Source organism: Paenirhodobacter hankyongi (assembly GCF_003664585.1).
Lineage (GTDB): Bacteria > Pseudomonadota > Alphaproteobacteria > Rhodobacterales > Rhodobacteraceae > Rhodobacter > Rhodobacter hankyongi.
In genome coordinates, this window is sequence record NZ_RCHI01000014.1 from 1 (window position 1) to 113,649 (window position 113,649).

Below are 113,649 nucleotides of genomic sequence, written 5' to 3' on the forward strand. Positions count from 1 at the left end.
ACTCACCCCGTGGGAGTATCACCAACGGTCAAGAGAGGACCAAACCCTGAACAGCGCGAACCAATAATCGCGGACTCCCTGGGGAGCAGGTCAACGCGACCCCGATGCATGGAACGCGACGCAGGAACACCTGCAAACATTGGCGGGCATAAGTCCCGAAGACGAGGTTGGGCAAGAACGCTTACAGCGCGAAATCGGAGCGTTCTCCAAGAACCTGCGACAGGCGATGCGTGACGAGCTCCCTGATCTAGCAGTGGCGGATAGGCTGCTGGCTCAGGCTCTCGACTTCGCCGAAGTAGAGAGCCTGCGTCAGGCCTACCCTGAGTATCGCCGCGACGCTGATTTTCAGCGCGTGCGCGATGGCTTTCAAGTTCTCTTGCGAGAATGCGTCGAGAACGCGGCGGATTGGAGTGGCGTTCTTGACCGCTTCGAAGGCAAAGATCAGGTCTCGCTCATGACAATCCACAAGAGCAAGGGCCTGGAATTTCACACAATGATCTTTTTCGGTCTCGATGCCCAGACATGGTGGAGCCTGTCGCCGGCGCGTAGCGAAGAGCTAAGCTCATTCTTTGTGGCGTTTACTCGAGCGAGGCAGAGGGCATTCTTTGCTTACTGCTCAGAGCGGGGCAACGCTATCCACTGGCTGGAACAGCTTCTCCTGCCAGCGGGCGTGGAGCAGATCAATGGAGCCAATATTGTCGCTGCCGCTAGGTAGGGGCGGCGCGTTTTGCGATCAATAAGCCCATCTCGTAACTGCCGTGATGAAGTGCTTGAAACAGGCGGCAACTAAGAGGTTGCTGTACAGCAGCGTAAGGCCGATTCTTGCCCTGCGGTATTGGCGTACGCCAATATAGGGGTACCGACTGCGGCGTGGAATAGATCGGCTAGGGGGCCCTTTGTAACGCTTACAAGCGATCTAGCGCGCAACTAGCCGCGCATAGGCACCGACTGCGGCGGGTCCAGCACCAGCCGGTGCCACGCCTCACGAGACTCGTCCCAGTCATATGCCCTCGGTTCAAGCCACCAGCGATCGCCATTCCTGTCCTGGGTCGCAAGGGCACGAACATCCTCAAGCCGCAGAACGTAGCAGGCAGGGGTATCGCTGTTCGCATGAACAGTAATGATCCACCAGTCAGACCGCAGGCTGTGAAGGTCGGTGCCCAAGGGCACGGCGTGCCGCTTGCTCAGCGCCTTGGACTGAACCCCGAAGAACTGCGTTTCGTCCTGCTGTGACCCCCGATGTTCATCCGGCTGAGACCAGAGTCGGCGGTTGAATTTGGCGCGGTTGCGCCGACGGAGCAATGGGCGATCTGTGCAGCAGTTCAGTTGCGCGAAGCTGATCGCCCATTGCGTTGAGTTGGGCGGCGAAGACCGCCGGGGCCTGATAACCGAGGGCCGAATGAGGGCGCTCGGTGTTGTAGATGTGGGTCCAGCGGGCGATGGCCTTGCGGGCATGGTCGATGCCGAAGAACAGGGTCTCGTTCAGAAGCTCGTCGCGCATCCGGCCGTTGAACGCCTCGCAGTTGCCGTTTTGCATGGGCTTGCCGGGCGCGATGTAGTGCCACTTCACCTGCATCTTCTCGGCCCATTCGAGGATCGCGTTCGAGGTGAACTCGGTGCCATTGTCGGAGACGATCACGCCGGGCTTTCCGCGCCGCGCGATCAGCACCGTCAGTTCCCGTGCAACGCGGCGGCCGGAAATCGAGGTGTCGACGACCGCGGCTAAGCTCTCCTTGGTGACATCATCGATCACGTTCAGAATACGAAAGCGCCGCCCGTCGGCGAACTGGTCCTGGACGAAATCGACCGACCAGCGAGCGTTCGCCACAGCCTCGGTCACCAGCGGTGCCCGTGTGCCGATGGCACGTTTGCGGCTGCGGCGCCGACGCACGGCCAGGCCCTCTTCTCTGTAGAGCCTCTGCGTGCGCTTGCGGTTCAGCACATGGCCATCGCGGCGCAGGATGACATGCAGGCGGCGATAGCCGAACCGCCGATGCGTCTCGGCGGCCCCGCGTAGCACCTCGCGCAGTTCGCGGTCATCCGGGCGCCGGTGTCGGTATCGCACCGAAGACCTATCCGCCCCGATCAGGGAACACGCCCGCCGCTCGCTCATCTCATAGCTCTGTTTGAGATGGGCGACGGCCTCGCGCCTGGCGGCGGGCGTCACCATTTTTTTGACAGCAGATCCTTCAGCGCGCTCGCCATTGTCCTCGGACCAATGGCGGACAATGGCTCGCTGTCGAGCATCGTTTCGGCAAGCAGCCGCTTCAGCTTGGCGTTCTCGTCTTCCAGGGCCTTCAGACGTTTTGCCTCTGACGGCTCCATGCCGCCAAACTTCGCCTTCCAGGCATAAAATGTGGCGCTACTGATCCCGTGCCTGCGGCAGACCTCGGCCGTCTTCGCGCCGTCGACATATATGTCGACCCTGCTCGCGCAGGATCGCGATGATCTGCTCTTCCGTGAACTTCGATCTCTTCATGTCCGGTCCTCTCCTTGGGACGGACTCTAGCATCAGATAGACGAGTTATCGGGGGGCACAGCAGCCCGCCTGCCGCCCGGCTCCGCTACCAATGATACGTCGCCCTATCGCTATCCCGAACTCGCCCGTCACGAGCACCTGCCGCGATGGCGGTCGAGGTGACGGAGAATCGTCGCAGCGAGGGCATCGATATTTTCGGGCATGAAATAGCGCCCATGCGACCCGGGGATGATCTCGACATCATGGCCGGCAGGATAGGCGGTGCGGAACACCTGTTCCGGCGCAGTGACATGACCATAGGGATTGAGATAGCTGCCCGCGCCGAAGAGAAGCAGGGTGGTGCCGGGATAGTGGAAGAAGCGGCCCTGCTCCATGAGGATGGTCAGCGCGACGGTGCGGCCCTGACGCATCAGCTCCAGCCCGGCTTCGCGCATCACCAGGCCGCCCTGGCAATTCCCGCCAAGGAACAGGGGGCCGGTCGGGGCGATGGAGGTGATCTCGTCGGCATAGAGCCGACCGAGCGAGCTGAGGGTGTCGGCGGTGTATTCGACGGCAAGATGTCCCGAGCGCAAGCCGAACAGGGATACCGCCTCGCCCAGACCTTCGCTCAGCCGCGACAGCTCCTGGCCTGCCTGGAAACACCAGAAGAGCTTCGGTAGCGGCCGCTCTTCGGCCAGGCTCCGCACCAGTCCGGCCTTGCCAAGCCGCCGGCCTGGCCATGTTGCGAGATGGGGCAGGAGTTTCGCGGTCAGCGCCTCCTCGATGTCGGGTGACGACGGGACATGCGGAGCCTTGAGCCTTGCATCCACCATCAGGGCCAAGACTTCGACGGTATCGAAGCCAGCCTCGAACCCGGCATCGAGCGTGATGCCGAAAGCGTCCTCGATCGCGAACAGCAGGTTCGCCATCGCAAGAGAGTCGACCCCTGCATCGCGCAGGCTGTCGCGTGTGCCGGCGACGACATTGGCCCCGGCTTCCTTGTCGATCAGCGCCATGAGCCTCGCCTCGGTCGCGGTTCCGGTGGTGCGCGGCTTCGGCGGCTGCGTCAGATGGGGCGGCACCGGCAGGGCGCTGCGATCGCGCTTGCCATTGGCCGTGCGCGGAATCCCGGGAATGGGCAGAAACACCGAGGGCACCATGTAGGACGGCAGCCGCTGGCGCAGCCGGTCGCGCAGATCGACCGGATCGGGCGCGGGCACGCCGGGCATCATGACCACATGGGCGATCAGCCGATCGGCGGCATGATCCGAAGAGACGAGCGAGACGGCCGCGTCATTGACGCCGGGCAGGCTGCAAAGGGCCGCCTCGACCTCGCCGGGTTCGATGCGGTAGCCGTTGACCTTCAGCTGGCTGTCCATGCGTCCCAGACAGATGAATGCGCCGTCTGCTCCGGCTTTTGCCCGGTCTCCTGTCCGATAGATGCGGGTGGGACCCAGGCCAGGGAGATCGACCACCGGGAACCGTTGCGCGGTCAGCTCGGGCTGGTGGCGATACCCCCGGGCCAGTCCGGGCCCGAACAGGCAAAGCTCTCCCTCCTGTCCCGGTGCGACAAGCCGAAGGGTCTCGTCCATCAGACAGGCGCCCATGTTGTCGAAGGGCGTCCCGATGGTGACCGGCGTGCCGGGCGCGCACCGGGCGAACAGGGCTTCGACCGTGGATTCCGTCGGCCCATAGGCGTTGATGAAGCTGCGGCCCTTGCCCCAGCGTTCGACCAGCGCGGGAGGGCAGGCCTCGCCCGCCACGATCACATGGGTCAGGTGCGGATGCTCTGCCGGCGGAATGATCGCCAGCGCCGAGGGTGTCAGCGACAGATGCGTCAGCCTTGCCTGCGCGATGAAGCGGCCGACCGGCGGGCCGGGGACCGCCTGCAAATCCGTGGGATAGACAAGGCAGGCCCCGGCAGCCAGCGTCATGGCCAGATCCCCCACCGAGACATCGAAGCCGAAGCCGCTGATCTGCGAGACGCGCGCATCGGGCGAGATCTGGAAATGCCGCGATGCCGCGACCGCGTAGTTGGCAATTGCGCCGCGCGAGATCTCGACCGCCTTGGGCGGTCCGGTCGTGCCGGAGGTGAAGATCATATAGGCCAGCGCATCCGCCGCGCTTTCCCGCGCGTCCCAATCGGGGGCAGGGCGGCCGTCAGGATCCGGCAACTGGCCGCAATTGACGAAACCGAGGCCGATGTCGGGCAAGGCAGGGCTTGCGGCATTCACGACAACCGTCCGCACGCCCGCGGTTTCCAGCATGTAGCGCAGCCTTTCCTCCGGCAGAGCCGGGTCGAGCGGCACGAAGACCCCGCCAAGCCGGAGAATGGCGAGGAATGCGGTCACGCGGTCCACCGACTGGCCAAGGCAGACACCCACGCTGTCGCCGGCGCTGACACCGGCTGCGGCAAGGGCTGAAGCGAGATCATCGGTTCTGAGGACAAGATCGGCATAGCTGAGACGGCGGTGTCCCATTTCAACGGCGGGCGCCGTCGGCTGCCGCCTGGCGTGCGCGGCGACAAGGGGCAGCAGGTCGGGCGGCGTTGGCCGTCTGTCTCCGATCGCGATGCTGGGCATGGTTTCCGGCGCGGACGGGCGCGCGGTCGGGTGCGACAGCGCCTCGGCAAGACGCCGGGCGAGGGCCGCACCGCTGGCTCCGGCCATGACGACAAGCGTGTCGTCATCCCGCAGATCGTCCTGCACGCGCAACAGCAGCTCTGACAGGTCCGCGACGTGCTGGTGCGAAAGCCCCTCGGTCCGGCAGGCATCGGCCAGCGCGGCATCTCCGTCGCCCGCCTGCACGCTCTCGCCAAGCGCCGCCACCGGCAGGATGAAGCTGCGGTCGGCCGCCTTCAGGGCCTGAGCGAAGCGCACGGCCATGCGCGTGACGCGGCTGTGCAACTGCGGTTCGAGGATCGCGATCAGCCGTCCCTGCGTCGTCTCGCGCAGGACGGCCAGCGCTGCCGCGATCTCGGTCGGGTGATGGGCGAAGTCATCGAAGACGCGCAGCTGGCCCGCCGGGGAAACGCGCTGCAACCGCCGCGCGATCCCGCGGAATTCGCCCAGTGCGCCGGCTGCGGTCCGGAAGTCGATGCCAAGGGTTATCGCTATCCCAAGAGCGCCCATCGCATTGAGCAGGTTATGGCGCCCCGGAACGGCCAGAGCGAGCGTGCCCAGGGCGTTTCCATGCAGGAAGACTGTGGCGCCTCCCGCCCCATCCTGAACCGCCCGCAACGCATTCCCGTCGCCAAAGCCATATGTCAGGGCCGCACAGCGTGCCTGGCCCAGAGCATCGACGACCGCCGGATCGTCGCCGCAGACCACCGCCCGCCCCTCGGGCGGCAGCCGCGACAGGAAGTCCGCGAAGGCGCGCCGCAACCCGGTCAGCCCGTCATAGTGATCGGCGTGATCGTCATCGAGGTTGGTCAGGATGGCATATGTCGGTTGCCACTGCGCCAAAGCGCCATGGGCCTCGCAAGCTTCGGTCACGAAAGGCGCGTCGGGCGCCCCCAGTCGTGCGGGGGCAATGTCGGGATCTGCAAAGGATGCCCCCAACATATAGCCGAAATCCTCCGTTCCCGCGGCGCGCAGGATCTGGACGACCATCGCCGTCACCGTCGACTTGCCATGGCTTCCGGCCACGCAGATGGTGCGCCGCCCGCGGATCAGCTCGGCCAGCATCCGGGCGCGGGTCTTGACGGGGATCCCCTCGCGCCGTGCTGCCCGCCGTTCCACATGGGTTTCGGGGATGGCCGGGCTTGCCACGACACATTGCGCGGCCCGCGCAAGGGCCGGATCCGCGCCCGAAAGGACCGCGACCCCCTGTGCTTCCAGAATGGCAAGACGTGCAGGGGCGCAGAGATTGTCGCTGCCGGTGACGGAGTATCCTGCCTGTCTGAGCAGAAGCGCCAGAGGCAGCATACCGCTTCCCCCGACCCCGATCAGGTGCAGCCGCGCGGCGTCAGGCATCGCCCAGATCTCCCTTGAGGGCATATTCACTGATCTTTCCCAGCTCGGCGAAAATGCGCTGCCGACCCCTCTCGGTCTGCCACCAGGTTTCCGCGGAGAGATCGCCCGGATCGTCCGGGGGCTGGGCCACCAGCCGTATATCGGCCGGGATATGCCGGCGCAGGGTCATGATCGCGCGGCGCATGTGAAAGGGTTTGGCGCAGACGGCAAGACTGCGGACCCGTTCCCAGCCCAGCTCGGCTTCGATCAGCGCCGCCCCGAAAGCCGCGTTCTCGGCGGTATTGCGGGCGGATTTCTCCAGCAGCAGTGCGCTTTCCGCCACGCCAGAGGCGAGCGCGTGATCGCGGTAAAAGGACCATTCTGCCGATCCATCGACGGCAGTGCCCGCGCCCGAGATCAGCAGTCTCGGGGCCAGCCCTGCCTTGTACAGCGCGATGGCGGGGTGGAGGCTGCTGATCGTCGGGCTACAGAAGACAAATGCCAGATCCACAGGTTCCGGAGGGCATCTTTTGAACAGGAAGGCGCTGATGGCTGTGCGGCTATCATATGGATCCATCCGGCATCCCCCAATTCTGCTCAGGCTTTTCAATGGGTTGACTCTACGCGATAACCACCTTGGGGCAATTGAAAACGGCGACGTTGCGGTGGTGTTGATACCGGCCGCCCTTGACGTATCCGTACGCCGGTTGGGTGTGACAGTTCACACGAACGCTTGAAGTGCGGGATCCGAGGCCGCGAGATCGGCGTCGGTCTCGGCAGTCATGATGGTGCGCGTCCGCCGCCATACCGCACTCGCCGTGCTGCGCTGCCAAGGTCCGTTTGCCGCCCCTTGTGTCGATGGCAGATGTTCGACCAGCATGTCTCTGAAAAGAAAAACCTTACGCCACAAGGGATTGGTGATCCTGCCGGCCAACCTGATATGCAGACGGAAATTTCTGAACGGGAGCCGTCGCAGCCAGATTTCCTGCCTGCGTCAGCACGTTGACAGCCGCCCCACGGGGCGGCCTTTCACGTTCTTCCCGCTGGCGCAACAATAGGTCAACGAACGCGCCAAAACTCCGGCCGGTTTGACACGGCCTGCAGTGCATGCGACGAAAAGGAACCGTGCTGCACCAAAGTTGGTCTCAATTCCCCATGCGTGTTCTGTTTCATCGGGATTACCGCCACTTCTCGGGTGGCCATCTCAAGGTGCGGGACTATTTCGAGCATACCCGCAATTGCAGCCGGTATCAGGCGGAAATCTATCTGGAACCGGGCAGCGCTGCCGACCATCCCTGGCGCGGGGTCCCGGGTGTCGTCGATCGTTACGATCCGACGCGGGCGGATATCCTGTTCATCGCCGGGATGGACTGGGCGGCGCTCGACGCCTGTCCGGGCATCGAAGAGCGCATTCCGGTGGTCAATCTCGTGCAGGGACTGCGGCATGCCAAGCCGGACGGCCCGCTGTTCGGCTTCCTTGGTCGCCGGGCCACCAGAATCTGCGTCAGCGCCGAGGTGGCGCAGGCGCTCGAGGCAACGGGGGCTTGCAACGGCCCCATCCACGTCATTCCGAATGGAATCGACTTCAGTTTGCTGCCCGAGGGGCATGGTCCCGCCGAATACGATGTCTTCATCAGCGGTTTGAAGCAGCCAAGACTGGCTGCCGAGCTTGCGGCGCGTCTGCAGGCAGAGGGCTACAGTGTCGCCTGTCAGGTCCAGAGGCTGCCGCGGGGCGATTTCCTGGAGCGACTGGCGCGCGCGCGCGTCGCTGTCTTGCTGCCGCTCCGCGAGGAGGGGTTCTATATCCCCGCGCTCGAGGCGATGGCCATGGGGCTCCCGGTGATCTGCCCGGACTGCGGCGGCAACCGCTCGTTTTGCATCGGTGGCGAAACGGCCCTGACGCCCGAACCCGCGCTCGAGCCGCTCGCGATGGCGGTTCGGGAGGTGATGCGCAATCCCGCGCTTGCCGAGGCCTTGCGCCACAACGGGCGGGAAATGAGCCTCCGCCATGATATCCGTACCGAACGCGAGGCGTTCCTCACCCTTCTTCAGCAGATCGGATTGCCATGACCCCTGATGCCGCACCGAACATCCTGCTCACCGGGCCGCCGCGGTCGGGTACGACCCTGACCTGCCATCTGCTGAACAAGCTTCCGAACAGTGTGGCGCTGCACGAGCCGATGGCCCCGCCGGAGCTGAAGGGGCTGGAGCCGGCTGCGCTGGCAGAGGCGATTTCGCAGTTTGCCGCGGCGCAGCGGGCCCGGATCCTCACCACGGGCCGGGCGACCAGCAAGGCACTGAACGGCGCGGTGCCCAGCAATCCGCGGACGGATGCCGATGAGAACGGTCAGCGTAAAAGCGCGATAAACGGGATGGAAATCACAGTTTCCAACGTCAGCAGCCCGGAGTTCAGCCTTTTCATCAAGCATCCGGCTTTCTTTACCGCGGCGCTGCCGGTGTTGACCCGCTACTTCAGCTGCTTTGCCCTCGTCCGTAATCCGTTGGCCATTCTGTTGTCCTGGCGCACGGCGGGGATGCAGGTTTCCCAGGGGCGCCTGCCCGCGGCGGAACAGGTCGACGCGACCCTGGCCAATGCGCTGAATGCGGCTCAGGACGTGCTGGAGCGGCAGTTCATTCTTCTCGATTACTGCTTCTCACAGTATCACCGGTTTCTGCCCGGCAGGACGATCAAGTACGAAGACATCATCGCCTCCGGAGGCAAGGCGCTGTCGCCCATCAATCCGGCGGCGCGTGATCTTGATGAACCGCTTCGTTCGCGAAACCTGCTTGGCATCGATACTGACCCCGCGGCGCGTGAGGTCGGCGAGCGGCTGCTTGAGCGCAACTCGCCGTGCTGGGCCTATTACGAAAAGTCGGATGTCGAGGCCTTGCTGCGCCAGGGGCGAAGCGACACGCCGCCAGTCTGAAGCTGCAGAACCGTGGCGTGGTTTCCGGTCGTCGCTGCGCGGCGGGAGAGCCGTTTTTCTTGACAAAAGCACTCTGCGCCACCTTACCATGCGGCACCCAACAGGGGCTTCAGACATGGCAGAGAGCATCCAGAAGGAGGACTGGGAACGCTTTCGGGCCTTGGGGAGCGTGCCCCCAAGCATTCGCGAAATCGTATTCCGGTCCTGGATCCGGTCACAGGCGCGCGACGGCGTGCATGCGCTGCGGCACGCGCCCTGCGTGGCGGGCAATGAACTGAACGAGCTGCGCGGCCGGAACGCGCGGTTGCGTCAGGCCGCGCAGGCGGCGGTGCGGCGCACGGGCTACATGCTCGATGACGCTGGCGCGATGCTGCTTCTGGCCGACCGCTCCGGCGTGATCCTCGACGCGACGGGCGATTCCCGCATTCGCGCCCGCGGCGAGGAGAACCACCTGCATCCGGGCGGGCGATGGGACGAGGCCGCCATCGGCACGAATGCGATCGGCACCGCGCTGCATCTGGCGAAACCCGCCACCATCTCGGGGGTCGAGCATTTCTGCGAGGCGATCCAGCGCTGGTCCTGCGCCGCCGCGCCGATCAGCGATCCCCGCACCGGCCGGGTGCTGGGGCTGATCAACATCTCCTCGCCCTCGACCGACACGCTGCGCCGGGGCGCGGCCTTCTCGGTCAGCCTGGCGCTGCAGATCGAGGAGGCGCTGCGCAGCATCGGGTTGCAGGAACACCAGCGGCTGGTGGACCACCTGCTGTCGCGCGGCGTGGGGCGGGGTGACGAGGTGATGCTGTTGAACCGGCATGGCCAGCAGGTCTGGTCAAGCCTGCGCGACGCGGGCCCGGATGCGCGTGGCTCCGGTGGGCCCGTGCTACCGGACCCGGCTCCCGAGCTTGACGGCGATGTCGGCCAGCTTGCCGAGCGGATGCGCGCGGCGCTCCCCGATGCAGGGGTCGACATCGTCTCGGACGGCAAGGACCCGATCGGCCTGATCGTGACACTGGCCCGCGTGGGCCGGCGCCGGCCCGCCAGCGACGCGCCCGATCTTGCGGCGATCGCCGGAACCGGGGCGGCGATGGCCGGGATCTGCGCCGAGGCGCAGCGGATCGTCGAGGCGGGCGTTGCGCTGCTGCTCAAGGGGCCGACCGGCTGCGGCAAGGAAACGCTTGCGCGCGCGCTGCATGCCGACGGGCCGCTGTCCGATCTGCCGCTCGAGGCGCTCGATTGCAGCCTGCTTGATGATCTGGCGCTGCGCGGCGGGGCGGCGACGGATGCGGTGCTGCGGCTGACCGAAAGGGGCGGCACGCTGATCCTCGACGAGCCGGCGGAAACACCCGCCGCGGTGCAGCCGCTGCTCGTCCAGAGCCTGACCCAGCTCGCGCGTGGCGCCGAGGGGCGGGTGCAGGTGATCAGCCTGTCCTCGGTGCCGCTGTCCGAGCGGCTGGGCGAGGGACGGCTGCGGCCGGATCTCTATTTCCGTCTCTCGGGGGCGGTGGTGCATCTGCCGGGCCTCGCCGAGCGGCGCGAGGATCTGCCTGCGCTTGTTGCCCATCTGGCGGCGCACTGCCCCGAGCGGCGTCACGGTGGTGCGCTGCGCTTTACCCCCGCGGCGATGCTGCGGCTGCAGGCGCATGACTGGCCCGGCAACCTGCGCGAGCTGCGCAACATGGTCGAACGGCTGTCGGCGACCTCGTTCAGCCGGCTGATCGACGTGGCCGACCTGCCGCCTGCCATCGCCCAGGGCCGGCGCGCCGGGCGCGAGCCGACGCTGCGCGACCGCGAGCGGGCGGAAATCCTCGACGCCCTCGCCGAATGCGGCGGCAACATGACCGGGACGGCGCGGCGCCTCGGCATCTCGCGCTCGACGCTCTATCTCAAGCTCGAGCAATACGGCGTGCCGCGCGGCCGCCGCTGAGCCTCCTGCCGCGGCGCGTCATGGCGTCCGCAGCATGTCCGGGCGGATGTCCGAAAACCGGACAACATGCCGATCCGGCCGGGTTGCATCCTTTTCTGACGCCACGGGGAGGTGGCGCCAGGGGAGGAGGAAAGACCCGTGCCATTGGACAAACAGACAAAACGCCGCGTGCAGGTGCTTGGCATCGACGCCGGCGGGACGATGACCGACACGTTCTTCGTCGACAGTGACGGCGACTTCGTCGTCGGCAAATCGCAGTCCACGCCGCAAAACGAGGCGCTCGGCCTGATCGCCAGCTCGAAGGAAGGGCTGGAACACTGGGGGCTGACGCTCGAAGAGGCGCTCTCGGGGATCCAGACCGGCGTCTATTCGGGCACTGCCATGCTCAACCGCGTGGTGCAGCGCAAGGGGCTGCGCACCGGGCTGATCGTCAATGCGGGGATGGAGGATTTCCACCGCATGGGCCGCGCCGCGCAGGCCTATCTCGGCTTCGCCTATGAAGACCGCATCCACCTGAACACGCATTACTATGACGAGCCGCTGGTGCCGCGCCACCTGACCCGCGGCGTGATGGAGCGGATCGACATGTCGGGCAACGTGGTGATCCCGCTGCGCGAGGACAGCGCCCGCACCGCGGCGCGCGAGCTGATCGCGCAGGATGTCGAGGGCATCGTGATTTCGCTGCTGCACTCCTATCGCAACCCGGGGCATGAGCGGCGGGTGCGCGATCTGGTCGAGGAAGAGGTTGCGGCCGCGGGCAAGACCATCCCGGTCTTCGCCTCGACCGACTATTACCCGGTGCGCAAGGAAACCCATCGCACCAACACCACGATCCTCGAGGCCTTTGCCGCCGAACCCTCGCGCCAGACGCTGAAGAAGATCACCACCGCCTTCAAGGAGAACGGCTCGAAATTCGACTTCCGGGTGATGGCGACGCATGGCGGCACGATCTCGTGGAAGGCGAAGGAACTCGCCCGCACCATCGTGTCGGGGCCGATCGGGGGCGTGATCGGGGCGAAGTATCTGGGCGAGGTGCTGGGCTATTCGAACATCGCCTGCTCGGACATCGGCGGCACCTCCTTCGACGTGGCGCTGATCACGCAAAACGAGCTGACGATCAAGAATGACCCCGACATGGCGCGGCTGCTGCTGTCGCTGCCGCTGGTGGCGATGGATTCGGTCGGTGCGGGGGCGGGCAGCTTCATCCGGCTCGACCCCTACACCAAGGCGATCAAGCTCGGTCCGGATTCGGCGGGCTATCGCGTCGGCGTCTGCTGGGAGGCCTCTGGGATCGAGACGGTGACCGTCTCCGACTGCCACGTGATCCTCGGCTACCTGAACCCCGACAACTTCCTTGGCGGTCAGGTCAAGCTCAGCCGCGAGCGCGCCTGGAACGCGATGAAGGAACAGGTCGCCGACCCGCTCGGCCTGTCGGTCGAGGATGCGGCCGCGGGCGTCATCGAGCTTCTGGACAGCGACCTGCGCGACTATCTGCGCTCGATGATCTCGGGCAAGGGCTACAGCCCGAGCAGCTTCGTGTGTTTCAGCTATGGCGGCGCGGGGCCGGTCCATACCTACGGCTACACCGAGGGGCTGGGCTTCGAGGACGTGATCGTGCCGGCCTGGGCCGCGGGCTTCTCGGCCTTCGGCTGCGCGGCGGCGGATTTCGAATACCGCTACGACAAGTCGCTTGACATCAACATCGCCACCGATGCCAGCGAGGACCTGAAGACGACGCAGGCGCAGACCCTGCAGGCGGCCTGGCAGGAGCTGAAGGAGCGCGTGCTCGAGGAATTCGAGATCAATGGCTACAGCCCCGACAAGGTGCAGCTGCAACCCGGTTTCCGCATGCAGTATCGCGGTCAGCTCAACGATCTCGAGATCGAATCCCCGATCGTCGAGGCGCAGGGCGCCGAGGACTGGGACCAGCTGGTCGAGGCCTTCAACGACACCTATGGCCGCGTCTATGCCGCCTCGGCGCGCTCGCCCGAGCTCGGCTATTCGGTGACCGGCGCGATCATGCGCGGCACGGTGCCGATCCCGAAGCCGAAGATCCCGAAGGAAGAGCTTCAGGGCGAGACCCCGCCGGAAGCGGCCAAGCTCGGCAGCCGCAAGTTCTACCGCCACAGGAAATGGGTCGATGCCCAGCTTTACCAGATGGAACGGCTGCAGCCGGGCAACCGCATCACCGGCCCCGCGATCATCGAATCCGACGCCACGACCTTCGTCGTGCCCGACGGTTTCGAGACCTGGCTCGACGGGCACCGCCTGTTCCACCTCAAGGAAGTCTGACGGTCTCAGGGAGGAGATAAGTCATGAACATGCAGACCTCGGTCAAGACCCGCGGCATCGTGCGCGGCGGCGAGACCCTGAAGGAGCACCGCGACCGGCTGATGGAAGCCACGAAGCGGACCAAGCACTATGCCGGCCTGTCGAAGATGGCGCTGCGCGACGCCGAGCCGATCAAGTACAACAAGCTGTTCTCGCGCCTGCGCGCCGGGGTGGTGGATGCGCGCGAGACCGCGAAGAAGATCGCCGCCTCGCCGATCGTCGAGCAGGAGGGGGAACTGTGCTTCACCCTCTACAATGCCGCGGGCGATTCGATCCTGACCTCGACAGGGATCATCATCCACGTCGGCACCATGGGCGCGGCGATCAAGTACATGATCGAGAACGGCTGGGAGGAGAACCCGGGCATCCGTGACGGCGACATCTTCTGCAACAACGACAGCCTGATCGGCAACGTCCACCCCTGCGACATCCACACCATCGTGCCGATCTTCCACGAGGGCGAACTGATCGGCTGGGTCGGCGGCGTGACCCATGTGATCGACACCGGCTCGGTCGGGCCGGGCTCGATGTCGACGGGGCAGGTGCAGCGCTTCGGCGACGGCTATTCGATCACCTGCCGCAAGATCGGCGAGAACGACACGCTGTTCCGCGACTGGCTGCACGAGAGCCAGCGGATGGTGCGCACCACGCGCTACTGGATGCTGGACGAGCGCACCCGCGTTGCCGGCTGCCACATGATCCGCGATCTGGTGAAGGAGGTGATCGCCGACGAGGGCATCGAGTCCTACTGGAAATTCGCCTATGAATCGGTCGAGCATGGCCGCGTCGGCCTGCAGGCCCGGATCAAGGCGATGACCATTCCGGGCAAGTATCGCCAGGTCGGTTTCGTCGACGTGCCCTATGCGCACGAGGATGTCCGCGTCCCCTCGGACTTCGCCAAGGTCGACACGATCATGCACACGCCGTCCGAGATCACGATCCGCGGCGACGGCACCTGGCGGCTGGATTTCGAGGGCTCCTCGCGCTGGGGCTGGCACACCTACAATGCCCATCAGGTGAGCTTCACCTCGGGGATCTGGGTGATGATGACGCAATCGCTGATCCCGACCGAGATGATCAACGACGGCGCCGCCTATGGCACCGAGTTCCGCCTGCCGAAGGGCACCTGGATGAACCCCGACGACCGGCGGGTGGCCTTCTCTTACAGCTGGCACTTCCTGGTCAGCTCGTGGACGGCGCTCTGGCGCGGGCTCTCTCGCGCCTATTTCGGCCGCGGCTATCTCGAGGAGGTCAATGCCGGCAACGCCAATACCTCGAACTGGCTGCAGGGCGGGGGCTTCAACCAGTATGACGAGATCCACGCGGTGAACTCGTTCGAATGCGCGGCGAACGGGGTCGGCGCCTCGGCGCACATGGACGGGATCAGCCATGCGGCGGCGGTCTGGAACCCCGAAGGCGACATGGGCGACATGGAGATCTGGGAACTGGCCGAGCCGCTCGTCTATCTCGGGCGGCAGATCAAGGCCTCCTCGGGCGGCGCGGGCAAGTATCGCGGCGGCTGCGGCTTCGAGAGCCTGCGCATGGTCTGGAACGCCAAGGACTGGACGATGTTCTTCATGGGCAACGGCCATATCTCGTCGGACTGGGGGCTGATGGGCGGCTATCCGGCGGCCTCGGGCTATCGCTTCGAGGCGCATGACACCCGGCTGAAGGAGATCATCGCCGAGGGCGGCGCCATTCCCTGCGGTGGCGACACCGACCCGGAGAACCCGACCTGGGAGGCGATGCTGCCCGATGCCCGGATCAAGCGCGACAAGCAGGCGATCACCACCGAGGCGATGTTCAAGGACTATGACCTCTACCTCAACTACATGCGGGGTGGTCCGGGCTTCGGCGATCCGCTCGACCGCGAGCCGCAGAAGGTGGCCGATGATGTGAACGGCGGATATCTGCTGCCGCGCTTTGCCGACAGCGTCTATGGCGTGGTTCTCACCGATGCCGGCGATGGCATGAAGGGCGTCGATGTCGCCGCGACCGAGGCCCGGCGCCGTGCCATCCGCAGGGCCCGGCTCGAGGAGTCGGTGCCGGTCAGCGACTGGATGGCCTCCGAGCGCGAGAAGATCCTGAACAAGGAGGCGGGCGTGCATGTGCAGCAGATGTTCGCGGCCTCGTTCAAGCTCGGGCCCCGCTTCGAGCAGGACTTCCGCGCCTTCTGGAACCTGCCGGCGGAGTGGAAGCTGATGGAAGCGGACCTGCCGATCCCCTCCTACGGGCGGGAATACTCGATGGACATCTCGGAACTGCCCGACGTCAAGACCGTCCAGTTCGTCGAGGAATGAACCGCCGCGGCGGCGCCCCGACCGGCGCCGCCCCCCGACAAGGCCAGATCAAGGGAGGAACCGATGGCCTATACGAAAACCAAGATCAAGGACCTGGTGGACGGCAAGATCGACCGCGACACGCTGCACACCATGCTCTCCACGCCGAAGGACAAGGAGCGCTTCCAGATCTATCTCGAGATCCTGCAGGAGCAGGTGGAGTGGGACGACCCGATCATCCTGCCGCTCGGCCCGAAGCTCTACATCGTCCAGCGCAAGTCAGACCGGAAATGGATGATCCGCAGCCAGGCCGGCTATGACTTCTGCCCCTGGAACGAGAACTGGAAGCTGCATGCCCGGATCCGGGTGCGCAACACCGCCGCGCAGATGGAAGAGCTTTATCCCCGCCTGATGGCGCCCTCGCCGGACTGGCAGGTGATCCGGGAATATTTCTGTCCGATCTCGGGCGATCTGCTTGATGTCGAGGCGCCGACGCCCTGGTATCCGGTGATCCATGACTTCGAACCGGATATCGACACCTTCTACAAGGACTGGCTGGGGCTCGCCGTGCCCGAACGGGCCTGAGCCGGACCGGCGCCACAGTGCAGGCGGGCAGTCACACGATTGCCCGCCTTTTTCCCCGTCGCCGCCCCGTGCCCGGCGTCACAGGCCGGCGCCGCTGGAGCGGAGATGGACGACCTCCTGGACCAGCAGGTCGCACAGGAACAGCTTGGCGATGACCGGGCCAAGCTCGCCACGCTCGGGAAGCGGCATCAGCGGGCTGGCGACCAGCACCTCGTCGCACAGGGCCTGCAGCTCTTTCTGCGCATGTCCGGTGATTGCCACGGTACGGGCACCGCGGTCGCGCGCCAGGCTCAGGAACTGCTCGTTGCGCAGCGTGAGGCCGGTTTCGGTGACCAGCAGCGCAACGCTGCCGCGGTGGCGCGACAGGGTCACCTCGTCGGAAACGACGGGGTCCGAGAAGGCGCGCGCCAGAAGGCCGATGCGCGCCAACCGATAGGCGACCATCCCGGCCAGCATGCCCGACAGCCCCGCCCCGAAGACATCGACATGCGGTGCGGCCAGCAGCAGCGCTGCCGTCCGCCGCAGGGTTTCGGGGGCGGCATGTTCCGAGGTCGAGCGCAGCGCGGCGCACAGCCGCTCGGCCAGGTCCGAGCTCGGCTTTGGCGGGTTGCCCTGCTGATAGGCAATGTCGGCCGCCAGCGCCACGCGGAACTCGCGAAAGCCCTCGAAGCCGAGCGCGCGGCAAAAGCGGATCACGCTCGCCTCGCCCGAGCCCGACTGCCGCGCAAGATCGGCCAGCGACATCCGCACCACCAGCTCGGGGGTTTCGAGGGCGAAACGGCACACGCGCGCCAGGGCCTCGGGCAGGGTGGCAAGCCGGTGCTGCATGTGCAGGAAGACGCCTTTTCCGAAAGGCGCCATCCCGGAGGGGGTCGGCTCTGAGGTCATCGGGCTCGGTCGGTTGCGGGGCCGCGCCCACCTTGGGCCGGTTTCACCGCGAGCGCCAGACGGGATTCGTCCAGGCGCGCCGGCCGTCGCTGCCAAGCACGATCACGCGGAACCAGGGGCTGCCCTCGAGCCCCGCCATCGGCAGCACGGCGCGGCTGATGCCGGCCTCGAAGCGATAGCTGTGCTGATAGCCCTGACCGATGACCAGGATCCCCGCGGCGGGTGTGCATTCGACGAGAAGGCCCGCCTCGGTCAGTGCCACTGTGCCGATCTCGGGCCCCTGGGTTGAATAGAACTGCCCCGCCTTCAGTGCCGCGACGATCGCCGCCGGACTGCGGTCGGCGGCCTTCAGCATGATCCAGCCGCCGCCGAAATCGGGCGTCTTGAAATGCGCATCGTCGCAGGCATAGGTCAGCAGCCGGTGGCACTTGTCGGCCAGACCGTCGAGCATGTAGGCGCCGTCGCCCTTGTCGTGCATCACCTGGCAGCCGTGGTTGTAGATCTCGACCGCATCGGCCGCATCGACCAGCGTCAGCGCATCCTCGAAGCTCAGCTGGTACCAGGCGGGGTGGGCGATGCCGACGAAGGCGCCGGCCGCCTGCGCGCGGCGGGCCAGCTCGGGCCCGGTCTCGTCGGGCGCGGTGCGGGCGAAATCGCGGGGCAGGCCGACCGCCACCAGATGCCACAGCGCGCTCATCTCGGTGCGCGGCGCGTGGATCTCGGCGCCCGGGATTGGCGTGAAACGATCGGTCGCCAGATGATCGATGTCGGTGATCGGGAAATCGAACTGGTCAAGGTAATGATCGGTGATCGACAGGAAGTCATAGCCCGCGGCGCGATAGCGCTGGGCCACCTCCTCGGGAGGCAGCGCCCCGTCCGAGCGGTTCGAATGGGTGTGGATGTTCCCCTTGAGGAACGGGCCTTCGAGATCGAAGGGGGAAAGCACGGTCATGTCCGGTCCTTTGCAAAGCGGCCGGGAGGCGCAAGCCCCCCGGCCCGGGTCCTGTGGCGTCACTTCGCGATCAGTGCGTCGGTCTCTTCGACCATCTGGCTCAGGCCCTCGTCGACGCTCAGATCGCCCGACATGACCTCGCCGATGATTTCGCGCTGGGTGCGCCAGATCTCGACGGCGTTGCTGCCCGGATAGCCGGCCCAGGGCGCGGCGCGGTCGATCTGGTCAAGCGAGGTGCGCCAGTTCGGGTTCGCCTTGTAGAAGTCGCCCAGCAGCCCGGGCGCCATCGCGCGCTGGTTCGTCGGCATGTAGCCCGAGCCGAGCACGGCGATCTTCTGCCCCTCGGGCGAGGAGATGAACTTGATGTATTCCCAGGCGGCGGCCTGTTTCACCGGGTCCTTGGTCAGGATCACGGCGCCGTTGCCGCCGGTGGGCACCTGGCCCGCGGCGGGGTTGCTCACCGGGAAGACCGCGGTGCCGAGGGTGAACTTGCCCTTGGTCAGCTCGCCGAAGGAGCGCGCCGAGTTGACCGACTGCACGGTGAAGCCGGTCAGCCCGGCCACGAACTGCTGGCGCGCCTGGTCGAATTCCATCAGCTTCATCCCGCCCTCGGTGACGAAGCGGCGCGCGAGGGTGAGTGCCGCCTTGCCGCTGTCGCCGCCCCAGGCCACGGTCTTGCCGTCGGGGTTCATGAAGGGCACGCCCTGCTGCGAGATCAGCGCCCGCCACAGCCAGTCGTCGGGCCAGGCGTCGACATCATAGGACATGCCGGTGACGCCGCCGCCAAGCGCGCCGATCTTCTGCGCCAGCGCGAGCCAGCCGTCCCAGGTCGTCGGCAGGGCGTTCACGTCGCCGCCGGCCTTCTCGACCAGGTCCTTGTTGTAGAAGATGATCGGCGTCGAGGCGTTGAAGGGCATGCCCCAGATCTTGCCGTCGACCCGGGTCAGGTTGATCATCGCCGGGTTGAAGTTCTCGTCCAGCCAGGCCTGTCCGCCCTCCTTCTCGATGAAGGGGGTGAGATCGGTGATCTCGCCCTTCGGCGCCAGCGTACGCACCAGTTCGGGCAGCAGGTGATAGCCCGAGTGGTAGATGTCGGGGGTGCTGCCGGTCATCGCGTCGCGCATCACCGCCTGATGGCCGGTGTCATAGCTTTCCGGCGCGGCGCGGAACTCGATCCTGATGTCGGGATGCACGGCCATGAAGGCCTGCGCCTCGGCCTCGTGGAAGGCATTGTGACCGGGCCAGGGGTGCATGACCTCGAGCGTGACCTCGGCCTGCGCGGGCGCCGCAAGCGCAAGGGCGCAGAGCGCAAGGGACGAAAGCAGTGTTTTCATCGGAAAGCTCCGTTGCTTCGGGGAAGGGCGTGGGCCGCCGTCACTTGACGCCGGTCATGGTGATGCCGCGGATGAACTGGCGCTGCGCGAGCAGGAAGCCGACCAGCAGCGGGGCGGACAGAAGGACCGAGGTCGCCATCAGCGCGCCGTAATTCGCGCCGCTTTCGCTGTCGGCGAAATAGGCAAGGCCGAGCGGCGGCGTCATCAGATCGTTGGAGCGCAGCACGATCAGCGGCCAGTAGAGGTCGTTCCAATGCGTGGTGACCGAGAACACCGCGAAGGCGGCGATTGCGGGGAAGGAGCCCGGCACGACGATCGTCCACAGGATGCCCCATTCCGACATGCCGTCGATGCGGGCGGCCTGGATGATCTCGTCGGGGAAACTGCGGAAGGTCTGGCGGAACAGGAAGATCGCGAAGACCGACAGGAAGAAGGGCGCCATCGCCGCGAAATAGGTGTCGAGCGCGCCGATCGCGTTGAGCCCCAGATAGAGCGGCAGTGCCGGCGCCTGGATCGGCACGGTCAGCGAGAACAGCACCACCGCAAACAGCGTATCCCGTCCGCGGAACTCGAATTTCGCCAGCGCATAGGCGCAGGGGATGGCGGTCAGCACCTGCACGATCAGGATGCCGCCGGCGATGATCGCGCCATTCTTCAGGAAGGTCAGCGTCGGCACCTCGGTCAGCGCCTGGATGTAGTATTGCAGGCCGACGAACTGCGCGGGCAGCCAGCGGAAGGTGGGGGTGAACAGCTCGGCCGGCGAGCGCAACGAGGTCAGCACCATCACGTAGAACGGGAACAGGAACAGGAAGCCAAGCACCAGCAGCACCAGATGCGACAGGATCTGGCCGGGGCGGAGGCGATGCGGACGGGGCGCGGTCATCAGTAATGCACCTTGCGGTCGAGGATGCGGGCCTGGACGATGGCGAAGACCGCCATGATCGCGAGGAAGACGACGGTCATCGCCGCGGCCGATCCCATGCGGAAATAGGAAAACCCCTCGAGATAGCTGGTGTAGAGCAGCACGTCCGAGGCGCCGCGCGGCCCGCCGCGGGTGATGACGGCGACGGTGTCGAAGACCTTGAAGGCGGTGATCGTCGAGGTGACGATGACGAACATCATCGTCGGCCCGAGAAGCGGCAGTGTGACATTGGCGAAGCGGTCCACGCGGCTTTCCATGCCGTCGATCGCGGCGGCGTCGTAGAGCTCTTCCGGCACCGCCGTCAGCCCGGCCGCGAACAGCACCATGTTGAAGCCGGCAAGGCTCCAGATATTGATTGCGGCTAGGCCGGCAACCACCAGATCTCGGTTTCCGAAGACATCGAGCACCGGCAATCCAAGGCCTTGCAGCAGCAGGTTGAAGGGCCCGATGGTGCCGTGCAGCAGGTATTTCCACACCATCGCCATGGCGACGACGGTGGCCGTCACCGGCAGGAAGAAGACGAGGCGATAGAGCTTCTGGCCGTGCTCGAGCCCGTCGATCAGCACCGCGAGGAACAGCCCGAGCAGGACCGAGCCCGGCGTCACCATCGCGACATAGAGGAAGGTATTCCACAGCGCTCGGCGGAAGGTCCGGTCGTGCACAAGCTCGGTGTAATTCTCGAGCCGGACGAAGGCGATGGAGCTGTCGCCCAGCCTGTAGCCGGTGAAGCTCATCGCGATCATCACCGCGATCGGCGCGATCACGGTCAGCACGATCAGCAGCGCCGCCGGCGCGACGAGGCCGGCAACCAGCGGGCCGGGGATCGCTGCGCCAAGGCGACGGTGGCGCGGCGACGCAGGGACGGCGACGTCACTCGGCATGGGCTACCTCCGGCGCGCGCAGCCGCAGCCGGCGGCCGTCGGCATCGAACAGCATCGGCGGCACGCGCGGCAGCCAGACGGTCATCGCGCCCTCGCCCAGCCCGCGCGCCTGCGCCGCGGGCAGCCGCGCCGCAAGCTGCGCTCCCGAGAGATCGAGGGTCAGGAAGACAAGCGCCTCGGGGCCGAGCTGCTCGATCCGCCGGACATGGGCCCGAACCGGCAGATGCGCCTCGGTGGCGGCAAGGCGCACCGCCTCGGGGCGGAAGGCCGCCTGCGTCACCTGCGCCGCGGGCAGATGACGGGCGAAGTCCGGGTTCGCCTGGATCAGGTCGTCCGACCCGATCACCGCGATTTCGGGCGTGCCGATGAAACGCGCGACGCGCAGATCCTGCGGGTCGTCGTACAGCGTCGCGGGGGCGGCGCATTGCACGATCTCGCCGCCGATCATCACCGCGACCCGGTCCGACATCGTCATCGCCTCGACCTGGTCATGGGTGACATAGACGAAGGTGGCGCCCAGCCGGCGATGCAGCGCGGTGATCTCGGCGCGCATCTGCACCCGCAACCGCGCATCGAGGTTCGACAGCGGTTCGTCCATCAGGAACACCTGCGGCTTGCGCACCAGCGCCCGGGCCAGCGCCACGCGTTGCCGCTGGCCGCCCGACAGCGCCGCGGGCTTGCGCCCGAGCAGCGCGCCGATCTCGACCAGCTCGGCCGCCGCCTCGACATCGTGGCGGATCGTGGCGCGGCGCGCCGACTGACCGGGCCAGAACCGGCCGAGCAGCGGCAGCCGCGCCGGCGCCGGCAGCCGCTGCATCCGCAGCGGCATGGCGATGTTGTCGCGCACGCTCAGATGCGGATAAAGCGCGTAGGACTGGAACACCATCGCGATGTCGCGCCGCCCCGGCGGCAGGTGGTCGACCGGCTGGCCGTCGATCTCGACATCGCCCGAGCTTTGCGGCGCAAGCCCGGCGATGATCCGCAGCAGGGTCGACTTGCCGCAGCCCGAGGGACCGACGAGCGAGATGAACTCGCCCGCCCGGACATCGAGCGAGAGTCCCCGCAGCGTGGCCGTCTCGCCATAGCTTTTCGTGATCTCGCGCAGCCTGAGTGATGCCGGCATGTCGGCCTCCGTATCCCCGGAATCGTCTGGCCGACGCTGTAATGGTGTTTTACTTCATCAGTGTGACATTTGTGGAGTATCCATCCGGATTGCCGCGAACGGATGCCGGACCGGGCCCGGCTCAGCGGGCGACGATCATCTTTGCCGCGAGCTCTGCCGCGTTGCGCACGCCGAGCTTGCGCAGGATCGCGGCGCGGTGCACCTCGACCGTGCGCGGCGAGATCCCCATCGCCTGACCGGCTTCCTTGCTGGTGTGACCATTGACGATGTGGCGCGCGACCTCGCGCTCCTTCGGCGTCAGCGTCGCGGCATCGGGGGCGCGCTCCTTCAGCGGCTCGAAGGTCCAGACCATCAGCCGGAACGGGTCGGCCGGCGTCAGGGTGCGGCCACGCGCCCGCATCCAGACGATCTCGCCGTCGCGGCGCTGCATGAAGCGCTCGTCCTCATAGCGCGGCCGGCTCGCCAGCCAGCGGTGCCAGCGATCGCCGGTCTTCTCGTAATCGACACTCGAGGGATAGAGCACGCGGATCGACTGGCCCTCGAGCTCGGCGCGGTTCCAGCCGAACAGCAGCTCGGTCTCGGTGTTCACCCGCAGGATGCGGCGGTCCGACATCACCATGATTGCTACCGGCGCATCCATGAAGCCGGTCAGGTTCTGCACCGCCTCGGGAAGTTCCGCATAGTCCATGCCGCACCTGCATCTACGTGGTTTATACGTATTTATCTACGTAGTTTCGCGGATGTGCACCAGCCCTCCCGGCGACGAAAGTGACAGCGGGAGGACATCGACATGACATCCATCTATATCACCGGCAGCGGTCACACCCGCTTTGGACGGCTGACCGAGACGCTCGAGGAGCTGATCGTCGAGGCGGCACGCGAGGCGATCGCCGAGGCCGAGATCGACCCGGCCACGATCGACGCGGTCTATCTGGGCCATTTCAACTCGGGGCTGGTGCCGGACGGTTTCGCCTCGTCGCTGATCCATCAGGCGCATCCGGCGCTGCGCTTCAAGCCGGCGGCGCGCTGCGAGAACGCCTGTGCCTCGGGCGCGGCGGCGATCCATGCCGGGCTGAACATGATCCGTGCCGGGCGGGCGCGCACCGTGCTGGTGGTGGGCGCGGAGAAGATGACCCACCGCTCGACGCCCGACGTGACCACCGCGCTGGCCGGCGCCGGTTACCAGAACGACCCGGCCGAGGCGGCGCTGAGCTTCCCGCAGGTCTTCGCCGTGGCGGCGCAGGCCTATGCCGAGCGTTACGGCGACCCGATGGACGCGATGGCCCGGATCGCGGCGAAGAACCACGCCAATGCGCTGAACAATCCGCTCGCGCAGATGCACAAGGCGATGTCCTACGAGTTCTGCCGCGAGGTCAGCGAGAAGAACCCGCTGATCGCGCCGCCGCTGCGGCTGTCGGATTGCTCGCTCGTTTCGGATGGCGCCGCGGCCGTGGTGCTGACCGCCGATCCGCAATCGGCCCGCCGCGTCCGCATCGCCGCGGCCGAGCATGTGTCGGATTACCTGCCGATGAGCCGGCGCGACTTCATCGCCTTCGAGGGGCCGGAACGCGCGATCCGCGCGGCCTATGCCGCGGCGGGGATCACGGTCGGTGATCTCGACTTCGCCGAGGTGCATGACTGCTTCACCCCGGCCGAGCTGCTGATCTACGAGGCGATGGGGCTGGCTGCGAAGGGGCAGGGCGCGCGCGCGATCGAGGAGGGCACGGTGATGCCCGAGGGCGCGCTGCCGGTGAACCTGTCGGGCGGGCTGAAGGCCAAGGGCCATCCGGTCGGCGCCACCGGCGTGTCGATGCATGCGCTGGCGTTCCGGCAGCTGACCGGACAGGCGGGCGCGATGCAGCGGCCGGGGGCCGAATGGGGCCTGACCTTCAACATGGGCGGCGCCGCGGTGGCGAACTATGCCACGGTGCTGCAGGCGGCGGGCCTCTGAATGAACATCGCGAGCTGGCTTTACCAGACGGCCCATGCCTGGCCGACCCGTCCTGCCGTGTTCCAGGGCGACAGCCTGCGGCACAGCTATGCAAGCCTGCTGCGCGCGGTCTGCGACCGGGCCCGGCATCTGGGCGCGGCGCATGGCATCGGCCCGGGCGACCGGGTGGCGATCTTTGCCAAGAACGCGCCCGAATACATCGAATGGCTGCATGCCTGCTGGTGGATCGGCGCGGTCGTCGTGCCGGTGAACTGCAAGCTGCACCCGACCGAGGCGGAATGGATCGTGCGCAACTCGGGCGCGGCGCTGGTCGTCACCGACAAGGGCACGCTTTTCCCGGGCCTGGCCGAGGAGGCGATCTCGGCCGCGGTGCCGAAGGGCGATCAGCTGACCCCGCCGCGTCCGGCGGCGGCGGGTGATCTGGCCTGGCTCTTCTACACCTCGGGCACCACCGGCAAGCCCAAGGGGGTGATGCTCAGCCACGAGAACCTGCGGCAGATGACGCTGTGCTATGCGCTCGACGTCGACGGGCCGCGGCCCGAGGATCACATGCTTTACGCCGCGCCGATGTCGCATGGCGCGGGGCTTTACATGTTCGCGCAGATCCGCGCGGGCGGCGCGCATCTGGTCCCGGCCTCGCGCGGCTTCGACGCGGCCGAGATCATCGCGCTCGCTGAAAGCCGCGGCAACCTGGTGTTCTTCGCGGCGCCGACGATGGTCAAGCGGCTGGTCGCCGCGGCGCGCCCGCTTGGCTATGACGGCGCCGGCATCCGCACCGTCATCTATGGCGGCGGGCCGATGTATGCCAATGACATCGACGAGGCGCTCGAGCTGTTCGGGCCGCGCTTCGTGCAGATCTATGGCCAGGGCGAGAGCCCGATGACGATCTCGGTGCTGCCGCGCGCGCTGGTCGCCGATCAGGGCCACCCGCGCTGGCGGGCGCGGCGCAGCTCGGTCGGGATCGCGGCAGGCGCCGCGACCGTGGCGATCCTGTCGCCCGAGGGCGAGCCCCTGCCGCCCGGCCAGACCGGCGAGATCTGCGTGCAGGGTCCGACGGTGATGCAGGGCTATTGGCAGAACCCGGTCGCGAGCGACGAGACGTTGCGCGGCGGCTGGCTCCACACCGGCGATCTCGGCCATCTCGACGAGGACGGGTTCCTCTATCTCACCGACCGTTCGAAGGACGTCATCATCTCGGGCGGCACCAACATCTATCCGCGCGAGGTCGAGGAGGCGCTGCTGCGCCACGAGGCGGTGTTCGAGGTGGCGGTGATCGGCGAGCCCGAACCCGACTGGGGCGAGCAGGTGGTGGCCTATGTCGTCTTCGAGCCGGGCCGCAGTGCCGAGGAGGCCGAACTCGACAGCTGGGTGCGGCAGCACATCGCCTCGTTCAAGCGGCCGAAGCGCTATGTCTTCGTGCCCGATCTGCCGAAGAACGGCTACGGCAAGATCCTGAAGACCGAACTGCGCGCCGGCGCGCAGATCTGACACATCCCGGGCAGGAGGAGCCCGGACAAAGGGAGGAAAAACCATGAAAAGACGTGATTTCCTGCGCACGAGCGGGGCGCTGGCCGGGGCCGGGATGCTGTCCGGCCTGCCGTTTGCGGCGGCAGCCGCGACGTCGCTCAAGTTCGACAGCTACGTGACCGAGACCGCCGGCCCCTCGTGGATCGACCGCTGGTTCCTCGACGAGCTCGAAAAGCGTTCGGGCGGCGAGGTCAAGGTGCGCCGCTACTGGGCGGGCAGCCTGAACAAGGTGGGCGAGCATCTGGGCGCGGTGCGCGACGGCACCTCCGAGATGACGCTGATCTCGCCCGGCTACTATCAGGCCGAGGTGCCGGTGACGCGCGGGCTCGAATGGTATTTCCGGGTCGACCGGGCGGACACGCTGCAGCTCGTCTGCCGCGACGTCTATGAGCAGTTCGCGCCGCTGCGCCAGGAATGGGAAGAGCGGCACCGCTGCAAGGTGCTGTACTGGACGAACTGGAACTATGCGCCGCTGGTGATGCGCGAGCCGATCACCTCGATCGAGGACATCAAGGGCAAGAAGATCCGCGGCTATGGCATCGCCACCGACGTGATCCAGCGCCTGGGCGGCGTTGCTGTGCCGATGGCGGCGGGCGAGGTCTATCAGGCGCTCGAACGCGGGGTGCTCGACGGGGTCTATGGTTTCGACTTCGTCACCGCCGTCGCCTACAAGCTGCACGAGATCGCGCCGAACTTCTATGACATCGGCGACGGCGCCCATGCGCCTGCGGTGACGGTGATGAACCGCGGCGTCTTCGAGGGGCTGTCGGCCGCGAACCAGCAGATCTGCACCGATCTGGCAAACGAGCTCTATGGCGGAAAGTTCACCGAGATCTATGACCGGGTGCTGACCGATTACGTGAAGAAGGCGCTGGCCGAGGGGGCAAGGCTGCAATCCCTGCCCGAGGCCGAGAAGGCGAAGGCGCGGGCGCTGGTGCAGCCGGCCGAGACACAGCAATGGGTCGACACCGTCGCCACTCCGGCGGGCATCGACGGCGCCGCGATGCAGGCGCTGATCGACGCGGCGATCGCCAGGCACGCCCCCGCCGGCCGGCTGCGCCGCTCGGTCGAGATCGCGGCGGAGCTGTGAATGGAGCGGCTGAACCGCGCGCTCGAGCGGGTCTCGCACGGGCTGACCTGGGTGGCGCTCGCCTTCCTCGGCTTCATGATGGTGGCGATCACCGTCGATGTCGTCGCGCGCGCGCTGATCGGCAGCGCCGTGCCCGGGCTATTCGAGATGACCGAGATGTCGATGGTGATGGTGGTCTTCATGGGGCTCGGCGCGACGCTGGTCGATGACGGCCACATCCGCGTCACGCTGATGACCGACGCCCTGCCGCTGCATCTGTCGCGGGGGCTGGCGGCGCTGGGCTGGATATTGGCGGCGCTGACCTTCCTGCTGCTGGCCTGGCCCGCGACGCAGGAAGCCGCCTATTCCTTCTCGATCCGCGAGTTCCGCTGGGGCTATTTCCACGTGCCGGTCTGGTGGGCGAAGATCGCCACCGCCTTCGGCCTGTGGTTCGCGGCGCTGCAGGCGCTGGTCCACGCGGCGATGATCGCCACCGGCCGGATCGCTCCCGACCCGCGCGAGAGCGCCTCCCACTGAGCCGGCGGACCGGTCTCCGGTCCGCCCCCCTCACCCGTCCCGCCCGCGCCATCCCGGCGCGGCGGGGTCGCATGGGACATGTCATGGACATCACATTGATTACACTTCTGGCCGTCGGGCTGATCTTCGTGCTGCTGGCGATCGGCACGCCGGTCTTTGCCGCGCTGGCACTCTCGGGCGCCTTCGGCATCATCATGAGCGAGGATCTGTCCTTCCTGCTCAGCCGGCTGAAATCGCTGCCCTTCTCCTCGGCCGCGAATTATTCGCTGACGGTCATCCCGCTGTTCATCCTGATGGGCGCCTTCGCGCATCAGGCGCAGGTCGGGCGACGGCTGTTCCATGTCGCGAACAAGTGGGTGGGGCATCTGCCGGGCGGGCTTGCCATGGCGGGGATCCTGACCTCGGCGGGCTTTGCCGCGACCTCGGGCTCGTCCGTCGCCACCGCGGCGACGGTGGGCGCCGTCGCCATCCCCGAGATGAAGCGCGCGGGCTATGACCCCCGCCTTGCCGCGGGCTCCGTCGCGGCGGGGGGCGTGCTGGGCGTGCTGATCCCGCCCTCGGTGCTGCTGATCTTCTATGCCGCGCTGACCGAGGTCTCGGCCGGCAAGATGCTGATCGCGGGCTTCGTGCCGGGCATCCTGACGACGATCGTCTTCATGGCAGGCACGGCGATCGTGGCGCGCCACAACATCGCCGCGCGCAGCCCGCGCGCCGGCTGGGGCGAGCGGCTGCGCGCCACCGGTCAGGCCTGGCAGGTGCTGGTGCTGTTCCTGATCGTGCTCGGCGGGATCTATCTCGGCCTCGTCACCCCGACCGAGGCGGGGGCGATCGGTGCGCTTGCGGCCTTCCTGATGCTGGTGCTCTCGCGCGAGGGGCGCCGGGGGCTGGGCGGACGGCTGCAGGAAAGCTTCCGCTCGACCACCACGACCACGGTGATGGTGCTGTTCACGATGATCGGGGCGGGCATCTTCAGCTATTTCCTGACCCTCGCCCAGGTGCCGCAGGCGGTGGCCGAGGCGATCGTCGGCAGCGGCGTGCCGCCGCTTCTGGTCGTGGGCATCCTGCTGCTGCTTTACATCCCGCTTGGCATGTTCCTCGATGCCTTCTCGATGATGGTCATCACCCTGCCGATCATGTTCCCGACGGTGACCGGGCTCGGCTTCGATCCGATCTGGTTCGGCATCCTGTGCGTGAAGATGTGCGAGATCGGCCTCATCACCCCGCCGGTCGGGCTGAACTGCTTCGTCATCGCCGGCATCGACCGTGACACGCCGCTGTCGGACGTGTTCCGCGGCGCGCTGTGGTTCATCGCGATGGAGATGGTGACGGTGCTGATCCTGTTCTTCATCCCGGTCATCACCACCTGGCTGCCCGACACGATGATGGGGAGGTAAGAGATGGGCAATCGGCAAGAGGTGGCCCTGCTGACCGGCGCGGGCTCGGGCATCGGTCGCGCCGCGGCGCTGGAACTGGCCCGGCGGGGGGTGGCGATCGCGGTGACCGACCTGCGGGCAGAGGCGGCGCAGGCCGTCGCCGCCGAGATCCGCGCGCAGGGCGGCGTGGCGGTCGGGCTGGCGCTCGACGTCGCCGACCCGGCGGCGATCGAGGCGGCCTTCGACCGTGCCGAGGCAGAGCTTGGCGGCATCGACATTCTCGTCAACAGCGCCGGGCTGCTGATCGTCGAGCCGCTGCTCGGCTTTGCGCCGGAAAGCTGGCACAAGGTGATGGCGGTCAACGTCACCGGCACCTTCCTGTGCAGCCAGCGCGCCGGGCGCGGCATGGCGGCGCGCGGCCATGGCCGGATCGTCAACATCGCCTCGATCTCGGGGATGCGGGCCGGGGTCGGGCGCGCGGCCTATGGCACCTCGAAGGCGGCGATCATCGGCCTCACGCGGCAGCTTGCGCTGGAACTCGGCCCGCTCGGCGTGACCGCGAACGCGATCGCGCCCGGGGTGATCGAGACGCCGATGACCATGGGCGCCTACAGCGAGGAGACCTGGGCTCGGGTGCTCGACATGGTGCCGGCGCGGCGCCGTGGCCTGCCCGCCGACATCGCCGAGGCGGTGGCCTATCTCGCCTCGGCGGGGGCTGGCTATGTCAACGGCGTCGTGCTGACCGTCGACGGCGGCTACATGGCCGCGGGGATGACGCAGACCGGCGCGCTCAGGGTCTGAGGCCGCCGTCCAGCACCAGCGGCAGGTAGTGGTGTGGCAGGCGCATGGTGACCAGATCCTTGCGCCGCACCACGGTCGAGGGATAGGGCGTGTCGGCATTCGTCAGGTCGATCGCCAGCGTCGCCAGCCCCTCGCCCTCGAGGATCGCGCTTTCCTGCCGCGGGAAGGCGAAGGTGTCGGCGCCGAAGATGCCGCTCGCCCCCGGGTTTCCGGCGCCCGGCACATTCGCGAAGACCAGATGCAGGTTGTTCTCGCCGCTGCGGGTGCGCAGCGCGTGCCAGTGCCAGGGATCGGCCGCCTTCGGGATCGGGAAGTTGTGCGGGATCGCGGTGCCGGCATGGGCGCCGGTGAAGCCGGGCGGCAGCGCGGCGGGGCAGGCGACGATGTCGCAGCCTGCAAGCGCCAGCACCCGCACGCTTTCGGGCAGCAGCGCATCGGTGCCGGTGAGCAGCCCGAGCCGGCCGAAGGGCAGATCGAACACCGCCCAGTCATCGCCTGCCGTGGCCCATGAAAGATCCGCCTGCGAAAGGTGGATCTTGCGATAGACCCCCACCCGTCCCTCGGGGCCGGCCAGCACCACCGCGTTGTAAAGCCGCGTGCCCGCCCGCTCGGCAAAGCCCGCGACGATGTGCAGCCGGTGCCGCATCGCGATCCGGGTGAAGCGGTCGATCAGCGCGCCCTCGACGGGTTCGGCGCGTGCCGCCGGGTCGCGGGGGCCGGTCAGCGCAAGCTCGGGCAGCACCAGCAGCGCCGCCCCCGCGGCCTGCGCCTCGGCGGCGAAGGCCTCGATGCGGGCAAGGTTCGCGGCGCTGTCGTCACCGGGGGCGAATTGCGCGACGGCAAGCGTCGAGGCCCCGGCCCCGGGCAGCGGCTGATAGCCGTAAAGCCGGAAGTAATCGAGGGAGTTCCACGTGAAACTGTTCGTCATCAGCGTCTTGTAGAGCGCCGGGCGGCGCATCTCGAAGACCGGCTCGCCCAGCACCCGGCCGACACGGGCGCGGGCCGGGTCGATCAGGCCGGTGACGATCGCGTCGCCGGCATCGACCTGCGCCTCGACGCGGCCATCGGGGCCGATGATGCAGCTGCCGCCCGAGAACTGCACCGTGCGCTCGAGCCCCCAGCGGTTCGCCTCGACCACATAGCAGCCGTTCTCGAAGGCGCGGGTGATCCAGTAGGGCGCGGGGGTGCGCTCGGCCAGCCAGTTCGAGATGTGGCAGATCACGTCGGCGCCGGCGAGGGTTTCAAGCCGCACCGTCTCGAAGAAATGCAGGTCCATGCAGATCAGGATCGCGATCCGCCCGATCGGCGTGTCGAAGACCTGATGCGCGATGTCGCCCGAGGCCGCCCATTTCGGTTCCGAGATATAGGGGTGTGACTTGCGGTGCGTGCCGATCACCCCCTCGGGCCCGATCAGCGCGGCGCTGTTGTAATAGAGGTCGGTGACCGGATCGACCTCGGGCATCCCCACGACGATATAGCAATCATGCGCCGCGGCGATCTCGCGGAAGCGTTCGGTCGTCGGGCCGGGGATGGTCTCGACCTCCGAGGCGACCTCGGCGCGGTCGTACCAGCAATAGCCGGTCGTTCCCATCTCGGGCGTCACGATCAGCCGGGCGCCGTCCTGTGCCGCCTCGCTGCACATCCGGGCAAGCGCGGCGATGTTCGCCTCCTTCGCGAACATCGTCGGTTCGAACTGGATCGAGGCGACCTTGAAGGGGGCTGGCGCGGGCATGGCGGATCTCCGAAAGCTGGGGCTCCGGCCGGAGAGCTCCGTGAGGGATGGGGCCGGATTCCTGAAAAATATTGAAACGGAAAGTATCTCGACGCAAGAGGCAAATCTGTGCTGCCGCATCCCCGTGGCGGGCAGAGTCCTGACCGATCCGACCCGTTTCCGGCGGATTCGGCAGGGATTCGAGGGCATTTCGGCAGATTGGCGATGCGAAACCAGCCATCAGCCCCCGGATTCAGGTCAAATATTGGGCGAAATCCATAAATCCCGCCAATTATCATCTTTCGATATTTGATAATTCAATGAATCTGCCTTTGATCGAGCATCCGTTTCCAACAGGGGCTCTCGAAATGACCAAGCTCAGCCGACGCAACTTCCTCTACACGACGGGCGCCGCAGCGGCCGCGACGCTTGCCTCGCCGCTCGTGGCCCGCGCGGGCACCGACACGATCAAGGTCGGCGGTCTGCACGACCTCTCGGGGGCGCTCGATTCCACCGGTGTGCCGATGAACCAGGTGTTCCAGCTCGCGATCAAGGAGATCAACGACGCGGGCGGGCTCCTGGGCAAGCAGGTCGAGGCGGTGATCTACGACCCGCAGTCGAACATGTCGCTCTATTCGCAATACGCGACCCAGCTCGCGCTGAAGGACAAGGTCGACGTGGTCATGGGCGGCATCACCTCGGCCAGCCGCGAGACGATCCGGCCGATCTTCCACCGCTACAACACCTTCTACTTCTACAACACGCAGTATGAAGGCGGCGTGTGCGACCGCAACGAGATCACGCTGGGCACCACCCCCGCGCAGACGGTCAAGCGCGTCATCCCCTATGCGATGAACCTCTACGGCAAGAAGGTCTATACCGTCGCCGCCGACTACAACTATGGCCACATCACCGCGGCCTGGGTGAAGCGCTATGTCGAGGAGAACGGCGGCGAGGTGATCGCGACCGAGTTCTTCCCGCTCGACGTGGCACAGTTCGGCTCGACGATCTCGAAGATCCAGGGCGCGAAGCCCGATTTCGTGCTCTCGGCGATGGTCGGCACCTCGCATCTCGGCTTCTATCGCCAGTGGGCGGCGGCCGGGATGAAGAGCCAGATCCCGATCGTCTCCACCGTCTACGGCGCCGGCGGCACCGAGCAGGTGATCCTGACGCATGAGGAATCGGACGGCATCATCGCCTCGTTCGGCTATTTCGAGGCCATCGACAACCCGACCAACAAGGCCTTCCTCGAGAAGGTCGCGCAGGAATACCCGGACAAGAAATGGGTGATGTCGGAGATTTCCGAAGTCACCTACGAGGGCATGAAGATCTGGGCCGACGCGGTCAAGGAAGCCGGCTCGACCAAGCGCGACGCGCTGCTCGAGGTGCTGACCTCGGGCAAGACCTACGACATGCCGGCGGGCAAGGTGAAGATCGACCCCAAGACCCAGCATGCGGTGCGCGACGTCTATATCGCCACCTGCAAGGACGGCGTCTTCGGCATCAACGAGACCTTCCCGGATTCGCAGCCCGAAGACACCCAGATGGTGTGCGACCTGATCAAGGATCCGAAGTCGAACACCCAGTACGAAATCAGCCTGTAAGCTGAAAGGCGGAGCACCGACATGGATTACACACTCGTTGTCGCGCTCGAGATGATCCGGGCCATCGCCTGGCTCGTGCTGCTGGCCTCGGGCCTTGCGATCATCTTCGGCATGATGCGCATCATCAACTTCGCCCATGGCGAGTTCCTGATGCTGGGCGGCTATACCGTCGTCATCTCGACCAATGCCGGCGTCAACGAGTGGGTGTCCATCCTGATCCTCGCTCCCGTCGTGGTGGGGGTGTTCGGCATCATCGTGGAGCGGCTGGTGATCCAGCGGCTCTACGGGCGCATCCTCGACAGCCTGCTGGCCACCTGGGGGCTGTCGATGCTGATGATGGGCGGCGTCACGATGATCTTCGGCAATACCGTGCAGGGGGTCTCGACGCCGTTCGGCGGCATGAAGATCGGCGCCTATCAGGTGCCGATCTACAACTTCGTGCTGATCGGCTTTGCCGTGCTGGTGCTGGTGGCGATCTGGTGCGTGCTGAAATTCACCAAGGCCGGTCTGATCGCCCGCGCCACGATGCAGAACGCCGACATGGCCGAGGCGCTCGGCATCCGCACCCGCTGGGTCTACATGACCACCTTCGGCATCGGCTCGGCGATCACCGGGCTCGCGGGCGGGCTGCTCGCCCCGGTCACCGGCGTGGTGCCGACGATGGGGATGAACCTGGTGGGGCAAAGCTTCATCACCGTCATCACCGGCGGCGCCTCGGTGATCGCGGGCACGCTGTCCTCGGCGACGCTGCTCGGCACGATCAGCCAGGGCGTCACCTTCCTGACCGGCCCCGTCTATGGCGATGCGGCGCTTCTGGTCACCGCGCTCGTCCTGCTGCGCCTGCTGCCGCAAGGCATCACCGGCCGCATCTTCAAACGTTCCCTCTGAGGAGACCCAGCAGATGGAGAAATCCGTACTCCGGGACCCCGGCTTCTACGTGATGGTCGCGATCGGCCTTGCGGCGATGCTGATCCTGCCGGTGGTGCTCGACATGTTCACCATCATGCAGATCACCCAATATGTGGTGCTGGCCGTGTTCGCGCTGTCGCTCGGCTACATCTGGGGTTTCGGCGGCATCCTGAGCTTCGGTCAGGCCGCCTTCTTCGGGCTCGGCGCCTATACCTTCGCCGTCGCCGCGATCAACATCGGCGAGACCACCATTCCGCTGATCCTCGCCTTTGCGATCCCTTGCCTGTTCGGTGCGGCGCTGGGCTATTTCATCTTCTACGGCCGGCTGTCGGACGTTTACCTCGGCGTCGTCACGATGGTGGTCACGCTGCTGTTCTGGAAACTCGCGAACCACACCGCCGGCCCCGAATACGCGATCGGCGAGGCGCGGCTTGGCGGCTTCAACGGCATCCCCTCGATCCCGGTGATGAACATCCCGGGCGAGCCCGAGGCGATGCTCGATCCGGTGCAGATGTTCCAGGTCTTCATGGGCTTCCTGATCGTCGTCTATATCGTGCTGCGGCTGCTGATCGCCTCGGACTTCGGTCGCGTCTCGATCGGCATTCGCGAGAACGAGACCCGCGCCTCGCTGCTCGGCTATGACGTGCGGCGCCACAAGCTGGTGGTCTTTGCCATCGGCTCGGGCATCGCCGGGCTCGCCGGCGCGATGTGGGCCACCTATCAGGCGTTCATCGACCCCAACGCCTTCTCGATGGAGATGTCGGCCAAGGCACTGGTCTGGGTGATGGCGGGCGGCGTCGGCACGCTGGTCGGCCCGATCATCGGGGTGATCCTGTTGCAATGGCTGACGCTCAAGCTCGGCACGATGGAACTGCTGAACAGCCTCGCCGTCCTTGGCGCGATCATGATGGTGCTGGTGCTGGCCCTGCCCAAGGGCATCGTGCCGACGCTGCGCAAGCTGATCGTCGATGGCTGGACCCTGGCGCGGCGGAAGAAGACCGGAGGCAAGGCCGATGAGTGACTGGACGAACATCCTCGAGACCCGCGGCCTGACGATGCAGTTCGGCGGCGTCACCGCGGTCGACGAGGTGGATTTCACCCTGCGCGACGGCGAGCTGCGCTGCCTGCTGGGGCCGAACGGCGCGGGCAAGTCGACCTTCTTCAAATGCCTCACCGGCCAGCTGATCCCGACCCGCGGCAGCGTCACCTTCAAGGGCGAGGACATGACCGGGTGGAACACCCACGACATCGTCAACCTCGGCATCGGCATCAAGACGCAGATGCCGAACGTGTTCGACGGGGTCTCGGTCTATGAGAACGTCCGGCTGTCCTCGCGGCGCAAGCACATGGCGGCGCAGGCGAAGGAGCTGGCCGAGAAGACGCTCGAACGCTGTGGCATCACCCATCTGGCGAAGCGCGAGGTGGGCACTCTGTCGCACGGCCAGCGCCAGCTTGTGGAACTGGCGATGGTGCTGGCGGCCGAGCCGGCGCTGATCCTGCTCGACGAGCCCGCCGCCGGCATGACCGGCGAGGAGCGCGACCGGCTCGCGCGGCTGGTGCTGGAATCGGCGCGCTCGGCGGCGGTGATCGTGGTCGAGCACGACATGGTCTTCATCCGGCAGATCGCGAAATTCGTCACCGTCTTCAACCGCGGCGCGATCTTCCGCGAGGCGATGATCGACGAGATCATGGCTGACCGCGAGGTTCAGGAAATCTATCTGGGGAAACAGGCCAATGTCGCATCTGCTTGAAGTCTCCGGCCTGTCGGCCGCCTACGGGCTGGTCCCGGCGCTGCACCGGGTCGATTTTCACGCCGATCGCGGCGAGGTGGTCGGCATTCTCGGCCACAACGGCATGGGCAAGACCACGCTGATGCGCGCGATCATGGGCTATGTGAAGGTCACCGGCGGCGAGATCCGCTTCGAGGACACGTCCGTCCTCGGCCAGCCGGTCAACGCCCGCGCCCGCGCCGGCATCGGCCTGGTGCCGCAGGGCCGGCAGATCTTCCCGAACCTGAGCGTCGAGGAAAACCTGCAGGTCGGCATCCCCGGCAAGGCGGCTGTCGTCGCGCAGACGGTCGAGGAGATGCTCGAGCTTTTCCCTCGGCTCAAGCGGCTTCTCGACCGGCGCGGCGGCGCGCTCTCGGGCGGCGAGCAACAGCTTCTGGCGCTGGCGCGCTGCCTGTGCCGGCGGCCGAAGCTGATGCTGCTCGACGAACCGACCGAGGGGATCCAGCCCTCGATCATCGACGAGATCTCGGAAACCCTCGCGGCGCTGACGCAGAAGGTCGACATCACCATCGTCCTCGTCGAGCAGAACCTCGAGTTCATCGCAGGCCTGTCGAAGCGCGTCTACGCGATCTCGAACGGCGTGCTTGAGAAGGAGATCCCGCGCGCGGAGCTGACCGACTCGCGCTCGGTCAGCGCCTTCATGGGCTTCACCGCCTGACGGAGACCCGCCGCGGCGGATCCCCAGCCCCGACACCTGTCTTCCTTCCTTTCGCGATGGTCGCGGAAGGGAACGATCCCGTGCGGCCGTGCCGCATGCAACTGCCCGCGTGGCCGTGCCGCGCAAACCCGAAGGAGTTCCCCCATGGCAGTCAGACTTCCGAACGACGCCCAGATCGCGGATGTGGCCGAAAGGATCGGCCTCAGCCTCTCGCCCGAGGACGTGTCCTCGATCAAGGGGCTGCTCGGCGGCTATGTCGCCGCCTACAACAAGGTCGACCGGATGATCGACCCGCTGCCCGTGGTGAAATACCCGCGCACGCCGGGCGTGCAGCCGCCGAAGGCCGAGAACCCGCTCAACGCGTGGTATGTGAAGTCGACCGTTCCCGGCGCGCCCGAGGGCAAGCTGAAGGGCAAGACCGTGGTCCTGAAGGACAACGTCATGCTGGCCGGCGTGCCGATGATGAACGGCTCCTCGACGCTCGAGGGCTATATCCCGAACGTCGACGCGACGCTGGTCACCCGGCTGCTCGATGCCGGCGCGACGATTGTCGGCAAGGCGCATTGCGAATGCTTCTGCATGTCCTGCGGCAGCCACACCTCGGCGCTTGGCCCGGTGTGCAACCCCTATGACCCGAGCCGCTCGGCCGGCGGCTCGTCCTCGGGCTCGGCGGTGCTGGTCTCGAAGGGCGAGGTCGACATGGCGATCGGCGGCGACCAGGGCGGCTCGATCCGCATGCCCTCGGCCTTCTGCGGCACTGTCGGCATGAAGCCCACCCACGGCCTCGTGCCCTATACCGGCGTGGTGCCGATCGAGATCACCGTCGACCATGCCGGCCCGATCACCAAGACCGTCGCCGACAGCGCGCTGATGCTCGAGGTGCTGGCCGGCCCCGATGGCTATGACTGCCGCCAGATCGGGGTGAAGACCGCGCCCTATACCGAGGCGCTCGGCAAGCCGGTGAAGGGGATGAAGGTCGCCCTGCTGAAGGAGGGCTTCGGCCATCCGCAATCCGAGGCGGCGGTCGATGACACGGTCCGCGCCGCGGCGAAGCGGCTCGAGGCGCTCGGCGTGATCGTCGAGGAGGTCTCGATCCCGATGCACCTCGACGGGCCCGACATCTGGACCCCGATCGGGTTGCAGGGGCTGATGCAGACGATGATGCTGGGCGATGGCTATGGCACCTCGCGGCAGGATCTTTACGTCACCAGCTTCATGGACGTCCATCGCGGCTGGCGCGAGCGGGCGGACGAGCTGTCCGAGACGCTCAAGCTCGCGATGATCTTCGCGCAGTTCGCCGATGACGAATACGGCAAGCGCTTCTACGGCAAGGCGCACAACCTGACCTATGCGCTGCGGGCGGCCTATGACGCGGTGCTTGCGGATTACGATGCGCTGCTGATGCCGACGGTGCCGAAGGTGGCGACGCCGCTGCCGGGCCCCGATGCCTCGCGCGAGGAGATCATCGCGCGCGGCTTCGACATCCTGCCCAACACCGCGCCCTTCGACATCTCGCATCACCCGGCGCTGTCGGTGCCCTGCGGCATGGTCGACGGCCTGCCGGTGGGGATGATGCTGGTCGGCAAGCTCTGGGACGAAAGCACGCTCTACACCCTGGGCGATGCCTTCGAGAAATCGGGCGACTGGAAATCGTTCTGAGCAACGCCCCGCCCCGGCCACCATGCCGGGGCGGGCCCACGAAAGGACAGCGGATGACGGGAGAGGGGCCATTGATGCTCGACCGGATCCTCGGCCAGGTCGACGAGGAACCCTGGGCCGAGATGCTGCATGCGCTCGACCATCTGGGCGGGCTCGAGACCGTGGCGATCCCCGAGGCCGAGGCCGGGCGCAAGCGCATCCGCCTGACCACCGACCGCGGCCGCGACTGCGCCATTGCCCTGCCGCGCGCGCAGAAGCTGACCGACGGCGCGGTGCTTTACTGCCGCGACGGCATGGCGATCGTGGCGCGGATCGGCGGCGGCGCGCGGCTGCGGCTGGTGCCGCATTCGCTGGGCGATGCGCTGCGGCTGGGCCACTGGTGCGGCAACCTGCACTGGAAGGTGGTCTTCGGCGAGGGCTGGATGGATGTCATCCTCGACGGGCCCGAGGCGCGTTATCGCGACCGGCTGCGCGATCTTGCGACGCTTGCGCGGTTCGACATCGGATGAGCGCGGAGGCCGGCATGATGCCGCTCGTGCGGGCGATGCAGCTTGCCGACAGCGGCTTTCCAAGCGGCGTCTTCGCCTTTTCCTGGGGGCTGGAAAGCGCGCTGGCCGATGGTCGGGTCGACCGGCACAGCCTGTCGGGCTGGGTTCTGGCGGAACTGCAGGGGCGCTGGCACGGCTTCGACCGGCTGGCGCTGGCGGGCGGGTTCCGCGCCACCGGGGCCGCGCTTGGTGACTGGTTCGCCACCATTGACGCGCTGATGCCCGTCGAGCGGCTGCGCGGCGCCTCGGTGCAGGCGGGCGAGGCGCTGTTCGCCGCGGCGCGCGCGCTGCGGATCGAACTAGACCCCGCGGCGCGCGCGGCCGAGCGGGCGGGGCTTGGCCATTTCGCCGTGGTGCATGGCCATTTCCTCGCGGTCTCGGGGCTCGATCTCGCCGCTGCGCTCGCCGTCTCGGCGCTGGCGATGGCGCGGGGCTGTTTCTCGGCCGCGGTGCGGCTGGGCGCCATCGGGGCGATCGCGATGCAGCGCGAGCTTTCCGCCCTTGCCCCCCGGATCGCTGCCCTTGCCGCCGACCTGCCCGCGCCCGGCACCCTGCCCGCGGGCTTTTCGCCGCTGTCCGACATCGCGCTGATGCGGCCGCGCGACGGGCGGCTGTTCATCAACTGAGCGGAGGACGGAATGCACCTGACCCCAACCGAAACCGAGCGGCTGACGATCTTCACCGCGGCCGAGCTGGCCCGCCGCTATGTCCGGCTGGGCATCCGGCTCTCGCATCCCGAGGCGGTGGCGCTGATCGCCGACGAGCTGCTGACCGTGGCGCGGCAGGGCCTGACCCATGCCGAGATCGTCAGCCATGCCGCCACCGTGCTGACCGCCGAGCAGGTCGAGCCGGGCGTGGCGAGCCTGCTCAATACCTTCTCGGTCGAGGTCTCGATGGCCGAAGGCACCAAGCTCGTCACCGTCTTCGACCCGATCCAGCCCGCGCCGGGCGAGATCCGCCCGGGCGAGGTGATCGCCGCCGAGGGCGAGATCGAGCTGAACGCGGGCCGCCCGTCCCGCGTGCTGCGTGTGCTGAACACCGGCGACCGCACCGTCCAGGTGCGCAGCCACGCGCATTTCTTCGAGGTCAACCGCGCGCTCTCCTTCGACCGGGCGGCGGCCTTCGGGATGCGGCTCGACCGGCCTTCGGGCGGCGGCGAGCGCTTCGATCCCGGCATCGAGAAGGAGGTGACGCTCGTCCCCTATGGCGGGTTGCAGGTGGTGCACGGCTTTGCCGGGCTGACCGAGGGCCCGGTCGAGGGCGGGCGCGAGGCCGCGATGGCCCGCGCACAGGCGAAGGGGTATCTCGGATGAGGATTTCGCGCGCGGACTATGCCCGCCTTTACGGCCCTACCACAGGCGACATGGTGCGGCTTGGCGACACCTCGCTTCTGGCCGAGATCGAATGCGACCACACCCAGTATGGCGACGAGCTGACCACCGGCGCCGGCAAGGCGATGCGCGACGGCGAGGGGTTCCGCACCAGCGGCACCGCGGCCTCGGGCGCGCTCGACATGGTGATCCAGAACGCGGTCATCCTCGATGCGGAACTTGGCATCGTGAAGGGCGACATCGGGATTCGCGCGGGCCGCATCGTCGGCATCGGCAAGGCCGGCAACCCCGACATCATGGACGGCGTCGACCCCGACCTCGTCACCGGGCCGAACACCACCGTGGTGCATGGCGACAATCATTTCGTCACCGCCGGCGCGATCGAGGCACATGCGCATTTCCTGTCGCCGCAGCAGGCCTGGCACGCGCTTGCCGGTGGCACGACGACGATGATCGGCATGTCGCCGGGGCCGAATTTCGACGTCAGCTGCTCGGGGCCGCACACACTCGGCCGGCTGATCCAGGCGGCCGACGAATTCCCGCTGAACTTCGGCTTTCTCGGCCGTGGCAACTCGAACCCCGACGCGGTCACCGAAAGCGTGGCGGGCGGGGCGCTTGGCGTGAAGATCCACGAGGATTTCGGCGCCTCGCCGGCGGTGCTCGACGGCGCGTTGCGGGCGGCGGATGCGGCCGATTTCTCGGTCCATCTGCACACCGACACGATCAACGAATTCGGTTTCTATCAGGACACGATGGCCGCCATCGCCGGGCGCACCATCCACATGTATCACACCGAGGGCGCGGGCGGCGGCCATGCCCCCGACATCCTGGCGGTGAACGGGTTCGAAAACGTCCTGCCCTCCTCGACCAACCCGACCAACCCCTTCACCCTGCCCGCGCTCGAGGAAGGCGTGCCGATGACGATGCTCGCCCATATGATGAGCTTCGATCTGCTCGAGGACGTGGCCTTCGCCGAGGCGCGGATCCGGCCGCAGTCGATGGCGGCCGAGGATCTGCTGCACGACATGGGCGCGATCTCGATCTTCGCCACCGACACCCAGGGCATGGGGCGGCTGGCCGAGAATGTCGCGAAATGCTGGCAGCTTGCCTCGGTGATGAAGGACCGCATCGGCCGCCTGCCCGGGGAGAAAACCGCCCGCGCCGACAACGAGCGGATCCTGCGTTATCTGGCGAAATACACGATCAACCCGGCGATCGCGGCGGGGATCGACCACGAGGTCGGCTCGATCGCGCTGGGCAAGATGGCCGACATCGTGCTGTGGCCCTTCGCCTTCTTCGGCGCGAAACCCGATCTGGTGATCAAGGGCGGAACCATCGTCTGGGCGACGATGGGCGACGGCAACGGCTCCTTCGCCGGGGCGCAGCCGCAGATCCACCGGCCGATGTGGGGCGCGCTTGGCAGCGCCAAACACCGGCTGGGCGTCACCTTCGTCTCGCGGCTGGCGATCGAGGCGGGCACCCATGCGCGGCTCGGCGTGCTGAAGGACTTCGTGCAGATCCGCTCGGTGCGCGGGCTGGGCAAGCGCGACATGCTGCGCAACGCCGCGCTGCCCGATGTGCAGGTCGATCCGCAGACCTTTGCGGCCACCGCGGACGGCGTGCCGCTGGTGGTGGAACCGGCCCGCGAGGTGCCGCTGGCGCGGAGGTATTTCCTGCGATGACCGCGGCACGGGTGGGGATCGGCGGGCCGGTGGGCTCGGGCAAGACGGCGCTGATCGAGGCGATGCTGGGCGAGCTGGCGCGCCAGGGCATCGACACGGCGGTGATCACCAATGATCTGGTGACCGACGAGGATGCCGAGCGGCTGCGTCGCGGCGGGCAATTGCCGCCCGACCGGGTGCGCGCGGTGCAGGCGGGGGCCTGTCCGCACACGGTGATCCGCGAGGACCCGACGCTGAACATGGCCGCGGCCGACCGGCTCGAGGCGGATTATCCCGGGCTCGACCTGATCTTGCTGGAATCGGGGGGCGACAACCTTGCCTCGACCTTCTCGCCGGACCTGGTCGATTTCTGGATGTTCGTGATCGACGTGGCGGGGGGCGACGACATTCCGCGCAAGAAGGGGCCGGGCATCGTGCAATCGAACCTGCTGGTGATCAACAAGGTCGATCTGGCGCCGCATGTCGGCGTCGATTTCCCGAAGATGCTGGCCGAGGCGCAGGCGGTGCGTGGCGGTGCCCCGGTGCTGGCGACGGTCTGTCGTCGCGGCGAGGGCGTGGCCGAGGTCGTCGCCCATCTGCGCCACGAGGTGCTGTTCAAGTGAGGGGCGAGGAGATGGCCGCGCGGCCCCAGCTGTCGCTGCGCTTCGGGCGCGCGGCGGACGGCGGCACGGCGCTGCTTGCGCGTCATGTCGAATGGCCCTGGTCGCTGCCGCGCGGCTATCGGCGGGCGGGGGTGACCGGGCCGCTCACGGTGCTGCCGCAATGCGCGGGGGCGGCGCTGCTGCCGGGCGACCACTGGCGCCACCATGTCACGCTGCAGCCCGGCGCGCGGGTCGATCTGGTCAGTGCGGGCGCGCTTCTGGTCCATGCCGACCGGGGCGCGCCGCGGCCTGCACGGTCTGACTGGGCCTTCCACGTCGCCGCGGGGGCGGTGCTGCGGCAGATGCCCGACCCGACCGTGCTGATGCCCGGCGCGCAGCTCGCGCAGGAGATCGAGCTTTGCCTCGAGCCCGGTGCGGTCGCGATCCTGTTCGACGGGTTTTGCCGCCAGACCCCCACCGCGCCCGCGGCCGGTGGCGGCTGGCACTCGGCACTGCGGGTCACCGACCCGGCCGGGCGGGTGCTGCTGCACGACCGGCAGGCGGTGGACGAGGCCGGGCTGATCGCGCTTGCCGCCCTGCCGGGGCGGGCGGCGGCCTTTGGCTCGGTCACGCTCTTTGGCCGCGACGATCTGGCCGAGGGGCCGCTCGATCTGCCCGGCGCCTATGCCGCCGCGGCGCGCCTGCGCGGCGGGCTGGGCACGGCGATCCGCATCGCGGCGGAGAGCGGAGGCGCGCTTGACCGCGCCTTCCGCCTGCTGCGCGACCGCCTCGCCTAGCCGCGGAACGGCGCAAGATCGGGGCGGCGGGTGTGCCAGTCGGTCACCCGCTGGAAGGCGGCACCGGCGCCAAACAGCGTGGCCTCGGCCAGCGCATGCCCGACCAGCTGGAAGCCGATCGGCGCGCCGCGGCGGTCGAAGCCGCCGGGCAGGGTCAGCGCCGGGCGGCCGGTGAAATCGGCGGGCGCGGTGAACTTCAGCAGATCGCCGAGGTTCTCGTCGCTTTCGCCGGCCGAGGGCGCGGCATAGATGTTGTCAAGCTCGGCCACCGGCGCGGTGGTGATCGGCAACAGCACCATGTCGAGCCCGTGCATCGCCCGCGCCACCGCGCCGTTGTAGACGAGCCGCCACTGCATCGCCGCGCCGACCTCCTTCGCCGAAAGCCCGTGGCCGTAATCGAGCAGCGCGGTCAGGTGCGGCGCATAGCCCGTGCGCTGTTCCGGGAAGCGGCCGGCATGGGCCAGCGCCACCTCGATCGCGCAGAGCACCGACCACTGGTCGGTGGCGTCGGCGGGCCAGGGGAAGGCGACGGGGACGATCTCGGCGCCAAGCGCCTCGAAGGCGGCGATGGCGTCGGCGATCACCGCCGCCGTCTCGGGCGCCACGTTCTCGAGCACCGCGGCGCGGTCGATGCCGATCCGCAGGCCGCGGACCGGACCGGCGCAGGCGGCAAGGTAATCGGGCACCGGGTCAAGGAGCGCCGTCGGGTCGGCGGGGTCGGCCCCGGCGATCACCGACAGGATCGCGGCGCAATCGGCGGCGCTGCGCGCCATCGGCCCGACATGGTCGAGACTGTCGGCGAGCGCAAAGACCCCGGCGCGGCTGACCCGGCCCCAGGTGCCCTTCATCCCGGTGATGCCGCAGGCGGCCGAGGGGAAGCGGATCGAGCCGCCGGTATCCGAGCCGAGCGCGCCGAAGCACAGCCCCGCCGCGACCGAAACCCCCGAGCCCGAAGACGACGACCCCGCCCAGCAGGCCGGGTTCCAGGGGTTCTTCGGCACCGCCATCTCGGGGTGGTGGCCCGAATAGGCGCCCTCGGTCATGCCGAGCTTGCCCAGCATCACCGCCCCGGCCTGCTCGAGCCGGGTGGTGACGGTGGCGTTGCGCCCGGTCGCATTGTCGCGCAGCAGCGCAAGCCCGGCCGAGGTGGGGGCGAAATCGGTCTCATACAGGTCCTTGAGCGCGAAGGGCACGCCGTGCAGCGGCCCGCGGTCGAGCCCCTTCGCGCGTTCCTCGGTGGCGATCCGCGCCGCCTCGAGCGCATGCTCGCGGGTCAGCGTGAGATAGGCATTCAGCGCCGGATCGACCGCGTCGATGCGGTCAAGCACCGCCTCGGTCACCTCGAGCGGGCTGGCCGCGCCCGAGGCGATCAGCGCCCGCGTCTCGAGCAGCGAAAGATCGGGGATTTCCCGCGTCGACAGGTCGACGGCCGTGCAATATGCGTTCATGACAGACCCAATTTGTTGCTTTTCAATTAGTAGAAAAGTAAACAAACGACATATCAATCAAATAGCGGATCTTGCGCGCTTTCGGGCGAAATTCAGCATTCTCAGGGGCAAAGGCGACCAAAGAATGGGCAAACGCCGCGCGGCACCGGCGACACCCCGCGCGACGTTTGCCGGCCTGCGCGGGCTGCGACACAGTTGCCGCATGAAAATCGGCTTGATCCTCTCGCATGACGGCCTGGCTGGGCTCTGGACTCTCGGATGCCAGGGCGGGGCAATCCTCGCCGCAGCCGAGCTGAACGCCGCGGGCGGCGTACTGGGCCAGGAAGTCGAGATCGTCCATATCGACTCGGGCGAGACGCAGCAAAGCGCCTTTCAGGCGGCGCAGCGGCTGGCGATCGACGAGAACGTCGACGCGGTGATCGGCCTGCAGTCGAGCAACCTGCGCCCGGCGGTGCGCCGCGGGCTGGCGGGGCTGGCCCCCTATATCTACACGCCGCATTACGAGGGCGGATTTTGCGGCCCGGGCACGGCGACGCTGGGCATCACCGATGCCGAGGTGCTGATCCCCAGTCTCGACTGGATGTTCACCCACCGGCGCGCGCGCCGCTTCTTCTTCGTCGGCAACCGCTACATCTGGCCGCGCGTGGCCCATGGCACGACGGAAACCGCGATCCGGATGATCGGCGGCGAGTTCGTCGGCGACGCCTTCCTGTCGCTGGGCCAGCGCGACTATGACGAGACCCTGCTGAAGATCGCGCGGGCGCGCCCCGATGTGGTGGTGGTGGCGATGCTGGGCGAGGATTCGGTCTGCTTCAACCGCGCCTTCGCCGATGCCGGGCTGAGCTGCCGGATCATCCGCCTCAACCTCGCCTTCGAGGAAACGCAGCTTCTGGGCGTGTCCGAGGGCTGTTCCGAGAACCTCTTCGCCGCGCAGGCCTATTTCGACTCGAGCCGGGGCCATGACCGCGACGCGCTGGTCGAGCGCTATGAAAGCTGTTTCTCGGGCGAATTGCCGTCGATGACCACGAACACGGTCAATTGCTATGACGCGATCTATCTGGTGGCGGCGCTGGCCGACCGGATCGGCCGGGTCGACGGGCATCTCATGGCCCGCTTCCTGCGCGACCGGTTGCCGCGGGCTGCGGCCTATCGGCTGATCGGCCGCAGCGATGCCGATGCGGGGGTGCGTCTGGCCGAGGCGGAAGGGGTGACGTTCCAGGTGCGGGAGACCTTCATGGCCTGATCGGCGAAAACCGGCATTCCGGGCGGGGTCGGCGCAGACGCGGCGCAAATCCCATGGATTTATTTTTTTGAAACTGCTACTATCAAAAACGCATTAGATTAATCGGCACAGTAGTCACATGGCGGATCAAAAGCTCACCGAGCAGATCGGATATCTCATCGCCCGCGCCAATCGCCTGATCGAGGACGATCTGGCGCGGCGGCTTCAGCCCGGCGGTATCGCGATCGAACAGTTTCGCGTGCTCAAGGCGCTCGAGCAGGACGGGCCGACGCCGATGGGGCAGCTGGCCGAGAAGGTTCTGGTCGAGCCGGCGACGCTGACCAAGATCATCGACCGGATGGTGCGCGAAAGCCTCGTCTTCCGCGTTCCCGACGAGAAGGACCGGCGCAAGGTGCGCATCGCGCTGGCGGCGGCCGGGGTGGCCATGTGCCGCAAGCTGCGCGATGTCAGCGGCGATCACGAGAAGCACATCGCCGAGACCTTCCGTGACGATCAGTTGCAGGAGATGCGGCGGATCCTGTCCGAGCTCGGCAACTGACGCTGTCGATCAGGCGCTTTCGCGCGGCACCAGGCAACCGGTGAAGGCGCGGTCGAAATCGCGCTCCTCGCTGCTTTCCAGCACCTCGACCAGATATTCCGCCATTTCGGTCAGCGGCTGGCGATAGGTGGTCAGCCGGTAATTCGGGCTGCGGCATTGCGGCACGTCGTCGAAGCCGGTGACCGCGATGTCCTCGGGGATGCGCAGGCCGAGCTTGTGCCGGATCACGTCGACCGCACCGATGGCAAGTGCGTCGTTCTCGCATACCAGCACGTCGGGCATCTCGGATCGCGGGCGGTTGCCCAGCACCTCGGTCACCACCGCCTCGGCCAGGATCGGGTCATAGGCCGGGACCTCGGCGCTTTCGGGTTCGGTGCCGAAATGGGCCTTCCAGCGCGACAGGAAGGTTTCCTTGCGCGACAGATGCGCCGAGACCGTGCGCGGACCGGCCAGGAAGAACGGCCGGCGATAGCCGCGGGCACGGACGTAATCGGCGATCTCGGTCATCGCCGCCACATCGTCCACCGCGATCGAGATCGTGTCGGGGTTTTGCGAGGTGCGCGCGAAGATGATCAGCTTGCGGAAGCGGCGGGCATGCTGCGCCGCGGCCAGCGTCTCGTCGTCGAACTGGATGCCGATCAGGATCACCGCATCGACCCGGCGCTGGCTGGCGTTCAGGAGCGCATGCCCGGTGTCGTCGCGGTCGAGCGTGTTGACCAGAAGCGTGTCCCAGCCGTGCTTGCGCAGGATCCGGGTCAGCCGCTCCATCATCACCAGCTTGTGCGGGTTGGCGAAATCGTCGACCAGCAGCGCCACAAGATTCGAGCGGTCGGAGGCCAGCGAGGCGGCGCGCAGGTCGGGCACATAGCCCAGCGTCTGCGCCGCCTCCATCACCTTGTCGCGGGTGCGTGGCGAGATCGAGGCATCCTTCTTGAAGGCCCGGTTGACCGTCCAGCGCGAGACGCCGGCCGCCGTCGCCACATCGTCGGCCGTCACATTGGCGTCGGGGCCCGTCTTGCCGCGGTGCTGAGTCATCGGTCCTCCTGCGCTGGTTCTATGCTCTCCTTCTCCGAAGATACATGGAAAATCCGGCGCGGCGAGGAAATCTGCACGCGCGTGCAAAAATCTGTTGCACGCGCGTGCAAACAGCGTGATGGTAGCGCCATCACCGGGTCGAGTCGCCCGGGTCTGGGAGGACGTCATGCTGAAAGTCGCGTTGCTCGGCGCTGGCCGGATCGGTCAGGTGCACGCAAAATCCATCCTTGCGAATGCCGAAAGCGCGCTTGTCGCGATTGCCGACGTGAATGCGGCGGCGGCGCAGGCACTCGCCGCCGAAGTGGGCGCCGAGGTGCGCAGCGTCGAGGCGATCCTGGCCGATCCGGCGATCGACGCGGTGCTGATCGCGACCTCGACCGACACCCATTCGGCGCTGATCGAGCGCGCGACGGCCGCCGGCAAGGCGGTGCTGTGCGAAAAGCCGGTCGATCTGTCGCTTGAACGCGCGCTGGCCTGCCAGGCGGCGACGGCGGGCAATGGCGCGCCGGTGATGATCGGCTTCAACCGCCGCTTCGACCCGAATTTCGCCGCGCTCAAGGCCGCCTTCGACCGTGGCGAGATCGGCAAGGGCGAGCTGCTGGCGATCACCTCCTTCGATCCGGCGCCGCCGCCGGTCAGCTATGTGCGGGTCTCGGGTGGTCTGTTCCGCGACATGATGATCCACGACTTCGACATGGCCTGCTGGATCATGGGCGGGGCGCCGGCGACGGTGAGCGCCACCGGCACGGCGATCGTCGATCCGGAGATCGGCGCGGCGGGCGATGTCGACACCGCAGTGGTGACGCTGACCTGGGCCGACGGCCGCCTCGCCGTCATCAAGAACTCGCGCCGGGCAGGCTATGGCTATGACCAGCGGCTCGAGCTGCTGGGCTCGGGCGGGCTTTTGTCGGCGCAGAACGTGCTCGAGAACACCGTGCAGAAGATCACGACGGTCGGCGCCAGCTCGGCCAAGCCCGTGTATTTCTTCCTCGAGCGCTACATGCGTGCCTACGAGGCGGAATGGAGCGCCTTCGTCGCTGCGGTGAAGGCCGGCACGGCGATGCCGGTGCCGCTTGCCGAGGGGGTTGCGGCGCTTGCCTGCGCCGAGGCCGCGACGCGGGCCGCGCAAAGCGGGCGCAGCGTGGCGATCACCGCCGACATGCTCGGCGGCTGAGGAAATTCCGGGCGCCCGGCCGGGCGTCACGGGGTCTGCCCCGGAGCATGAGGCGCCGGGGCGCGGGGCGGCGAGGAGGGCCGCCCTGACAACAAGAGGACACTGGGAGGAGACCATGAAGAAACTGCTTGGCGGCCTGATGGCTGCGACGGCGATCACCATCGCCCTGCCGGCCTTCGCCACCGACATCGTCGTCGTGGCGCATGGTCAGGCGAACGATCCGTTCTGGTCGGTGGTGAAGAACGGCGTGGAATATGCCGCGCAGCGCACCGGGGCGCATGTCGAATACCGCTCGCCCGAGACCTTCGACATGGTGGCGATGAGCCAGCTGATCGACGCCGCGGTGAACCAGCATCCCGACGGGCTCGTGGTCTCGATCCCCGATGCCGATGCGCTCGGCCCGTCGATCGAGCGCGCGGTGGCCGCCGGCATCCCGGTGATCTCGATCAACGCGGGCTCGGACGTGTCGAAGAAGCTCGGCGCGTTGCTGCATGTCGGCCAGGACGAGAAGGACGCCGGCATGAAGGCGGGCGAGAAGCTGCGCGAGATGGGCGGCAAGAAGGGCATCTGCATCAACCAGGAGGTCGGCAACGTCTCGCTCGACCAGCGCTGCGCCGGCTTCACCGAGGGCTTCGGCGGCAATGTGAAGGTGCTGCCGACCAGCTCCGATCCGACCGAGGTCGAGGCGAAGGTGCGGGCCGCGCTCGAGGCCGATCCCGAGATCGACACGGTGATGGCGCTCAATGCCTCGGTCGCGGGCGAGCCCGCGGTGGCGGCGGTGAAGGCGCTTGGCCGCGCGGGCGCGGTCCGGGTCTCGACCTTCGATCTCTCGGCCGGCTTCCTCGAGTCGGTGGCGCAGGGCGATGCGACCTTCGCGATCGACCAGCAGCAGTTCCTGCAGGGCTATCTGCCGGTCGATTTCCTCGCGCTCTATGCCGAATACGGGCTGATGCCGGGCGGCAACGTGCCCTCGGGTCCGAACCTGATCACCAAGGACAAGGCGGCGCAGGTCGTCGCGCTGTCGGCCAAGGGCATCCGCTGAGCCGCATCCGGACGGGCCGGGGAGCGCCCCGGCCCACGCCACAGCTTGCAGGGAGGACGAAATGCCTGTGGACACCCCATTGACCGACGAGCGGATCCGGACCGAGTCCTGGATTGCGCGGCTGATCAAACGCCCCGAACTCGGTTCGATCGCCGGGCTGATCCTGGTGACGGTCTTCTTCCTCATCACCGCCAACAGCGCGATGTTCACGCTGTCGGGGATCATGAACTTCCTCAGCCCGGCGGCGCAGCTCGGCATCCTGGCGATCGGCGCGGCGATGCTGATGATCGGCGGCGAGTTCGACCTGTCGATCGGCTCGATGGTCGCCTTCGCGGGGATGATCTTCGGGGCGCTGGTGGTCAATCTGGGCCTGCCGCTGATCGTGGCGATCCCGCTGACGCTCGCTTTCGCGGCGCTGGTCGGCGTGGTGAACGGGCAGCTCACCATCCGCACCGGGCTGCCCTCCTTCATCGTCACCCTCGCCTTCCTGTTCATCCTGCGCGGGCTGACCCTTGTCGGGCTGAAGGCGCTCACCGGCGGCTCGACGCAGCTGCGCGGCCTGCGCGAGGCGACGGCACAGGACATGCTCGCGCCGCTGTTCTCGGGCGAGGCTTTCAAGGGGCTGTTCGCCGCTCTCGCCCGCTCGGGGGTGATCGACACCTTCCCGAACGGCACCCCGAAGGTGCCCGGCATCCCGGTCGAGATCCTGTGGTTCGTGGGGCTTGCCCTTGCCGCCACCTGGGTGCTGCTGCGCACCCCGGCGGGGAACTGGATCTTTGCCTCGGGCGGCGACGCCAATGCCGCGGCGAATGCGGGCGTGCCGGTGCGCAAGGTCAAGACCGCGCTCTTCATGTTCACCGCCGTCTGCGCCGCGCTGCTGGCGATCATGCAGGTGATGGACGCGGGCTCGACCGATGCGCGGCGCGGCTTCCAGAAGGAATTCGAGGGCATCATCGCCGCGGTGATCGGCGGCTGTCTGCTGACCGGTGGCTATGGCTCGGCGATCGGCGCCTTCTTCGGCTCGATCATCTTCGGCATGGTGGTGATCGGCCTGACCTACACGCAGATCGACCAGGACTGGTTCCAGGTCTTCCTCGGCGGGATGCTGCTTCTTGCCGTGGTGTTCAACAACGTGATCCGCAAGCGCGTGACCGGGGAGCGCTGAGATGATGCAGGACAGCAAGTTTCATCACGGAGAGGCCGCGACGACGGCCCCGATCATTCGCCTCGAGGAGATCCGCAAGCACTTCGGCAATGTGATCGCGCTGAACGGCGTCACCTTCGACGTGCGCCCGGGCGAGTGCCACTGCCTTCTGGGTGACAACGGTGCCGGCAAGTCGACCTTCATCAAGACGATGTCGGGCGTGCTGAAACCGACCGAGGGGCGGATCCTGATCGATGGCCAGGAAACCACCTTCAGCGGCCCGCGCGACGCGCAGGACGCGGGCATCGCGACGGTGTTCCAGGATCTGGCGATGATCCCGCTGATGTCGGTGACGCGCAACTTCTTCATGGGGCGCGAGCCGACGAAGGGCCGGGGCCTGTTCAAGCGCTTCGACCATCGCCGCGCGAACGAGATCTGCGTCGAGGAGATGCGCAAGATGGGCATCAACCTGCGCGGCCCCGATCAGGCGGTGGGCACGCTTTCGGGTGGCGAGCGGCAGACGGTGGCGATCGCCCGTGCGGTGCATTTCGGCGCGCGCGTGCTGATCCTCGACGAGCCGACCTCGGCGCTGGGCGTGCGGCAGACCTCGAATGTGCTCTCGACCATCGACCGGGTGCGGCGGCAGGGCGTGGGCGTGGTCTTCATCAGCCACAACGTCCGCCATGCGCTGGCGGTGGGCGACCGCTTCACCGTTCTCAACCGCGGCCAGACGCTCGGCACCGCGGTGCGCGGCCAGATCTCGGCCGCGGAGCTGCAGGATCTGATGGCCGGCGGGCAGGAGCTTGCCGAGCTCGAGGGCTCGCTCGGCGGCACCATCTGACAGCGGCGCTTCCGCAATCGGCGGCACGGCCGGCCCCCCTCGGGAGGGCTGCGGGAGCGCATACCCCAACGCAGCGGCAAGACCGGGTCCGGCAAGCGGGCCGGGCACTCCAGCACGAGGATCAGGACGGATGAAGACCCTTGACGTGATCACCATCGGCCGCGCCGGTGTCGATCTTTACGGCGCGCAGATCGGCGGGCGGCTCGAGGACATGGGGTCGTTTCGCAAGTACATCGGCGGCTCGCCCACCAACATCGCCTGCGGCACGGCGCGGCTCGGCCTGCGCTCGGGGCTGATCACCCGGGTCGGCGACGAGCACATGGGCCGCTTCCTCCGCGAGCAGCTGGGCCGCGAGGGCGTCGATCTGCGCGGTGTGACCACCGATCCCGAGCGGCTGACCGCGCTGGTCCTGCTTGGCATCCGCGACGAGGAGCAATTCCCGCTGATCTTCTACCGCGAGAATTGCGCCGACATGGCGCTGTGCGAGGCCGACATCGACGAAGCGTTGATCGCCGAGACCCGCTCGGTGGTGGCGACCGGGACGCATCTGAGCCACCCGCGCACCGAGGCGGCGGTGCTGAAGGCGCTGCGCCTGGCGCGTGAAACCGGCGCGAAGACCGCTCTCGACATCGACTATCGCCCGAACCTGTGGGGCCTGTCGGGCCATGGCGACGGCGAAAACCGCTTCATCGAGAGCGCCGCCGTCACCGCGCGGTTGCAGGCGCATCTGGGGCTCTTCGATCTGATCGTCGGCACCGAGGAGGAATTCCACATCGCCGGCGGCAGCACCGACACCATCGCGGCGCTGCGCGCGGTGCGGGCGGTGAGCGCCGCGACGCTGGTGTGCAAGCGCGGCGCGGCCGGCGCCGTGGCCTTCGAGGGGGGCATTCCCGACAGCCTCGATGACGGCGTCAGCGGCCCGGGCTTCCCGATCGAGGTGTTCAACGTGCTCGGCGCGGGCGACGGTTTCTTCTCGGGCCTGCTGCGCGGCTGGCTCGAGGGGGCGGCCTGGCCGAAGGCGCTTGAATACGCCAATGCCTGCGGCGCGCTTGCGGTCAGCCGGCACGGCTGCACGCCGGCCTATCCCTCGCGCGCGGAACTCGACTTCTTCCTGTCGCGCGGTGTGATCCGCCCCGATTTGCGCAACGATGCGGATCTCGAACAGATCCACTGGTCGACGAACCGCGCCCGCCGCGGCCTGCCCGACTGGTCCGACATCCGCATCTTCGCCTTCGACCACCGGGTCCAGCTTGAGCAGATGGCGGGTTACACCCCGGAAAAGGGCGGCGCGTTCAAGGAGTTGTGCCTTCAGGCCGCGCAGCGGGTGCAGGCGGGGCGGCCGGGCTATGGCATCCTGTGCGACGACCGCATCGGCCGGCGCGCGCTCCATGCCGCCTCGGGCAGCGGGCTCTGGGTCGGGCGGCCCTGCGAATGGCCGGGCTCGCGCCCGCTGACGCTTGAGCCGGCCCTTGGCGCCGATTGCGGCGGGCTCGAGGCCTGGGCGCGCGAGGATGTGGTGAAGGTGCTGTGCTTTTGCCACCCGGGCGACGACCCGGCCACCCGCGCGGCGCAGGAGGCGACGGTGCGGCGCCTGTTTGAGGCCGCGCGGCGCAACGACCTCGAATTCCTGCTCGAGATCATCCCCTCGAAGGTCGGCCCGGTCGATGCCGACACCACCCCCACACTGATCCGGCAGTTCTACGCAGCGGGGATCTTTCCCGACTGGTGGAAGCTGGAACCGATGGCGACGCGGGCCGAATGGGCCAGGGCCTGTGTCGCCATCGAGGAACACGACCCGCACACCCGCGGCATCGTCGTGCTTGGCCTCGATGCGCCCGAGGCGGAGCTGGCGGCAAGCTTCCGCGCGGCGGCGGCCTTCCCGCTGGTGCGCGGCTTTGCCGTCGGCCGCACGATCTTCGGCGAGGTGGCGCGGGCCTGGATGACCGGCGCGCTTGGCGATGCGGCGGCGGTCGAGGAGATGGCGCGCCGTTATGCGCGGCTCGCCGGGCTTTGGGACACGGCCCGCGCGGCCGCGAAGGAGGCATGACGATGGAGACGATCCGGCTGACGGCGGCGCAGGCGATGGTGCGCTGGCTTGCCGCGCAGATGACCGCGGAGGGCGAGCGCTTCCTCGAGGGGATCTGGGCGATCTTCGGCCATGGCAACGTGGCGGGTCTGGGGGCGGCATTGCACGAGGCGGGCGACACCTTCCCGACCTGGCGCGGCCAGAACGAGCAGACGATGGCCCATGCCGCGATCGCCTTCGCCAAGGGCCATGCGCGGCGGCGGGCGATGGCGGTGACCTCGTCGATCGGGCCGGGGGCGACGAACATGGTGACGGCGGCGGCGCTCGCGCATGTGAACCGGCTGCCGCTTCTGCTGATCCCGGGCGATGTCTTCGCCGGGCGCCGGCCCGATCCGGTGTTGCAGCAGATCGAGGATTTCGGCGACGGCACGGTCTCGGCCAATGACTGCTTCCGCCCGGTGGTGCGCTATTTCGACCGCATCACCCGCCCCGAACAGCTGCTGAGCGCCCTGCCGCGCGCGTTTGCGGTGATGACCGACCCGGCCGACTGCGGCCCGGTGTGCCTGTCCTTCTGTCAGGACGTGCAGGCCGAGGGCTTCGACTGGCCGCGCGCGTTCTTCGCGCCGCGGGTCTGGCGCATCCGCCGGCCCGAGCCCGACGCGGCCGAGCTGGCCGAGGTGGCGGCGCTGATCCGCGGCGCGCAGGCGCCGGTGATCGTGGCGGGCGGCGGGGTGATCTATTCCGGCGCCGAGGCGGCGCTGGCCGAGTTCGCCACCCGCCACGCGATCCCGGTGATCGAGACGCAGGCGGGCAAGTCGGCGCTGGCGCAGGTACATCCGATGAACCTGGGCGCGGCCGGGGTCGATGGCTCGGCCGCGGCGAATGCGGCGGCGGCGGCGGCCGATCTGGTGCTGGGCATCGGCACCCGGTTTCAGGATTTCACCACCGGCTCGTGGTCGCTTTTCGCCAATCCCGCCCGGCGGCTTATCTCGGTGAACGTGCAGGCCCATGACGCGCGCAAGCATGGCGCGGTGCCGCTGGTCGCCGATGCACGTGTGGCGCTCGCGCGGCTGTCGGCGCAGCTGGGCGCCTGTCGCGGCACCGTCGATGCCGCGGCGCGCGCCGCCTGGCTTGCGGCCGTCGACGCCCATTGCGCCGCTCCCGACCCGGACGGCCCGCTGCCCAGCGACGCGCAGGTGATCGGCGCGGTGCAGCGCGCGACCGGCCCCGCGGCGATCGCGATGGGCGCCGCGGGCACCATGCCGGGCGCGCTCAAGCTGCTGTGGCAGCCGTCGCAGGGCGGCTATCACATGGAATACGGCTTCAGCTGCATGGGCTACGAGATCGCCGGCGCGATGGGGCTGAAGCTCGCGCGGCCCGAGCGCGAGGTGATCTGCTTCACCGGCGACGGCAGCTACATGATGGCGAATTCGGAGCTGGCGACGGCGGTGATGCGGCGCGTGCCCTTCACCGTGGTGCTGACCGACAACCGCGGTTACGGCTGCATCAACCGGCTGCAGCAGGCCTGCGGCGGGGCCGCGTTCAACAACCTCTACACGGAGTGCGCGGTCGAGGCGCAGCCCCAGATCGACTATGTCGCCCATGCCGCCTCGCTTGGCGCCCATGCCGTCCGCGCCGTCACCATCGCCGATCTCGAGGCCGAGATCACCGCGGCGCGCGGGCGCGACATTCCCACCGTGATCGTGATCGAGACCAGCGCCACCGAGGGGCCGGGCTTCGGCGCCGCCGGGCACTGGTGGGATGTGGCCGTGCCAGAGGTCAGCCACCGCCCCGAGATCGCCGCCGCCTATGACCGTTACCTTGCGCAGGCCGCCCGGGTGCGGCGCGCCAACTGACCCCCGCCCGACAGGAGAACCAGATGATCCGCTATGGCACCAACCCCATCGCCTGGGCGAACGACGACGACCGCTCGATCGGCGCCGAGATCCCCACCGCGCAGATCCTGCACGAGGCCGGCGAGTTGATCGGCTTCGACGGTATCGAGAACGGCCACCGCTGGCCCGAGGACCCGCAGGCGCTGCGCACGCTGCTGGGCTCCTATGGCCTTGCCTTTATCTCGGGCTGGTATTCGACCGAGCTTCTGACCCGCTCCGTCGAGGCCGAGATCGAAGCGGTGCAGGGCCATCTTGCGAAGCTGAAGGAAAACGGCTGTGCCGTCTGCATCGTCTGCGAGACCTCGAACGCGGTGCATTCGGACCCGAGCCACCCGGTGAACGACCGCCCGCATCTGAGCGCCGATGGGATGCGCGACTTCGGCGCCAAGATCGAGGCCTTCGCGGCCTATCTGGCGGGCGAGGGGATCACCCTCGTCTATCACCACCACATGGGCACCGTGGTCGAAAGCCCCGCAGAGATCGACGCCTTCATGGCGGCGACGGGGCCGGCGACGCATCTGCTGTTCGATGCGGGGCACTGCGCCTTTGGCGGCGGCGTGCCGGCCGAGGTGCTGGCCCGCCACGTCGGCCGGGTGCGCCATTTCCACGCCAAGAACATCCGCCGCGCGATCTGCGACCGGGTCCGGGCCGAGGATCTGTCCTTCATCGAGGGGGTGCTGGCCGGTGCCTTCACCGTGCCGGGCGACCCCGAGGGCGAGATCGACTTCGTGCCGCTGCTGCGGCTGCTGGCGCGGGCGGGCTATGACGGCTGGCTGGTGATCGAGGCCGAGCAGGACCCGGCGGTCCGCTCCCCGCTTGTCTACCAGAGCATGGGGCTGAAGGCGCTGAAGGCTGCGGCGCGCGAGGCGGGGCTTGACGCCGCCTGAGGGCGGTTTCGGTGAAAAGGAGAGGATGATGGCGGATCTGCTGCGCAAACCCTTTGGCACCCATGGCAAGGTGCACGAGATCACCCCGGCCTCGGCCGGCTGGCGCCATGTCGGCTTTTCGCTTTACCGGCTGCGCCCGGGCGAGAGCGCGGCCGAGGCGACCGGCACGACCGAGGTGATCCTCGTCCTGGTCGAGGGCCGGGCGCGCATCCATGCCGCCGGGCAGGACTGGGGCGTGCTGGGCGAGCGGATGAATGTGTTCGAGCGCACGCCGCCGCATTGCCTTTATGTGCCGAACGGGCAGGACTGGAGCCTGGTTGCCGAGACCGACTGCACCGTCGCGGTCTGTGCTGCACCGGGCCGCGGCAACCATCCGGCACGCCGGATCGGGCCCGGGGGCATCGCGCTCACCGAACGCGGGCGCGGCTCCAACACCCGCTATGTGCACAACATCGCGATGGAGGCCGAGGAGATCTGCGACAGCCTTTTGGTGACCGAGGTCTTCACCCCGGCCGGCCACTGGTCCTCCTATCCCAGCCACCGCCACGACGAGGACGACTTCCCCCGCATCACCTATCTCGAAGAGACCTATTATCACCGGATCAACCCGGCGCAGGGCTTCGGCATCCAGCGGGTCTATACCGAGGACGGCACGCTCGACGAGACGATGGCGGTGCAGGACGGCGATGTCGTGCTGGTGCCGCGCGGCCATCACCCCTGCGGCGCGCCCTATGGCTTCGAGATGTATTACCTCAACGTCATGGCCGGGCCGCGCCGCAACTGGCGCTTTCAGCCCGACCCGGCGGTGACCTGGATCCTCGACCGCGACGGCTGAGCGCGGCTTACCGGAGTGATACGAATGCCCCGCCCCTTTCCCCTTGCCGTCTGCGCCGAGATGCTCTGGCCCGAGCGCCCGATCGCGTGGCGCGTCGCCCGGCTGACCGAGCGCGGCCTTGGCGTCGGGCTGTGGAACTGGCCCGACCATGACATCGCCGAACTGGAACGGCTGGGCGCGAGCTACACGATCATGAACGGCTATCTCGAGGGGCGGCTCGCCGATGCCGAGGGGGCCGAGCGGCTGCTGGCCTCGGCGCGCGAGACGGTGCAGGTGGGCAAGCGGCTTGGCGTGGCGCGGCTGAACCTGCATGGCACGGGGCTTGGCCCGGGCGGCATTCCGCTGCGCCAGAGCGAGGTCGTCACCGGCGCGATGTGGCTGCGCGCGCGCGACACGCTGATGCGGATCTGCGATCTGGCCGAGGCCGAGGGTGTGGTCTTCACCCTCGAGAACCTCAACCCGCTCGACCACCCCGGCTGCCCCTTCGGCCGCACCGCGGATGTGCTGGCGCTGGTGTCCTCGGTCGACCGGCCGCAGCTGCGCATCAACCTCGACCTCTATCACACCCAGCTGGGCGAGGGGGATCTGCTGCGCTGGTGCGAGAAATGCCTGCCCTGGATCGGCGAGGTGCAGGTCGCCGACAATCCCGGCCGCTGCGAACCCGGCACCGGCGAGATCAACTATCCCGGCGTGGCGCGGGGGCTTTGGGCGATGGGCTATCGCGGCCCGGTGGGGATGGAGGCCTTCGCCGCGGGCGACAGCGACGCCGCCGTCGACGCCTTCGTCGCGGCCTTCACCCTGTGACCCCGGCGGGCTCACCCTCGGGCGGGCCCAGCACCAGCGTCAGATGCGTCTCGAGCATCTCGGGCAGGTCGAGCGGCGGGCGTTCGGTCATCAGCCGGTTCCACATCGTCGCCGCCAGCATCGGCGCCAGCAGCAGCTGCGGATAGCGGGTGAGCGGTTCGAGCCGCGCCACCCCCGAGCTGCGGGCATAGTCACGCACCAGCTCGAACAGCGGCTCGAGGATCGCCTCAAGATAGATCCGTGCAAGGCCCGGGAACTGCGCGCTTTCGCTCAGCACGATCAGCGCCAGCTTGTCGCGCCCCGAGGCCTGCATGTCGGCGATCGCCGCGCGCAGCCGGCGGCGAAAGGCGACCTGCGGCGGCGTGCCGGGATCGGGCGCCACGGGCGGCGCGAAGATCAGCGGCAGCGCGCCGCGCAGCACCGCATCGAAGAGCGCCTCCTTGCTGTCGAAATACAGGTAGAGCGTGCCCTTCGCCACGCCCGCCTGCGCCGCCACACGCGCCAGCCGCGCCTCGGCAAAGCCATGGGCGATGAACTCGGCCTGCGCCGCCGCGATGATCGCGGCGCGCTTGGCTTCCTTCTTGCGGTCGCGCAGCCCCGCTTCGGGCTGGGCCTGCTCTGGCTCTGACGTGGTCTCCTGCATGGTGCCATCCTTGCACGGGACAAAATGACCCGCCAGTCATTTTTCAGTTGTCAGCGGGTTCGTGCCTTCCTAGGCTGGCGCGGAACCACGGGGGAGCGGCGCGATGCGGCGAGGGGCGATCATGGCGGGGCTGGCCGTCGCGCTGGCGGTGGGCGGCCTTGTCCTGTGGCAGGCGCGTCCGGCCGCGCAGGGGCCGCTGGTTCTTGGAGGCAATGTCGACATCCGCGAGCTGAACCTTGCCTTCCGCACCGGCGGCCGCATCGCGTCGCTTGCCGTCGAGGAGGGTGATCGTCTGGCGCCCGGGGACGAGATCGCGCGGCTTGACGCGGCGCCGCAGCGCGCGGCGCTCGCACAGGCGCAGGGCGCGCTCGATGCCGCGACGGCGGCCGAGACGCTGCTGAAGGAAGGCGCGCGCGCCGAGGAGATCGCCCAGCTCGCTGCGCAGGTCGCCGGCACCGAGGCGGCGCTGCGCAATGCCGAGGCGACCTATGCGCGGCAGAAGGCGTTGAAGACCACCTCGGTCTCGCTGCAGCAGGCGCTCGATTCCGCCGAGGCCGCGCTTGGCCAGGCGCAGGCGGCGCATGAGGCCGCGGTGCAGGCGCATCTTGCCGCGGTGACCGGCGCCCGCCCGGCCGAGATCGCGCAGGCCGTGGCACAGCGACAGGCCGCCGCCGCCGCGCGCGACGCGGCGCAGATCCAGCTCGACGATGCCGTGCTGACAACGCCCGAGGCAGGCACCGTGCTGACCCGCGCGGTCGAGCCGGGGGCGATGGTCGCGGCCGGCACCACGGTGGTGACGCTGTCGCTCGACACCCCCATCCGCGTGCGTGCCTATGTCGGGGAGCCCGACCTGGGCCGGGTCGCGCCGGGCACCAGGGTGCTGGTCTTCACCGATGCCCGCCCGGGCGCGCCCTATCACGGCACGGTCGGCTTCGTCTCCTCGCGCGCCGAGTTCACGCCGAAGCAGGTCGAGACGCAGAGCCTGCGCAGCGCCCTCGTCTACCGGCTGCGGATCACCGTCGAGGATGGCGACACCGCATTGCGTCAGGGCATGCCGGTGACGGTGCGCCTTGCCGCCGAGGCGGGGTGAGCGCGATGGCGGCGGGTCTGGCGGTCTCGATCCGCGGCCTGACCCACCGCTATGCCGGGCAGGGCGCGGAGGAGCACGCGCTGGACGATGTGGCGCTGAGCATCGATCGCGGTGTCATCACCGGGCTGGCGGGGCCCGATGGCGCGGGCAAGACCACGCTGATGCGGCTGATGGCGGGGCTCTTGAAACCCGTCTCCGGCGAGATCGAGGTGCTGGGGCTCGACCCGCTGCGCGCCGCGTCGGAGCTGCACCTGCGGGTGGGCTACATGCCGCAGAAGTTCGGCCTCTACGAGGATCTGACGGTGATGGAGAACCTGGTTCTCTATGCCGATCTGCGCGGCGTCACCGGCGCGGCGCGGCAGGCGCAGTTCGAGCGGCTGCTCGATTTCACCGATCTGCACCGCTTCACCGGGCGGCTTGCCGGCAAGCTGTCGGGCGGCATGAAGCAGAAGCTCGGCCTTGCCTGCACGCTGGTCGGGCAGCCGGAGCTGCTGCTGCTCGACGAACCCGGGGTGGGCGTCGATCCGATCTCGCGGCGCGAGCTGTGGCGGATGGTGCAGGCGCTCGCCGCCGAGGGCATGGCGGTGGTCTGGGCCACGGCCTACCTCGAGGAGGCCGAGCGTTGCGACGCGCTGTGCCTGATGAACGCCGGGCGGGTGATCTTTGCCGGCCCCCCGGGCGAGCAGATCGCGCGGATGCGCGGCCGCTCGGTCCTGGCCTGTGACATCCGCGGCAACCGGCGCCATTTCCTGCGCCGCGCGCTCGGCCTTCCGGGGGTGATCGACGGGGTGATCCAGGGCGATGCGGTGCGGCTTGTGCTGGCCGAGGGGCAGGCGCCGCCCATGGCCGAGCTGGGCGAGGACGCGCCGCGCATCGTGCCGGTCGAGCCGCGGCTCGAGGATGCCTTCATCGATCTCGTGGGCGGCGGGCCCGACGGCCGCTCGGCGCTTGCCGGCACGCTGGCCGAGGTGGCGCTGCCGGCGCATATCGACCCGGAGGCGGTGATCCGCGCCCATGACCTGACCCGCCGCTTCGGCGATTTCGTCGCCACCGATCACGTCAGCTTTTCCGTCCGGCGCGGCGAGATCTTCGGCCTTCTCGGCCCGAACGGCGCGGGCAAGTCGACCACCTTCCGGATGATGTGCGGCCTGCTCGCGCCCACATCCGGCGAGGCGCAGGTGATGGGGATCGACCTGAAGCATTCGGCCCCCGCGGCGCGGCAGAAGCTGGGGTACATGGCGCAGAAATTCTCGCTCTACGGCAATCTCGGGGTCGAGCGGAACCTGCGCTTCTTCGCCGGCATCTACGGGCTCAGCGGCCGCAGCCGCGACCGCAAGGTGGCGCAGATGCTGGAAAGCTTCGAGCTTGACCATTACCGCGGCACGCAGGCGGCCGAGCTGCCGCTTGGCTTCAAGCAACGCCTGTCGCTGGCTTGCGCGCTGATGCACGAGCCGCCGCTGCTGTTCCTCGACGAGCCGACCTCGGGTGTCGATCCGGTGACCCGGCGCGAGTTCTGGTCGCATATCAACGCGCTTGTCGACCGCGGCGTGACGGTGATGGTGACCACTCATTTCATGGACGAGGCGGAATATTGCGACCGTATCGGCCTCGTCTATCGCGGCCGGCTGATCGCCGTCGGCCCGCCCGACGATCTGAAGCGGCAGGTGGCCGATGCCGCATTGCCCGATCCGACCTTCGAGGATGCCTTCATCCGGCTGATCGAGCGCGACGATGCCGCCCGCGCCGCGGCAGGGGGGGCGCCATGACCCGCACTCTGCACGAGGGGTTCTCGCTGCGCCGGCTGCGCGCGCTCTGCATCAAGGAGACGAAGCAGATCCTGCGCGACCCGAGCAGCCTGTTGATCGCCGTGGTGCTGCCGGTCGTGCTGCTGTTCATCTTCGGCTTCGGCATCTCGCTCGACACCAACCGGCTGTCGCTCGGCATCGTGCTCGAGGATCAGGGCGCCGAGGCGCAGCGCTTTGCCGCCGTGGCCGCGGGCTCGCCCTATATCCACCTGCGCTTTGCCCGGACCCGGGCCGAGCTGGCCACGCCGATGGCCGAGGGCGCGCTGCGCGGTCTCATCGTGATCCCGCAAGATTTCGGCGCGCGGCTGGCGGCGGGCGACGGCAGCGCGCGGATCCAGGTGCTGACCGACGGCTCGGAGCCGAACACCGCGAATTTCGTCGCCAGCTATGCCCAGGGCCTGTTCGAAAGCTGGCTGCACGCGCGCGCCGATGCCCGCGGCGTCAGTGCCGATCCGCCGGTGTCGCTGGAGCCGCGCTACTGGTTCAACCCCTCGACCGAAAGCCGCAACTTCCTGATCCCGGGCTCGATCGCCGTGGTGATGACGATCATCGGCGCGCTGCTGACCTCGCTCGTCGTTGCGCGGGAATGGGAGCGCGGCACGATGGAGGCGCTGCTCGCCACCCCGGTGCGGCGGGGCGAGTTGCTGCTGTCGAAGGCGCTGCCCTATTACGGGCTCGGGCTGATCGCGATGGCGGTCTGTGTCGTCATCGCGGTGGTGCTGATGCACGTGCCGTTGCGCGGCTCGATCGCCATGCTGTTCGTCGCCACCAGCCTGTTCCTGGGCAGCGCGCTTGGCCTCGGGCTGCTGCTGTCGACGCTGACCCGCAACCAGTTCAACGCGGCGCTCGCGGCGCTGAATGCCGCCTTCCTGCCGGCGGTGATGCTGTCCGGGCTGATCTTCGAGATCTCCTCGATGCCGGCTTTCGTGCAGGCGGTGACGCTGATCGTGCCGGCGCGCTATTTCGTGACGGTGATGCAGACCCTGTTCCAGGCCGGCGACATCGCCGCGATCCTGCTGCCGAACCTGCTGTTCCTGCTGGTCTCGGCGCTGTTCTGGCTGGGCCTGACGGCGCGGCGCACCCGCATGAGACTGGACGGCTGACGATGTGGCGCCGCATCCTCACCCTGATCGCGAAAGAGCTGGCGCAGCTGCTGTCCTCGCGCCGCAACGTGGCGATGCTGATGATGCCGCTTCTGGTGCAGCTCGTTGTCTTCCCCTTCGCCACCACGCTCGAGGTGCGCAATGCCGCCGTCGCGATCCTGAACGAGGATCCGGGCGCCGAGGCGGTCGAGCTGGTGAACCGCATCGCCGCCGCCTCGGCCTTCGGCACGCTCCACCCGGTGCACAGCGAGGCCGAGCTCGAGCAGGCGATCGACGCACAAAAGGCGCTTCTGGGCCTGCGCATCCCGCCCGATTTCTCGCGCAAGCTGCTCGAGGGCACCCCGGTCACGGTGCAGGCGCTGATCGACGGGCGCAAGTCGAACGCCGCGCAGATCGCCTTTTCCTACATCCGCGACATCACCTCGACCTTCGCCGACGAGCGCGCGGGGCAGGTGCTGCCGGCGCGGATCGAGCGGCGCAACCTCTATAACCCGAACCTCGACTACAAATGGTTCGTGCTGCCCAGCCTTGTCGCGATCATCTCGACCATCGGCTGTCTGCTGGTCACCGCCCTGTCGCTGGCGCGAGAGCGCGAGGAGGGCACCTATGACCAGCTGCTCGTCACCCCGCTGACGCCGGGCTACATCATGGTCGGCAAGGCGGTGCCGGGCATCCTGGTGGCGATGACACAGGCCAGCGTGATCGCCGCGGCGGCCGTGTTCCTCTATGGCGTGCCCTTCACCGGGCAGCTGTGGATGCTGCTGCTTGCGATGTTCGCCTATGCGCTGGCGCTCTCCGGCGTGGGGCTGCTGATCTCGGCGATCAGCGCCAGCCAGCAGCAGGCCTTCCTGGGCGTCTTCTGCTTCATGGTGCCCTCGGTGGTGCTCTCGGGCTATCTCGCCCCGGTCGAGAACATGCCGGCCGCGCTGCAGCTGCTGAGCGCGGTGAACCCGCTCACCCATTTCATCGCGCTGTCGAAGGGGATCTTCCTCAAGGGCTTTGGCCTCGCCGAGGTGGTGCCGGCGGTCTCGGCGCTTTTCGCCATCGCCGCCGTCACGCTTTTCGTCGCGCATCGGGTCTTCGACCGGCAGGCGCGGTCCTGACGCCACCGGCCATTGACGCCGCGTTCGGCGTGACAGAGGCTTCCGTGCACGTCACTTTGGCGCCAGCCAGGGAGGAGACCTATGAGCCACTATCCGCACATGCTTGCGCCGCTCGACCTCGGTCACGTGGTTCTGAAGAACCGCGTGCTGATGGGCTCGATGCACACCAATCTCGAGGAGACCGGCGACTGGAACCGCGTCGCCGAATTCTACGCCGAACGCGCCCGCGGCGGCGTCGGGCTGATGGTGACGGGCGGCATGGCGCCGAACCGCGAGGGCGGGGTGTTTCCGGGGGCGGCGGGGCTGTTCACCCCCGAGGACATCGCCCATCACCGCCTCGTCACCGAGCGCGTGCATGCGGCGGGGGGGCGCATCGCGATGCAGATCCTGCACGCCGGCCGCTATGCCTATTCGCCCGACTGCGTTTCGGCCAGCGCGGTGAAATCGCCGATCTCGCCCTTTCCGCCCAAGGAACTCGACGAGGCCGGGATCGAGAAGCAGATCGCCGACATCGCCACCGCTGCCGCTCGCGCCCGCGAGGCGGGCTATGACGGCGTCGAGGTGATGGGCTCCGAGGGCTATTTCCTGAACCAGTTCCTCGTGCGCCACGTGAACCGGCGCGAGGACCGCTGGGGCGGCTCCTACGAGAACCGGATGCGCCTGCCGGTCGAGGTGGTGAAACGCGTGCGCGCCGCGGTCGGCCCCGATTTCATCGTGATCTACCGGATCTCGCTGATTGACCTGGTGCCCGAGGGCTCGACCTGGGACGAGGTGGTGACGCTCGCGAAGGCGATCGAGGCCGCCGGCGCCAGCATGCTCAACACCGGCATCGGCTGGCACGAGGCGCGGGTGCCGACGATCGCCACCTCGGTGCCGCGCGCGGCCTTCACCTGGCTCACCGCGCGGCTGCGCCCCGAGGTCTCGATCCCGGTCATCACCTCGAACCGGATCAACACCCCGGGCGTCGCCGAGGAGATCCTCGCCCACGGCGATGCCGACATGGTCTCGCTTGCCCGCCCCTTCCTTGCCGATCCCGACTTCGTCGCCAAGGCCGCCGCGGGGCGCGCGGCGGAAATCGCCCCCTGCATCGCCTGCAACCAGGCCTGCCTCGATCATACCTTCTCGGGCAAGATCTCGAGCTGCCTCGTCAACCCGCGCGCCGGGCACGAGACCGAGCTGACGCTGGCCCCGACGCCCGCGCCGAAGCGCATCGCCGTCGTCGGGGCGGGGCCCGCGGGCCTTTCCGCCGCGATCACCGCCGCCGGGCGCGGCCATGCCGTCACCCTGATCGACCGCGCGGCCGAGATCGGCGGCCAGCTGTGCATGGCGCGCCGGGTGCCGGGCAAGGAGGAGTTCCACGGCCTCACCGACTGGTTCGCGACGATGCTGGCGCGCACCGGCGTCACGCTGCGCCTGAACACCGAGGCCACGGTCGAGACGCTCGCGGGCTTTGACGAGGTCATCATCGCCACCGGCGTCACGCCCCGCAGCCCCGGCATCCCGGGCGAGGAACGGGCCGCAAGCTACATCGACATCCTGACCGGGCGCGTCACCGCCGGCCCGCGCGTCGTGATCGTCGGCGCGGGCGGCATCGGCTTTGACGTGGCCGAGTTCCTGACCGTCACCGACAGCCCGACCCTGCACCCGGAAGACTGGATGCGCGAATGGGGCGTCGGCGATCCGGCGCGCACCCCGGGCGGCCTGGCCACGCCGCAGCCCGAACCGCCCGCGCGGCAGGTGACGCTGTTGCAGCGCAAGCCGGAAAAACCGGGCCGCAAGCTGGGCAAGACCACCGGCTGGATCCACCGCGCGGCGCTGCAGGCCAAGGGTGTGCGGATGATGGGCGGGGTGAATTACGAGGCGATCACCGCCGAGGGGCTGCAGATCAGCTTCGGCCCCGAGCGCAAGGACCCCACGCTGATTGCCGCCGACACCGTCGTGCTCTGCGCCGGCCAGCTGAGCGAGCGCAGCCTTGCCGAGCAGCTGATCGCCGCCGGGATCACGCCGCAGGTCATCGGCGGTGCCGATGTCGCGGGCGAGCTTGATGCGAAACGGGCGATCGATCAGGGCACCCGCCTCGGCGCGGCGCTCTGATCTTCATCTTGCCCGAAATACCTCGGGGGGTTCGGGGGGCGGCGCCCCCCGGCCATCACCCCTGCCAGTCGTCGCCGTCAGGCCGCGCCGGTCTCGACGCAATGGCGCCGGAACGCCTTCTTCAGCAGGTCGAGCTCGGCCCGCAGAAGCTCGATCTCGGCGCGCAGGTCGTCTTCCAGCGGCGCGCCGGTGACGATCGAGAATTTGCCCACCGTGTCTCTGCCCTCGCGGATGACGAAGCTCTGCACCCCGTCCGACAGGAGCCCGGCCGGGATCGGCAGGCTCAGCCGCCATTTGCCGTCTCCGGTGGCCTCGAAGGTCAGGCCGGGCAGCTCCTCGCCCTGATGCAGCACGGCGATGCGGGCGTCATCCGCCCCGTCCCAGATCGCTTCCCAGCGGCCATTGCGCACCCGCGACATTTCCAGCATGGCTTTCCCCTCAGATATCCGCGCGCGGATGGCGCACGAAGGTCACGTCGCGCAGCATCACCTGGTTCATCTGCGGCCCTTCGAAGATCAGGTCGACCCAGGCCTTCTCCAGCCGCTTCTCGTTCATCTTGGTATAGGCGAGGTCGAAGTCGACATGGCTCGCCCCGGTGCTCAGCGGCAGCTCGCGCACCAGCTGTTCGGTGTTCGGCCCGTGCTTGACGTTCAGCCGGCAGAAGATCTCGAGCGGCTTTTCCACCTCGACATCGATGTTCAGCCGCACCAGGTGGTTGCGCCGCATCCCCCGCAGCCCGCTTTCGGGCAGGTCGAGCACCAGCGACAGGAACGAGCCGTCGAAGCGGAACACGTCCATCCGCAGACCGTAGGGGGCCGGGTCCTTCTCGCGCGTGTTGCGCAGCTGGTGCAGCGTCAGCTCCGACACCTTGCAGTCGTGAAACAGGGTCACCTCGTCGCCGAGGCGCTGGCGGGTCTCGGCGGCGGCAATGCCGCGCGGCTCGATCGGGCCGCGCCACAACGCGGGCCGCCAGGCCCAGTCCGCACCAAGCGGCCGATCGATGCCGTCTCCGCCCGCCATCGGCATCGTCAGCCGGCCGTCGGCGATGTGCAGAAGCTCGCCGACCGCGTGGCGCACCTGCGCGGCATCGCTGCGCAGCTGCCGCAGGTCGTCGAGATCGAGAGAGGGGGCAAGCCGTGTCGCCCGCTGCCAGCGCGCAAGCGCCCGTCGTTGCACAAGCCGATCGAGAAAGGAGTCCTGTTTCTTGACCATGCCTCGACCCTCGCGACAAATCGTTAACGCTTTGGAAACAATCCCTGCATTTCAGAGTCTTATTCGTGAGATTTCTGAATTTGAAGCGGGAAAAGTGGAATCGTTCCGGTTTCCGGGGGTTCCGCGGGAAAACGGAGGCCTTGGTTCAACTTTTCGGCGAGGCGGTGATTGTTTCCGGGTTCGCGGCGCGAATGGTTGCATCGAAATCGGTCAGCAGGCGGATCTGCGCGGCGTCGGTGATCGAGGCCCCTTCGAGCGGCAGCACCGAAAGTGCGGTGATCCGCCCGGAAAGCCCGGTGATCGCGCGCCAGTAGGTCTCGCTCACCGGGGCGCCCTGCACGCGCGAGCGGTCGCGGATCTTCAGCAGCAGCAGATGCCCGCTGCGCTTGACCTTCAGGATCTCGACATCGTCGGGTGCGCCCGAGCGGGCGAGTGCCGCGCGCCCCGCACCCGAGCGGAAGAAGCGCTCGAAGCCCGGGAAGGTCGCCTCGACAGGGCCCGCGCCCTCGGGGCCGACGGTGGCGGTGAGCATCGCGCGATAGGGCGGTTTCGGCGCCGTCGCATCGCCCGAGATCGCCGCGCAATTGCCCCAGAGCACGAAGCTGCCCGCGCGCTCCTCGCGGCGCGAGCCGGGGTCGACGCAGAAGCCCTTGGGCGCAACGAGGGTCATCGTGCCGCCCAGCACCTCGGCGCGGTCGGTGGCAGGCGTGCCGGGGGCGACGCAGCCGGCAAGCCCTGCCAGCAGGGCCGGCAGCAGCAGGCGCCGCAGCGAAAAGGGGCTGATCCTCGTGCTCATGCAAAAGGCATAGCGGCGGCGGCGGCCTCGGGCAAGCCTTGCCGCGGCCGGTGCCGAAGGGGTGAAGCCGCGTGTGCGGCCGGCCGCCGGTGCGCTGCGGCGCAGGCGGCGTTTCGCCTTGCCCCCCGCCCCCCGGCGCGGCATCTTCGCGCCGACACGGGCCCGGCCCACGCAACCGGGCAGGAGGGGCGATGTTCTATCTCGGGATCGACGGCGGCGGCACCGGATGCCGCGCGGCACTGGCCGATGCCTCGGGGGCGGTGCTGGCCCGGGCCGAGGGCGGCCCGGCGAATATCGCCACCGATTTCGATGCCGCGCTGCGCGAGGTGTCCGCCGTCGCGCGGGCGGTGATCGGCGATCGCCCCGCGGCGCAGGTGCGCGCGGTGCTGGGCCTTGCCGGGGCGAACCTGTCGGGGGCGGGGCCGCGGCTCGCGGCAGCGCTGCCGTTTCCCGCCAAGGTGGTGCAGGACGTCGCCACCTCGGTGCGCGGCGCTTTGGGCCCGCGCGACGGCATCGCGGTGGCGATCGGCACAGGATCGGTCTTTGCCCGGCAGATCGGCGGGCGGCTGCGCGCGATCGGCGGCTGGGGCCTGCGGCTTGGCGACGAGGCCTCGGGCGCCTGGATCGGCCGGGCGCTGGTGATGCGCACGACCCGCGCGCTTGATGGCTTCGTGGCGCTGACGCCGCTGCTGGCGGCGCTTTCGGACGAGCTGGGCGGGCCGGCGGGGCTCGTGGCCTTTTCGCTGGCTGCGACGCCCGCCGACTGGGCCTGCCTTGCCCCGCGCGCCTTCGAGGACGACCCCGCCGCGCAGGCGGTGCGCGCGGCCGCCGCGGCCGAGATCCGCGCCGCGGTGGAGCTGCTGCAACCCGAGGCCCCGCTGCCCGTCGTCTGGATGGGCGGGCTCGGGCCGCGGCTCGCTCTGCCCGACTGGCCGGCGCTGGCGCCCGCGGGCACGGCGCTTGACGGCGCGCTGGCCCTTGCGCGCGAGGAGATGACATGGACCGACTGATCTTTACCGGCGCGCGGATCTTCGACGGCACGCGCTTTCACGACGGCGCCGCACTTGTGGTCGAGGGCGGCCGCATCGCCCGGGTCCTGCCCGAGGCCGAGGCGCCCGCGGGGCCGCGCATCACGTTGCCGGGCGGCACCCTTGCCCCCGGGCTGATCGACCTGCAGGTGAACGGCGGCGGCGGCGTGATGCTCGATGGTTCGGCCACGGTCGCGACCATCGCCACGATCTGCGACGCGCACGCACGGCTTGGCACCACGGGGCTGTTGCCGACGCTGATCACCGACACCGCGGCGGCGACGCGTTCGGTCCTGGCGGCGGGGATCGCCGCGGCGGCGCGGGTGCCGGGCTTTCTGGGGCTGCACCTCGAGGGGCCGCACCTTGACCCGAAGCGGCCGGGCTGCCACCCGCCGCAGTGCATCCGGCCGCTGACGCAGGACGACATCGACATCCTGACCGAGGCGAAGACCGGTCTGCCCGCGCTGGTGGTGACGCTGGCGCCCGCCTCTGCCACCCCCGATCAGATCGCGCAACTGGCCGAGGCCGGCATCCTCGTCTCGCTCGGCCATGCCGAGGCAAGCTTTGCCGAGGCGCAGGCGGCCCATGCCGCCGGGGCGCGGATGGTCACCCATCTCTTCAACGCGATGTCACAGCTTGGCTCGCGCGAGCCGGGGCTCGTTGGCGGGGCGCTGAGCCTGCCCTTCGCCGCCGGTCTGATCGCCGATGGCATCCATGTCTGCCCCGAGACCCTGTCGCTTGCCCTGCGGCTGGCGGGGGATCGGCTGTTCCTGGTGACCGATGCGATGGCGGTCGCGGGCACCGAGGCGCAGGAATTCACCTTGGCCGGGCGCCGGATCCTGCGCCGCGACGGCGCGTTGCGGCTGGAAAACGGCACGCTTGCGGGGGCGGACCTGACCCTGCCCGAGGCGATCCGGCTGTGCATCACCCGGCTTGGCCTTGCGCCCGAGGCGGCGCTGACGATGGCGACGGCGCGGCCTGCCGGGCTGATCGGGGCGCCGGCCGGACGCATCGCCCCCGGCCTGGCCGCCGATCTGGTGCATCTCACCGCCGACTGGCGCCTTGCGGGCACCTGGCGCGGCGGTGTCGCAGTTCAGGCGAAGTCTTCGACCGAATAGCCCTGGATATACAGAAGCGCGCTCAGGTCGCCGTGGTTGATGCGGATGTCGCATTGCGCGGCGACCGAGGGCTTGGCGTGCAGCGCCACGCCCATGCCGGCCAGATGCAGCATGCCAAGGTCGTTCGCGCCGTCGCCCACGGCGATCACCTCGGTCGCCGCAAGGCCGAGCCGGGCCGAGATCTCGTGGAAGGCCTGCACCTTCGCCTCGCGGCCGAGGATCGGGCGCGAGGGCACGCCGGTGAGCTTGCCGTCCTCGACCAGCAGCACGTTGGCGCGGTTCTCGTCAAAGCCCAGCACCTCGGCGACATGGCCGGTGAAGGCGGTGAAGCCGCCCGAGACCAGCGCGCAATAGGCGCCGTTCGCCTTCATCGTGCGCAAAAGGTCGTGGCCCCCCGGCATGAAGCTGAGCCGCTCGTCGATCACCTGGCGGATGACGTCGGCGGACAGGCCCCGGAGCAGACCGACGCGTTCGGTCAGCGCGCCCTCGAAATCAAGCTCGCCGTTCATCGCCCGCGCGGTGATCTCCTTCACCCGCGCGCCGACGCCCGCCACGTCGGCGAGCTCGTCGATGCACTCCTGCTGGATCATCGTGCTGTCCATGTCAGCGAGCAGCATCTTCTTGCGCCGCCCCTCGGCCGGCACGATGACCAGGTCGTGGCCCAGCCCCTGCAGGCTTTCCCACACGTCCCAGCGATTCGAGGGCATCTCGCTCAGCTCGAACTCGGCGGCGATGCCGGGGCTCAGCCAGCGCGCCTCGCCCCCGCCCCAGGCGTTGCGCAGCGATTCAACGGTGACGCGCTCGAGATTGGCGGCTTTCGGATCGGCGAGGAGGACGGCAATGAACATTGGGGGATTCCGCGAGAAGTTTCCGATAGTGGAGCGCGGCGTCGCTTTCGGGCGCCGATGCGGCGCAATATCGCAATTTCCCCCCTTGTGCCAGAGCAGGCGGAGGCGTATCTGCCGCAGCGGGACACCTCTCCCCAACGAGGGGCGTTTATCTGGAAGGATACCATTGATGGCTTACGAAGCTCCGGTCGCGCGTCCGGTCAATCCGCGTTTTTCTTCGGGCCCCTGCGCGAAGATCCCCGGTTTCTCCCTCGACATGCTCGCTGACGCGCCGCTTGGCCGCTCGCATCGTGCCGCCGTCGGCAAGGCGAAGCTGAAAGAGGCGATCGAGACCACCCGCGAGATCCTGGGTGTGCCCGCCGACTACCGCATCGGCATCGTTCCCGCGTCGGACACCGGCGCCGTCGAGATGGCGCTGTGGTCGCTGCTCGGTGCCCGTCCGGTCACCATGTGCGCCTGGGAATCCTTCGGCTCGGGCTGGGTCACCGATGTGGTGAAACAGCTCAAGATCGACGCCGACGTGAAGAAGGCCGAATATGGTGACATCGTCGATTTCACCGATGTCGACTTCAACACTGACGTCGTCTTCACCTGGAACGGCACCACCTCGGGCGTGCGTGTCGCCAACGGCAACGACATCCCGGCCGAGCGCCAGGGCCTGACCATCTGCGACGCGACCTCGGCCGCCTTCGCGATGGATCTGCCCTGGGACAAGCTCGACGTCGTCACCTTCTCCTGGCAGAAGGTGCTGGGCGGCGAAGGCGGCCATGGCGTGCTGATCCTCAGCCCGCGCGCCGTCGAGCGGCTGGAAACCTACACCCCGAAATGGCCGATGCCGAAGATCTTCCGCATGACCAAGGGCGGCAAGCTGATCGACGGCATCTTCGTCGGCGAGACGATCAACACCCCCTCGATGCTCTGCGTCGAAGACTACCTCGTGGCGCTGAAATGGGCCAAGTCGATCGGTGGCCTGAAGGGCCTGATCGGCCGCGCCGAGGCGAACGCGCAGGTGGTGTGGGACTTCGTCGCGGCGAAGCCCTGGATCGAGAACCTCGCCAACAACCCGGCGAACGCCTCGACCACCTCGGTGTGCCTGAAGTTCAACGACGCCCGGATCAAGGACGGCGCGGCCTTCGCCAAGGCCGTCGCGAAGCGGCTCGAGAAGGAAGGCGTCGCGCTTGACGTCGGCGCCTATCGTGACGCCCCGGCCGGCCTGCGCATCTGGTGCGGCTCGACCGTCGAGAAGGCCGATCTCGAGGCGCTGATGCCCTGGATCGAATACGCCTTCGAGGCGGAAATCGCGGCTCAGGCCTGATTTCAGGCGGCCTGCCTCCGGGCGGGCCGCATGCGAAAGCGCGGCGGGACGTCTATAGACTCCGTGACGACCCGCCCTTTCCGAAATCCCGTATATTCAGGAAATCCAGAAATGGCCCCCAAGGTTCTCATCTCCGACAAGCTTTCCGACGCCGCCATCGCGATCTTCAAGAACCGCGGCATCGAAGTCGACTTCCGCCCGGAACTCGGCAAGGACAAGGACAAACTGGCCGAGGTGATCGGCGATTACGACGGTCTTGCGATCCGCTCGGCCACCAAGGTGACCGCGGCGCTGCTCGAGAAGGCGACGAAGCTGAAGGTCGTCGGCCGCGCCGGCATCGGTGTCGACAACGTCGACAAGGAAGCCGCCTCGAAGAAGGGCGTGATCGTGATGAACACGCCGTTCGGTAACATGATCACCACCGCCGAGCACGCGATCGCGATGATGTTCGCCGTCGCCCGCCAGATCCCCGAAGCCTCGGCCTCGACCCAGGCCGGCAAGTGGGAGAAGTCGAAGTTCATGGGCGTCGAGCTGACCGGCAAGACGCTCGGCGTGATCGGCGCCGGCAACATCGGCGGCATCGTGTGCGACCGCGCCAAGGGCCTGAAGATGAAGGTCATCGCCTATGATCCCTTCATGTCGGACGAGAAGGCCGCGAAGATGGGCGTCGAGAAGGTCGAGCTTGACGAGCTGCTCGAGCGCGCCGACTTCATCACCCTGCACGTGCCGCTGACCGAGCAGACCCGCAACATCCTGTCGCGCGAGAACCTCGAGAAGACCAAGAAGGGTGTGCGCATCATCAACTGCGCCCGCGGCGGTCTGGTCGACGAGGACGCCCTCGCCGATCTGCTGAAGTCGGGCCATGTGGCCGGTGCCGCCCTCGACGTCTTCGCTGTCGAACCGGCGACCGAGAACGTGCTCTTCGGCCTGCCGAACGTCGTCTGCACGCCGCACCTTGGCGCCTCGACCTCGGAAGCGCAGGAAAACGTTGCGCTGCAGGTCGCCGAGCAGATGTCGAACTACTTGCTCGACGGCGCCGTCGAGAACGCGCTGAACCTGCCGTCGATGACCGCCGAAGAGGCGAAGGTCATGGGCCCCTGGGTGAAGCTGGCCGAATACCTCGGCTCGTTCATCGGCCAGATGACCGACGAACCGATCAAGGCGATCAACATCACCTATGACGGCATCGTCTCGAAGATGAACCTGAAGGCGCTTGATTGCGCGGTGATCGCCGGGATCATGAAGAAGGCGAACCCGGACGTGAACATGGTCTCGGCGCCGGTGATCGCGAAGGAACGCGGGATCCAGCTCTCGAAGACCACGCAGGACAAGTCGGGCGTGTTCGACGGCTACATCAAGGTCACCGTCGTCACCGACGTGCGCGAGCGCGCCGTGGCCGGCACCTGCTTCTCGGATGGCAAGCCGCGCTTCATCCAGATCAAGGGGATCAACGTCGACGCCGAGGTGGGGCCGCACATGCTCTACACCACGAACAAGGACGTCCCCGGCATCATCGGCAAGCTCGGCACGCTGCTTGGCGACCACAAGGTCAACGTCGCGAACTTCACCCTCGGCCGTGCCGCGGCCGGCGCCGAAGCGATCGCCATCGCCTATCTCGATGCGCCGCTCGCCCCGGAAGTGGTGAAGGAACTCGAGGCGACGGGCCTGTTCCAGCAGGTCAAGCCGCTTGAATTCCTCGTCGCCTGAGCGACATGAGAGGATGAGATCCGGGCCCTCCGCTGCCGCGGGGGGCCCATTGCATTCGGTCCTGAGGTTCGGAGGAACAGCATGCGCGCTTATGCGATTGGCGATATCCACGGTCATCTCGACCTGCTGCAGGCGGCACAGGCGCTTGTCGCCGAGGACCGCGCCCGGGTCGGCGACACCGAGGCGCCGCTGGTCCATATCGGCGATCTGATCGACCGCGGTCCGCGCTCGCGCCAGGTGGTCGAGCATCTGATGGCGGGCCAGGCGCGGGGCGAGCACTGGGTGGTGCTGAAGGGCAATCACGACCGCATGTTCGAACGCTTCCTCGAGGACCCCTATGCCCATGACCCGATGCTGCGCAGCGGCATCGAATGGATGCACCCGCGCGTCGGCGGGGTGACGACGCTCGCCTCCTGGGGGGTGCGCAACCCCGAGGAACGGCCGCTGCCCGAGGTCCATGCCGATACGCTGGCCGCCGTCGCGCCCGAGGTTCGGGCCTGGATCGCGGCGCGGCCGACGCATTTCCTGCACGGCGAGCAGCTTTTCGTCCATGCCGGCATCCGCCCGGGGGTGGCCCTTGCCGATCAGGTCGAGGACGATCTGCTCTGGATCCGGGCCGAGTTCCTCGACGATCCGCGCGATCACGGCGTGCTGGTGGTGCATGGCCATACCGCGATCGACAAGGTCACCCATTACGGCAACCGGCTGAACATGGATTCGAGCGCGGCCTATGGCGGCCCGGTCTCGGCCGCGGTGATCGAGGGGCGCAAGGCCTGGCTGCTGACCCCCGGGGGCCGCATTCCGCTTGTCTGAGGCGATATGACGCCCCGTCACTTGCCCCTGGGGCAACTGGCGCCGGCCGCGGTGCCACGCTAACCTCCCCCCACATCTCAAAGGGGGAGTTCTCCATGACCGGCATCGTCATTCTTTCCGGCGCCCGTACCGCCATCGGCACCTTCGGGGGCAGCCTGTCGGGCTTCTGCCCGATCGACCTCGCCACCCATGTCTCGAAGGCGGCCATCGCCCGCGCCGGGATCGATGCCGAGAAGATCGGCCAGGTGGTCTTCGGCCATGTCATCAACACCGAGCCGCGCGACATGTATGTCTCGCGCGTGGCCTCGGTGCAGGCCGGCGTTCCGGTCGGCACCCCGGCGATGAACGTGAACCGGCTGTGCGGTTCCGGCGCGCAGGCGATCGTCTCGGCGACGCAGTCGCTGATGCTGGGCGATGCCGATTTCGCGCTCGCCGGCGGCGTCGACTGCATGTCGCGCGCGCCCTACATCCTGCAGCAGGCCCGCTTCGGCCAGAAGATGGGCGACGTGAAGGCCATCGACATGATGACCGGCGCGCTGACCTGCCCCTTCGGCACCGGCCACATGGGCGTCACCGCCGAGAACGTCGCCTGCGAGCATTCGATCTCGCGCGAGGAGCAGGACGCGCTGGCGCTCTCCAGCCAGGAACGCGCTGCCGCGGCGATCGAGGCCGGCCTCTTCAAGGACGAGATCGCGCCGATCGAGATCGTGTCGCGCCGTGCGACCGTCGTCTTCGACACCGACGAGCACCCGAAGAAGACCTCGGCCGAGGCGCTGGCCGGGCTGCGGCCGGTGTTCAAGAAGGACGGCACCGTCACCGCCGGCAACGCCTCGGGCATCAATGACGGCGCTGCGGCGCTGATCCTGGCGCGTGCCGATGCCGCCGAGGCCGCCGGGCTGAAGCCGCGCGCGAAGATCCTCGGCTATTCGGTCGCGGGTGTGCGCCCCGAGGTGATGGGCGTCGGCCCGATCCCGGCGGTGCAGCAGCTGTGCGAAAAGCTCGGCATGACGGTCGCCGATTTCGACGTGATCGAGTCGAACGAGGCCTTCGCGGCGCAGGCGCTGGCGGTCTCGAAGGAGCTCGGCCTCGACCCGGCCAAGGTCAACCCGAATGGCGGCGCGATCGCGCTTGGCCATCCGATCGGCGCCACCGGCGCGATCCTGACGGTGAAGACGCTCTATCACCTCGAGCGCACCGGCGGCAAACGCGGTCTGATCACCATGTGCATCGGCGGCGGTCAGGGCATCGCGCTGGCGATCGAGCTGGTCTGATGGCTTTCTCGCCAGAGGAGCGGGCAGCCCTGCTGGCCGCGCCCCTGGTGGGGCCGACGGTCCTGCGCCGGTTCGAGGAGGTGGGCTTCGGCACGGTCGAAGCCCTCGCCGCGGCGCAGCCCGAAGACCTGTGCCGGCTGGTCGCGGCCCATCTGGGCACGACCTGCTGGGCGAATGCACCGCGGGCGCGGGCCTCGGTGGCAAATGCCATCGCCGCGGCGCAGGCGCTGGCCGCCGGGCGCGGCTGAGCTAGGGCGTCAGCCGCACCTGGGCACTGGCCGAGCGCCCCTCGGCGTCGAGAACCGTCAGCGTCACGAACCCGGCTGCGGGCAGGGGAAGCAGGCTTTCCCGCGCCCGCGCCCCCACCATCACCGGCGCGCCATTCGCGAGCCAGGTGAAGGGCGGCACGCCGCCACGCAGCTTCACCGTCAATCCGCCCTCGGGCACCTCGACCTGCGCGCCATCGGGCGGGAAGGTCAGCTCGGGCCCGCCGGCCGGCGCCTCGGCGAAGGCCGCATCGCGCGGGCGAAAGCGTTGCAGCGGCTGCGGCAGCCGCGCATTCGGCAAGATCAGCGTCGCGGGCGGCGGCGGCGGCAGTGGCGCGCGCTCGGCTCCGATCCGGTCGAAAAGCTCGAACAGAACCGGCGCCGCGATCTCGCCGCCGAAGGCGCCGGGCACCGGCGTGCCATCGGCGCGACCGAGCCAGACCCCCGCGACATGGCGCCCGTCGAACCCCACCGCCAGCGCATCGCGGTGGCCATAGGAGGTGCCGGTCTTGTAGGCGATGCGGTTCGGCGTGCCGCCGGGCGGCGGCGCGATCCGCGACAGGATGTCGGCCACCTGCCAGGCAGCGACGGCACCGAACAGCTGCCCCTCGCGCGGATGCGCCCCGCCCGCGAGCGCCGACAGGGTGACCGGCCGCCCCATCCGGGCAAGCGCCGCATAGGCCTGCACCAGATCCTCGAGGCTGATGCCAAGCCCGCCAAGCGACACCGCAAGCCCCGGCGCCCCCGATCCCGGCAACTCGACCCGCGCCCCGGTGCGGCGCAGCGCGGCCAGCAGCCGCTCGGGGCCGAGCGCCTCGGTCAGATGCACCACCGGGATGTTGAGCGACAGCGTCAGCGCCTGCCGCACGCTCACCGTGCCGCGAAAGGCGTGGTCGAAGTTCTGCGGATGCCAGCTGCCGAAGGCGACGGGGCGGTCCTCGATCAGCGTCTCGGGATGGGCAAGCCCGTCGTCGAAGGCCAGCGCATACACGAAAGGCTTCAGCGTGGAACCCGGCGAGCGCGGCGCCTGCGTCAGATCGACGAAGCCCGCCCGCGCCGTGTCGGTCCAGTCGGCACCGCCGACCTCGGCCAGAATCTCGCCGCTGCGGTGATCGGCCAGCACCATCGCCGCCGAGACCTGCCCGGCCATGCCCGCAATCGCGCGCCGGGCAAGCCGCTCGGCCGCACGTTGCAACCCGGCGTCGATCGTCGTCTCGATCCGCGCGCCGGGGGCGGCGGCGGCGGCCAGACGCGCCGTCAGGTGCGGCGCAAGCGCGGGAAAATCGCGCCGGCGCGCGGGCACCGGTTCGCGCATCGCGGCGCGGGCGCTGTCTTCGCTCAGCGCGCCGGCGGCGGCAAGGCGGGTCAGCACCCGGTCACGCGCCGCCTGCGTGGCCTTGGGCGCGCGGTCGGGCCGGCGCGCCTCGGGCGATTGCGGCAGGGCGATCAGCAGTGCCGCCTCGGCCGGCGTCAGCCGCCGCGGCTCCTTGCCGAACCAGGCAAGACTTGCCGCCCGCACCCCTTCCAGGTTGCCGCCATAGGGCGCGAGCCGCAGATAGAGGTCAAGGATCTGCGCCTTGCTCAGCTTGCGCTCGAGCGCAAGCGCCACCCGCGCCTGACGGATCTTGCCCGCCACCGTGCCGGTCGGCCCCTCTTCCAGAAGCCGCGCCACCTGCATCGTCAGGGTCGAGGCGCCCGAGACGACATGGCCCGCCGCCAATGCCTGCGCGCCGGCGCGCAGAACGGCGACCGGGTCGATGCCGGCGTGGTCGTAAAACCGGCCGTCCTCATAGGCCACCAGATCGGCGAGAAAGCTCTCGTCGACCGGCCCGGGCGCCAGCCGCCAGCGCCCATCGGCGACCGGGAAGGCGCGCAACAGCGTGCCGTCGCGGGCCAGAACCTCGGTCCCGGTCGCGACGGTGAGCGGCGGCAGCGTGGTCGCCGCCACCCATCCGTCGAGCGCATCGCGCCCCCCCGCCGCCAGCGCGAGGCCGAGCGCGAGCGCGGCAAGCGCGCCCGCCCTCACTCGATCACCACCTCGCCCGCGTCGCTTTGCGCCCGCATCTCGGGGCGATACATGTCGGCGACCGAGGCCGCCGGCAGGTGGAAGCGACCCGGGCTGACGGCGCGCACGATATAGGCCAGCCGGAACGGCCGGTCGCCATGCGCGTCGATCGCGGCCAGGAAACGGTCCTGCCGGAACTCGGTCATCCGGGTGTCCTCGGCGACGTCGAGCCAGTCGAGTGCGGCGATGTCGCCGCCGCGGATCAGGTTCGGGTTGTCGATCTCGAAGCCCGCGGGCAGCGGGTCGTCGACCATCAGCCGCGCATCCTGCTGGCCGAGCGGGGTGATCTCCAGCACGGCGACAAGGCGGGTGCCCTGTTTCACCGTGGCGGGATCGGCGGGATCGCCCTCGAGCGTGTACCAGCTGCGCGAGATCGACCAGCCCTTGCCGCCGGCGGGTTCAGCCACCTCGGGCACGCCGAAGGTGGTCAGCGTCAGGGTCTGCGCCGTGTCGCCCGGGTTCGCGATGGCAATCGCCCGGCCCGCGGTTTCCGCCTCGATCACCTCGACGAGCGGGCCTTTGACCGGCGCGCCGTCAACCGTCAGGCCGCCGGTATCGGGCCGGTCGATGAGCGCACTCGCCGCCATCAGCGTCCAGGCCGCCTCCTGCGTCGAGAGCGGCACCGCGGCCAGCCGCGATGCCAGCGCCTTGCCCGTGCTTTCGAGATTGACGGCGTTCGAGCCCGCCTGCGCGGCGAGTGCCAGCACCGCCGCGGTGTCGCGCAGCCCGGTGCCGTAATCGTCGCGCCAGCCGGTCTCGGCGCCCTTCGCGTTCAGCATCCGCCCGGCGCGCGCGAACATCGCATCGGCCCGGCCCTGATCGCCATAGGAGGCGAGCGCCGCGCCCAGCTGCGCCGCGGCAAGGGGCGTGGCGAAATCGTCGCCCTTGACGTCGGCGTAATAGCGCAGGTCACCCACGGCCGCCGCCCCCTCGCGCGCCAGAACCATCAGCGCATAGGCCAGAACCTGCCCGCCGCCGTTCGACCCGCTGTCGAAATCGGCGGCGTAATTCACCTGATTGCGCAGGTTGTCGAGCGCATTGCGGAAGGCGGTGTCGGGCACCGCATGGCCCGCGGCCTTCGCCCGGCTGAGGAAGTCGGTGACATAGGCATCCAGCCAGCCGTCACCGGATTCGGGCGACCACAGCCCGAAGGCGCCCGAGGCGTCCTGATTGGTCAGCACCTTGCGGATCGCGGTGTCGATGCGGTCGCCGAGATCGGCGGGCGTCACCAGCCGCATCTTCTCGGCCACCGTGCTCAGATACAGAAGCGGCATCGCCTTCGAGGTGATCTGCTCGGTGCAGCCATAGGGATAGGCATCGAGCGCGGCCAGCAGCGCCGGCGTGTTGAAGCGCGCGATCGGGCCTGCCGCCAGCGTCGCCCGCGCCGTGCCCGGCACCATGCCGGCAAAGACATTCGTGTCGAAGGTGAAGGTCTTGCCCGCTGCCAGCTCGAAGCGCGATTCATGCGCCACCTGCGGGTCGTTGCGCTCGACCGGCACGGTCACCACCTTTTCGAGGAGCTTGCCGTCGGGCGTGGTCAGCGCGATGCGGATCTGCTGCACGCCCTCGGCCGCGGGGGCGGTGAGCGGGATCTCGACCTCGGCCTTGCCGAGATCGGCGAGATCGACACCCGAGGGGCGCTCGCCCAGCGTCACGCCGGCGGCGCTGACATCAAGCCCCATCCGCCCCGAGGGGCCGGTTGCATGCACGATTTCAAGCAGCAGCCGCGAGTGGTCGCCCGGCGCGAGGAAGCGCGGCAGCGAGGCGGTCACCACCACCGGATCGCGCACCAGCACATCGGCCGAGGCCTGGCCGACGCCGGTCTTCGACCAGGCGATGGCGCTCAGCCGCACGGTGCCGTTGAAGGCGGGCATGTCAAAGCTGGTGCGGATCATGCCGTCGGCGCCCACCGTCAGCGGGCCCGAGAAATAGGCGACCAGCTCCTCGGTCGGAGGCGGGGCCTGCATCGATATCTCGCGCCCCGCGTCGCCGCCCGAGCGCAGCACGCCCTCGGTGCCGGCGCGGCCGTCGATCAGCCGTCCATAGACGTCGCGCAGCCCGACGCCCAGCCGGCGCTGGCCGAAGTAATGCGCCTGCGGATCGGGGGCCTTGAAGCCGGTGAGGTTCAGGATGCCAAGGTCGACCGCGGCGATGGTCGCATGCACCGTCTCGCCGGGCCGCGCGCCCTCGACCTTCAGCGCCACGGGAAGCGGCGCGCGCGGGTCCGAGGCCGCGGGCACGTCGAAGCTTGCCGTCAGCGCGCGCGGGCCGGGGTCGACCTGCGCATAGCTCAGCCCCATCGCCCGCATCGGCGCGCGTGCGGGCGCCTCCTCGGCGAGCGGCCGGATCACCGAGGCGGTGACATAGGCGCCCGCCCCCCATTCGTCGGTCACCGGCAGATCGATCCGGTTCTCACCGGCCTTCACCGGCACCGATTTCAGCGCGATGAGCCGGTTCGACAGCACCGAGACCAGCGCCACCCCCGGCGCCGGTGCCACGAGGCGCAGCCGCGCCGTGTCGCCCGTCGCATAGGCCGGCTTGTCGAGCGCAAGGTCCAGCCGGTCGGGGCTCGCCATCACGTCGGCGGGCGCATACCAGCCGGCATCGAAGCGCATCGAGGCCGAGGTGTAGCTGTCGCCATGACCGGCCTCGACCACCAGCTCGTATTCGCCCCAGTCGGTCTTCGCGGCGATCTCGGCCGGCGTGGTGCCGGGGGTCGCGTCGCCCTCGGCCACGCGGGTGCGGTGGGTGATCGGCTCCCAGTTCCATTGCCCGTCCATCGCATACCACTGATAGCGGGTCTCGACGCGGTTCAGCGTCCAGTGCAGCGGCAGCGCGACGGGTTTCGCATCGGTGCCAAGCGCGATCAGGCGGAAACGCGCCTCGGCCCCCTCGGCCACGGCGCCGTCAAAGCCCGGGCGGATGCCGATCACCGGCAGCGCTGGCATGACGAGGCGCGAGATGCTGCGCTCGACCGGCCGGCCCGAGCCCTCGCGCAGCCGCACGGTGAAGCGCGCCTCGAGCGGGCGGGCGGCCTCGGTGCCCAGATCGGGCAGCGCCGCCTGGATCTCGCCCGCGCCCTCGGCGTCGGTCTCGCCGGCCTCGAGGCTGTCATAGCGCGGTTCGAAGGGCGTGTCGTAGCGGCCGAAGCGATAGCCGTCAAAGCCCGGCAGGCTGTCGGCCGCGGCAAGGCGCAGATCGCCCTCGAAGCCGAGCCCGCCGCCCGGCGCGCCGAAGAGATAGCGCGCCGCGATGCCGATCGCCGGCAGATCGCCGCCCGAAAGAATGCCCTCGGGCAGGGTCAGGGCGAAGTCGATGCGCTCGGGCAGGAAATCCTCGACGAGGAATTTCGTGGTGGCAAGCGGCGCGGCCTTCGGGTCGGCGAAGACATCGAGCCGCCAGGTGCCGCGCGGCGCCTGTGCGCCGATCGGCAGCGCCGCAGTGGCGCCGCCATCGCCCGCGTCCTGCGCAAGGCTGCGCGAATATTCGACGCCATCGGGGCGCATCAACACCGCGGTCAGCGGCACGCCGGGCAGCGCGGCGGCACTGCCGTCGCGCGCCAGCATCGTCGCCTGCACCGTCTCGCCGGTGCGATAGGCGCCACGGTCGGTGGCAAGGAAGACGTCGATCGGCGGCGCGGGGGGCATGCCCTCGACACCACGGTCGGACAGGTCGAACTCGGCATCGGTGAGCGACAGGAACGCCATGTCTTCGCCCTGCGTCACCGAGACGAGGGCGGGGGCGGCGTTGCCCGCACCCGCGGCCAGCGCCGGGTCGAAATGCACGACGCCCTCGGCATCGGTCGTGGCGCTGCCGATCACCGCATTGGCGCGCGATACCAGCGTGACGGTGGCGCCGCCGACCGCCTTCGCATCGGACAGGCCGCGCACCGCCACCGTCAGCCCGTCGGTGCCCGAGAAGCTGGTCAGGCCGAGATCCGAGATCACGAACCATTGCGTCGCCGGCGGGTGCTCATAGGGATCGGCGCCGGGGATCGAGGCGCGCAGCACATAGACCCCGGGGCCAAGCGGGCCCGTCACCTCCTGCACCGGCAGGCGCGTGGTGACGTCGCGATTCACCTCCATGCCGACATCGGCGGTGCCGGTCCAGACCGTCTGGGCCAGCGCATCCTCGAGGTTGCCGGCATCCCACTGGTCGAGCGAACGGGCGAAATAGTCGCGCTGCATCGAGGCCACGAGGTTGCGGTCCGACACGCGCATCAGTTTCAGATCGAGATGCTTCGTGTTCACCGTCTGCACCGGCAGCCCCGAATCCTCGCCCTTCGGCAGGATATAGGCGCGGCCCGGGAAGGTGACGGCGGGGCCGCGGTCGCGGACATAGGCGGTGATCGTCACGTCCTTGGCGAGGGTTTCCTTCGTCGCCGAGGGCAGCCCCTTGCGGAAGGTGAGTGCATAGCGCTCGCCATGCGCAAGGCCGGCGACGCAGAGCTGGTTCGCCTCGGCCTCGACCGACAGCCCGGCCTTCGGCAGTTGCACGAAACTGGCGTAATCGACGCCCGAACGCGCCAGATCGTCCGAGAACACCGCGCAGATCCGCGGCGCGGCGCTGTCGGCCTCGACCTGATGCTCGGTGATGCGGAAGCCGTATTTCGCCACCGCGTCATCGAGCGCGGCGGCAATGTCCTGCCGCGGCGAAAGGCTGGCGGCAAGGCGCAGCGCCGCGACCATCTCGCGGGTGCGGCCATCGGCCTCGAGCGCCTGCGCGAGCGTGCTCAGCGCCTCGGCCTGCTGGGCGGCATTCGCGGCGCGCAGATAGCCGTTCACCGCGGCCGTGACCGCGGCACCGCTGTCCGCACCCTGCGGCCGGCGCAGCTGCAACAGCGCGTAATCGCTCCACAGATCCGAGGCGTCGGTGAGCACGATCAGCGCGCCCTCGATCGCGATTTCGCGGTTCACGTCGCCCTGCGCGCGGGCCGCCGACAGCGCCTGCGTCAGGTCCTCGGGCCGGGCGAAATTCGTCAGATGCGCGCGCCCCATGCCGCGCGCCTGATCGAGCGCGGCATCAAGGCTGCCGTCCCAAAGGAAGCCGAGATCGGCGGCGCGGGTCTTTGCCCGGGTCCCGGCCGCCGCCGGGCTGGCCACGACGACGCCCGAGAAGGCGCCCTGATAGGGGGTCATCCCGCTGATGCCGGCCTTCGGGAAGCAGGAATTGTTGCGCGCGTTGAAGGTGACCGCCTCGCAGTCGCTGCGCGCAAGGCAGGCCGCCTCGCAGCCCTCGAGCGTGGTGTCGAAGATCTGCGCGAGGTCGCGGCCGCTCAGGTCCATGCCCTCGGCGATGGAGAGCCGCCGTTCCGGGATCACCCGCTGCGGCTCGGCCCCGGCGGGGGGCGGGGCAAGGCTCAGCACAGCGGCAAGAACGGGAATCAGGAAAGACGGCACGCGCATGAAAACAACTCCTCCGAGATGGCGTGATCGTCTCACGCGGCCGGGGCGGGATCAACCGGGCCGGAACCGGTTAAGCCTAAATTCACGCCACGCTGCGACGGTGCATCAGAAGGCGAATCGGAACGGGACAGGCCGGGCATGAGCGCAAGCTTGGCAGACAAACTGGCGCAGGAGCGGCGCGCGCGGCTGGCGGCGGAACGGCTGCTGGAGCAGAAGAAGCGCGAGCTTTTCTCTGCGAACGAAAAGCTTGCGCTGCATGCGCGGGCGCTGTCCGAGCAGATCGTGCAGCAGCGCCACGGGCTGCAGCGCGCGCTCACCGAAGCGGAATCGCTCAAGGGCGAGAACAGCCGGGTGCGCGGCGATCTGGAGCGGGCGACCTCGGTCGCGCTGATCGCGCAGCGCCGGCTGTGGGATGCGGTCGAGACGATCGAGGACGGCTTTGCCGTCTTCGACCGGGATCTGCGGCTGGTCGTGGCGAACCGGGCCTATCTGTCCTTCTTTCGCGGCGAGGTCGCACTGGCCGCGGGGGTTGCCTATGACGCGGTGGTGAAGCTCGTGGCGACGCATCACATGGTGGACCTTGAGGGGCGTGATCCGCTCGACTGGCACCACGAGATGGTCGCGCGCATCCGTCGCCAGAAGATCGAGCCGATGATCGTGCGCACGCATCGCGGGCGCCACCTGCGGCTGATCGACCGCTGGGGCGAGGGGGGCGACCTTGTCTGCGTGGTGCAGGACATCTCGCGCACCATCGCCCGCGAGGCCGAGCTTGAAAGCGCCCGCGCGCGGGCCGAGGCGGCGAACCGGGCGAAATCGGCCTTCCTTGCCAACATGAGCCACGAGCTGCGCACTCCGATGAACGGTGTTGTCGGCATGGCCGAGTTGCTGGTCGACAGCGGTCTGTCCGAGGAACAGCGGCTTTATGCCGAGACCATCCGCTCCTCGGGCGAGGCGCTTCTGACGATCATCAACGACGTGCTCGACTTCTCGAAGATCGAGGCGGAGCGGCTGCGGCTTTATCCCGAGGTCTTCGACCTCGAGCGCTGCATCCACGAGGTGATGGTGCTGCTGCAGCCGACGGCGAAGGAAAAGGGCATCAAGCTTCTCGTCGATTACGATCTGTTCCTGCCGACGCGCTTCCGCGCCGATCCGGGCCGGGTCCGGCAGATCCTGACCAACCTGATCGGCAATGCGGTCAAGTTCACCGCGACCGGCCATGTGCTGACCCGCGTGGTGGGGATCGAGCGGGCGGATGGCGAGTACGACCTCCACATGACCGTCGAGGACACCGGCATCGGCATCGCCGCCGAGCATGTCGAGCACATCTTCGGCGAGTTCAACCAGGTCGACAGCGCCACCAACCGCCGCTTCGAGGGCACCGGGCTTGGCCTTGCCATCACCCGCGAGCTGGTGCGGATGATGGGCGGCTCGGTCTGGGTGGACAGCGAGCTGGGGCGCGGATCCTGCTTTGGCGTGCGCATCACCGTGCCAAGTGCCGAGCCCGCCGAACCGGTCGAGGGGCAGGGGCCCTCGACGCCGATCACGCTGCGCGCGGCGCTGGTGGTCGATGACGTCCTCGTCAACCGGATGATCCTCGAGCGGCAATTGCAGACCTACGGGCTCCAGGTCACGCTGTGCCGCAACGCGGCCGAGGCGTTGCGGGCCTTCGACGACGGCGGCGCCTTCGACGTGGTGCTGACCGATCACCGCATGCCCGACATCGACGGGATCGAGCTGATCCGCCGCCTGCGCGATCGCGGCATCGAGACGCCGATCCTGCTTCTGACCTCGGATGCCGAGGCCTTCCGCGCGGCGCAGGCCGATTGCCGCGGCATCGACTGGCTGGAAAAGCCGGTGCTGCGTTCGGACCTGTTCCACATGCTGCAGAAGCTGTCGGGCGGTCCGCCGCCCGAGGTCGAGGAAACGCCCCCCGCGCCGGTGGTCGAGGCGACGGGAGAGGCGCGGCCGATGCGGGTGCTGTCGGTCGAGGACAACCGCACCAACCAGCTGGTCTTCCGCAAGATGGTGAAGGATTTCGACATCGTGCTGGACTATGCGCAGAACGGGCGCGAGGCGGTGGAGGTCTGGCGTCGCTTCCAGCCCGACCTGATCTTCATGGACATCTCGATGCCCGAGATGGACGGGCGCGAGGCGACGCGGCGGATCCGTGCCGAGGAGACGGCGGGGCAACACGTCCCGATCTGTGCGCTCACCGCCCACGCGATGGAGGGCGACGGCGCCGCGATCCTTGCCGCGGGGATCGATGCCTATCTGACGAAGCCGCTGAAGAAGAGCGCGATCCTCGAGCAGCTTGAGGCGCATCAGCCGCCCGGCACCCGGCCCTGCCTGCGCCCCGCCGCGGCCGAGTGATCAGCGGTATTCCTCGACGAGGGCGAGGAAGGTGTCGGCGAAGCGGTCGATCTTCGCCTCGCCAAGGCCGGCGATGCGCGACAGGTCCTCGCGGCTGCGCGGCTTCGTCTCGGCGATGCGGCGCAGGGTCGAATGGGTGCAGCTGAGATAGCGGTCGTGGCCGTCCTCGCCGCGGGCGAGCGCCAGCTGCGCCTCGGCCAGCCGGTCGAAGAGCGCGCCCTCGTCGCGCCCCGCGAGCTTCATCCGCGCCGGGTGCAGCGGCGCCGCGCCTGCCCCCGCGATCACCTCGAGGAAGGCCGCGCCATAGCTTTCGAGCTTCTTCGCGCCGACCCCGTTCACCCGCGCCATCGCGTCGAGCGTGTCGGGGCGGCTTTCGGCCATCTCGATCAGGGTGCGGTCGGGGAAGATCATGTAGGCGGGCAGTCCCGCCGCCTCGGACAGCGCCCGCCGCTTCGCCTTCAGCGCCGACAGTAGCGGCGCATCCTCGTCCGAGACCAGCGCCTTCGCCACGGGTTTCGATTGCGCGCGGCGCACCAGGTCGTGGCGCAGGGTGATCCGCTCCTCGCCGCGCAGGATCGGGCGCGCGCGTTCGGTCATCACCAGCGCGCCATGGCGCTCGGCATCGGGGCGCACGAGGTCATGGCCCATCATCTGCCGGAACACCGCCTGCCATTGCGGCCGGCTCAGCTCGCGCCCGACGCCGAAGGTGGGCAGCGCGTCATGGCCGCGGGCGCGGATGCGGTCGTTGGTATTGCCAAGAAGGATCTCGATCAGGTGGCCGGCGCCATAGCTCTCGCCGGTGCGCAGCGCGGCCGACAGCGCCTTGCGCACCGCGTCGGTGCCGTCGAAGAGTTCGGGCGGATGCTCGCACAGGTCGCAATTGCCGCAGGGCTGCGAATCTTCGCCGAAATAGGCGAGCAGCCGCTGCCGGCGGCACCCCGTCGCCTCGGCCAGGCCCAGAAGCGCGTTCAGCCGGGCATGGTCGGCGGCCTTGCGGTCGGGCGGCGCCAGGCCCTCGTCGATCTGGGTGCGGCGCAGGCGGATGTCATCGGGGCCGTACAGGGTCAGTGTCTCGGCCGGGGCACCGTCGCGGCCGGCGCGGCCGATCTCCTGATAATAGCCCTCGATCGACTTCGGCAGGTCGGCATGCGCCACCCAGCGGATGTCGGGCTTGTCGATGCCCATGCCGAAGGCGACCGTCGCCACCACGATCAGCCCGTCCTCGCGCTGGAACCGCGCCTCGACCTCGCGCCGGTCCTCGGCCTCCATGCCGCCGTGATAGTGGCAGGCGGGGTGGCCCGCCTCGCGCAGCGCCTGCGCCAGGCTTTCGGTGCGCGCGCGCGAGGCGCAATAGACGATGCCCGACTGGCCGCGCCGGGCGGCGGCGTAATCGAGGATCTGCTTGCGCGGGTTGTCCTTCGGCGCGAAGGCAAGGTGGATGTTCGGCCGGTCGAAGCCGCGCAGGAAGGTCTCGGGCGCGCGCCCCTCGAACAGGCGGGTGACGATCTCGGCGCGGGTTTCCTCGTCGGCGGTGGCGGTGAAGGCCGCGAGCGGCACGTTCAGCGCGCGTTTCAGCTCGCCGATGCGCAGGTAATCGGGGCGGAAGTCATGGCCCCAGGCGCTGACGCAATGCGCCTCGTCGACCGCGATCAGCCCGGTGCCGGCGCGGCGCAGCAAGGACACCGCCGCGCCCGAGGCCAGCCGTTCGGGCGCCATGTACAGAAGTTTCAGCCGCCCCTCGTCGATCGCCCGGAACACCGCCTCGGTTTCTTCCTCGGTGTTGCCCGAGGTCAGCGCGCCGGCCTCCACCCCCGCCTCGCGCAGCGAGCGGACCTGGTCGCGCATCAGCGCGATCAGCGGCGAGATCACCACCGTCAGCCCGGGCAGGCACAGCGCCGGCAGCTGATAGCACAGCGACTTGCCGCCGCCGGTGGGCATGATCGCCAGCGTGTCGCGCCCGGCCAGAACGGCGCGCACGATCTCTTCCTGCCCCGGCCGGAAGGCGCGGAAGCCGAAGACGGAGGCAAGCGCCTCTTCCGGCGCGGGCAGGGCCGGTGCGGACATCTCAGTAGCTGTAGAAGAAGCCCGCGTTGTTGAGCAGCGCGCGTTGCAGGATGATCAGCGCGATGAAGGCCACGAGCGGCGCCAGATCGAGCCCCGGGGTCATCGGCAGGAACCGCCGGATCCGGCCATAGACCGGCTCGAGCAGGTTGTTCAGCCCGTACCAGAGCTGTGCCACCAGCGGCTGGCGCAGGTTCAGCACCTGGAAGTTGATCAGCCAGCTCATGATGATGTGGGCGATCATCACGAACCAGATGACGTTCAGGATCAGGTTGAGTGCCTGAAACAGCGTGACCATGCGAAACCTCCGGGTGGTGCCGGGTCAGAGGTAAGGCAGCACGGGGCCGCTTGCAACCGCAAGGGCGCATCTGCCGCGACGTAGCCGTTGACCGCCGCGCCGCGCTGCGGCACCGATCGGGAAAGGGGAGACGCAGATGTATCCAGTCATTCGCATGGGCAAGGCCCTGCTGGTCGGGCGGGGCGCGCCGCTTGGCATTCTCGATCCGGTGGTCAGCACGCATGTCGCCTGGCCCTGGGACATCGACCCGTGGAAGGATCTGAACAACGGCCGGATCCTGACCCTGTTCGACCTCGGCCGGATCCAGCTTGCCAGCCGCTCGGGGCTGAACCGGGCGCTGCTGGCCAATCGCTGGGGCATCGTCGTCGCCGGCAACACCACCCGCTACCGCAAGCGCATCACCATGCTGCAGCGCTTCGAGATGCGCACCCGCTGCATCGGCTGGGACAAGCGCTTCGTCTACATGGAACAGGGGATGTATCGCGACGGCGAATGCTGCAACCACATCCTGATCCGCGCCGCCGTCACCTCGAAGGCCGGGATCGTGCCGCCCGACACGGTGGTCGCGGCGATGGGGCAGGCGGCGCAAAGCCCCGAGCTGCCGGCCTGGGTGCAGCACTGGATCGCCGCCGATCACGAGCGCCCCTGGCCGCCCGCACTCTGAACCCGCCCCCGCGCGGTGGCTTGCGCCGCGGCGCGATTTGCGGCTTGATCGCGCCACGGGCGACGCGGGTGCCCGCGGCACACGGGGGACGGGTATGATCACCACGCGCAAGCGGATCTGGGGCTGGTGGTTCTTCGACTGGGCCAGCCAGCCCTACAACACGCTGCTGATCACCTTCATCTTCGCCCCCTTCATGGAAGACCTGCTGGGCAGCGGCAGCACGGCGCAGACGGTCTGGGGCTATGGCGTCGGGCTGGCGGGCATCGTGATTGCGCTCGCCTCGCCCTTCCTTGGTGCCATTGCCGACCGATCGGGCCGGCGGATGCCCTTCATCTGGCTGTTCTCGCTGATGTATGTCGGCGGCGCCTGGGGGCTTTGGTATTCTGTGCCGGGCAGCTTCAGCCTGCTGCTGGTGATGACCTCGTTTGCGATCGGCATGATCGGCATGGAATTCGCCACCACCTTCACCAACGCGATGCTGCCCGACCTGGCCACGCGCGAGGAGATGGGCAAGGTCTCGGGCTCGGGCTGGGCCTTCGGCTATGTCGGCGGGATGCTGTCGCTGATCGTCATGCTCGGCTTCTTGCAGGTCAATCCGAACACCGGCCACACGATGATCGGCCTGCCGCCGATGTTCGGCCTCGATCTTGCCGCGCGCGAGGATACGCGCATCGTCGGGCCGCTGACGGCGGTGTGGTATGCCGTCTTCATGATCCCGTTCTTCCTTTGGGTGCGCGAGCCGCGCCGGCCGGGCGCGGTGCCGGTGACCCGCGCCGTGCGCGAGGCCTGGCCCGAGCTGCGCACCACGCTGAAGACCCTGCCGGCCGAGCGCAGCCTGTTCGCCTATCTCGTCTCGTCGATGTTCTACCGCGACGCGCTGAACGGCATCTACACCTTCGGCGGGCTCTACGCGAAGGGCGTGCTGAACTGGTCGATCACGATGATCGGCATCTTCGGCATCCTCGGCACGATCACCGGGGCGATCTTTGCCTGGCTGGGCGGCAAGGCGGATGACCGCTTCGGCCCGAAGGCGGTGATCGTGTTCAACCTGGTGGTGCTGACCGCGGTCGTCGTCGCCGTTGTCTTCATCTCGCGCGAAAGCGTCTGGGGCATCGCGGTCGGGCCCGACAGCCATCTCCCCGACATCGCCTTCTATGCCATGGGCGGGTTGATCGGGGCGGCGGGCGGGGCGCTGCAATCGGCAAGCCGCACCATGCTGGTGCGTCAGGCAAACCCGGCGAAGATGACCGAAAGCTTCGGCCTTTATGCCCTTACCGGCAAGGCCACGGCCTTCATCGCGCCGCTGTCGATCGGGGTGATGACGCAGCTGACCGACAACCAGTCGATCGGCATCACTCCCATCATCGTGCTTTTCGTTCTCGGTCTCGTGCTGCTAGGTTGGGTGAAATCCCGCCCCGCTGCGCCGTCCGAAGGAGGTCCTTCCGCATGATCCGTCTGCTTGCCGCCGTGATGCTGTGTCTTGCCGCCGCGCTGCCCGCCCGGGCCGAGCCGCTGGCGCGACAGCTGTTCGGGGCAGAGACGGCGCCGACGGCGGGGGCGCCGACACCGATCGGCTTCTACTCGCGCGGCTGTGCGGCGGGGCTGGTGGCGTTGCCCGAAACCGGGCCGACCTGGCAGGCGATGCGGCTCAGCCGCAACCGCTATTACGGCCAGCCCGAGATGATCTCCTATCTTCAGGACCTGTCGCGCTATGCCGCCACGCTACCGGGCTGGAACGGGCTTTACATCGGCGACATCAGCCAGCCCCGCGGCGGCCCGATGACCGGTGGCCATGCCAGCCACCAGATCGGCCTTGATGCCGATATCTGGATGCTGCCCGCGAGCCGGCTGACCCTGAGCCGCGCCGACCGCGAGAAGATCTCCTCGATCTCGATCCGCACCGAGGACCAGACCCGGGTGAACGCCAACTGGACGCCGGCGCATATGGCGCTGTTGCGGGCCGCCGCCTCGGACCCGCGGGTCGACCGGGTGTTCGTCGCCGCCGCCGCGAAGATCGCGATGTGCAATGCCGCGCCGAAGGGCGATCGGGCCTGGCTGCAGAAGATCCGCCCGATCTATGGCCATAACGAGCATTTCCACGTGCGGCTGAAATGCCCGTCCGGCTCGCCCCTGTGCCAGGTGCAAAGCCCCACCGTCGACGAGCTGTCGAAGGGCGGCGACGGCTGCGACGAGACGCTGAACTGGTGGGTGACCACCTATCTCGACGAGCTGCGCCACCCGCCGAAGCCGCCGGCAAACCCGGGGCCTGCGCCGAAGACGGCGAAGACCTATGTCCTGTCGGATCTGCCTGCCGAATGCCGCACTGTCCTCGCCTCGCGCTGACCGGCGCCCTCGTCGGACTGGTGCTGGGCCTTGGCGGCGGGGCGGGAGGTGCCGCCGGCACGCAGGCGCCGCGCGCGGAATTCCTGCAAAGCTGGGTCTGGACGGTGGCGAACCCCGCCTTCGGCGGCTTTTCCGGCATTGAACTCGGCCCCGACGGGCGCGATTTCGTCACCCAGTCGGACCGGGCCACGATCTGGCGCGGGCGGATCAGCCGCGATGCCACCGGCCGCATCCTCGGCGTTTCCACCAGCGGCCCGGTGCAGCTCCACGACAGCGCGGGCAGGCCGCTCGACACCGTGACGGGCGATTCCGAGGGGCTGGCCGAGGCGCCCGACGGCAGCGTCTACATCTCGTTCGAGGGGGTGGCGCGCGTCGCCCATTACCCCACCGACGACGGCCCGGCCGAGCGCCTGCCGCGCCCCGAGGCGTTCAAGCATTTCCAGCGCAACTCCTCGCTCGAGTCGCTGGCGATCGACGCCGAGGGCACGCTCTACACCCTGCCCGAACGTTCGGGCAGTCTCGAGCTGCCCTTCCCGGTCTGGCGCTATCGCAACGGCGCCTGGGACCAGCCCTTCTCGATCCCGCGCGACGGCAGCTGGTTGCCGACCGATGCCGATTTCGGCCCCGACGGGCGCTTCTACCTGCTCGAGCGCGACTTCTGGGGCTTTCTGGGCTTCCTCACCCGGGTGCGGGTCTTCGATATCAAGGGCGACACGATCACCGGCGGCGAGGTGCTGGTGCAGACCGGCGTCGGCACCCATGATAACCTCGAGGGGCTGTCGGTCTGGCGCGACGCGCAGGGGGCGATTCGCCTGACGATGATCTCGGACGACAATTTCTTCCTGCTGCAGCGCACCGAGATCGTCGAATACCGGCTGCGCCCCTGATCGCGCTTGACCGACGGGGCGCGCAGGCGTATCCGCGCCCCTTGTCCGGCTTGGCCGGGCCATGTCTCCGCGACCATGTAAAAACGGTGAACCATGAAACGTTATCTGCCCGGCGTTCTCGCCATGGCCGCCATCGTGGTGGCCTCCAACATCCTGGTGCAATACCTGTTCGGCCAGTGGCTGACCTGGGGCGCCTTCACCTATCCCTTCGCCTTCCTCGTCACCGACCTGACCAACCGCCTGCAGGGCCCGCGCGCGGCGCGCGGCGTGGTCGTGGCCGGTTTCGTCGTCGGCATCATCTGCTCGCTGATCGGCTCGCAGATCATCGGCGAGTTCGGCCCGCTCGTCAGCTTCCGCGTGGCGCTCGGCTCGGGCGCGGCCTTCCTCGCGGCGCAGCTGACCGACGTGAGCGTGTTCAACGCGCTGCGCCGCGACCGCTGGTGGAAGGCGCCGCTCGTCTCCACCCTGATCGGCGCGAGCCTCGACACCGCGATCTTCTTCACCACGGCCTTTTCGCTGCAGCTTGCCTGGCTCGAACCGGGCAACGACGTCTCCTGGGCGAACGAGATGCTGCCGCTGCTGAGCTTCGGACCGATGGTGCCGCTGTGGATCTCGCTCGCCTGCGCCGACTGGTGTGTAAAAATTGCACTTGCGGTGATCGCTCTGGCGCCTTTTCGGGCATTTACCTGGCGCAACTCGCCAAGCGTTGCGTAAATTCGCTTGCCATACACCAGATCTGTGCCACCCTCTCCCTATCGGCAACGCATGAAAGGAGGTGGTCCAGTGTCTAGAGTGATATTGGAGAGAGGTGTCGGGACAGTCAGGGGGGCCGAGGCCTGAGGGCAAACCCTAGGGTCGAGAACCCTGGCTGGGACGGAGGATCTGATCCAGACCCTAACCGGACCATCTCCGTAGATCTCGGGGGCCGCTGCCGGAGGCATGCGGCCCTTTCTATTTGGCGCGATTCCGCCGCGGCGCGCATGGTTTGGCTGGAAAACCGCCCCCGTCCGTGGCATCCCGTCCGGCAAGCAAGGGAGAATGCGATGACCGCGACCGATGCCGACATTGCGGCGATGAGCTTCGAACAGGCGATGAAGGAACTCGAGACCGTCGTCGGGCAGCTCGAGCGCGGCGAGGTGCCGCTCGATGCCTCGATCCGGCTCTACGAGCGCGGTGCGGCGCTGAAGGCGCGCTGCGCTGCGCTGCTGAAGGAGGCCGAGGAGCGGGTCGAGAAGATCACCCTCGGCGCCGATGGCGCGCCCACGGGCACGGTGCCGGTCGAAGGCCTGTGATGTTCGACACCCGTCTTCACGCGGCGCAGCAGGCCGTTGGCGCGGCGCTCACGCAGGCGATGACGCGGTTCCCCGAGGGGCCGCTGCACGATGCCATGGGCTATGCGGCGCAGGGCGGCAAGCGGCTGCGCGCCTTCCTCGTGCTCGAATCGGCGGCGCTCTTCGGCATTCCCGCGGCGCAGGCGATGCCTGCCGCGGTGGCGGTCGAGGCGCTGCATGCCTACAGCCTCGTGCATGACGACCTGCCGGCGATGGATGACGACGACCTGCGCCGCGGCCAGCCCACGGTGCACCGCAAATGGGACGAGGCGACGGCGATCCTTGCGGGCGACGCGCTGCAGACCCTCGCCTTCGAGCTTTGCGCCGAGCCGGTGCTTGGCCCGGCCGAGCGGCGCATCGCGCTCGTCGCCGCGCTCGCGCAGGCCTCGGGCGCGGCGGGGATGGTGCATGGCCAGATGCTCGACATCGCGGCCGAGACCGCGCCCGCGCCGCTGACGCTCGCCGAGATCACCCGGCTGCAGGCGGGCAAGACCGGCGCGCTGATCTCTTTCTCGGCCGAGGCGGGGGCGATCCTCGCCGGCACCGACCGGGCGCCGCTGGCCACCTATGCACAGGCGCTTGGCCTTGCCTTCCAGATCGCCGACGACATCCTCGATGTCGAGGGGTCGGAAGAGGTGGCGGGCAAGCGGCTGCACAAGGATGCCGAGGCGGGCAAGGCGACCTTCGTCTCGCTGCTGGGCCTTGCCGGTGCGAAGGCCCGCGCCGCGGCGCTGGTGGCCGAGGCCGAAGCCGCCCTTGCGCCCTATGGCGAGAAGGCCGAAACATTGCGGGAAACGGCGCGCTTCGTTATCTCGCGCGACAGATGAAACGGGAGTGCCGATGAGCGAGACCCCGAAGACCCCGATCCTCGACCGCGTGCAGCTGCCCTCTGACCTCAAGGCGCTGACCGATCGCGAGTTGCGCAAGCTTGCCGAAGAGCTGCGCGCCGAGACCGTCTCGGCGGTGTCGGTCACCGGCGGGCATCTGGGCGCGGGGCTGGGCGTGGTCGAGCTGACCGTGGCGCTGCATGCTGTCTTCGACGCGCCGCGCGACAAGATCATCTGGGACGTCGGCCATCAGTGCTATCCGCACAAGATCCTGACCGGCCGGCGCGACCGCATCCGCACGCTGCGCACCAAGGGCGGGCTTTCGGGCTTCACCAAGCGCTCGGAAAGCCCCTATGACCCGTTCGGCGCCGGGCACAGCTCGACCTCGATCTCGGCCGCCGTGGGCTTTGCCGCGGCGCGCGAGCTGGGCGCGCCGACGGGCGATGCGATTGCGGTGATCGGCGACGGCGCGATGACCGGCGGCATGGCCTTCGAGGCGATGAACCACGCCGGCCATCTCGGCAAGCGGCTCTTCGTGGTGCTGAACGACAACGAGATGTCGATCGCTCCGCCGGTCGGTGCGCTCTCGACCTATCTGACCCGGCTTTATGCCGAGGGGCCGATGCAGGACCTGAAGGCGGTGGCGAAGGGCGCGGTCAGCCTGCTCCCCGAGACCCTGCAGGAAGGCGCGCGCCGGGCGAAGGAGATGCTCAAGGGCATGGCCGTCGGCGGCACGCTCTTCGAGGCTCTCGGTTTCACCTATGTCGGGCCGGTCGACGGCCATGACCTCGATGCGCTGCTGCCGCTGCTGCGGATGCTGAAGGCGCGGGCGACGGGGCCGGTGCTGATCCATGTGCTGACGAAGAAGGGCAAGGGCTATGCCCCGGCCGAAAGCCGCCCCGATGGCGGCCATGCGACGAACCGTTTCGACGTGGCGACCGGGGTGCAGGTCAAGGCGCCGTCGAACGCGCCCTCCTACACCCGGGTCTTTGCCGAGAGCCTGGTGAAGGAGGCCGCGCGTGACGAGAAGATCGTCGCGGTGACCGCCGCCATGCCCGAGGGCACCGGGCTGAACCTGTTCGCCGAGCGCTTCCCGCGCCGCTGCTTCGATGTCGGCATCGCCGAGCAGCACGCGGTGACCTTCTCGGCCGGGCTGGCTGCGGCCGGGATGAAGCCCTTCTGCGCGATCTATTCGACCTTCCTGCAGCGCGGTTATGACCAGATCGTGCATGATGTCGCAGTGCAGCGCCTGCCGGTGCGCTTCGCCATCGACCGCGCCGGGCTGGTCGGCGCCGATGGCGCGACCCATGCCGGCAGCTTCGACATCGGTTTCATGTCCTCGCTGCCCGGGATGGTGGTGATGGCCGCGGCCGACGAGGCCGAGCTGGTCCACATGGTCGCCACCGCCGCCGCGCATGACGAGGGGCCGATCGCCTTCCGCTATCCGCGCGGCGAGGGCATGGGCGTCGAGATGCCCGAGGCGGGTGTGCCGCTCGAGATCGGCAAGGGCCGGATCGTGGCCGAGGGCGCGCGCGTCGCGATCCTCAGCTATGGCACGCGACTGGCCGAGGTGCTGAAGGCGCGCGAGGCGCTGGCGGCGCGCGGGCTGGCCCCGACCGTGGCCGATGCCCGCTTCGTCAAGCCGCTCGACACCGATCTGATCCTGCGGCTGGTGGCCGAGCACGAGGCGATCCTCACCATCGAGGAAGGCGCGATCGGCGGCTTCGGCAGCCATGTCGCGCAATTCCTGGCCGAGAGCGGGGTCTTTGACCGCGGCTTCCGCTTCCGCTCGATGGTGCTGCCCGACACCTTCATCGACCACGCAAGCCCCGAGGACATGTATCGCAGTGCCGGTATGAACGCCCCCGAGATCGAGGCGAAGGTGCTCGACCTGCTGGGCGTCGCCGTGGCGAAACGGGCCTGAGCGGGGGGCGCGGAAGGGCGCCTCCGGCGGGAGTATTCGGGCCAGGAAAAAGACCGGGCGCCGAAGCGCCCGGGCAGATGTCAGGCGGCCTCGGTCTCGCTCAGCAGGCCCTCGGCGACAAGGCGCTTCGCCCAGCCCTCGGGCCCCTCGAAGAGATGCGTCTTCCAGCCGCGGATCTGCGCGGTGGCGATGTTGTCGGCGCGGTCGTCGGTGAACAGGATCTGCGCGCCCGAAAGGCCGCTGTCCGCCTCGACCATCTCGTAGATCTTCGGGTCGGGCTTCGTCACCCCCATGTGCCCCGAGACATAGGCACGGTCGAAATCGCGCAGGAACGGGTAGAAGCCGGTCGCATAGTCGAACGAGCCGATGCCGAAATTGGTCAGCGAGAACACCGGCACGCCCTTCGCCTGCAGCGCCTTCATCAGCCGGACCGAGTGCGGGATCTCGGGCGTCGCCATGCGGATCCAGTCGTCGTGCCACAGCCGGATCCAGCGCGACCAGCGCGGATAACGCTCGGCCCAGTCATAGATCGTCTCGCGGAACGGGCCGCCGCTGTCGATGATATCATTCATCCCGTGCAGGTCGACCTCGGCGAACATCGCCTCGCGCTCCTCTCGCGGCATCAGCGTGTCGTAATGCCGTTCGGGCTGCCATTCGATCAGCACGTTGCCGATGTCGAAGATCACTGCGTCAACCATGGGGGTCCCTCTTTGCCGCCTGCACCGCGCGTTCCAGCGCCTGCAGGAATTCTGCCCGGTCGGCCTTTGAAAACGGCCGCCCGCCGCCTTGCCGGAACGGATCGGCCGAGCGCAGGTCGGACATCAGGTCGCGCATCGCCAGCACCTCGCCGATGTTGCGCTCGGTCAGGGCCGAGCCGTCGGGACGCAGCACCCGCGCCCCCGCCGCCACGCATTTCGCGGCGAGCGGGATGTCGTTGGTGATCACCACATCGCCCGGCCCCGCACGTTCGGCGATGTGCTTGTCGGCCTCGTCCGGTCCTTCGGACACATAGACCATGGTGACAAGCGGATTGGCCGAGGGCCGCAGCCCGCCGTTCGAGACGAAGGCAATCGGCACCCCGGCCCGCGTCGCCACGCGCTCGGCCTCGGCCTTCACCGGGCAGGCATCGGCATCGACCCAGATCACCGCGTCAGCGCCGCAGCATGGAAGGCGACGTGATCGGGGATGAAGGTCGCGACGAAGAAATAGCTGTGGTCATAGCCCGCCTGCATGCGGAAGGCGCCGGGCTGGCGGCGTGCGGCCATCGCCTGAGCCAGCGCCTCGGGGCGCAGCAGGTCGAGGAACTGGTCCGACGCCCCCTGGTCGATCAGCACCTCGCCGTCAAAGCCCGTCTCGCGCATCAGATGGGTGGCGTCATGCGCAAGCCAGGCGGTCTCATCCGCGCCAAGATAGGCGGTCAGCTGCTTGCGGCCCCAGTCGCTGCGCGTGGGTTGTGCGATCGGCGCGAAGGCCGAGACCGAGCGAAAGCGCCCCGGCAGCCCCATGGCGAGCGTGAGCGCCCCGTGCCCGCCCATCGAATGGCCGGTGATGCCCTGGCGTTCCTCGTCGATGTCGAAGGCGGCGGTGACGACGCGGGGCAGCTCCTCGGCGACGTAATCCCACATCCGGTAATGCTCGGCCCAGGGCGCCTCGGTCGCGTTGACGTAGAACCCCGCGCCCTGCCCCAGGTCATAGGCCTCGTCATTCGCCACACCCGGGCCGCGCGGAGAGGTGTCGGGGAAGACCAGCGCGATGCCCGCCTTGGCCGCATGGCGCTGTGCCCCGGCCTTCACCATCGCGTTCTCATGCGTGCAGGTCAGCCCCGACAGATACCACAGCACCGGCACCGGGCGCGTCTCGGCCTCGGCCGGCAGGAACAGGCCGAAGGTCATCTCCGTGCCGGTGACCTCCGACGTGTGGCTATAGACGCCCTGCACCCCGCCGAAGCACTTGTTTTCCGAAACCGTGCGCATCGGCACCTCCTATCGTGTGATCCAGGCGATGACGCCCGGAATGGTCAGAATGCTGGCCGCCGTCGAGATCAGGATCGCGGTCGAGACCCGCTGCGGCGCGACGGCGTAATGTGCCGCCAGAATGTAGACGTTTCCGGCGACGGGCAAGGCCGCGGCGGCCACCATCACGCCGGCGGCGAAGGGCTCGACATGAAAGAGCAGCGCAGCGCCGCCGACGGCCAGAGGATGCACGAAGAGCTTCGCCGCCGAGAGCCACAGCGCCGGCCCCGCGCGCTCGGCCGACTTGCCGGCAAGCGAGGCGCCGATCGCGAAAAGCGCGCCGGGTGTGGCTGCGGCCCCCAGCAGTGTCAGGAATTCGGCAAGTGGCGCGGGCATCGGCAGATGCAGCCCCGCCCAGGCAAGCCCCGCGGCCATCGAGACAATCATTGGATTTTTCAGGATTCCCAGAAAAATCGGGAACATTGCGATCCGCCCATGCCGCGCCCCGGTGATGACCGCGGTGATCAGCGTCGAAAAGACGATCATGTCGGCCGAGAGCACCATCAGCACCGGCCCCGCCGCCTGCGGTCCGAGCAGCACCACCAGCATCGGCACGCCGAGAAAGCCGGTATTGCCGGTCATCGCGGTGTGGGCCTCCATCGCGGCCTCGGCGAGCGGCCGGCGGCGGGCGCGCGCCACGGCAAAGCCAAGCCCCCAGACCAGCGCCGAGCCGCTCAGATAGGCGGCGAAGAAGGCCGGGTCGAACAGCTGTTCGATCGGCAGCGTTGCGGTGAAGCGGAACAGCATCGCCGAAAGCGCGAAATAGAAGACGAATTTCGTCAGCGCGGCCGTCGCTTCGGCCGGGAACATCCGTGCCCGTCCGGCGGCCCAGCCAAGCCCGATCAGGCCAAAGAACGGAAGTGTCTTGAGAAAAATCGCCAGCATGCGACAGGGCTAGCATGGGCCCCGCCGCCACGCCAGCACCGGGCCCTTTGCGGCCCGGGCTTTTTCCTGGCTCAAAGACACGCCGTGACCCGGCTGCCGCCGGCTCAGCCGGCGCCGATCAGCGAGCCCGCGGCAAAGACCAGCGCGCCCCCCAGCACCACCTGCAGCACGGCGCGCAGGAACGGCGTTTCCATGTACTTGTTCTGGATCCAGGCGATCACCCAGAGCTCGATGAACACCACGATCATCGCGACCGTGGTCGCGGTCCAGAAATCGGTGATGAAATAGGGCAGGGCATGGCCGAAACCGCCTGCCGCGGTCATCAGCCCCGAGGCAAGGCCGCGTTTCAGCGGGCTGCCGCGACCGGAGATGACGCCGTCGTCATGCGCGGCCTCGGTGAAGCCCATCGAGATGCCGGCGCCGGTCGCCGAGGCAAGCCCGACCAGCAGCGTGGTGTGCGAGTTCTGCGTGGCGAAGGCGGTGGCGAAGATCGGCGCCAGCGTCGAGACCGAGCCATCCATCAGCCCGGCCAGCCCCGGCTGCACCCAGGTCAGGATGAACTGGCGATAGGCGGCGCGGTCCTCCTCTGCTTTCGCATCCCCGGTCAGGTGCTCGGCCTCGAGCGCCTCGGCCTTCTTCTCGTGGCCCTGCTCGGCCGCGGCAAGATCGCCCAGGAGCTTGCGGGTGTCGGCGTCCGAGCTGCGCTGCGCCGCGCGGGTGTAGAAATTCGCCGCCTCGCGCTCCATCGACTCGGCCTCGCCGCGCATCGTCTCGAGCGAGAGATTGGTGCCAAGCCAGACCGGCTTGCGGGCATAGAAACCCGCGACATGCTCGCGCCGGATCAGCGGGATCACCTCGCCGAAGCGGGCGCGGTGGCGTTCGATCAGGCGCCGGCGATGCTCGTCCTCCTCGGCGGCCATGCCGTCGAAGACCGCGGCCGAGGCCGGGTATTGCTTGCGCAGCTTCTCGGCATAGAGGCGATAGATGCGCGCGTCATCTTCCTCGGACGAGATCGCGAGGGCGAGGACTTCCTGCTCGGACAATTCCGAGAAACGGCGGCGGGAGGCGAATCCGGGGATCATCGAGACGTCCTTTTTAGAATGGTTCCAAAATAGCCGGGGGCGGATGTTTTGCAACTGCGAAATCTGAACTTCCCAGTTCACTATCTGCTTGCGAATCTGAACTTTCTGGTTCAGATTGCGAAGGTGAACCGACAAGTTCAGATCGTGGAGAACCTCATGAACCGCATCGCATCCGGCCTCTTCGTGCTTGCCCTGACCGTCCGTGCCGCAGCCGCGGGCGGCTTCGGCATCGACCTTCCGCGTTTCAGCTTCCCGAGCCAAGAGGCGCCGGTGACGCAGACGACGGGCGCCGGTCAGTCGGGGCGGTGAACCGCCCCAAGGTGCGCGCTGCCGCGTTCCCCGGCCAGGCGGATCTGGTGCGCGCGCTCGCGGAACCGGGCGCGGTCGGCGTCTGAATACTCGCCAAGGCAGTGGTGACAGCTGACGCCGTCCTCGAACTCGGGACGGGCGCGGTCGGGAGGGGCAAGCGGGCGGCGGCAGGCGTGGCAAAGCTCGTAGTCGCCCTGCCGCAGCCCGTGGCGCAGGCTGACGCGGCCGTCGAAGACGAAGCAGTCGCCGTGCCACAGGCTGTCGGTCTCGGGCACCTCCTCGAGGTATTTCAGGATCCCGCCCTTCAGGTGGAAGACCTCCTCGACACCCTGCGCCAGCAGGTAGTTCGTGGACTTCTCGCAGCGGATGCCACCGGTGCAGAACATCGCCACACGCTTGTTGTGAAAGCGGGCGGCGTTTTCCTTCCACCATTTCGGGAAATCCCGAAAAGACTTCGTCTGCGGGTCGATCGCGCCCTCGAAGCTGCCGATGGCGACCTCGTAATCGTTGCGGGTGTCGATCACCACGACATCGGGGGCGGAGATCAGCGCGTTCCACTCGGCGGGCTCGACGTAATGGCCGACGGCCGCGCGCGGGTCGACGTCGGGCTCGCCCATCGTGACGATCTCGCGCTTCAGCCGCACCTTCATCCGGCCGAAGGGCATCTCGGCCGCGCCGCTTTCCTTCCACACCAGCCCGGCACAGCCGGGCAGGGCGCGGATATGGGCAAGGAGCGCGTCGATGCCCGCGCGGGGGCCGGCGACGGTGCCGTTGATCCCCTCGCGGGCCAGCAGCAGCGAGCCGCGCACCCCGCCCGCCTCGGCACAGGCCAGCAGCGGGCCGCGCAGCGCGGCCGGATCGTCGAAGCGGGTGAAGTGGTAAAGTGCGGCAACGGTGAACATGGCTTCCCTTACGCCGCCGTCCCGCCCTCCCGCAAGCGTGATTGACCCCGCCGCCCATGGGCCTTACCCATTGCAAAACCAAGGGAGAGCGCCATGGCCGATGTGACCGAAGCCCTGATCGTGATCGATATCCAGAACGACTTCTGCCCCGGCGGTGCGCTGGCGGTGGCGGGCGGCGACGAGATCATCCCGCGCGTCAACGCGCTGATGCAGGAATTGCCGGTCACCGTGCTGACCCAGGACTGGCACCCCGAGGAACACAGCTCCTTCGCCGCGATCCATGCGGGCTGCACGCCGTTCCAGACGATCGAGATGGCCTATGGGCCGCAGACGCTCTGGCCGGTGCATTGCGTGCAGGGCAGCGCGGGCGCGGCCTTCCATCCGGGGCTGTCGATCGACCCGGCGGATCTGATCCTCCGCAAGGGCTTCCGCGCCGAGGTCGACAGCTATTCCGCCTTCTTCGAGAATGACCACACCACCCCCACCGGGCTTGCCGGATATCTGCGCGAGCGCGGCATCACCGATCTGACCTTCGTCGGGCTGGCGCTCGACTATTGCGTCGCCTGGTCGGCGATCGACGCGGCGAAGCTCGGCTTCCGCGCCCGCGTGCTGGAAGGCGCGTGCCGGGCGATCGACCTTGCCGGATCGCTGGCCGCGGCCCGGGACGCGATGCGCGCCGCGGGCGTCGTGCTCGAGAAGTGAAAGGACCCCGCCCCATGGTCGACATCGCCACCCGCGTCTATAACCACAAGTGGAAGATCGACCCGATCGTGCGCTCGCTGATCGACACCGACTTCTACAAGCTGTTGATGTGCCAGTCGATCTTCCGCAACAAGCCGGACACGACCGTCACCTTCAGCCTGATCAACCGCGCCAGGGACGTGCGTCTGGCCGAGCTGATCGACGAGGGCGAGCTGCGCGAGCAGCTCGATTACGCGCGCGGGCTGCGGCTGACGCGGGGCGAAAGCACCTGGCTGCGCGGCAACACCTTCTATGGCAAGCGGCAGATGTTCCGCTCCGACTTCATGGAGTGGTTCGAGAATTTCCAGCTGCCGCCCTATCATCTCGAGAAACGCGACGGGCAGTATGAGCTGACCTTCGAGGGCAAGTGGCCCGAGGTGATGATGTGGGAGATCCCGGCGCTCGCGATCCTGATGGAGCTGCGCGGCCGCGCCGTGCTGAACCAGATGCGCCGCTTCGAGCTGCAGGTGCTCTATGCCCGCGCCATGGCACGGGTGTGGGAAAAGATCGAGGAGCTGCGCACCATCCCCGGGCTGAAGATCGCCGATTTCGGCACCCGGCGCCGGCATGGCTTCCTGTGGCAGGACTGGTGCGTGCAGGCGATGATCGAGGGGCTGGGCGATGCCGCGAAGGGCGGCGCCTTCACCGGCACCTCGAACTGCCTGATCGCGATGCGGCGCGACCTCGAGGCGGTGGGGACGAATGCGCACGAGCTGCCGATGGTCTATGCCGCGCTGGCGCAGAACGACGAGGAGCTGAGCCAGGCGCCCTACAAGGTGCTGGCCGACTGGCACGAGGAGCATGACGGCAACCTGCGCATCATCCTGCCCGATACCTTCGGCACGAAGGGGTTCCTCGAACGCGCGCCCGACTGGCTGGCGGGCTGGACCGGCATCCGCATCGACTCGGGCGATCCGGTCGAAAGCGCCGAGACCGCGATCGCCTGGTGGAAGGCGCGTGGCGAGGACCCGCGGCAGAAGCTGGTGATCTTCTCGGACGGGCTCGACGTGGCCGAGATGAAGCGCCTGCACGGCCTCTTTTCGGGGCGGGTCAAGGTCAGCTTCGGCTGGGGCACGCTGCTGACGAACGACTTCCGCGGGCTGGTGCCGAATGACGCGCTCGCCCCCTTCAGCCTGGTGTGCAAGGCGGTCTCGGCCGACGGGCGCCCGACGGTGAAGCTGTCGGACAACCCGAGCAAGGCCACCGGCCCCGCCGAGGAGATCGCGCGGTACAAGCGGGTCTTCGGCGTCGGCGAGCAGCAGGCGATGAAGGTCGTGGTCTAGCGCGCGAAGGCGATCATCAGCAGGTAGAGCAGCGCCGAGAGCCCGGCCGAGGCCGGCACGGTGACGATCCAGGCCGCGGCGACGGTGAGCATGTGCGAGCGTCGCACCAGCCGGCGGCGCGAGCGTTCCTCGGGCGGCACCGGCTTGCCCTTCTGCAGCCCGAGCATCCGCGCCCGCCGCTCGGCGTGCCATTCGCGGTAGAAGCCCACGCCGAAGATCGCACCGACGGCGATATGGGTCGAGCTGACCGGCAGGCCGAGCCAGCTTGCCACGATCACCGTAACCGCCGCCGAGAGCGCCACGCAATAGGCGCGCATCGGGTTCAGCTTGGTGATCTCGGAGCCGACAAGGCGGATCAGCTTCGGCCCGAACAGCATCAGCCCGACCGAGATGCCGAGCGCGCCGACGACCATCACCCAGACCGGGATGCCCACGGTCGAGGCGATGTCGCCGACCTCGACCGAATGCACGATGGCGGCAAGCGGGCCGACCGCATTGGCCACGTCATTCGCACCATGCGCAAAGGAGAGAAGCGCCGCCGAGGCGACGAGCGGCAGCGAGAACAGCTTGCGCAGCGAGCGCTTGCGGTTCTCGAGCCCTTCCGACTGGTGCCGGATCAGTGGCACCGAGGCGGCCCAGCACAGGACCCCGGTCGCCAGCCCGATCAGCGTCGCGAGGCCGAGCGAGACGTGGAACAGCTTGTTCAGCCCCTTGATCGCAAGGTAGGCGGCAAAGGCGCCGGCCATGATCCCGATCAGCACCGGCACCCACAGCCGCGCCGCCGCGATCTTGTCCTCGACATACATGATCCGCGCCTTGATGAAGGCGAGGAAGGCCGCCGCGACCACCCCGCCCAGCACCGGCGAGATCACCCAGCTCAGCGCGATCGAGCCGAGCGCGCCCCAGTTCACCGCGCCGACCCCCGCCGCCACGACGCCGGCGCCGACGACGCCGCCGACGATCGAATGGGTGGTCGAGACCGGCGCGCCAAGCCAGGTGGCCAGATGCAGCCACAGCGCCGCGGCCAGCAGCGCCGCCATCATCGCCCAGATGAAATGCGCGGAATCACTGACCGCGCCCGGGGCAAGGATGCCGGTCGAGACGGTCTTGACCACGTCGCCGCCGGCAATCAGCGCGCCGGCGGTCTCGAACACCGCCGCGATGATGAGGGCGCCGCCCAGCGTCAGGGCATTCGCGCCGACCGCCGGGCCCATGTTGTTGGCGACATCGTTCGCACCGATGTTCAGCGCCATGTAGGCGCCGATCACCGCGGCCGCGACCACGATCAGGTGCCCTGGCTGCGCGCCCATCACCAGCCCCGCGACGACCCCCGCCAGCACGATGAAGGCGATCGCAAGGCCCGGCGCCACCAGCGGCCGTGCGACGAATTGCGTTGCCTCCTCGAGCCGGCCGATCCGCTTCAGATCCTTGTCGAGCGTCTTCCACTGGTTCACCGGCGGCGTGGCCACGTTGTCCCCCTGCACCCTGCGCATTGTCACGAAACTGCAACCGAACCGTCACAGTCGTGGCGCGAGTAGCCGGTTTGGCCGTTCAAGACAACGCTCGAATGGTCACAGGGCGCGCAGAATGTTCCGCAGTTCCGGCTCGGACACGCGCGCGGCGGCCTCGGCCGGGGGCAGCCATTCGCGCCGGCGCCGGCCCATCTCGGGGAAGCGCTCGGCCACCGCCTCGGTCTCGATCGCGAAGACCCGGACCTCGCAGCGCTGCGCCAGCCCGCCCGAGCGGACCTTGTCATAGCTGAAGCTGCCAAGCGCCTCGTGCCGCACCCGGCCACGGACCCCCGCCTCTTCCCAGGCCTCCTGCAGGGCCGCGCCGGCGAGGCTGCGCCCGCGCATCGGCCAGCCCTTCGGGATGATCCAGCGCCCGGTGTCGAGCGAGGAGATCAGCAGCACCTCGGGCGCGCCCTTGCGGTGGCGCAGGCACAGCGCGCCAACCTGCAGCGGGCTCGGCCGGCGCCCCATCAGCCCCGACACGATCTCGCGAAACCGGATCATCGCCTCAGCCCTCCTCGTCCACCCGACCGCGCAGGGACTTCACCTCGCCGCGCACCGTCTTTGCCTTCAGCCGCCGGCGCTGGCTGCCGAGCGTGGGCTTCGTCGCCACCCGCCGCTTCGGCGCGATCAGGGCCTGGCGGATCATCTCGGCCAGCCGCTCGCGCGCGATCTCGCGGTTGCGCAGCTGGCTGCGGGTCTCCTCGGCGCGGATCACGATCGCCCCGTCGAGCGTCCATTTCCGCCCGGCCAGCCGCTTCAGCCGCGCCTTCACCGGCGCGGTCAGATTGGGCGAGCGCTCCGCCTCGAAGCGCAGCTCGACCGCCGTCGACACCTTGTTGACGTTCTGCCCGCCCGGCCCCTGCGCGCGGTTGAAGCTCTCGCTCAGCTCCCAGTCGGCAATCGCCACGCTGTCATTGATCCACAACATGCGGGAAACCCTAACCACCTCGGGTGAAAACGAAAGAGGCCCTGCTTCATCTTGCCGCAAATACCTCGGGGTGCGGGGCAGAGCCCCGCTCAGGCGCGCAATTTTTCGCCGTCGTGGCCGGTGATGCGCAGGGTCAGGATCGTGCCCTCGGGCATCTCGCGGTCGAACCGGACCTCGGTGAAATACTCGGTCCGCCCGGCCAGCCCACCCTCGACCAGAACCGCGCGTTCCTGCCCGACCTCGGCCTCGAGGTGACGCAAGAGCGCCTCTTGCCCTTTCGCGCGCAGCCGCGCGGCCCGCTCCTTGATCGCCGGCCCCGCCACCCGCGGCATCCGCGCGGCCGGCGTGCCCTTGCGCGCCGAATAGGGGAAGACGTGCAGGAAGGTCAGCCCGCAGTCGTCGACGAGCTTCAGCGAATTCTCGAACATCGCCTCGGTCTCGGTCGGAAAGCCCGCGATGATGTCGGCGCCGAAGACGATGCCCGGGCGCAGCTTGCGCGCCTCCTCGCAGAACCGGATCGCGTCGTCGCGCAGGTGGCGTCGCTTCATCCGCTTCAGGATCATGTCGTCGCCGGCCTGCAGGCTGAGGTGCAGATGCGGCATCAAGCGCGGCTCGGTCGCGATCGCCTGCATCAGCATCTCGTCCGCCTCGATGCTGTCGATCGAGCTGATCCGCAGCCGCGGCAGGTCGGGCACCAGCTTCAGGATCCGCATCACCAGATCGCCAAGCCGCGGTTCGCCGGGCAGATCGGCGCCCCAGGAGGTCAGATCGACCCCGGTCAGCACAACCTCGTTGAAGCCGCGGTCGACAAGGCGGCGGATCTGCTCGACCACCACGCCGGCGGGGACCGAGCGCGAATTGCCGCGGCCGAAGGGGATGATGCAGAAGGTGCAGCGGTGGTCGCAGCCGTTTTGCACCTGCACATAGGCGCGGTGCCGGCCGAATCCGTCGATCAGATGGCCCGCGGTCTCCTTCACCGACATGATGTCGTCGACGCTGACCTTCTCGGTCTCGCCGATGAAATCGGGGCCTTGCGGGACCAGCCCGGCCCAGGTGTCGGGCTGCATCTTCTCGTGATTGCCGATGACCTTCGTCACCTCGGCCATCGCGGCGAAGGTCTCGGGCTCGGTCTGCGCCGCGCAGCCGGTGACGATCACCGGCGCGCCGGGGTTCTCGCGGGCAAGGCGGCGGATCTCCTGCTTGGCCTTGCGCACCGCCTCGGCGGTGACGGCGCAGGTGTTGACGACGACCGCGCCCTCGACCCCCGCCGCCGCAGCCAGCTCCTTCATCGCCTCGGTCTCATAGGCGTTCAGCCGGCAACCGAGCGTGGCGAAGACCGGCGGTTTCATGCCCCGACCGCCGCGAGGAAAGCGGGCGTGAGCCGCCCCTCGAAGACCAGCGCCGTCGGGCCGGTCATCCAGACCCCGTCCTCGCGCCAGTCGATCTCCAGCCGGCCGCCGTCGACATCGACGATCACATGCCGCCCGGTCAGCCCCTTCAGATGCGCCGCGACCGCCGTCGCGCAGGTGCCCGAGCCGCAGGCAAGGGTGATCCCCGCACCACGCTCCCACACCCGCATCCGCAGGTGATCGGGGCCGAGACGCGAGGCGAACTCGACATTCGTGCGCTCGGGGAACAGCGGGTCATGTTCGATCACGGCGCCAAGCCCCGCGACATCCACCGCCTCGGCGTCCTCGACGAAATAGATGCAATGCGGGTTGCCCATGCCCACGGCAACCGGGGCGCCCGCAAGCGGCAGCGCCATCGGGTCGCCCGCAACCGGGATCGCCGCGGCGTCCAGGATGGGCGCGCCCATGTTCACCGACACCAGCCCGTCGTCGCGGCGGCGGGCGTAAAGCGTGCCGCGCGCGGTGGTCAGGCTGACGGCATCGCGGCCAAGCGCGCGCATCATCCAGTCGCTGACGCAGCGCGTGGCATTGCCACAGGCGCCGGCAATCGAGCCATCCGAGTTCCAGAACTCGAGGGTGAAGTCGGTCTCCGTCGCCGGCCGGATCACCGCAAGCTGGTCGAAGCCCACGCCGCGATGCCGGTCGCCAAGCGCACGGGCGAGCGCCGGCGTCACCGGGTCGTCGCCCGTGCGGGCGTCGATCACCACGAAATCATTGCCAAGGCCGTGCATCTTCAGGAAGGGCAGGCCGGCGGAGGGAGTGCGCATGTCGGTCATGGCCGCGCATATAGACCCGCCGGGGTGATTTTTCCAGTGCTGCGATTTTTTTCGAGGGCAGCGTCTTGACCCATCGGGGGGCTGCCTGTAGAGACCGCCCCAACGTGTGGGCCGTTAGCTCAGTTGGTAGAGCAACTGACTTTTAATCAGTGGGTCGCAGGTTCGAATCCTGCACGGCTCACCACTGTTTCCAAAGATATGTCGGGTGACAGCTGCCCGGGCCATTTGTGACAGGGTTTTGTCCGTTGGACGATGCCTTGGCGGATAATTTCGCCAAGGGCCATTTCCCGGTTGGCATCTGTTTTCTTGCGTCGGATCCGAGACTGAAGTCTCGCGACCTTCGCACGAGGCCGATCCCCGTGACCTTCTGGTACACCGCCGACCTCCATTTCGGGCACGAGAGCATCACCCCCGACGCCCGGCGCCCGTTCCGCGACACGGCGCATATGGACGCCGCGCTGATCGAGGCGCTCTGGCAGAAGGTCGGGCCCGAAGACGATCTCTGGGTCATCGGCGATTTCGCTTTCGGCCCGAAGGCCAAGGATCCCGACTGGCTGCTCGCGCTCTACGCGCAGCTTCCGGGTGCGCGACGGCACCTGATCGTCGGCAATCACGACGGCCCGCTGACGCAGGCGCTGCCTTGGGACAGCGTTTCCCTGCTCGCCGAAGTGGCGGACCTCGCCGCCCCCCTGCCGGTCACGCTCTGCCATTACCCGATGATGACGTGGAATGGCGCAAGGAAAGGCGCGCTGCATCTGTTCGGGCACGTTCACGGACACTGGCAAGGCAGCGCCAACAGTCTCAACGTCGGGGTCGATGTCTGGGATTATGCGCCTGTCACGATTGCCGAGGCTGCACGACGCGCAAAGGCATTGCCGAAGCACAAGCACTGGAAAGACGTGGAGCCGAGAGCGTGAGAGATCGCGGCGCTTCCTAGAATGGACATCGGCGACATACCCAGCCCACAGCGACCGTTCGCCAGGGTTGGCGATCGCTGCGGTGCAGCTTCACCAAACTGGCCATTCGAGGCATTGTGCAACATGGCCCTGCAGGCGGAGGTCAGCAACGCGGACAAAGCGGACATTGCTTTGAGGAAAAATCAGATATAATTTCGCCAGTGCATTGCCACGGTTGGTTTCGGATTTTAGGTGGACATGAGTAAAACGCCGACCTATCTCGTCCAAGCGGTCGCCATCTGGCTTATAGTTTACATTGGCGCTGGTTATTTTCCTGAAGACGCTCCCAATTGGTATTGGGCCATCCTTGCTGGTCTAAGTTCGCTCGTTGCCGTAGCGCTTGTTGGTCTGTGCAGACGGCTTGGTCTGTTGCGATAGAAGCGACCGTCAGAAATGGGCTCGAACCGGTCATGCGGCAGCGCGGCAGGCTCCTCGCCTAGGTGAGCCGGATCTGCGGGGCGTGGATGGCCCATTGGTAAGTTATTGTGGGTCATCTCCACTGTGAGGCCGTGCTTCGAAGGTGACCTCCGCCCGCCCCCTTTGTTTCCGTTCATCGGGTTGATTGAATGACCCAGAGCCCATACGCTTCGTACCACTTAGCTCCGAGGTCGATATTCGAAGTCTTGAAGGACATGAGGGATGGGAGATGTGCCGGAAAAACCTTCGCAGGCTCTAATGCAGGGTCGCCATGTTATCCGGCAACTTGTCGCGCAACATCGCGCATCAAATCCTCGCGTCTTCGGCTCTGTGCTTCGTCGAGAAGACGGGGAGGATAGCGATCTCGACATCTTGGTGGATCCTATGCCTCAAACCACTCTCTTCGACCTAGGCGGGTTGCAGGAAGCACTCGAGGAAGCCTTAGACGTCAGAGTTGATGTCAGAACACCCCGAGATCTACCTGAACGGGTCAGATATCGTGTGCTGAGCGAAGCCGTTCCAGTTTGACGTCGCCAACTTCTCCGATGCGGATTTGAAGCTGGGCGAGTTGAGTTGCGATTCGGGGAACGAATGTCAAAACGGCCCGAAGCTGCCGGTCGATGACTCGCATAATGCTTGATGCAGCCTTCCTGAAGCGGCCATTCGCGCCCAGGGCTGCATCGCGGTGGGTCGGCGCCACCGATGCATGCTCCTTCAGGATGCCGATGATGGCATCTGCGCTGAACCTCGATCGTCTCATGTCCGCCACCTCGTTCGAGAAACAGATTAACTTCAAACCGCGGAGGATTCAGGAGACCAGGTCATTCACAATGAATCCAGGCTGGACGGAAATCGGCGCGGCGATGCGTCGGAGTTTCATTCAATGCGCAGCCGTCGAACAAAGCCGCGATCCTGAACCTGATCGAAGATCTCCATCGGACGATGAGTTTTCGGCTGCCAGCAACGCCCAAACTCGATGCAGCATGCAGCAGGAGCCGCCGGAAAGACGAACACTTGCGTATCCTCACCATGCACCTCTTTCACACGGTTGAAGGCTGAGCGCACGACCTCACGAAACTGACTCATATCTTCACGCGTTCGCAGCGCGTCGTGCCGCGGGCTTGCGCAGGTGATTTCCCAGATCGATAGGGGAGCGTCTGGAATAGCGGACGTAACCCGATCATCGGAAATGCGATCAGTTATGGACAGCTTTATTGCCACCATCTTCCCGCCGGGCGTCCCTTCTATCAGTCTAGAGTCCATCTCGGATGCCCCTTCACGCCAGGTCCAGGACGGTTCTGGTTCCCGGTGTCGGGTAAAGATCTCGACATCATGGATATCCGGAAGCAGCTGACCAAGCTTCATCAAGAGGGGCATCGGTGCGAAGCCGAATACGGAGATGTGACGATATTGCCCGCTATTGATGCGGCCTTTTATCCTCTCCTGAAAGAACCGCACCAGATCGTCTGGCTCAACGGCCCAGAACAGTTCACCGTCATCTTGCTGACCGGTAATGCCAAGCTTCAGGTCTATCGGATCGAAACTGGCTGGCGTCCGACCAATTGCCTGCATAGCCGCAATACACATATCGACTGGAATCGCCGTCTCATTGGCAGCAATCTGGTTCGTAAACCGCAGGATGTGTGACTGGCTGGCAGGGCGTAGGCCCACGGATCGCGCAATCCAGGCCTCGTGTGCGGCTTTCATCCTGCGTAACACCGGCTCCGAGTGTTTATCGCGCTCGTCGCGATCAATCACACGGTGGCAACCATCGCAGAGCAACATGACATTATCCGGATCCTTGGCCAGGGCCTTAGACTGGTCAGCGTTACCTCTGGGCCCATCCTCGCTGGAGCCGATGATGTGCGCGATGTAGCCCTTATTCGCGGTGCGGCTGCCGGAGATAAGGTGTCCGATCAGGCTGTCATTGCAAATCTGGCATCTACCGGCCGCCCGAGCCCATACAATTTTCTCGGCCCGCGGACCTACTGTCCCGTGACGACCTTTCTTGGAGGCGGACTCAGTCATAAAACAACTCCGGCTAGATGCTTTGCGCTGAGGTCGGCGCCGCGTCCGGGGCACCGGCCGGATAAAGTTCTCCAATACATTTCGGTCCCGGCGCGTTGGAACCTCGCCATATGCCATCCAAGTGCCAGCACTCATAATAGTGGAGCCACTCTGATGCCCACGGCACGGTTGTGTCCGCAATCAACATCGTCGGATTCCATTCCTTGGCGTCCGGGTCGTAGAGGCAAAGCGCTGACTCTGTTGGGTTTCGACGGTTGAACAGCAGGTGCGGAATATCCTCATATCGTCCCCCAGATCGCGGTCGCAGCTTGGGATCGAGAATGAAAACATGCGGTACAACGCCAGCTTCACGGAAGCGCCACTGAACGGAAACCAAGTAGGACTTCTGAAAGCCCCTCAGCTTCCCTTCCCAGATCATTGTGGTGTTGTCGAGGGACAGAGCAAACACAAAGTCCGGCCAACGCGAAGACATCCGAGTCAGCTGCGCATGTGGAGACCGCGGTTTGACCCGCTTCTGGATCATTTGAGCAATCCAGAGTGAAAACTGTGAGCTGGTGCTCTCGAAACCTGAGGCGCCACTACCGCACTAGCCACAGCGGGTGCTGACGTGGCAACGAGAGCCGGGGCCGCGAGGAAACCCTTGCCCCTCTCATACGCGGCTGGCGCGGCCTTGTCGGATAGCCCATCCAGATATTTCTGCATAGCTTTCTGGGTCACACGTTCTCCAAAGAGCTGATCGAAAATCTCTTGGATCTCTGACAGCTCAGCCTCTCGGGCGCGCGCAAGTTCAGCAAGCAGGTGCTGCAGATCGCCGCGGAAGACTACCAAGTCTGTCGCATCCTTCGGCCACCGGTCATTAAAGTTTTCGTCCCGGAAGACCGGGTTACGCTCTTCCGGCCGTTGGCCGCTGGCCAATGCAACAGCCATGCGCCGATCGAGTTCCGAAGCTAGGGCCTCGAGTTGCGCGCAAAGCCCGAAGATATTCAGGGGTATTTCCGCTGCAACCTTGGACAGGTATATCGACACAGGGCGCTTTCGGTCACGAGGCGCGTAGCGCAGATTGAGATAGCGCTTTATGAGCTTCAGGGCGATGACTTGGGGGGCATCACGAAGCGGGTCGATGGGCTCAGGTAGCTTGTCTGTCTCGGCGTCAGCAAAAACGGCGTTGAGCGCGATACGATCAGGAATGCTCATCTGGCTACGCATTGCGCGCACCTGATCCTGAAACTGGTGGCTCGGCAGCTTAACAGTTTGCCGGAACCACTGTGCAAAACCATAAGGGTTCACGCTGAAAAGTGCGTCTGCTCCCTTGTCAGGACTATGGTAGATGTCTCCTGCTCGTTCTTGCCTTGGCGCTGCGAATGGGGCCATCGGGGTCACATCGAGATGCATGAAGGCAAACTGCAGCTGCACGCATCTGGTGCAACGAACGATTTTACGGACATCGGGGAAGCCTTCGAAGGCGTCGAATAGTTCATCCAGAACCCGCTTTGGTTGCCAGGCGGGCGGCGCGCGAAACTCCAGTATCGCGTCCAAGTCAAAGCGATCATCCGAACTGCCGTCAACGATCGTCGCCCCGATGGCACGTGAGCCCTGCGCATAAACCAGTGCATCGTTCATGTAATCTGCCAAGGCTCCTCCTGGTCGTTGGAGGTGCTCAGCAATCAGGTTGTAGCGCTTCGAAGCAACTTGAAGGTCGCGATCACTCAACTCCATCTCGATGGCGGTTGCGATCAAAAGGAAATCAAGGTTCGGGGCGGTGGCGTCGAAAGGCAAGTCAACCTCCTGATCACAGAACGGGTCGTTAGCAGTCGAGGGGCGAGAGTGCTAACGCTACACCAGAATCAGCTATCAGGCAACTAGACGCCTCTGGTCACCACCTTCTGTGGACGGATGTAGATACCATCTAACAACTTGTTGTGCTTTGGCTCCGACTAGGCAGACCAAGCTTTCAGCGGCCGAGAAGCCATTGCGTCGATGTGTGAGAGCCACACCCGGAGCCGAAGTAGTCCAAGGCCCGCAG

The 113,649-nt window shown here is 68.1% G+C and carries 98 protein-coding genes, 1 tRNA gene and 1 pseudogene; 63 read left to right on the plus strand and 37 right to left on the minus strand.

Going from position 1 to position 113,649, the window contains the following annotated elements:
- Positions 1-226: 226 nt before the first annotated feature.
- Entirely contained in the window at positions 227-715 is a 489-nt protein-coding gene (locus DYS74_RS13600) for a 3'-5' exonuclease (RefSeq protein ID WP_121534238.1), read from the plus strand.
- Positions 716-1,243: 528 nt separating this feature from the next.
- Here DYS74_RS13600 and DYS74_RS13605 read toward each other — a convergent pair.
- The 4 genes and pseudogenes from DYS74_RS13605 to DYS74_RS13615 all read right to left on the minus strand — a co-directional run bounded on the left by DYS74_RS13605 (position 1,244) and on the right by DYS74_RS13615 (position 6,988).
- Positions 1,244-2,356 (minus strand): IS3 family transposase, encoded by a 1,113-nt coding sequence (locus DYS74_RS13605; RefSeq protein WP_342769172.1) that lies wholly within the window; start codon positions 2,354-2,356, stop codon positions 1,244-1,246.
- Positions 2,314-2,418, minus strand: a pseudogene (locus DYS74_RS19075) (transposase); the annotation flags it as partial. The pseudogene DYS74_RS19075 and the gene DYS74_RS13605, both read right to left, overlap by 43 nt.
- 189 nt (positions 2,419-2,607) lie before the next feature.
- Positions 2,608-6,432: an amino acid adenylation domain-containing protein gene (locus tag DYS74_RS13610; protein WP_121534239.1), complete on the minus strand. Its 3,825-nt coding sequence runs from the start codon at positions 6,430-6,432 to the stop codon at positions 2,608-2,610.
- Complete coding sequence (locus DYS74_RS13615; RefSeq protein ID WP_121534240.1) at positions 6,425-6,988, minus strand: YdcF family protein; 564 nt, start codon at positions 6,986-6,988, stop codon at positions 6,425-6,427. Before DYS74_RS13615 ends, DYS74_RS13610 begins: the two co-directional genes overlap by 8 nt.
- A gap of 578 nt (positions 6,989-7,566) precedes the next feature.
- Between DYS74_RS13615 and DYS74_RS13620 the strand changes: the two genes are divergently transcribed.
- The 6 genes from DYS74_RS13620 (at position 7,567) to DYS74_RS13645 (ending at position 16,457) form a co-directional block, all read left to right on the plus strand.
- Positions 7,567-8,481, plus strand: coding sequence for a glycosyltransferase family 4 protein (locus DYS74_RS13620; protein ID WP_183077539.1), 915 nt, complete (start codon positions 7,567-7,569; stop codon positions 8,479-8,481).
- Complete coding sequence (locus DYS74_RS13625) at positions 8,478-9,338, plus strand: sulfotransferase domain-containing protein (protein ID WP_121534242.1); 861 nt, start codon at positions 8,478-8,480, stop codon at positions 9,336-9,338. Before DYS74_RS13620 ends, DYS74_RS13625 begins: the two co-directional genes overlap by 4 nt.
- Before the next feature lie 259 nt (positions 9,339-9,597).
- Positions 9,598-11,262, plus strand: a complete 1,665-nt coding sequence (locus tag DYS74_RS13630) for a sigma-54-dependent Fis family transcriptional regulator (RefSeq protein ID WP_245965285.1) — start codon at positions 9,598-9,600, stop codon at positions 11,260-11,262.
- A gap of 138 nt (positions 11,263-11,400) precedes the next feature.
- A complete protein-coding gene (locus DYS74_RS13635; RefSeq protein WP_245965286.1) occupies positions 11,401-13,554 on the plus strand; it encodes a hydantoinase/oxoprolinase family protein in 2,154 nt (717 codons plus the stop codon).
- Positions 13,555-13,577: 23 nt separating this feature from the next.
- Positions 13,578-15,893, plus strand: a complete 2,316-nt coding sequence (locus DYS74_RS13640) for a hydantoinase B/oxoprolinase family protein (protein WP_121534245.1) — start codon at positions 13,578-13,580, stop codon at positions 15,891-15,893.
- A 63-nt stretch (positions 15,894-15,956) separates the two neighbouring features.
- Complete coding sequence (locus DYS74_RS13645; protein WP_121534246.1) at positions 15,957-16,457, plus strand: acetone carboxylase subunit gamma; 501 nt, start codon at positions 15,957-15,959, stop codon at positions 16,455-16,457.
- A gap of 78 nt (positions 16,458-16,535) precedes the next feature.
- Here the strand turns inward: DYS74_RS13645 and DYS74_RS13650 are convergent, their stop codons facing one another.
- The 7 genes from DYS74_RS13650 to DYS74_RS13680 form a co-directional block, all read right to left on the minus strand.
- Positions 16,536-17,318 carry a MurR/RpiR family transcriptional regulator gene (locus tag DYS74_RS13650; RefSeq protein ID WP_183077540.1) on the minus strand — a complete coding sequence of 261 codons (783 nt, stop codon included), beginning with the start codon at positions 17,316-17,318 and terminating at the stop codon, positions 16,536-16,538.
- Between the two features lie 70 nt (positions 17,319-17,388).
- On the minus strand, positions 17,389-18,297 hold the full coding sequence (locus tag DYS74_RS13655) for a PHP domain-containing protein (RefSeq protein WP_121534248.1): 909 nt from the start codon (positions 18,295-18,297) through the stop codon (positions 17,389-17,391).
- Positions 18,298-18,356: 59 nt separating this feature from the next.
- A complete protein-coding gene (locus DYS74_RS13660; RefSeq protein WP_121534249.1) occupies positions 18,357-19,631 on the minus strand; it encodes an ABC transporter substrate-binding protein in 1,275 nt (424 codons plus the stop codon).
- Positions 19,632-19,671: 40 nt separating this feature from the next.
- Complete coding sequence (locus DYS74_RS13665; protein ID WP_121534250.1) at positions 19,672-20,514, minus strand: carbohydrate ABC transporter permease; 843 nt, start codon at positions 20,512-20,514, stop codon at positions 19,672-19,674.
- Positions 20,514-21,434 (minus strand): carbohydrate ABC transporter permease, encoded by a 921-nt coding sequence (locus DYS74_RS13670; RefSeq protein ID WP_121534251.1) that lies wholly within the window; start codon positions 21,432-21,434, stop codon positions 20,514-20,516. Before DYS74_RS13670 ends, DYS74_RS13665 begins: the two co-directional genes overlap by 1 nt.
- Positions 21,424-22,557, minus strand: a complete 1,134-nt coding sequence (locus DYS74_RS13675; protein ID WP_121534252.1) for an ABC transporter ATP-binding protein — start codon at positions 22,555-22,557, stop codon at positions 21,424-21,426. Before DYS74_RS13675 ends, DYS74_RS13670 begins: the two co-directional genes overlap by 11 nt.
- A gap of 121 nt (positions 22,558-22,678) precedes the next feature.
- Positions 22,679-23,245, minus strand: coding sequence for a LuxR C-terminal-related transcriptional regulator (locus DYS74_RS13680; RefSeq protein ID WP_121534253.1), 567 nt, complete (start codon positions 23,243-23,245; stop codon positions 22,679-22,681).
- A 102-nt stretch (positions 23,246-23,347) separates the two neighbouring features.
- Between DYS74_RS13680 and DYS74_RS13685 the strand changes: the two genes are divergently transcribed.
- From DYS74_RS13685 to DYS74_RS13710, 6 genes are all read left to right on the plus strand, one after another.
- A complete protein-coding gene (locus DYS74_RS13685; protein ID WP_121534254.1) occupies positions 23,348-24,508 on the plus strand; it encodes a thiolase domain-containing protein in 1,161 nt (386 codons plus the stop codon).
- Entirely contained in the window at positions 24,509-25,996 is a 1,488-nt protein-coding gene (locus DYS74_RS13690) for a class I adenylate-forming enzyme family protein (protein ID WP_121534255.1), read from the plus strand.
- A gap of 43 nt (positions 25,997-26,039) precedes the next feature.
- Positions 26,040-27,125 (plus strand): C4-dicarboxylate TRAP transporter substrate-binding protein, encoded by a 1,086-nt coding sequence (gene dctP, locus DYS74_RS13695; protein ID WP_121534256.1) that lies wholly within the window; start codon positions 26,040-26,042, stop codon positions 27,123-27,125.
- Entirely contained in the window at positions 27,126-27,641 is a 516-nt protein-coding gene (locus tag DYS74_RS13700) for a TRAP transporter small permease (protein WP_121534257.1), read from the plus strand.
- An 83-nt stretch (positions 27,642-27,724) separates the two neighbouring features.
- Positions 27,725-29,035 (plus strand): TRAP transporter large permease, encoded by a 1,311-nt coding sequence (locus DYS74_RS13705; protein ID WP_121534258.1) that lies wholly within the window; start codon positions 27,725-27,727, stop codon positions 29,033-29,035.
- 3 nt (positions 29,036-29,038) lie between these two features.
- Positions 29,039-29,815 carry an SDR family NAD(P)-dependent oxidoreductase gene (locus DYS74_RS13710; RefSeq protein WP_121534259.1) on the plus strand — a complete coding sequence of 259 codons (777 nt, stop codon included), beginning with the start codon at positions 29,039-29,041 and terminating at the stop codon, positions 29,813-29,815.
- Here DYS74_RS13710 and DYS74_RS13715 read toward each other — a convergent pair.
- The gene (locus DYS74_RS13715; protein ID WP_121534260.1) at positions 29,805-31,547 is read right to left on the minus strand and encodes a nitrilase-related carbon-nitrogen hydrolase; all 1,743 of its coding nucleotides are present in this window, start codon (positions 31,545-31,547) and stop codon (positions 29,805-29,807) included. The two genes, DYS74_RS13710 and DYS74_RS13715, sit on opposite strands and share 11 nt — an antisense overlap.
- A 347-nt stretch (positions 31,548-31,894) precedes the next feature.
- Between DYS74_RS13715 and DYS74_RS13720 the strand changes: the two genes are divergently transcribed.
- The 12 genes from DYS74_RS13720 to DYS74_RS13775 all read left to right on the plus strand — a co-directional run bounded on the left by DYS74_RS13720 (position 31,895) and on the right by DYS74_RS13775 (position 43,085).
- A complete protein-coding gene (locus DYS74_RS13720; protein WP_121534261.1) occupies positions 31,895-33,130 on the plus strand; it encodes an urea ABC transporter substrate-binding protein in 1,236 nt (411 codons plus the stop codon).
- A gap of 21 nt (positions 33,131-33,151) precedes the next feature.
- Positions 33,152-34,018: a branched-chain amino acid ABC transporter permease gene (locus DYS74_RS13725; protein ID WP_113901945.1), complete on the plus strand. Its 867-nt coding sequence runs from the start codon at positions 33,152-33,154 to the stop codon at positions 34,016-34,018.
- 13 nt (positions 34,019-34,031) lie between these two features.
- Positions 34,032-35,060 (plus strand): ABC transporter permease subunit, encoded by a 1,029-nt coding sequence (locus DYS74_RS13730; protein ID WP_121534262.1) that lies wholly within the window; start codon positions 34,032-34,034, stop codon positions 35,058-35,060.
- Positions 35,053-35,790 (plus strand): ATP-binding cassette domain-containing protein, encoded by a 738-nt coding sequence (locus DYS74_RS13735; RefSeq protein ID WP_121534263.1) that lies wholly within the window; start codon positions 35,053-35,055, stop codon positions 35,788-35,790. Before DYS74_RS13730 ends, DYS74_RS13735 begins: the two co-directional genes overlap by 8 nt.
- Positions 35,774-36,487 (plus strand): ABC transporter ATP-binding protein, encoded by a 714-nt coding sequence (locus tag DYS74_RS13740; protein WP_121534264.1) that lies wholly within the window; start codon positions 35,774-35,776, stop codon positions 36,485-36,487. The genes DYS74_RS13735 and DYS74_RS13740 overlap by 17 nt, the downstream gene beginning before the upstream one ends.
- A gap of 144 nt (positions 36,488-36,631) precedes the next feature.
- Positions 36,632-38,146, plus strand: a complete 1,515-nt coding sequence (locus DYS74_RS13745) for an amidase (protein ID WP_121534265.1) — start codon at positions 36,632-36,634, stop codon at positions 38,144-38,146.
- 53 nt (positions 38,147-38,199) lie between these two features.
- On the plus strand, positions 38,200-38,655 hold the full coding sequence (locus DYS74_RS13750; RefSeq protein WP_121534266.1) for an urease accessory protein UreE: 456 nt from the start codon (positions 38,200-38,202) through the stop codon (positions 38,653-38,655).
- A gap of 14 nt (positions 38,656-38,669) precedes the next feature.
- Positions 38,670-39,320 carry an urease accessory protein UreF gene (locus tag DYS74_RS13755; RefSeq protein WP_245965287.1) on the plus strand — a complete coding sequence of 217 codons (651 nt, stop codon included), beginning with the start codon at positions 38,670-38,672 and terminating at the stop codon, positions 39,318-39,320.
- Positions 39,321-39,332: 12 nt separating this feature from the next.
- Positions 39,333-40,007 (plus strand): urease subunit beta, encoded by a 675-nt coding sequence (gene ureB, locus DYS74_RS13760; protein ID WP_121534268.1) that lies wholly within the window; start codon positions 39,333-39,335, stop codon positions 40,005-40,007.
- Positions 40,004-41,707 carry an urease subunit alpha gene (ureC, locus tag DYS74_RS13765; protein ID WP_121534269.1) on the plus strand — a complete coding sequence of 568 codons (1,704 nt, stop codon included), beginning with the start codon at positions 40,004-40,006 and terminating at the stop codon, positions 41,705-41,707. The genes ureB and ureC overlap by 4 nt, the downstream gene beginning before the upstream one ends.
- Positions 41,704-42,309 carry an urease accessory protein UreG gene (ureG, locus tag DYS74_RS13770; protein WP_121534270.1) on the plus strand — a complete coding sequence of 202 codons (606 nt, stop codon included), beginning with the start codon at positions 41,704-41,706 and terminating at the stop codon, positions 42,307-42,309. Before ureC ends, ureG begins: the two co-directional genes overlap by 4 nt.
- A gap of 11 nt (positions 42,310-42,320) precedes the next feature.
- Positions 42,321-43,085 carry an urease accessory protein UreD gene (locus tag DYS74_RS13775; protein WP_121534271.1) on the plus strand — a complete coding sequence of 255 codons (765 nt, stop codon included), beginning with the start codon at positions 42,321-42,323 and terminating at the stop codon, positions 43,083-43,085.
- Here the strand turns inward: DYS74_RS13775 and DYS74_RS13780 are convergent.
- Positions 43,082-44,533, minus strand: coding sequence for an amidase (locus tag DYS74_RS13780; RefSeq protein ID WP_121534272.1), 1,452 nt, complete (start codon positions 44,531-44,533; stop codon positions 43,082-43,084). The genes DYS74_RS13775 and DYS74_RS13780 overlap by 4 nt on opposite strands.
- A gap of 202 nt (positions 44,534-44,735) precedes the next feature.
- Between DYS74_RS13780 and DYS74_RS13785 the strand changes: the two genes are divergently transcribed.
- Positions 44,736-45,776, plus strand: a complete 1,041-nt coding sequence (locus tag DYS74_RS13785) for a substrate-binding domain-containing protein (protein ID WP_245965288.1) — start codon at positions 44,736-44,738, stop codon at positions 45,774-45,776.
- A 118-nt stretch (positions 45,777-45,894) separates the two neighbouring features.
- A complete protein-coding gene (locus tag DYS74_RS13790; RefSeq protein ID WP_121534273.1) occupies positions 45,895-46,314 on the plus strand; it encodes a MarR family winged helix-turn-helix transcriptional regulator in 420 nt (139 codons plus the stop codon).
- Between the two features lie 9 nt (positions 46,315-46,323).
- Here DYS74_RS13790 and DYS74_RS13795 read toward each other — a convergent pair whose 3' ends face one another.
- Positions 46,324-47,349 carry a LacI family DNA-binding transcriptional regulator gene (locus DYS74_RS13795; RefSeq protein ID WP_121534274.1) on the minus strand — a complete coding sequence of 342 codons (1,026 nt, stop codon included), beginning with the start codon at positions 47,347-47,349 and terminating at the stop codon, positions 46,324-46,326.
- Between the two features lie 166 nt (positions 47,350-47,515).
- Here DYS74_RS13795 and iolG point away from each other — a divergent pair, with 166 nt between their 5' ends.
- From iolG to DYS74_RS13840, 9 genes are all read left to right on the plus strand, one after another.
- The gene (gene iolG / locus DYS74_RS13800) at positions 47,516-48,523 is read left to right on the plus strand and encodes an inositol 2-dehydrogenase (protein WP_121534275.1); all 1,008 of its coding nucleotides are present in this window, start codon (positions 47,516-47,518) and stop codon (positions 48,521-48,523) included.
- Positions 48,524-48,638: 115 nt separating this feature from the next.
- On the plus strand, positions 48,639-49,565 hold the full coding sequence (locus DYS74_RS13805) for a sugar ABC transporter substrate-binding protein (RefSeq protein WP_121534276.1): 927 nt from the start codon (positions 48,639-48,641) through the stop codon (positions 49,563-49,565).
- A 61-nt stretch (positions 49,566-49,626) separates the two neighbouring features.
- Positions 49,627-50,730 carry an ABC transporter permease gene (locus DYS74_RS13810; protein WP_121534277.1) on the plus strand — a complete coding sequence of 368 codons (1,104 nt, stop codon included), beginning with the start codon at positions 49,627-49,629 and terminating at the stop codon, positions 50,728-50,730.
- Between the two features lies 1 nt (position 50,731).
- Positions 50,732-51,550 carry an ATP-binding cassette domain-containing protein gene (locus DYS74_RS13815; protein ID WP_121534278.1) on the plus strand — a complete coding sequence of 273 codons (819 nt, stop codon included), beginning with the start codon at positions 50,732-50,734 and terminating at the stop codon, positions 51,548-51,550.
- 130 nt (positions 51,551-51,680) lie between these two features.
- The gene (locus tag DYS74_RS13820; protein WP_121534279.1) at positions 51,681-53,597 is read left to right on the plus strand and encodes a bifunctional 5-dehydro-2-deoxygluconokinase/5-dehydro-2-deoxyphosphogluconate aldolase; all 1,917 of its coding nucleotides are present in this window, start codon (positions 51,681-51,683) and stop codon (positions 53,595-53,597) included.
- Positions 53,598-53,599: 2 nt separating this feature from the next.
- Entirely contained in the window at positions 53,600-55,432 is a 1,833-nt protein-coding gene (iolD, locus tag DYS74_RS13825; protein ID WP_121534280.1) for a 3D-(3,5/4)-trihydroxycyclohexane-1,2-dione acylhydrolase (decyclizing), read from the plus strand.
- Positions 55,433-55,455: 23 nt separating this feature from the next.
- A complete protein-coding gene (gene iolE, locus DYS74_RS13830; RefSeq protein ID WP_121534281.1) occupies positions 55,456-56,358 on the plus strand; it encodes a myo-inosose-2 dehydratase in 903 nt (300 codons plus the stop codon).
- Between the two features lie 28 nt (positions 56,359-56,386).
- Positions 56,387-57,193, plus strand: coding sequence for a 5-deoxy-glucuronate isomerase (gene iolB / locus DYS74_RS13835; RefSeq protein ID WP_121534282.1), 807 nt, complete (start codon positions 56,387-56,389; stop codon positions 57,191-57,193).
- 24 nt (positions 57,194-57,217) lie between these two features.
- The gene (locus tag DYS74_RS13840; RefSeq protein WP_121534283.1) at positions 57,218-57,997 is read left to right on the plus strand and encodes a TIM barrel protein; all 780 of its coding nucleotides are present in this window, start codon (positions 57,218-57,220) and stop codon (positions 57,995-57,997) included.
- Here DYS74_RS13840 and DYS74_RS13845 read toward each other — a convergent pair.
- Positions 57,987-58,640 carry a TetR/AcrR family transcriptional regulator gene (locus tag DYS74_RS13845; protein WP_121534284.1) on the minus strand — a complete coding sequence of 218 codons (654 nt, stop codon included), beginning with the start codon at positions 58,638-58,640 and terminating at the stop codon, positions 57,987-57,989. The genes DYS74_RS13840 and DYS74_RS13845 overlap by 11 nt on opposite strands.
- A gap of 103 nt (positions 58,641-58,743) precedes the next feature.
- Here DYS74_RS13845 and DYS74_RS13850 point away from each other — a divergent pair, with 103 nt between their 5' ends.
- The 5 genes from DYS74_RS13850 (at position 58,744) to DYS74_RS13870 (ending at position 65,835) form a co-directional block, all read left to right on the plus strand.
- Complete coding sequence (locus DYS74_RS13850; RefSeq protein WP_121534285.1) at positions 58,744-59,730, plus strand: HlyD family efflux transporter periplasmic adaptor subunit; 987 nt, start codon at positions 58,744-58,746, stop codon at positions 59,728-59,730.
- A gap of 5 nt (positions 59,731-59,735) precedes the next feature.
- Complete coding sequence (locus DYS74_RS13855) at positions 59,736-61,496, plus strand: ATP-binding cassette domain-containing protein (protein WP_121534286.1); 1,761 nt, start codon at positions 59,736-59,738, stop codon at positions 61,494-61,496.
- A complete protein-coding gene (locus DYS74_RS13860) occupies positions 61,493-62,638 on the plus strand; it encodes an ABC transporter permease (RefSeq protein ID WP_121534287.1) in 1,146 nt (381 codons plus the stop codon). Before DYS74_RS13855 ends, DYS74_RS13860 begins: the two co-directional genes overlap by 4 nt.
- Before the next feature lie 2 nt (positions 62,639-62,640).
- Entirely contained in the window at positions 62,641-63,741 is a 1,101-nt protein-coding gene (locus tag DYS74_RS13865; RefSeq protein ID WP_121534288.1) for an ABC transporter permease, read from the plus strand.
- 81 nt (positions 63,742-63,822) lie between these two features.
- Positions 63,823-65,835, plus strand: coding sequence for an NADPH-dependent 2,4-dienoyl-CoA reductase (locus DYS74_RS13870; protein WP_121534289.1), 2,013 nt, complete (start codon positions 63,823-63,825; stop codon positions 65,833-65,835).
- Between the two features lie 77 nt (positions 65,836-65,912).
- On the opposite strand, the gene DYS74_RS13875 is transcribed toward DYS74_RS13870, so the two are convergent.
- From DYS74_RS13875 to DYS74_RS13885, 3 genes are all read right to left on the minus strand, one after another.
- Positions 65,913-66,263 carry a hypothetical protein gene (locus DYS74_RS13875; RefSeq protein WP_121534290.1) on the minus strand — a complete coding sequence of 117 codons (351 nt, stop codon included), beginning with the start codon at positions 66,261-66,263 and terminating at the stop codon, positions 65,913-65,915.
- Between the two features lie 10 nt (positions 66,264-66,273).
- The gene (locus tag DYS74_RS13880; RefSeq protein WP_121534291.1) at positions 66,274-67,047 is read right to left on the minus strand and encodes a DUF6478 family protein; all 774 of its coding nucleotides are present in this window, start codon (positions 67,045-67,047) and stop codon (positions 66,274-66,276) included.
- Positions 67,048-67,192: 145 nt separating this feature from the next.
- Positions 67,193-67,843, minus strand: a complete 651-nt coding sequence (locus DYS74_RS13885; protein ID WP_121534292.1) for a hypothetical protein — start codon at positions 67,841-67,843, stop codon at positions 67,193-67,195.
- Positions 67,844-68,034: 191 nt separating this feature from the next.
- Between DYS74_RS13885 and DYS74_RS13890 the strand changes: the two genes are divergently transcribed.
- Both DYS74_RS13890 and nagA read left to right on the plus strand, forming a co-directional pair.
- Positions 68,035-68,853, plus strand: a complete 819-nt coding sequence (locus tag DYS74_RS13890) for a BadF/BadG/BcrA/BcrD ATPase family protein (protein ID WP_121534293.1) — start codon at positions 68,035-68,037, stop codon at positions 68,851-68,853.
- Complete coding sequence (nagA, locus tag DYS74_RS13895) at positions 68,841-69,989, plus strand: N-acetylglucosamine-6-phosphate deacetylase (protein ID WP_121534294.1); 1,149 nt, start codon at positions 68,841-68,843, stop codon at positions 69,987-69,989. The genes DYS74_RS13890 and nagA overlap by 13 nt, the downstream gene beginning before the upstream one ends.
- Here nagA and serB read toward each other — a convergent pair.
- A complete protein-coding gene (gene serB, locus DYS74_RS13900; protein WP_113901881.1) occupies positions 69,965-70,837 on the minus strand; it encodes a phosphoserine phosphatase SerB in 873 nt (290 codons plus the stop codon). The genes nagA and serB overlap by 25 nt on opposite strands.
- 169 nt (positions 70,838-71,006) lie before the next feature.
- Here serB and DYS74_RS13905 point away from each other — a divergent pair, with 169 nt between their 5' ends.
- From DYS74_RS13905 to DYS74_RS13925, 5 genes are all read left to right on the plus strand, one after another.
- Complete coding sequence (locus tag DYS74_RS13905) at positions 71,007-72,152, plus strand: phosphoserine transaminase (RefSeq protein ID WP_113901880.1); 1,146 nt, start codon at positions 71,007-71,009, stop codon at positions 72,150-72,152.
- A 111-nt stretch (positions 72,153-72,263) separates the two neighbouring features.
- On the plus strand, positions 72,264-73,859 hold the full coding sequence (serA, locus tag DYS74_RS13910; protein ID WP_113901879.1) for a phosphoglycerate dehydrogenase: 1,596 nt from the start codon (positions 72,264-72,266) through the stop codon (positions 73,857-73,859).
- Positions 73,860-73,940: 81 nt separating this feature from the next.
- Entirely contained in the window at positions 73,941-74,672 is a 732-nt protein-coding gene (locus DYS74_RS13915; protein ID WP_121534295.1) for a metallophosphoesterase, read from the plus strand.
- 95 nt (positions 74,673-74,767) lie between these two features.
- Positions 74,768-75,943, plus strand: a complete 1,176-nt coding sequence (locus DYS74_RS13920; RefSeq protein WP_121534296.1) for an acetyl-CoA C-acyltransferase family protein — start codon at positions 74,768-74,770, stop codon at positions 75,941-75,943.
- Positions 75,943-76,191 (plus strand): helix-hairpin-helix domain-containing protein, encoded by a 249-nt coding sequence (locus tag DYS74_RS13925; RefSeq protein ID WP_121534297.1) that lies wholly within the window; start codon positions 75,943-75,945, stop codon positions 76,189-76,191. Before DYS74_RS13920 ends, DYS74_RS13925 begins: the two co-directional genes overlap by 1 nt.
- A gap of 1 nt (position 76,192) precedes the next feature.
- On the opposite strand, the gene pbpC is transcribed toward DYS74_RS13925, so the two are convergent.
- Positions 76,193-78,235 carry a penicillin-binding protein 1C gene (pbpC, locus tag DYS74_RS13930; protein WP_121534298.1) on the minus strand — a complete coding sequence of 681 codons (2,043 nt, stop codon included), beginning with the start codon at positions 78,233-78,235 and terminating at the stop codon, positions 76,193-76,195.
- Positions 78,232-83,679 (minus strand): alpha-2-macroglobulin family protein, encoded by a 5,448-nt coding sequence (locus tag DYS74_RS13935; RefSeq protein WP_121534299.1) that lies wholly within the window; start codon positions 83,677-83,679, stop codon positions 78,232-78,234. Before DYS74_RS13935 ends, pbpC begins: the two co-directional genes overlap by 4 nt.
- A 150-nt stretch (positions 83,680-83,829) precedes the next feature.
- On the opposite strand from DYS74_RS13935, the gene DYS74_RS13940 reads away from it, so the two are divergent.
- The gene (locus DYS74_RS13940; protein ID WP_342769170.1) at positions 83,830-86,049 is read left to right on the plus strand and encodes a response regulator; all 2,220 of its coding nucleotides are present in this window, start codon (positions 83,830-83,832) and stop codon (positions 86,047-86,049) included.
- Here DYS74_RS13940 and recQ read toward each other — a convergent pair whose 3' ends face one another.
- The gene (gene recQ / locus DYS74_RS13945) at positions 86,050-88,113 is read right to left on the minus strand and encodes a DNA helicase RecQ (RefSeq protein WP_394342968.1); all 2,064 of its coding nucleotides are present in this window, start codon (positions 88,111-88,113) and stop codon (positions 86,050-86,052) included. It abuts the gene before it with no gap.
- Between the two features lies 1 nt (position 88,114).
- A complete protein-coding gene (locus tag DYS74_RS13950; protein WP_121534301.1) occupies positions 88,115-88,408 on the minus strand; it encodes a YggT family protein in 294 nt (97 codons plus the stop codon).
- A gap of 136 nt (positions 88,409-88,544) precedes the next feature.
- On the opposite strand from DYS74_RS13950, the gene DYS74_RS13955 reads away from it, so the two are divergent.
- From DYS74_RS13955 to dxs, 8 genes are all read left to right on the plus strand, one after another.
- Positions 88,545-89,072 (plus strand): acyl-CoA thioesterase, encoded by a 528-nt coding sequence (locus DYS74_RS13955; protein ID WP_121534302.1) that lies wholly within the window; start codon positions 88,545-88,547, stop codon positions 89,070-89,072.
- A gap of 94 nt (positions 89,073-89,166) precedes the next feature.
- Positions 89,167-90,522 (plus strand): MFS transporter, encoded by a 1,356-nt coding sequence (locus DYS74_RS13960; RefSeq protein ID WP_121534303.1) that lies wholly within the window; start codon positions 89,167-89,169, stop codon positions 90,520-90,522.
- Positions 90,519-91,415 carry a penicillin-insensitive murein endopeptidase gene (gene mepA / locus DYS74_RS13965; protein WP_121534304.1) on the plus strand — a complete coding sequence of 299 codons (897 nt, stop codon included), beginning with the start codon at positions 90,519-90,521 and terminating at the stop codon, positions 91,413-91,415. The genes DYS74_RS13960 and mepA overlap by 4 nt, the downstream gene beginning before the upstream one ends.
- Positions 91,388-92,302 carry an esterase-like activity of phytase family protein gene (locus DYS74_RS13970; RefSeq protein WP_121534305.1) on the plus strand — a complete coding sequence of 305 codons (915 nt, stop codon included), beginning with the start codon at positions 91,388-91,390 and terminating at the stop codon, positions 92,300-92,302. The genes mepA and DYS74_RS13970 overlap by 28 nt, the downstream gene beginning before the upstream one ends.
- 93 nt (positions 92,303-92,395) lie before the next feature.
- On the plus strand, positions 92,396-93,016 hold the full coding sequence (locus DYS74_RS13975) for a queuosine precursor transporter (protein ID WP_121534306.1): 621 nt from the start codon (positions 92,396-92,398) through the stop codon (positions 93,014-93,016).
- 329 nt (positions 93,017-93,345) lie between these two features.
- Positions 93,346-93,594, plus strand: coding sequence for an exodeoxyribonuclease VII small subunit (locus tag DYS74_RS13980; RefSeq protein WP_121534307.1), 249 nt, complete (start codon positions 93,346-93,348; stop codon positions 93,592-93,594).
- Positions 93,595-93,653: 59 nt separating this feature from the next.
- The gene (locus tag DYS74_RS13985; protein WP_245965290.1) at positions 93,654-94,460 is read left to right on the plus strand and encodes a polyprenyl synthetase family protein; all 807 of its coding nucleotides are present in this window, start codon (positions 93,654-93,656) and stop codon (positions 94,458-94,460) included.
- 13 nt (positions 94,461-94,473) lie between these two features.
- Positions 94,474-96,384: a 1-deoxy-D-xylulose-5-phosphate synthase gene (gene dxs / locus DYS74_RS13990; RefSeq protein ID WP_121534309.1), complete on the plus strand. Its 1,911-nt coding sequence runs from the start codon at positions 94,474-94,476 to the stop codon at positions 96,382-96,384.
- 80 nt (positions 96,385-96,464) lie between these two features.
- Here dxs and DYS74_RS13995 read toward each other — a convergent pair whose 3' ends face one another.
- From DYS74_RS13995 to mbfA, 5 genes are all read right to left on the minus strand, one after another.
- Positions 96,465-97,082: an HAD family hydrolase gene (locus DYS74_RS13995; protein WP_121534310.1), complete on the minus strand. Its 618-nt coding sequence runs from the start codon at positions 97,080-97,082 to the stop codon at positions 96,465-96,467.
- Positions 97,075-97,530, minus strand: a complete 456-nt coding sequence (locus tag DYS74_RS14000; protein WP_121534311.1) for a YaiI/YqxD family protein — start codon at positions 97,528-97,530, stop codon at positions 97,075-97,077. The genes DYS74_RS13995 and DYS74_RS14000 overlap by 8 nt, the downstream gene beginning before the upstream one ends.
- Positions 97,527-98,357, minus strand: coding sequence for an S-formylglutathione hydrolase (fghA, locus tag DYS74_RS14005; protein ID WP_121534312.1), 831 nt, complete (start codon positions 98,355-98,357; stop codon positions 97,527-97,529). Before fghA ends, DYS74_RS14000 begins: the two co-directional genes overlap by 4 nt.
- A gap of 9 nt (positions 98,358-98,366) precedes the next feature.
- Positions 98,367-99,281, minus strand: a complete 915-nt coding sequence (locus DYS74_RS14010) for an AEC family transporter (RefSeq protein WP_121534313.1) — start codon at positions 99,279-99,281, stop codon at positions 98,367-98,369.
- Positions 99,282-99,385: 104 nt separating this feature from the next.
- A complete protein-coding gene (gene mbfA, locus DYS74_RS14015; RefSeq protein ID WP_121534314.1) occupies positions 99,386-100,363 on the minus strand; it encodes an iron exporter MbfA in 978 nt (325 codons plus the stop codon).
- A 156-nt stretch (positions 100,364-100,519) separates the two neighbouring features.
- Here mbfA and DYS74_RS18700 point away from each other — a divergent pair, with 156 nt between their 5' ends.
- Complete coding sequence (locus DYS74_RS18700; protein WP_183077541.1) at positions 100,520-100,672, plus strand: hypothetical protein; 153 nt, start codon at positions 100,520-100,522, stop codon at positions 100,670-100,672.
- Here the strand turns inward: DYS74_RS18700 and trhO are convergent.
- Positions 100,657-101,574, minus strand: a complete 918-nt coding sequence (trhO, locus tag DYS74_RS14025; protein WP_121534316.1) for an oxygen-dependent tRNA uridine(34) hydroxylase TrhO — start codon at positions 101,572-101,574, stop codon at positions 100,657-100,659. The genes DYS74_RS18700 and trhO overlap by 16 nt on opposite strands.
- Positions 101,575-101,667: 93 nt before the next feature.
- On the opposite strand from trhO, the gene pncA reads away from it, so the two are divergent.
- Together pncA and pncB are read left to right on the plus strand one after the other, a co-directional pair.
- On the plus strand, positions 101,668-102,276 hold the full coding sequence (pncA, locus tag DYS74_RS14030; protein WP_121534317.1) for a bifunctional nicotinamidase/pyrazinamidase: 609 nt from the start codon (positions 101,668-101,670) through the stop codon (positions 102,274-102,276).
- 14 nt (positions 102,277-102,290) lie between these two features.
- Positions 102,291-103,598: a nicotinate phosphoribosyltransferase gene (pncB, locus tag DYS74_RS14035; protein ID WP_121534318.1), complete on the plus strand. Its 1,308-nt coding sequence runs from the start codon at positions 102,291-102,293 to the stop codon at positions 103,596-103,598.
- Here the strand turns inward: pncB and DYS74_RS14040 are convergent.
- The 5 genes from DYS74_RS14040 to dapF form a co-directional block, all read right to left on the minus strand.
- The gene (locus DYS74_RS14040; RefSeq protein WP_245965289.1) at positions 103,595-105,067 is read right to left on the minus strand and encodes an inorganic phosphate transporter; all 1,473 of its coding nucleotides are present in this window, start codon (positions 105,065-105,067) and stop codon (positions 103,595-103,597) included. The two genes, pncB and DYS74_RS14040, sit on opposite strands and share 4 nt — an antisense overlap.
- 102 nt (positions 105,068-105,169) lie before the next feature.
- On the minus strand, positions 105,170-105,613 hold the full coding sequence (locus tag DYS74_RS14045; protein WP_121534320.1) for an NUDIX hydrolase: 444 nt from the start codon (positions 105,611-105,613) through the stop codon (positions 105,170-105,172).
- A gap of 4 nt (positions 105,614-105,617) precedes the next feature.
- On the minus strand, positions 105,618-106,040 hold the full coding sequence (gene arfB / locus DYS74_RS14050) for an alternative ribosome rescue aminoacyl-tRNA hydrolase ArfB (protein WP_121534321.1): 423 nt from the start codon (positions 106,038-106,040) through the stop codon (positions 105,618-105,620).
- A gap of 89 nt (positions 106,041-106,129) precedes the next feature.
- Positions 106,130-107,389 carry a tRNA (N(6)-L-threonylcarbamoyladenosine(37)-C(2))-methylthiotransferase MtaB gene (gene mtaB / locus DYS74_RS14055; protein WP_121534322.1) on the minus strand — a complete coding sequence of 420 codons (1,260 nt, stop codon included), beginning with the start codon at positions 107,387-107,389 and terminating at the stop codon, positions 106,130-106,132.
- A complete protein-coding gene (gene dapF / locus DYS74_RS14060) occupies positions 107,386-108,225 on the minus strand; it encodes a diaminopimelate epimerase (RefSeq protein ID WP_121534323.1) in 840 nt (279 codons plus the stop codon). Before dapF ends, mtaB begins: the two co-directional genes overlap by 4 nt.
- 108 nt (positions 108,226-108,333) lie before the next feature.
- Here dapF and DYS74_RS14065 point away from each other — a divergent pair.
- The 3 genes from DYS74_RS14065 to DYS74_RS14075 all read left to right on the plus strand — a co-directional run bounded on the left by DYS74_RS14065 (position 108,334) and on the right by DYS74_RS14075 (position 110,126).
- Positions 108,334-108,409: transfer RNA gene (locus DYS74_RS14065), tRNA-Lys, on the plus strand.
- A 175-nt stretch (positions 108,410-108,584) separates the two neighbouring features.
- A complete protein-coding gene (locus tag DYS74_RS14070) occupies positions 108,585-109,142 on the plus strand; it encodes a metallophosphoesterase (protein ID WP_121534324.1) in 558 nt (185 codons plus the stop codon).
- Positions 109,143-109,856: 714 nt separating this feature from the next.
- Entirely contained in the window at positions 109,857-110,126 is a 270-nt protein-coding gene (locus DYS74_RS14075) for a nucleotidyltransferase family protein (protein WP_220668852.1), read from the plus strand.
- Here the strand turns inward: DYS74_RS14075 and DYS74_RS18705 are convergent.
- From DYS74_RS18705 to DYS74_RS14090, 3 genes are all read right to left on the minus strand, one after another.
- Positions 110,089-110,358, minus strand: coding sequence for a hypothetical protein (locus tag DYS74_RS18705; protein WP_183077544.1), 270 nt, complete (start codon positions 110,356-110,358; stop codon positions 110,089-110,091). The genes DYS74_RS14075 and DYS74_RS18705 overlap by 38 nt on opposite strands.
- 116 nt (positions 110,359-110,474) lie before the next feature.
- Positions 110,475-111,626 (minus strand): SAVED domain-containing protein, encoded by a 1,152-nt coding sequence (locus tag DYS74_RS14080; RefSeq protein ID WP_183077542.1) that lies wholly within the window; start codon positions 111,624-111,626, stop codon positions 110,475-110,477.
- Between the two features lie 519 nt (positions 111,627-112,145).
- On the minus strand, positions 112,146-113,402 hold the full coding sequence (locus DYS74_RS14090; protein ID WP_121534328.1) for a nucleotidyltransferase domain-containing protein: 1,257 nt from the start codon (positions 113,400-113,402) through the stop codon (positions 112,146-112,148).
- Between the last annotated feature and the right edge of the window lie 247 nt (positions 113,403-113,649).

Bases quoted from the DNA above. Each gene is read 5' to 3' on its own strand.
- DYS74_RS13600 (WP_121534238.1), top strand. From the start codon at position 227: ATGCGTGACGAGCTCCCTGATCTAGCAGTGGCGGATAGGCTGCTGGCT.
- DYS74_RS13610 (WP_121534239.1), bottom strand. From the start codon at position 6,432: ATGCCTGACGCCGCGCGGCTGCACCTGATCGGGGTCGGGGGAAGCGGT.
- DYS74_RS13615 (WP_121534240.1), bottom strand. From the start codon at position 6,988: ATGGATCCATATGATAGCCGCACAGCCATCAGCGCCTTCCTGTTCAAA.
- DYS74_RS13620 (WP_183077539.1), top strand. From the start codon at position 7,567: ATGCGTGTTCTGTTTCATCGGGATTACCGCCACTTCTCGGGTGGCCAT.
- DYS74_RS13625 (WP_121534242.1), top strand. From the start codon at position 8,478: ATGACCCCTGATGCCGCACCGAACATCCTGCTCACCGGGCCGCCGCGG.
- DYS74_RS13640 (WP_121534245.1), top strand. From the start codon at position 13,578: ATGAACATGCAGACCTCGGTCAAGACCCGCGGCATCGTGCGCGGCGGC.
- DYS74_RS13645 (WP_121534246.1), top strand. From the start codon at position 15,957: ATGGCCTATACGAAAACCAAGATCAAGGACCTGGTGGACGGCAAGATC.
- DYS74_RS13650 (WP_183077540.1), bottom strand. From the start codon at position 17,318: ATGGCGCCTTTCGGAAAAGGCGTCTTCCTGCACATGCAGCACCGGCTT.
- DYS74_RS13655 (WP_121534248.1), bottom strand. From the start codon at position 18,297: ATGACCGTGCTTTCCCCCTTCGATCTCGAAGGCCCGTTCCTCAAGGGG.
- DYS74_RS13660 (WP_121534249.1), bottom strand. From the start codon at position 19,631: ATGAAAACACTGCTTTCGTCCCTTGCGCTCTGCGCCCTTGCGCTTGCG.
- DYS74_RS13665 (WP_121534250.1), bottom strand. From the start codon at position 20,514: ATGACCGCGCCCCGTCCGCATCGCCTCCGCCCCGGCCAGATCCTGTCG.
- DYS74_RS13670 (WP_121534251.1), bottom strand. From the start codon at position 21,434: ATGCCGAGTGACGTCGCCGTCCCTGCGTCGCCGCGCCACCGTCGCCTT.
- DYS74_RS13675 (WP_121534252.1), bottom strand. From the start codon at position 22,557: ATGCCGGCATCACTCAGGCTGCGCGAGATCACGAAAAGCTATGGCGAG.
- DYS74_RS13680 (WP_121534253.1), bottom strand. From the start codon at position 23,245: ATGGACTATGCGGAACTTCCCGAGGCGGTGCAGAACCTGACCGGCTTC.
- DYS74_RS13685 (WP_121534254.1), top strand. From the start codon at position 23,348: ATGACATCCATCTATATCACCGGCAGCGGTCACACCCGCTTTGGACGG.
- DYS74_RS13690 (WP_121534255.1), top strand. From the start codon at position 24,509: ATGAACATCGCGAGCTGGCTTTACCAGACGGCCCATGCCTGGCCGACC.
- dctP (WP_121534256.1), top strand. From the start codon at position 26,040: ATGAAAAGACGTGATTTCCTGCGCACGAGCGGGGCGCTGGCCGGGGCC.
- DYS74_RS13700 (WP_121534257.1), top strand. From the start codon at position 27,126: ATGGAGCGGCTGAACCGCGCGCTCGAGCGGGTCTCGCACGGGCTGACC.
- DYS74_RS13705 (WP_121534258.1), top strand. From the start codon at position 27,725: ATGGACATCACATTGATTACACTTCTGGCCGTCGGGCTGATCTTCGTG.
- DYS74_RS13710 (WP_121534259.1), top strand. From the start codon at position 29,039: ATGGGCAATCGGCAAGAGGTGGCCCTGCTGACCGGCGCGGGCTCGGGC.
- DYS74_RS13715 (WP_121534260.1), bottom strand. From the start codon at position 31,547: ATGCCCGCGCCAGCCCCCTTCAAGGTCGCCTCGATCCAGTTCGAACCG.
- DYS74_RS13720 (WP_121534261.1), top strand. From the start codon at position 31,895: ATGACCAAGCTCAGCCGACGCAACTTCCTCTACACGACGGGCGCCGCA.
- DYS74_RS13725 (WP_113901945.1), top strand. From the start codon at position 33,152: ATGGATTACACACTCGTTGTCGCGCTCGAGATGATCCGGGCCATCGCC.
- DYS74_RS13730 (WP_121534262.1), top strand. From the start codon at position 34,032: ATGGAGAAATCCGTACTCCGGGACCCCGGCTTCTACGTGATGGTCGCG.
- DYS74_RS13735 (WP_121534263.1), top strand. From the start codon at position 35,053: ATGAGTGACTGGACGAACATCCTCGAGACCCGCGGCCTGACGATGCAG.
- DYS74_RS13740 (WP_121534264.1), top strand. From the start codon at position 35,774: ATGTCGCATCTGCTTGAAGTCTCCGGCCTGTCGGCCGCCTACGGGCTG.
- DYS74_RS13745 (WP_121534265.1), top strand. From the start codon at position 36,632: ATGGCAGTCAGACTTCCGAACGACGCCCAGATCGCGGATGTGGCCGAA.
- DYS74_RS13750 (WP_121534266.1), top strand. From the start codon at position 38,200: ATGACGGGAGAGGGGCCATTGATGCTCGACCGGATCCTCGGCCAGGTC.
- DYS74_RS13755 (WP_245965287.1), top strand. From the start codon at position 38,670: ATGATGCCGCTCGTGCGGGCGATGCAGCTTGCCGACAGCGGCTTTCCA.
- ureB (WP_121534268.1), top strand. From the start codon at position 39,333: ATGCACCTGACCCCAACCGAAACCGAGCGGCTGACGATCTTCACCGCG.
- ureC (WP_121534269.1), top strand. From the start codon at position 40,004: ATGAGGATTTCGCGCGCGGACTATGCCCGCCTTTACGGCCCTACCACA.
- ureG (WP_121534270.1), top strand. From the start codon at position 41,704: ATGACCGCGGCACGGGTGGGGATCGGCGGGCCGGTGGGCTCGGGCAAG.
- DYS74_RS13775 (WP_121534271.1), top strand. From the start codon at position 42,321: ATGGCCGCGCGGCCCCAGCTGTCGCTGCGCTTCGGGCGCGCGGCGGAC.
- DYS74_RS13780 (WP_121534272.1), bottom strand. From the start codon at position 44,533: ATGAACGCATATTGCACGGCCGTCGACCTGTCGACGCGGGAAATCCCC.
- DYS74_RS13785 (WP_245965288.1), top strand. From the start codon at position 44,736: ATGAAAATCGGCTTGATCCTCTCGCATGACGGCCTGGCTGGGCTCTGG.
- DYS74_RS13790 (WP_121534273.1), top strand. From the start codon at position 45,895: ATGGCGGATCAAAAGCTCACCGAGCAGATCGGATATCTCATCGCCCGC.
- DYS74_RS13795 (WP_121534274.1), bottom strand. From the start codon at position 47,349: ATGACTCAGCACCGCGGCAAGACGGGCCCCGACGCCAATGTGACGGCC.
- iolG (WP_121534275.1), top strand. From the start codon at position 47,516: ATGCTGAAAGTCGCGTTGCTCGGCGCTGGCCGGATCGGTCAGGTGCAC.
- DYS74_RS13805 (WP_121534276.1), top strand. From the start codon at position 48,639: ATGAAGAAACTGCTTGGCGGCCTGATGGCTGCGACGGCGATCACCATC.
- DYS74_RS13810 (WP_121534277.1), top strand. From the start codon at position 49,627: ATGCCTGTGGACACCCCATTGACCGACGAGCGGATCCGGACCGAGTCC.
- DYS74_RS13815 (WP_121534278.1), top strand. From the start codon at position 50,732: ATGATGCAGGACAGCAAGTTTCATCACGGAGAGGCCGCGACGACGGCC.
- DYS74_RS13820 (WP_121534279.1), top strand. From the start codon at position 51,681: ATGAAGACCCTTGACGTGATCACCATCGGCCGCGCCGGTGTCGATCTT.
- iolD (WP_121534280.1), top strand. From the start codon at position 53,600: ATGGAGACGATCCGGCTGACGGCGGCGCAGGCGATGGTGCGCTGGCTT.
- iolE (WP_121534281.1), top strand. From the start codon at position 55,456: ATGATCCGCTATGGCACCAACCCCATCGCCTGGGCGAACGACGACGAC.
- iolB (WP_121534282.1), top strand. From the start codon at position 56,387: ATGGCGGATCTGCTGCGCAAACCCTTTGGCACCCATGGCAAGGTGCAC.
- DYS74_RS13840 (WP_121534283.1), top strand. From the start codon at position 57,218: ATGCCCCGCCCCTTTCCCCTTGCCGTCTGCGCCGAGATGCTCTGGCCC.
- DYS74_RS13845 (WP_121534284.1), bottom strand. From the start codon at position 58,640: ATGCAGGAGACCACGTCAGAGCCAGAGCAGGCCCAGCCCGAAGCGGGG.
- DYS74_RS13850 (WP_121534285.1), top strand. From the start codon at position 58,744: ATGCGGCGAGGGGCGATCATGGCGGGGCTGGCCGTCGCGCTGGCGGTG.
- DYS74_RS13855 (WP_121534286.1), top strand. From the start codon at position 59,736: ATGGCGGCGGGTCTGGCGGTCTCGATCCGCGGCCTGACCCACCGCTAT.
- DYS74_RS13860 (WP_121534287.1), top strand. From the start codon at position 61,493: ATGACCCGCACTCTGCACGAGGGGTTCTCGCTGCGCCGGCTGCGCGCG.
- DYS74_RS13865 (WP_121534288.1), top strand. From the start codon at position 62,641: ATGTGGCGCCGCATCCTCACCCTGATCGCGAAAGAGCTGGCGCAGCTG.
- DYS74_RS13870 (WP_121534289.1), top strand. From the start codon at position 63,823: ATGAGCCACTATCCGCACATGCTTGCGCCGCTCGACCTCGGTCACGTG.
- DYS74_RS13875 (WP_121534290.1), bottom strand. From the start codon at position 66,263: ATGCTGGAAATGTCGCGGGTGCGCAATGGCCGCTGGGAAGCGATCTGG.
- DYS74_RS13880 (WP_121534291.1), bottom strand. From the start codon at position 67,047: ATGGTCAAGAAACAGGACTCCTTTCTCGATCGGCTTGTGCAACGACGG.
- DYS74_RS13885 (WP_121534292.1), bottom strand. From the start codon at position 67,843: ATGAGCACGAGGATCAGCCCCTTTTCGCTGCGGCGCCTGCTGCTGCCG.
- DYS74_RS13890 (WP_121534293.1), top strand. From the start codon at position 68,035: ATGTTCTATCTCGGGATCGACGGCGGCGGCACCGGATGCCGCGCGGCA.
- nagA (WP_121534294.1), top strand. From the start codon at position 68,841: ATGGACCGACTGATCTTTACCGGCGCGCGGATCTTCGACGGCACGCGC.
- serB (WP_113901881.1), bottom strand. From the start codon at position 70,837: ATGTTCATTGCCGTCCTCCTCGCCGATCCGAAAGCCGCCAATCTCGAG.
- DYS74_RS13905 (WP_113901880.1), top strand. From the start codon at position 71,007: ATGGCTTACGAAGCTCCGGTCGCGCGTCCGGTCAATCCGCGTTTTTCT.
- serA (WP_113901879.1), top strand. From the start codon at position 72,264: ATGGCCCCCAAGGTTCTCATCTCCGACAAGCTTTCCGACGCCGCCATC.
- DYS74_RS13915 (WP_121534295.1), top strand. From the start codon at position 73,941: ATGCGCGCTTATGCGATTGGCGATATCCACGGTCATCTCGACCTGCTG.
- DYS74_RS13920 (WP_121534296.1), top strand. From the start codon at position 74,768: ATGACCGGCATCGTCATTCTTTCCGGCGCCCGTACCGCCATCGGCACC.
- DYS74_RS13925 (WP_121534297.1), top strand. From the start codon at position 75,943: ATGGCTTTCTCGCCAGAGGAGCGGGCAGCCCTGCTGGCCGCGCCCCTG.
- DYS74_RS13935 (WP_121534299.1), bottom strand. From the start codon at position 83,679: ATGCGCGTGCCGTCTTTCCTGATTCCCGTTCTTGCCGCTGTGCTGAGC.
- recQ (WP_394342968.1), bottom strand. From the start codon at position 88,113: ATGTCCGCACCGGCCCTGCCCGCGCCGGAAGAGGCGCTTGCCTCCGTC.
- DYS74_RS13950 (WP_121534301.1), bottom strand. From the start codon at position 88,408: ATGGTCACGCTGTTTCAGGCACTCAACCTGATCCTGAACGTCATCTGG.
- DYS74_RS13955 (WP_121534302.1), top strand. From the start codon at position 88,545: ATGTATCCAGTCATTCGCATGGGCAAGGCCCTGCTGGTCGGGCGGGGC.
- DYS74_RS13960 (WP_121534303.1), top strand. From the start codon at position 89,167: ATGATCACCACGCGCAAGCGGATCTGGGGCTGGTGGTTCTTCGACTGG.
- mepA (WP_121534304.1), top strand. From the start codon at position 90,519: ATGATCCGTCTGCTTGCCGCCGTGATGCTGTGTCTTGCCGCCGCGCTG.
- DYS74_RS13970 (WP_121534305.1), top strand. From the start codon at position 91,388: ATGCCGCACTGTCCTCGCCTCGCGCTGACCGGCGCCCTCGTCGGACTG.
- DYS74_RS13975 (WP_121534306.1), top strand. From the start codon at position 92,396: ATGAAACGTTATCTGCCCGGCGTTCTCGCCATGGCCGCCATCGTGGTG.
- DYS74_RS13980 (WP_121534307.1), top strand. From the start codon at position 93,346: ATGACCGCGACCGATGCCGACATTGCGGCGATGAGCTTCGAACAGGCG.
- DYS74_RS13985 (WP_245965290.1), top strand. From the start codon at position 93,654: ATGACGCGGTTCCCCGAGGGGCCGCTGCACGATGCCATGGGCTATGCG.
- dxs (WP_121534309.1), top strand. From the start codon at position 94,474: ATGAGCGAGACCCCGAAGACCCCGATCCTCGACCGCGTGCAGCTGCCC.
- DYS74_RS13995 (WP_121534310.1), bottom strand. From the start codon at position 97,082: ATGGTTGACGCAGTGATCTTCGACATCGGCAACGTGCTGATCGAATGG.
- fghA (WP_121534312.1), bottom strand. From the start codon at position 98,357: ATGCGCACGGTTTCGGAAAACAAGTGCTTCGGCGGGGTGCAGGGCGTC.
- DYS74_RS14010 (WP_121534313.1), bottom strand. From the start codon at position 99,281: ATGCTGGCGATTTTTCTCAAGACACTTCCGTTCTTTGGCCTGATCGGG.
- mbfA (WP_121534314.1), bottom strand. From the start codon at position 100,363: ATGATCCCCGGATTCGCCTCCCGCCGCCGTTTCTCGGAATTGTCCGAG.
- DYS74_RS18700 (WP_183077541.1), top strand. From the start codon at position 100,520: ATGAACCGCATCGCATCCGGCCTCTTCGTGCTTGCCCTGACCGTCCGT.
- trhO (WP_121534316.1), bottom strand. From the start codon at position 101,574: ATGTTCACCGTTGCCGCACTTTACCACTTCACCCGCTTCGACGATCCG.
- pncA (WP_121534317.1), top strand. From the start codon at position 101,668: ATGGCCGATGTGACCGAAGCCCTGATCGTGATCGATATCCAGAACGAC.
- pncB (WP_121534318.1), top strand. From the start codon at position 102,291: ATGGTCGACATCGCCACCCGCGTCTATAACCACAAGTGGAAGATCGAC.
- DYS74_RS14045 (WP_121534320.1), bottom strand. From the start codon at position 105,613: ATGATCCGGTTTCGCGAGATCGTGTCGGGGCTGATGGGGCGCCGGCCG.
- arfB (WP_121534321.1), bottom strand. From the start codon at position 106,040: ATGTTGTGGATCAATGACAGCGTGGCGATTGCCGACTGGGAGCTGAGC.
- mtaB (WP_121534322.1), bottom strand. From the start codon at position 107,389: ATGAAACCGCCGGTCTTCGCCACGCTCGGTTGCCGGCTGAACGCCTAT.
- dapF (WP_121534323.1), bottom strand. From the start codon at position 108,225: ATGACCGACATGCGCACTCCCTCCGCCGGCCTGCCCTTCCTGAAGATG.
- DYS74_RS14075 (WP_220668852.1), top strand. From the start codon at position 109,857: ATGCAGGGTCGCCATGTTATCCGGCAACTTGTCGCGCAACATCGCGCA.
- DYS74_RS18705 (WP_183077544.1), bottom strand. From the start codon at position 110,358: ATGAGACGATCGAGGTTCAGCGCAGATGCCATCATCGGCATCCTGAAG.
- DYS74_RS14080 (WP_183077542.1), bottom strand. From the start codon at position 111,626: ATGACTGAGTCCGCCTCCAAGAAAGGTCGTCACGGGACAGTAGGTCCG.